We start from the raw sequence: 114,975 nt of genomic DNA on the forward strand, positions 1-114,975 counted from the left end.
CGCACCAATTCATCCTAATGTAAATTACTTATAAAATCTATAACATTCCTATTATTTCGATGTTTCTTTTCTCCTTCACTGCTTGAATCCCGGCTTTTTCAAATGCACAGCACATAACGACCGACTCAAACGTTCGTTCTCATTCGCTTCAGGGTATAGACTATTTCAAGACTATGACGAACGTTAGGAGCAAATCATGATTGTACTCGGTTACGCGTTTTATTTATTGTTGGGCACGTTAAAATTCGTGCTGTTTAGTTTTTATACCGATACGGCTTTTCCGCTCGATCTCTTTTTCATGAATCTCGGCGGTATGCTGGTGCTGTCGAGTTGGACCCTATTAATCGACTGGCAAAAACGCCGCTGGATTTGGCTCGGCCTTCTCATCGCCCACAGTTTTTTACTGATTTCCGATATGTGGTATTACCGTTACTTTGACGACTTCCTGTCCGTTTCGCTCATGTCACAGATGATGCAGATGGGAGATGTCAGCAGCGGTTTTGCTGCCTTGATTCTGCCATCGGACTTCCTGTTGTTTGCGGACAGTCTGATTTTCATCGGCTTTTTGTTCTTCATGCGAAAGCGGACATTTGCCGTTGCGAAAAAGACACGCCGAAAAACGGCCGGACTCGCTTTCCTTGCCGGTATGGTTCTGTTTGCGGCTCCGGTCACATACAGCGTCGTCAAAGAAGACCAACGGCTCAGCCGGTCCGTGTCCGACATGCGCGACTATTACCAGCTCGGATTTTGGGGATATCACGGCATTGATTTGTTGCGCGGTATCCAAGGCGCCATTGCGCCGGACAAAGCGTTGACCACGTCGGAACAACAACAGATCGACGAAAAGAAAACTTCCGACACGAGTGGTGCCACGAAAAAACCAAACATCATTTTAGTGCAGCTCGAATCGTTTCAGGCATCGGTCATCGACCAACAAGTGAACGGTCAGACCTTAACTCCGAATTTAAACAAACTGAAAGAGGAATCATTGTACTTCTCGTCGTTTTACCACCAGACGCACGAAGGGCGGACTTCGGACGCCGAATTCATTACGAACACTTCGCTTTATCCGTTAAAATCCGGTTCTGTCTATACCCGGTTCCCGGACAACGAGTTTGACGCGCTGCCAGATCTGTTGCGTACGAACGGGTACGACACAGCTGCCATGCATGCGTATGAAAAAGGCTTTTGGAACCGCGATCAGGTCTATCAAAATATCGGCTTCAAACATTTTTTCAGCCAAGATGATTATCCGAAACAAAAGAAAATCGGCATGGCCCTGAATGACAAACAGTTTTTCACAAAATCGATTAAACATATGGAAATGCTGAAAGAACCGTACTTCTCCTTCCTTGTCGCCTTGACAAGTCATACGCCATACGAGATACCAAAAGACGAACGGCAACTCGACTTGTCCGGTTATGACGATCCGATGTTAAGAGGCTATTACCAGACCATCCACTACGTCGACGGAGCCGTCGGACAGATGGTCAAGGAATTGAAGAAAAAAGACATGTGGGACGACACACTTGTCATCTTTTACGGCGATCATGACAGCGGTCTGACGAACACAGACAGTGAGATGCAACGGGAACTCGGAATCGACAATGCCGTCGATGCTTTTGAACTCGATCGCCAAGTCCCGCTGTTCATCAAGAAACCAAACCAGGACAAGGGGCAAGTCATCCAAGAGAACGGTGGACAAATCGATATCGCCCCGACGATCGTCGATTTACTGAATCTCGACGCTCCCTATATGATGGGCGACTCTCTGCTCGATGATGAACCGAATCTGACCGCTTTCCGCGACGGTTCGTTCCGTTATAAAGGTTACTATTACAAAGCGAAGCTGACGGAAAAAGCCGGTAACGGTACCTGTTATGACGTCTCGACGAAAAAACAGGTCGACCGTGACATGTGCCGACCGCAAACGAAACAAGTACGAAAAGATTTGCGTCTGTCGGATGCGATCATCGAAAAGAACGGATTGGAGCAATAAGGTTTCACCTTTTTTTTTAGGCAATCTGGGGGAATTGGTTGCATCAAGTAATCGCTAGTAGAGTACCAAAAAGGAGGAGACGGACTGGTATCCGGCTCCTCCTTTTCGTATGCAAGCGATGATTGATTTACCGCTTATTACACTAGTTATGTTGTTGATCCATCCTGCATTTTCCGAATCATCCGGGTAAGCCGTTTACGCGGCAACAAACGCGGAATGAACGAAATGATTCGATTTTGTGTGCCCGGAATGATCAGCGTCTGACCCTTCAAGAATCCACGGTATCCGATTTCTGCGACGCGTCCTGCCTCCATCACTTTACCTTGAAGCATGTTCGATTTCCCCATGCCGGCACGGTCGACGAAGCCGGTGGCGGTCAGTCCCGGACAAAGTGCTGTCACGGTTACATTTGTACCGCTCACTTCATTTTCGAGTGCTTCTGTGAACGATAAGACGTACGACTTCGTGGCGTGATAGACCGACATTAACGGTCCCGGGAAAAATCCAACCATTGAAGAGACATTCATGACACCGCCTCGGTTTCGTTGCACCATACCGGGTAAAAACAGTTTGGTCATGACGGTCACGGCCTTGATGTTGACTTCAATCATATTCATTTCCTGCTCAAGATCCGTTTCTAAAAATGCTCCGTACAGCCCAAATCCGGCATTGTTGATTAAATAGTCGACGTGATTTTTTTTCTGTTGCAGTTCATTAAATATTTCCTGTGGGACACCGGGTGTTGCGACGTCTTTAGCGATGACGGTCACGTCGACACCATGAGTCATCTGATAGTCCGTCGCAAGTTCCAAAATCTTTGCTTCATTACGGGCGACGAGTACCATATTGTACCCATCTTGAGCAAACCGGTCGGCTAATTCTTTACCGATCCCCCCTGATGCCCCTGTAATCAAAACCGTTTTCTGCATGACGGTGTCTCCTTTTCGATATCTCTTCAAAACGTAATCATGACCTTTCCTTTTGGACGTCCGGTCGCGACCAACTTCAATGCTTCATTGACCTGCTCAATCGTAAAGCGTTGCGGGTGAAGGGCCGGGACAATCTGATTGGCTTCGACGATTTGGGTGATGGCTCTTAATTGCGTCCCGTCTGCACGGACGAAGATGAACCGGTATTCGATACCCTGTTTTTTTGCCGCTCGATCATAACCGGCACCGGCGAGTGAAAACAATGTTTGTTTCCAAAATGGAAACTTCCGATCCTTCGCGAATCGTTTGTTTGGTCCGGTCCGCAACGACAGCAACCGTCCTCCCCGTTTGAGGATGCTAAGTTCCTTTTTGAATTCCTTTGGTCCGAGCGTATCGATGACGTAATCGACATTCGACAAGAGTTCCTCGTAATTTTGAGTCGCGTAATCCAGGTACTGATCGGCACCGAGCTGCATCGTCCGGTCACGGGACTCGGCATTTCCGCTGACAATCACTTTTAATCCGAGTCTCTTCGCAAGCGGAACCGCCATTTGACCAAAACTGCCGGATCCACCCGGAATGAAAATCGTTTTTCCCGCTTGAACGTTTAATTCTTCATGTAATCCCTGATAGGCCGTCAGTCCGGTCAGGGCGACTGCTGCCGCTTCTTCGTACGATAGATTCTTTGGCATCAAAGCAATCGCGGACGCTGCAACTGCTGCATATTCAGCGATGGCACCGATTTTTTCAATCGGCAGACGCGTATAGACATCATCCCCGACCGAAAATCCGGTTACCTTCTTCCCGACTTTCTCGACGACACCCGCCAGTTCATTCCCGATCGTCAACGGAAAGCTGTAATCTTGAATCAGCTTGACGCTTCCCGTCATGATCAGCATCTCGAGGGGATTGATTGCGGCTGCTTTCACCTTGATCAAGACTTCATGGTCTTGAATATCCGGAACGGGCACTTCATTGACCTGTGCTTCGATTACTTTGGAATACTTCGTGATTTGAGCGGCTTTCATGATAAATCCTCCTTCGTCTGTTTTGACCACTGCTTAAATCGCATCTGAATCCAGGAATAAGTTGACGTGTGCGGCAAACAGTTCAGGGAACTGGAACAAATGACCGTGTCCGGAATCCGGATAAATGATTAACTGGGCATTCGGCATTTTTTCCGCCAAAATATAACTGTTTTTCGTCGGAACCATCACGTCTTCAATTCCGTTCGTCACGAGGACAGGATGTTTGATCGTCCGTAACCATTCATAATCCTCTTCCGGTTTTTGCTGCGCCCATTTGGCGACCGATTGCATTTGTGCTGCTTTCACCTGATCCGAACTGTGGAACTGTTTCTGACTGAAAATTCTTTCGAGCGACGCCATTCCGGCTGTTCGGCTTGTCTCCGTCGGTCCGTAGAAGAAGAACATAAAATCGTTGATACCGTCTTCTTCCGTTCCTCCGTGACGGTTCATCCGCTCAAAAATTTCAGGGTGCGGATTGACGCCCGCTTCCGGTGACGTACCGGCCAAAACCATTTTCCGGACGAGGTTCGGTGCTTGAAGTGCGACTTCCTGTGCCACCATACCGCCGATTGAAAAACCAAGGACGTCGACTTGTTCATGGCCGAGTGCCCGGATGAAGGCGATCGCGTCTTGTGCCATCTCCGTCACACTGTCCGGTGTTTCACCGTCCGTCTCCCCGACTCCTTTATTGTCGAACAGGATGACCGGGCGGGTGGCTGCGAGCGGTGCCAACAATTTCGGATCCCAGTTTTCGATCGTTCCTCTGAAATGGACGAACAGGACGACTGGCATTCCTTCCGTCTGTCCCATTGTCCGGTACGCGTAACGTGTTCCTGCTGCTTCGATAAATTGTGATTGTGTTGGTAGTTGAGTCGTAGTCATGATTATTTTCCTCCTTAAAATAGTAAAGCTGTTTTTAGAATGAGCGTTCTAGAATGAGTAAAAAAAGAAAGTCAGTCCAGCACTTTAAGTGCCAGGGTGATGATACTTTCTAATTCTTTTTGACTGTAGTTCGTTTTGATCAACACGCGCAGACCAATCAGATTGTTGTGCAGAAAACGAGCCGTCTGTACCGGATCGATATCGTCCGACAGTTCGCCGTTTTGCTGACCGTGCCGAATCAACTCCTCGAACATGTCTTCCGTCCGGTTGAACATCGCTGTCACGAGCCGATCGATTTCCTGATCGAGTAAGGACAGTTCGACTGCTGCATTCACTGACAGACATCCTTTTGGATACTGGTCCGAAGAATGAAGGATGAACAGGAACACGTCACGGATTGCCGCGTGAACCGAATCCTGTTGTCGAATGATCGTCTCCATCTCGTGCGTAATGAATTTTTCATATGCATCCAGAGCCGCCAGGAACAATGAGCGTTTGTCACCAAACGTGTCGTAGATACTTCTCCGGTGGATCCCCATGCGGTCGACTAAATCCTGCATCGATGTTTTTTCGTAGCCTTGCTCCCAAAACAACTCCATCGCTTTTCTTAAGACAACCGTTTCGTCAAACTCTTTACTTCTAGCCATGTCATTTCTCCTTCAATCGTTGCAAAAACCATCATCGCTGTTTTTTAGAATGTTCGTTCTAAAAAGGGTGAGTTGTTTTCTGATTACAAACCGATCATACCCTTTCTAGAACGATTAGTAAAGAATGAAGTTTTGTTTTTTTATAAATAACAAAAGATGACTCCAACAGTTGCTGAAGTCACCTCTCACTCTGGATGATTCCTTTTTAACCACTGTTGCTCGTCGTCAAACAGGACCTCCCATTTTTTGGTGACGATCCAGTCAAATAACACCGGAATTGTTTTGTCCGATTGTCGATAGCGATTTAAAAAACGCAGTGCAACCAAACCTTCGTCACTTTGAATCTGCCGCTGTCGCTTCAACATGGTCTTCAGCCGTTTGATGACCGGCTGAATGGCGGAGGCATCCCCGTGTTTCGCAATCCCAAGCAATGCATATGCTTTGACGTCAATCGACCGATCTTCTAAGCCTTTTATAAACATTGGAAGGAAGGTATCGTCTCCGAGTTCACTTATGGCATTCAGCACCGAGTGCCGGACATCACCTTTCGGATGATCGAGGAGCGGTAACAGATACGGAATCACCCGCTCTGTCCCGATGGTTGCTAACACAAAATTCGCACTCATGATTTCAAATGAATCGGTGGAGGTTGTAATGAATCGAATTAACGCATCCTCTGCTTCATCTCCCCGGCAGACACGCAGTGCCTCAATCGCCGAATTTCGAATAGCCGAACGGGCATCCTCGATATACTTGATGATATCCGTCGCGTCATGTATCCGTTCCTGTTTCGCCAGTTCATCAAGGATTTTGACAATCAGTGTCGGCTTCGTCTCTTGCGCCAGTTGCTCTAACAATAAATCAGCAACACGTATGTCGCCTGTGTTCGTACCAATCATCCCAAGCATAAAGTAGAAACGCTGTTTCATGTCCAACCGTTTAGTCTGTTCAAGCAGGTCCATTAAAACAGGAAGCATTTGAACATCCTGAAAGCGACGTGCTATTTCATACGCCAAGTCAGATGGCGAACCTTCACTCGTGGAATAACCCCGTTCTTCATCGTACACATACTCATCAATCAACATCTGTTCCGCTAATGCGATTAATTCACTTTTGTTCATCGGCAGTTCCTTCAGTTTCTTGAAAAATTTTATACCAGTACAGTGTCAAATCAATCTTCGGATTAGCAGACTGTTTCAGCGTATCCACACCGCCGAGGACAAATCCTTCTTTGACGTAAAAACGGCAGGCAATCAGATTATCGTTTTGTGCTTCAAGCGATAAGCCGATTAACGACTGTTCCTTCGCCCAGGTTTCGGCTGCTTCAAGTAACAAGTGACCGACACCGCTTTTTCGAAAATCCTTTTTGACGGCGATGTTTTCAATATAGGCAAAACGGTTCCAGTCTTTGACGAGACGGATTTGACCAATGCACACGTCCTCGTAAAAGGTTAGTAAAATAATCTTTTCATTACTGTCGATATAAGTAGTCCAATCGAGATTGTCATCCGGAAAGCGTGTTTCCGATGGCGTATCATATAAATCTTCTTCGTAAGACCAAACGCCATTATAAAATTGGGGGATAATCTTGCCGATGATAGGAAATGGGTCGTTAGCTACGTTGACGATCGTTACGAACTGATCTTTTAACGGCTTGATTGTGATCTTTTCAAGTTGGTCCATTAATCTCATCCTTTTCTATATACTTTATACTTTCCAAACAAAACCCTTCACAAAGAAGTGTTGGAAAATTCTTTTTATTGCAAGATTAAATTGAGTTCCTCGAATCTAAACACTCCTTAACCGTAGTCACACATTCTTCAACTGAATAATCTCCTTCAATTCTCAATATCGGACAAGATAATCCAGCCATCCACTTTTCGTGCAAAACTTTACTTCTAACTTCCACACCAGCATTGTCATATAGAGTAGCCCATTCCAAAAAGGCTTGTGATTGTTCATATTTACTACCACCGGGTAATACTTCTTCCCCATACCGATTTATTTCCCGTTGCTGTAGTCTTTCAAGTCTGATTTCCGTTGGAACCCATAAGAAAATAACGAGATCGAAATAAGACTCTAAGCATTCTCCCCACTTTACAACTGCTCCAGATAAAACCCATTGTTTGGAACACGATAAGTCATTCTTCAGCATTTCTATTCGATCAGGTATGGAACGTTGTTTAGTAAACTTAGATATCCAAAAATAATCATCTGTATCTAAAGAATTATGTGGAAGAACTTCTGCTAAAGCTTTGCCCAGTGTGGATGTTCCGGACCCCGAAGCACCCATTATATGAATCCTATTCTTCATTCTTCATCCCCCTTGAAGCGTTGCCTTTTATTTGATTTTAATTATATAGTTTTCCTGATTTACAATTCCATTTTCCGAAAAATATTTACTATTCTTTTTAAATAATTTAAAAAATACTCATTCATACTCAATAGAAATTATCATGCATAAAATAAACTTCGAAAGAAGTTTTGTACTAATAGAGTAAAAAAAGAAGACCCTCTATAAGTTCAAAGAACTTACAAAGGGTCTCCCCAAAAGTTAATTATAAAATGGCGTTTCCTAATACAGTACAACTACAAACCTATACTAGTTAGCGCCGTTTTATGGTTAGATTACATCATTCCGCCCATGCCACCCATACCGCCCATATCAGGCATTGCAGGTGCACCAGCTGGTTCTGGTTTATCGGCGATGACGGCTTCTGTCGTTAGGAACATCGCTGAAACCGACGCTGCGTTTTGAAGTGCTGAACGCGTTACTTTCGCCGGATCGACGATTCCTGTTTCGATCATATCGACATACTCGTCTGTCGCTGCGTTGTAGCCCATACCTTGTGCTTCATGCTTGAGACGCTCGACGATGACTGAACCTTCTTGACCGGCGTTTTCCGCGATTTGACGGAGCGGTGCTTCGAGCGCACGAAGGACGATGTTGACACCTGTTGCTTCGTCGCCAGTTGTGACAGCAAGAATCGATTCGACGGCTTTCGTGACGTGGATGAAGGCCGTTCCCCCACCGGCAACGATTCCTTCTTCGACCGCTGCGCGTGTCGCGTTGAGCGCATCTTCAATTCGGAGCTTCCGTTCTTTCAATTCCGTTTCTGTTGCTGCTCCGACTTTGACGACGGCTACGCCGCCTGCGAGTTTCGCAAGACGCTCTTGGAGTTTTTCACGATCGAAGTCGCTTGTCGTTTCTTCGATTTGCGAACGGATCGCTCCGACACGCGCTGTGATGGAATCACTTTGTCCGTTACCTTCGACGATTGTCGTGTTGTCTTTTGAGACGACGACTTTCGATGCACGGCCGAGTTGCGTGATTTGTGTTTCTTTCAGATCAAGACCAAGCTCTTCTGTGATCAGTTCTGCGCCAGTAACGATCGAAATGTCTTCGAGCATCGCTTTACGACGGTCTCCGAAACCTGGTGCTTTAACGGCAACAGCGTTGAACGTTCCACGGAGTTTGTTGACGACGAGTGTCGCGAGTGCTTCGCCTTCTACATCTTCCGCGATGATCAAGAGTGGTTTGTTTTGTTGGACGACCTGCTCAAGCACCGGCAGGATTTCCTGGATGTTCGAAATCTTTTTGTCCGTGATCAGGATGTACGGGTTCTCAAGGACCGCTTCCATCTTATCGGAATCCGTGATCATGTACGGTGATGCATATCCACGATCGAACTGCATTCCTTCGACGACGTCGAGTTCCGTCGTGAAGCCGCGTGATTCTTCGATTGTGATGACACCGTCCTGACCGACACGTTCCATCGCTTCGGCGATCAATTGACCAACTTCTTCGTCAGCTGCTGAAATCGCCGCAACTTGCGCGATCGCTTCTTTGCCTTCGATTGGTTTTGCGATCGCGTGCAGTTCTTCGACGGCACGGCGGACTGCTTTTTCGATCCCTTTACGGATGACCATCGGGTTTGCACCCGCAGTGACGTTTTTGAGTCCTTCACGGATCATCGCTTGTGCGAGGACTGTCGCTGTTGTCGTACCATCCCCTGCGATTTCATTTGTTTTCGACGCGACTTCTGCGACAAGCTTCGCGCCCATGTTTTCGAAGTGATCTTCGAGTTCGATTTCTTTTGCGATTGTCACACCGTCATTCGTGATGAGTGGTGAACCGAATTTACGTTCGAGAACGACGTTCCGTCCTTTTGGTCCGATTGTCACTTTGACTGCGTCCGCTAATGCGTCTACTCCGCGAAGCATCGCCCGGCGTGCTTCTTCACTGAATAAGATATCTTTTGCCATGACTGAAATCCCCCTTTGATTAGTTTGCTACTGCTAAAATATCGCTTTCGCGTAAGATTAAGTATTCGTTGCCATCGACTTTCACTTCTGACCCTGCGTATTGCGCATAGATGACGTGGTCCCCGACATTCACTTCAAGTGGTATACGGACACCCTGCTCCGTCACACGGCCTGTACCGACAGCGACGACTTTACCCTCTTGCGGCTTTTCTTTCGCTGACCCAGGAAGAACGATTCCTCCGAGTGTTGTTTCTTCTTTTTTAACGACTTCGATCACGATGCGATCACCAAGTGGTTTTAACATGCGAAACATCCTCCTTGAACATGACTGTTTTTTAGCACTCACTTAATTGGAGTGCTAACATACTTTTATCTTAAACGGTATCCGGTTGGAATTCAAGCCCGAACCCTTATCCGTTTTCCCGAAATTGACATCTTTGAACCATCACCATTCGTGCGCCCGGTCGGTTTGTTTGTTACAATCGGGACAGTACCTTCATTACAAAGGAGTTGTGTTCCGCCCGATGAAAAATTCCGTCAATCTGCCGTTTAACATGGCTGAGAAGTGGCAAATCCGTCACGTCATTCCGATCGTGATTTATTTAATCGTGCAACTTGTCCCGGCAACCTTTCCGAGTTTCCTGTCAAAAAGCCAAATTCCAAGTGTTCTCGGTTGGTGGCTCGCGATTGGCTTTACCGTAGCCGTCATCGTTTCCTTCTATTGTCTACGTCCTGACTGGCAGAAGTGGAAAGCAGAGGGCAACCAAACCGATACGATGGATACGTTAAAGTGGATCGGAATCGGGATTGTCTTACTGTATGTCTCTTTAATCAGTGTCAACTTGATTGATGCCTGGTTGTCCGGTGGGATTGAAAACATCGCGAAATCACAAAATACGGATGACATCATGAAGGCGATTCAGGTCATTCCGATTCTTCAAGTCATGGTCGTCCTGCTAGGTCCGATCATGGAAGAGTTTCTGTTCCGGCACATCATGTTCGGAAACTTGTCGACGAAACTGAACTTCATCTTCAGCTTCGTTCTCAGCGGTGTCATCTTCGGTCTGATCCATGGCGACAACAAGTTCTTGATTTACGTCGCGATGAGTTTCGTCTTCTCGCTCGTCTTCGTCAAGACCCGCCGCATCATCGCTCCAATCGCGATCCATGTCTTTAACAACGGCATCGTCGTACTTGCCCTATACGCAACGACTTAATTAACGAAAGGTAGTGTTTTCATGCGACAAGGTTCAAACTTCATGGCATTTTTCTATGCCATCTTCGGTATTCTGTTCATGTACCTCGCGTACAGCAACTCAATCGAGGCGGGAACCGTCTTCAACTTCTGGACGATCCTCTTGACGCTGTTCGCAGCCGTCGACTTTTACCGTCTCTACCTCATCTTCCGCTTCCGGATGGCAGCCAAGAAGATGATCAAGAAAGAACAGGAAAAAAAGGACGACAAGAAATAATGCAAAATGAGATCGCCGATTTTACTCGGGGATCTCATTTTTGTTTTCATTCACTTTTTTTGATCTTTTCGATAAGAATCGATAATGACTTTCGCGATATCAAGATTTAACCGTTCATCCAGAACAAGGTTCTTGATCATGTTGATGAACTCGACGTCCTCTTGTTGTACGGACTCGATTCGTTCAATCAACTGGTTTAGCTTCGTCCGGACGGTCGGATAGGATACCTGATAAGAAGATGCCATATCTTTTAAAGAACCGGAGTTTAAGACAAACTTCCGGATGAATTCGAGGTGTTCTTGTTCTAAAGCCAGTACCCAAGCAGGTACATCCTGTCGTTCCATCGTTTTCCCTCACTTCTCTCTTACAAATCTTGAATATCGAGGCGATCCTTTTCGCGTTGTAGTTTTTTCTTCCGGGACTTATTCCCTTCCACTGACATACTGACTAGGATTGATGTCAGCATAAGCGTTCCAATCCGAATCAATGATTCACGGTCATCGGAATGCTCTCCTGTATAGAAGTATATGTATGCTCCTGCCACTAAGACAAGTACAGGCATAATCACTCCGAGCCAATTACTTTTTCTTGAAAGGTAAAACTGTCCACCAAATAACCCAATCGTGATCATTAACGGAATAAATAGATTCACTTGTTTTTCCTCCTTTTGTTGTCTATCCAACGTTCTATATTAATAATATTAATTTTTATATCAACATTATTCAACTTATTTTCAATAATCGTGATAAATTCATTATTTTATTCATAAACGTTGTGATTTGATATATTTTTACAATCTGATATTCAACCCATTCAACAAAGGTATCGTGTGTTCATCGCCCGACTTCTACGGGAAAAGGAAGCACTGCTTCCGTCAGGAACAGGCGAGACCCGTTCGTCAGAGACGAGCGCGGCTTGCATTCCGCCCGAGAAAATCGGTCGTGCCAAAAACGACACCATCGTTCTACGAATACAAAAAAAAGACCAGATGACGATTCATCTGGTCTGCTGTCGTACCTATTATGCACTTTTCACTTTATCCTGCTTACCTTCCGTCGACATGAACTCGTCGAGTTGGTCGGAATCAAGGACACCTTCCCACTTCGCGATGACGAGTGATGCGAGCGTGTTCCCTGTCACGTTGACGACAGAACGCATCATATCCATGATCCGGTCGATCCCGGCGATGAAGGCGAGACCTTCTGGTGGAATCCCGACCGTTCCGAGTGTTGCGAGCAACACAACAAACGAAACTCCCGGTACAGCAGCCATTCCTTTTGACGTCAGCATCAGAACGAAGACAAGCGTCAACTGCGTGCCGATCGATAAATCAATGTTGTACATCTGCGCGATGAACAACGCAGCCATGGCTTGGTAAAGTGCTGATCCATCGAGGTTAAATGAGTAACCCGTCGGAACAACGAAGCTGACGATCGATTTTGGCACACCCATCTTCTCCAGTTTCTCCATGACGCGTGGTAACACTGTTTCCGACGATGCCGTCGAATACGTCAGGAGCAATTCATCCTTAAAGACACGGACGAAATCCGATACCCGGATGCCGACCCACTTCATGATCGATCCGAAGACGATGACCATGAAAAGAAGCGCCGTGACATATAATGTTCCAATCAATTTAAACAATGAACCGAGTGATTCGATTCCGAACGTCGAGACGGTGACACCAATCAAGGCGAATACACCGATTGGCGCGAACTTCATGACGATGTTAACCAGGTTGAACATCGCCGCTGCGACACCTTCGAAGAAGCGGACGACCGGCAAGCCTTTTTCGCCCGCAAATCCGACACCGAGTCCAAACAGAACCGAGAAGAAGATGATGGCCAGCATATCACCGCGCACCATCGCATCCAGGATGTTCGTCGGCACGATATTGACGATTTTTTCGACAAGACCTTGATCTTTCGTCGTTTCTTCCGTTGCGACGTACGTTGAGATGTCCGTCTTTTCAAGCGTCGCCATATTGATACCGGCTCCCGGCTCAACAAGGTTTGCTGCGAATAATCCGGTAAAGATCGCAATCATCGTGACGATTGTAAAGTAACCGAGCGTCTTCGCGCCAAGGCGTCCCAGACTTTTTGGACTTCCGACCGATGAAACACCGAGCACGATTGTCGTAAAGACGATTGGGACGACGATCATTTTCATCATCCGGATAAAGATATCACCGATTGGCTTCAGCCACTCCGCGACATGTGGATTCCCGTAAAAGATACCACCGACGGTAATCCCGAGAATCAATCCGATTAAAATCTGCCAAGCAAGACCAAGTGGTTTGCGTTTCGTTGCTGCCATAATCTGCCTCCTTAATTTCACACATTTTAAAAACACATAAGTGAATTTTGTCCTAAATACAGCTAGATGTCAAATCTTTCTGTAGTAGTACAGAACAGACAAAAAACGTACTTCCGCAACCGAAAAGGCTGTAGAAATACGTTTTTGCTCTGTTTGTTAATGATTCTGGTTCACCATTTCCTGAATCAATTCCCGATTCCGTTTTTTAAAGACTTCATTATGCGACGACACCATCGCGACTTTCGGTGCCTCCGGTTCAATAAACTTCTTCGCACGGTTGACAGCATTCGCTGCATCCTGGAATGCACCGGAGATGAGATGAACTTTGCCATCATGCGACAGGATATCACCCGCTGCATAGAGACCAGGCACACTTGATTCACTCGATGCTGTCCCGGCGATGTAAAAATCATCGACCTGTTGCAACTCAAGATCGCAGTTCGAAAGCAACTCGGCATCCTGCTCATAGCCGTGATTGATGATGACTTCATCAATCTCCAGCGTCACCGTCTCGTTCGTCGTACAGTCAATCAGTTCGACCGAGGCAATCCGGTGATGGTCGTCACTCGCAACCAGCTTATGAATTGTCGTGTTGAGCAGACAAACAGCGGAACTGTTGACGAGCTGTTCAACTTGCGCTTCATGCCCCGTGAAGCAGTCTTTCCGGTATGTGACGTAAACTTTTTTTGCGACCGGTTCGAGCTCGTTCGCCCAATCGATTGCCGAGTTCCCTCCGCCGGAAATAATGACGGTCTTATCCTTAAACCGTTCAATCGATTTGACAGTGTAGTTCAAGTTCGACACTTCATACCGTTCTGCGCCTTCGATTTTCAGCTTCTGCGGATTGAGGATCCCGCCTCCAACGGCAACGATGACGGTTTTCGAATAATGGATCGTCCCCGACTCTGCTTCGAGTACGAAGTTGCCGAACACATCTTTCGTGATGGAGATGATTTTTTCGTTCAAATGGACTGTCGGATTAAACGTCAGTCCTTGTTCGACCAGCTGTTCCATCAGCTTTGCACCGGTAATAGGTGGCTGACCTCCGACGTCCCAAATCATCTTTTCCGGATAGACGTGAATCTTTCCACCCAGTTCTGCCTGATATTCGATTAATTTCGTCTTCATTCCGCGTAGTCCACTATAGAAAGTAGAGTATAACCCGGCCGGGCCTCCACCAATTACCGTTACATCGAACAATTCCTGCTGTTCCATCTCGCTCACTCCCTCACGATTCGATTCGATACGACTGATTATCATTCTCATTTCCAATGATAACGTGAACATGTCTTGAAGACAAGAAAAAATGTTGACAGCGTTTTTATGAAACTGGTATGGTTAGGTGGACGATAGTGATAATCATTATCAACGAATACGATTTTAACCGAAAAGGAGTCTGTGTGTATGGTACGTCTAGCAACGGAAGAAATCAGCATCGGTTACGGAGATCGTACCATCGTCAAAGACTTGACGGTCCAGATTCCCGATCGACAAATCACGACGATCATCGGGGCAAACGGATGCGGAAAATCGACGTTATTAAAAGCGATGACCCGGATCATACCCCATCAATCAGGGCGTGCGTTGCTCGATGGTCTCGATATCGCGAAGGAAAGTACAAAACTGCTTGCCCGGAAAATGGCTATTCTGCCGCAAACCCCGGAAAGCGCAAGTGGTCTGACGGTCGCAGAGCTTGTCTCATACGGTCGATTTCCTTATCAAAAAGGTTTTGGTCGTCTGACGAAACACGATTACGAGATCATCGATTGGGCACTCGAAGCGACAGACACGATGGCGTTTAAGCATCGTCCTGTCGACGCTTTGTCCGGTGGTCAGCGGCAACGGGTCTGGATTGCGATGGCACTCGCGCAGGAAACCGACATCATCTTCCTTGATGAGCCGACGACCTACCTCGATCTCGCTCACCAACTTGAAGTCCTGGAGTTACTGGAACAGCTCAACCGGACAGAAGGTCGGACCATCGTGATGGTGTTACACGATTTGAATCAAGCGGCACGTTTCGCCGATTACATCATCGCCATGAAACACGGTGAAGTCGTCAAAGCCGGAACGTGTGAGGAAGTCATCTCAAAGGACGTCCTCAAAGATGTATTCCATATCGATGCCGAAATCGGTCGTGATCCGCGCACGAATAAACCGATGTGCGTCACCTACAACTTAATTAAGGGAGATTGAATCATGAAAAAACTGTTATTACCGGTTCTTTTATTGTTAACACTTGTGATTGCCGCCTGTGGCAACACGGAGAAAAAAGAAGAGACATCATCCGCTGATACAAAAAAAGAAACGATTACCTATAAATCCGAAAAAGGTGACATCGAAGTCCCGGCTGATCCAAAACGTGTCGTCGTCCTGGCCGGTTTCGCCGGCAACGTCATGGCACTCGACGTCCCGCTCGTCGGTGTCGATTCATGGTCAAAATCGAATCCGAAGTTTGATTTGAAAGATGTCCAAGAAGTATCGGAAGAAAATGTTGAAAAAGTCATCGAACTCGAACCCGATCTCATCATTGGTTACGATACGACAAAAAACATCGATCAATTCAAAAAAATCGCACCGACTGTCACGTACACATACGGAAAAGTTGATTACTTGACGCAACACATCGAAATCGGTAAATTGCTCAACAAAGAACAGGAAGCACGTGACTGGGTCAAAGACTTCAAAACACGTGCAGCAGATGCCGGTAAAGAAATCAAAGCCAAAATCGGTGAAGATGCGACGGTTTCCGTCATCGAAAGCTTCGAAAAACAACTTTATGTCTTCGGCGACAACTGGGGCCGCGGGACAGAAATTCTCTATCAAGAGATGAAGCTGAAAATGCCAAAAAAAGTCACGGAGATGGCATTAAAAGACGGTTATTATGCGTTATCACCTGAAGTCTTACCAGAATATGCAGGCGACTACCTGATCTTCAGCAAAACTGCGGAAGCTGATAACTCGTTTACAGAAACGGACACGTACAAAAATATCCCTGCCGTCAAAAATAACCACGTCTTCGAAGTCGATTCAAAAGAATTCTACTTTAACGATCCACTCACATTGGAACGTCAACTCGAATTCTTCAAGAAAAATTTCCTGGGCGCGTAACGTATACTAAAGGAGGGAGCCTCATCGCTCCCTCCTTTTTTGGATTCATACAAACTGGAGGCGATACCTGTGTCATCCGCTCGACTACCTTTCGGCTTAAAAATCTCATTCGGACTGATTCTGTTTGTCATCATGTTTTGGCTGTCGATGACGTTCGGGGCTGCCGATACGTCCATTCGTGAAGTTTGGAACGCCTTGACGTTTGGTCCGCTTAACGATAAAGCAAAAATCATTCAGGAAATCCGTCTCCCGCGTGAACTGGCCGCCATTTTGGTCGGTGCTGCACTCGGTATCTCGGGTGCGATCATGCAGGCAATGACTCGGAATCCGCTGGCTGATCCCGGTCTGCTCGGTCTAACAGCCGGTGCCAATGCGGCGCTTGCCTTAGCAATCGTCTTTATTCCCGGTATCAACTATTACGGCATCATGCTCGCCTGTTTCCTCGGAGCAGCACTCGGTGCCGCACTCGTCTTCGGTATCGGGGCTTCCCGGAAAGGCGGCTTTTCGCCGCTCCGAATCGTTCTTGCCGGCTCTGCGATTTCAGCGTTCTTATATGCGATCGCTGAAGGGATCGGGATTTACTTTAAGATTGCTCAGGACGTCTCGCAATGGACGTCAGGCGGTCTCGTCGGCACGACCTGGGGACAACTGCAAGCCATCACGCCGGTCATCATCATCGGTACATTGATTGCGATGATTTTCTCACGTCAATTGACGATTCTCAGCCTGTCGGAAGAAGTCGCACTCGGTCTTGGTCAAAACATCACCCGGATCAAAGCCGTGTTGTACGTCGTCGTCATCCTGCTTGCCGGTGCCGCCGTCGCCTTAGTCGGCAACATAGCCTTCATCGGATTGATGATTCCGCATATCGTCCGGGCGATCGTCGGGACCGATTACCGTTACATTCTGCCGATGACAGCTGTATTCGGGGCGACGTTCATGCTGCTCGCCGATACAATCGGACGGACGCTGTTTGCGCCGTATGAGACCCCGGTCATCGCCATCGTCTCGATGCTCGGTTTACCGTTCTTCTTATTGATTGTTCGTAAAGGAGGTCACGCATTCTCATGATGGAAACCCGTTTACGCAACCGTCAACGCCTGATCTTTTTATTATTAAGTCTGTTATTGCTCGGAACGATTGTCGTCAGTATCGGCCTGGGTCCTGCGTCGCTCTCTTACGATCGCCTACTTCCGACACTGTTTGGTCAAGGGTCATTTAAAGAAGATTTTGTCCTGTTCTCGCTCCGTCTGCCACGAATTATCATTACATTACTTGCGGGAATGGCACTCGCCTTGTCCGGTTCGATTTTACAAGGCATCACTCGTAATGAATTGGCGGACCCTGGAATCATCGGGATCAATACAGGAGCCGGTGTCGCGGTGGCGATTTTCTTCCTCTACTTCCCGGTCGATGTCGGCTCATTCATTTACGGATTACCGGTTGCTGCATTCTTAGGTGCTTTAGTGACCGCTGTCGCGATTTACGCGCTCTCTTACGACCGGAATCGCGGCTTACAACCGATCCGGTTGATTTTGATCGGTGTCGGTTTCTCGATGGCATTGTCCGGAATCATGGTCATTCTGATTTCATCAACGAAACGTGAGAAAGTTGACTTCATCGCCAAGTGGCTTGCCGGTAACATTTGGGGGACGGACTGGACGTTTGTCTATGCTTTACTGCCGTGGCTGATCGTCCTGATTCCGTTTACGCTCTATAAAGCGAATAAGCTCAATCTGCTCGCTTTGAATGAACCGGTTGCGATTGGCGTCGGCGTGTCGATTGAGAAGGAACGGATTCAACTGTTGCTGACGGCTGTCGCACTCGCTGCATCCGCCGTCTCTGTCACCGGTGGGATTTCCTTTATCGGTTTGATGGCGCCGCACATTGCCCGTGCGCTCGTCGGTCCTCGCCATCAATGGTTTTTACCGATTGCCCTGTTAATCGGCGGATTTTTGCTCGTCCTGGCCGATACAATAGGACGCAACATTGCCGATCCGGACGGCGTGCCTGCCGGTATCGTCGTTGCCCTGATTGGTGCCCCGTACTTTATTTATCTGCTTCTGAAAAAGTGAATACAGCAAAAAAACGAGGTCCGGATATTTACTCCGCTACTCGTTTTTTTGTTGTTCAATATTTAACGCGCCGTGCTTCCCGTTCCGCGAGAATCAGCTCACGTTCCGATAAATGCGTCGGATCGAGTCGTTTGATCCGGGAATCGACGAGACGGTCGAGTGACAAGACGGACAGTAAAAAGACAAGAATCGGTCCGATCAGCGTTGGTCGCGACACATACGGAATCAAGAACTGGGACGCCACGACAAGTAGCAGCTCGGTAATCGTAACGACGATGTACGGTAACCCGAGGTGATCCCAGACTTCCATCCGGTCAAAACGTTTCGTGAAGTAACGGTATTTTAACAAGCGGACTGTCCATTGGTAGCCGAGGACGGGAATCAGTAAAAAGTAATGCATCGAGGCTTCGGAGAAGTTTAAATCATCTGCCAAAAACAAAAAGATCACCAAAACGAGTAGAAAAAATACCATCTGGACACGCCGGGCGCGTTTCGTGAAGCGCAGATAGTCTTGTTTTCGTTGCCGCGCAATCTCTTCCATGACATTCTCCCCTCCCATCGAATCATCTTCTTTTCCGGTAATGCTCGACTTCCCACATCGTCACGAACGCCGGATCAAGTTGTTTCGCTATCTTGTTTAATCGGGAAACATACAACGTAATCGCAAACACCCAGAACAGAATCAAGGTGAAGGAAACACTTGAATACTGGGGAAAGATCATTCCTGCATAGAATAAAAGGATAGGGACAAGATAGCCGAGCATCGAAGCCCGACCGACCTTCAAGACGGTCTCTTGATACAATTCAGCCGGCAGACGTCGTTTTAAAATCCGCAAACGCATGATTTCCCGGACGACACCTGCGAGGCAAAGTACCGTAATCGCAAACAACGTAAACAGTCCGGTCTCCCAAAAACCCGGAATGAACCAACCAATCAATGCGAGGACCAAAACAGGAACCGGCGTCAGATGTTGAAGTTTTTTGAGCGGCGGTCCAAGCAAGTTTAACCGTGTATTTTTTTCAAGCAGTGTGTTCATTTGATTTTCGCTCCTACTTTACACATTTTTGTACACTTCCTGATCACTGACAAAATCCGGATCATCGCGTCGCATACGGCTTTTAAACCACCATTCAGACACCAAGTAAATCGGGACCAAAATAATAAGAATCGTCCCCCACATCTGCCAAAACGACATCTTCACCGTCTGTACCAAAAGGATTGCAAAAGTAACACTTAAGACAACGTTTTGGACAAGCCAAAACCGCCAGTGTCTGGTTGCCAGTTCTTCACCAATGTACGATTCAAGAATTTGAAGTTTTTTGACTTGATAACGAAGATTGGATCCAAGGAAAGCAGCCGGAAATAACAGCGTCAACAGAACCGAATCAAACCATGTCATTAAAATCCCGATACCCATCAAAAGTAGAACTGTCCATAACCACTTCGTTCCTAAAAGGTCTTTCTCCATGTAAGCCAGTGTCAACTCATGTAACCGTTCATCCCGTGCCGTGCGCATGATGTTCTCTCCTTTAGATGTCATTCTTCCAGATACTTCACGTGCTTATGCACTTCCTGATCACTGACGAAGTCGGGATCACCTGACCGTGCCATTTTCTTAAACAGCCAATCGGTCGCAAAATAAATTGGAGCGAGAATCAAGATGATCCAAAAAGTCATCTTCCATAAGGACAGACCTTTCGTTTCGAGTACAACCATGAGCAATGAGCCATATAACATAATCTGAATTCCGAGCCACAGCATCGATTGTGTCATGATCTGATTTTTGGAGAGATACCGTTCTAAAATCCTGCGTTTTTCCAGCTGGAACGGGAAATCAAAAATCAGATAGACAAGCGGCAACAGACCAAAGTAAAGGGCTGAATCCATCGTTTCCGAAAAAATGCCGAGCGTCGCCGCTACTGCCGCCATCACCCAGACGTTCTTTTGCAGTTGACTCTTGTCGATATAAGCAAGCGTCAGTTCGTGTAACCGTTCGTCCCGTGCCGTTTGCATCCGGCTTTCCTCCTTTATCCTTGCTGAATCTCTGTTTCGCTGATATAGGTCGGATCAATCTGTTTGGAACGGTACGTCAAGAAGCGTCGGCAGAGCCAGTAAAACGGGATGACGCCAAGACACAGTCCGAGCAAAAAGACCGTGCTCGAACGATTAGCCGTGAGAACAATCAACGCAGCCAGCGCTCCGTATTGAAACAGGCCGACGCCGACATGCAGACGGAACAGACGGTCTGCTGATTTTTTTGACGTGTGACGGGCAACGATTTGAAAACGGCGGCGTTGCATCACTACATCATATATGAAATACAGAATCGGAATGATTAAGGCAAGCAACGGTCGTTCGATCATATTGCTGACGAATAAAAACAGGGCCAGGACACCCCATAATTTAGCGGTCGTTCGTTGATGCATGTTTTGATAGAGCACCTTTAATTCGGTTTGTTGAACCGTTACAGTTTCCATTCGGGCACGTTCCTTTCGTTTGTTCTCTACTGTCATATACTTACATTTTACCAGTTATGTTTCAAAAAAAAAGAAACTTCTGCAAAAGAAGTTTCTAGGCCGAGACCTGGATGATCAGATAGATGACACTGTACGCAACGATGGCGAGCGGAATCATTGCGACACCAATCAACCAACCGTTCTTATCCCGAATTCCGAGATAGAGGACCAGACAGCCGACGATGAAGGCAATGAGTGTAGTAAATGGATTCATACGAGTTCCCCCTCAAAAAATAACCTATCCTATAAAGAAATTTCCCATTCCCGGAACTTGATAAACACCGAAAGCCTTTCTGTAACACACTGGACCTCCAAACAAAAAACAGTGCCGATCCCGGTGAAGCTTTACCGGAACCAACACTGTCTTCAAATCCTTACTTCTTCGTGATGACGACTTTCTTCTCGACGACATGGCCGCCTAGATCTTTTAATTTCAAGTTGTAGACGTTTTGACCTTTTTTCAAGGTAACAGTCTTGTAGATTGTTTTCTTGAAGGCACGCATTTCATACGGTTCTTTGAACGAACGGCGGTATTCGGCATTACCGTTCAGATCAAAGCGTAACTCATCGTAGTTGTCGCGCAGGACGATCGTCATCTTAGCTGTTTTCGTTTTGCTTGAAACCGTTTTTGGTGCTGTCACACGGATTGTCGGACGCTCCGAGTCGATGATGACTTGACGGCTGAAGGCAACACGATTACCTTTTCCATCATAGGCTTCGACTTTAAACGACTTCACACCATCCGTCGTATACGTGATGTCATGGCTGAATGCATAGTGTTGTTGAACCGCATCCCAGCGTAATTTAACGGCTTTTCCGTTAATTTTGAATGATTTGACGCCAGACTCATCAGAAACGTTTCCTGAGACATTCACTTGTTGTGATGTCGTTAAGCCCAGTGCTTCCGGTGTATCGATCTGGACATTCGGAACGGCTTTATCGACACCTGATGTGTTGACGTTTTTCTTCACGCTGTTACCGGCATAATCTGATACGACGAACGTGACTTTCGTCCGGCTTGGCAGATCCGTCAGCGTGTAGTTTTTAACAGACGGAGCGAGCGGCTGTTTCAAGACACTTTTTCCGTCGACCAGGATATCGAATGAAGCGACACCCGTTCCTTGGTCACCGGCTGTCCAGGAAACTGCTTTTTTGTCAGCATCCCATTTAACAGTCGCAGCCGGAATTTTCGTATCGATGTAGATCGGGAATAGAGCCGTCTGCCATTTCGCATTCGGATAATCGACGACCGATTTCACTTGGTAGTAGTACAGACCATCTTTGACTTTTGAACCGTTGACCGTTCCATCCCACGCCGCATTCGTCACCGGTGTGAAACCATCTTCCGATCCGCCATCGTAATAGTTTTTGATGACGTCTGACTGCGTTTCGAGTTTGCGGAGTGTTGATTTATTGCGGTCAAGAATCGAGTACTCGACTTTTTTCGCATTCCGTAAGAATGACAGGACCGGGAAGGCCTCATCGGCACTGCCGTCACCGTTTGGTGAGAACGAGACTTTTTCTTTAACGACGTCGCCTGCAGCATTCGTTCCGAGGAGGTTGAAGTTATCCTTCACTTCTGTCGCAAGACCTGTGACGCCGTAGAACGTGTTGTCATCGTAGAGTGGTGCATCAACGATTGGTGCTTTGTCCCATGCTCCTTTGAAACCAACGTACGGAACTGTCAACTCAGGATTTTTGCTGTTCGTATCGATCAGACGGACGAATCCTTCGACGAAGTAGCCGTTTTCGAAGATTGACTCAAGCGGTGCACCGTTTGCCCAATCGACTGTATCTTTTAAATCAACCGTAACGTTGACTTTTGTCGTACTCTTCGCGTTAATCGCGACTGAACTTGCTTTCTTCGAGCCGACCGTGAAGGAGATCGGGAACGTGCCTTTGTTGGCGTCAACCGCATCAACTGTTCCTTTTTTGAAGATACCGTTGGCTTCCAGGAAATTTTGACCTTGGACGGCGAGATCCGATTGGACCGTTCCGGCAAGTTTATACGTCAACTTCTCATTGCTGTAGTTCTTCAGGTCTAACGTGAAGCTGAACTTGTCGCCGACTTGTTTCAAGGCGGCTTTTCCTTCACCCGACTTCGTTTCCGTAACGACGACCGGTGTTTTCATCGCCGCACGTAAGTCCATCAGTCCGGCACCTTCACGACGCGGAGAATAATAGTTACCAGTTTTTGCTTCCGCATTGTATTTTCCTTTATCGAGCTGCGGACGTGACGTGTTCATTAAAATCGTCTTAGCGAGTTTGACACGTGTCGCTCCACTGACCTTGAAGTCCTTGTCGATCCGCTGCATGACGAGTGCTGTTCCACCGGCGACGTGTGGTGCTGCCATCGATGTTCCGCTCATGACGCCATACTCGTTATCGTTGAGTGTTGAGTAGATTTTCCCGCCCGGTGCCGTGATTTCCGGCTTGAAGTCAAGGTTCGGCGTCACACCCCATGATGTGAAGTCAGACATTTCGCCTGCGACCGGGTTTGGTGTCGAGACCGCTTTTCCGTCAAACGTCACTGTCAATGCCTTGCCGTCTTTCGCTTTCGCTTCGAGTTCGTTTCCGTCGGCAATGCTTAACGAGACGAGCGGAATCGTAGGTTTATTAAGTGCCATGCTGACGTAATCGCCATGATCGACACGTCCGCGGACGATGACACCGGCCGCGCCTTGTTTCTCGGCTTCCGCTTGAATCATGCCGTAGTTGAAGCTGCCGTTCCGGACGACGAAGACGACTTTATCTTTAACGTCTTTACCGGTATAGTTCGCTTCACTGCCGTCACCAACATAGACGACATCCATCTTCTCTTTATCGAAGACCGCAATCGGATTCGGCGAGTCTTGTTTCTGATAAGCGAGGTAACCTGCGTCCTGCCCGTCGACCGTCAATGCCATTCCTTCCAGTGTCAGCTGTGTGTTTTCAACCGACGCAACTTGCAGCGATTCGCTGATTAAGCCCGGCGAGCCGACGACACCGACGTCTGGATTCGACGCGTACGGGTTTCCGGCGCCGCTTCCGGCAAATGCCGAGTTTCCGGCTGAAATTGCACACAAAATACCGTTGTTCATCGCATTGACGATTGCTTTTTGTTCCGGATCATCTTTTTGGACGAAGGATGCCGTTGAACCAAGACTCATGTTGATGACGTCTGCTCCTAGCGCAATCGCATCATCAATCGCTTTGATATAGATATCACTGAATGTCGACGGCATCCCGGGATCATTGCCGAAGACCTTCATCGCGAGGAGTTGTGTTTCCGGTGCAACCCCTTTGATTCCACCGTTCGTTTCATCGCCGTTGGCACCCACTGTACCGGCGACGTGCATCCCGTGCATCGAAGCGCCTGGCCCAAGATCACGGATTTCGCTGTCATGATCCGCATAGTTATAGCCGTACGGTACTTTTTCCGTGAAGTAGTTTCCTTTTAAACCTTTTGACGATTTAAAGCTTTCGACTTTCGACGACGTCAAATCGACTTTCGTCTCCGGACTGAGGACCATGTCCTTGTGCGTCGGATCGATTCCCGTATCGATGACGGCAACGATCGTTCCTTCCCCTTTATAGCCGTAGTCCTGCCATGTCTGCTTCGCATTGACCATGTCTTTACTATGTAACATGTTTGGTGTTGCGCCCTTTTCGACTTCCGGACGCGCATATTCGTGTGCGATATGTACGTTTTTGACCCCGCTTAATTTTTTCAGTTCCTTGATTTCACCATATTTGACTTCCCCGCTGAACCCGTTCAATACGGTCGTGAAGCTTTCTTTATACGAAACAGAAATGTCTTTTTGGGCAATTGCCGCTTTGACTTCCTTCTGTTTGTTGACGATTTGATTCTTAAGAATAATTTTTTCCGTGTTGCTTAACGTGCTGTAACGCTTATTTTGTGCCTGCGCGTGTTCAATCGCTGCTTTTTGATCGAGCTCGACGACAATCCGTACTTTTTCGTTTTGACTGTATGACTTTTCTTGACCCGCTTTTTTCAGTGAGAGTGCTTGTGGCTTTTGTACATCCACTTTTTGTGATGACACGTGTCCCTCAGCATGAACTAGGCTGGAAGATGTCATGAGGGCAGCCGCCATCAGAGCAATCTTCTTTTTCTTCATTCCTTTTCCTCTTTTCCAAAAATGTAATGTGGAGCAAAAACGTATTAAACGAAAATTCTGTATTTTTAGTTTAATTAACTTTCGCTTAATATACAATTTAAATTTGGTGCTTTTTAAAAATATTTGTTTGTTTATTACATCACAAAATGAATAAATCCTTATATTCCCTTATCTATTTCTTACAGGTGAATAAAAAAGGACAAAAAAAACCTTGGTTTCCCAAGGTTTCGGCAGGTAAAGCAATATGGAGACTATCGGGCTCGAACCGACGACCTTTTGGCTGCCAGCCAAACGCTCTCCCAGCTGAGCTAAGCCCCCGTGTGTTTCTATAATGAGTATACCCATTGCTGTTCATTTTTTCAATATAAAATTAGACCGCTTACAAAAAAATCTCCCTCACCTTACCGGCAAAGGAGAATCTTCCGTTATTTGTTCAGCTCACGCATCATATCCGCTTGTCGTTCCAGTTCAGCCTGTTGCTCCAGGATCAGCACTTTTTTATACGTCCGTGCCGAGATGATGATACTGATTTCATAGAGGATGAACAAAGGAACAGAAATCATCAAATGCGACGTAATGTCGGGCGGTGAGATCAACGCCGCGATCACGAACAACGCAAAATACGCATACTTCCGATTCTTCCGCATGAAGAACGGCGTTACGAGTCCGAGCCGTGTCAAAAACATCGTCACGACCGGTAACTGGAACAACAGACCAAACGGAATCGTCAACCGGATCAGGAAACTGAAATAGTTCTCGACCCCGATGACCTGTTCAATCCCAAGCTCTTGTCCGAGTTCCGTTGATACTTCCAGTAAAAACGGCAACAGCCAAAAATAAGAAAAGGAAACACCCGCAAGGAATAAGAAAAACGTCACGGGAATGTACGTCAACGTCGCTTTTTGTTCTTGGTCGTGCAGACCGGGACGGATGAACGCCCAAAGCTGGTACATCCAAAACGGGGACGCCAAGACGATTGCGATGATGAACGCAAGATTCAGATATAACATCAACGGATCAACGACGTTAAACGCATTTAAACCGATTCCGAGTTCCTTTAAGTCGGCCTGTAAGAAACGGACGAGCGGCCGGACGAGCGGAAAGGCTGCGATAAACATGACTACCACGATGATGAGCGACCAGATGATCCGCTTACGCAGTTCATCTAAGTGCGATGTCACACTCTGTTCTTGATCGATCGCCATGATTCACTCACTTCTCTTTCATTTCGTCCTTTTTATCCTTATCATCTTCCATGATGCCGTGTGTCGCACTCTTGAACTCTTTTAACGTTTGACCGGCCGCGCGGCCGAGTTCCGGTAATTTCTTCGGTCCGAAGATAATGAGGGCGACGACACCGATCAAGGCGATGCTTGCCGGTCCAATACCAAGTGTTAACGGGATTAAGTTTTCCATTATGATTTCACTCCTTCAGCTGATTGCGAATAATGCTTCATGAAATAGACGAGCGACTGCAGCTCGATTGACAGATCGATGTGATGCACCCGGACGTGGGCCGGGACATTCAACCGGGCCGGTGTAAAGTTCAGAATGCCGGTCACACCGTACTCAACTAACTCATCCGCTACTGACTGCGCGAACTGCGACGGTACCGTCAAGATGGCGACATCGACATGGTTCGCTTTGATTTGTTCTTTCATATCCGAGACGTGATAAATCGGAACGTCCTGCGTCGTTGTTCCGACCTTGTCTTCATCGGCGTCAAACGCGATGACGATACGAGTACTATTATTCTTTAAAAAGTTATAATTTGCAAACGCTGTTCCGAGATGTCCGACCCCGATTAAGGCGACATTCGTGACCTCGTCTTGGTTGAGTGTCTTTCGGAAAAATGTTAACAAATGTTGAACGTTATAACCGTACCCTTTTTTCCCTAACGCCCCAAAGTAGGAAAAGTCACGACGGATCGTCGCAGAGTCGACTTTGACCGCTTCGCTGAGCTCTGCTGACGAGACGCGCAGCTTGCCGGAGTTATAGAGACTTTGGATAAAACGATAATATAACGGCAGTCGTTTCGCCGTTGCTTGTGGTATTTTTGTGTCTGGCCCATTCATACTGCAGTTCCCCCTTCGGCCACGTTCTGACGTGGCACCCAAATCAATGCAAAGAATTCTACTCTCCTTGATTGTAAACCACTTCACATAGAGTAACAAATATTATATTCGGCAGGATTTTTCGTGATAGACTAAAGGGTGGAAGGATGGATGGATATGATTCTCTTACAAGTAAACCAACTCTCAAAATCATTCGGCGTAGAGCCGATTTTAGACAATATTAAACTCGAAGTACAGGAACGGGACCGGATTGCCCTCGTCGGACGAAACGGTGCCGGAAAATCGACACTTTTAAAAATCATCGCCGGGGAGCTGTCACATGACTCGGGGGAGATCATGAAAAGCAAGGAAGTCCGGATTGGTTATCTCGCGCAGGACAGCGGACTCGAGTCGAACGAATCGATTTGGAACGAGATGCTGACCGTCTTTGAGCATCTGCAGGATCAGGAACGGGCGCTTCGTCGGATGGAAATCGAAATGGGCATGGAGCACATTTTAAATGATCCGACTGCCTATGACCGTCTCCTGAAAACGTACGATCAAGCGCAACACGACTTCTCGGAAGCCGGCGGCTATCAGTTCGAAGCCAACATCCGCTCTGTCTTACACGGGATGCGTTTTTATCCGGACGATTATTCCCGCCGGATTCAGACGCTTTCCGGTGGACAGCGGACCCGGCTTGCCCTGGCGAAGATGTTACTCCAGGCACCGGAACTGTTGATTCTCGATGAGCCGACCAATCACCTCGACATCGATACGTTGTCCTGGCTCGAAAGCTACCTGTCCGGTTACCGTGGTGCTGTCCTGATCGTTTCCCATGACCGCTATTTCCTCGATCAAGTCGTCAACGTCGTCTATGAATTGTCCCGGAACGTGTCGCGGAAATTCACAGGCAACTATACGAAGTATCTCGAACAAAAAGCGGCACTGTACGAACAGGAAATGAAACAGTTCGAACAGCAGCAGGAAGACATCGCGAAGATGCAGGACTTCATCCAGCGTAACATCGCCCGTGCGACGACGACGAAACGGGCGCAAAGTGTCCGCAAGCGTCTCGAAAAAGTCGACCGGATCGACCGTCCGGACGGTGACGAACGCAGTACGGTTCTGTCATTCCCGATTGAAAAGCAGAGCGGCAATGATGTGCTGCAGGTCAATCAACTCGCTGTCGGCTACGAAGAAGCCGTCTCGAAAAACATTACGTTCCGGCTGCAACGTGCGGAATCACTGGCGCTTGTCGGACCAAACGGAATCGGCAAGTCGACGTTACTGAAAGTGCTTGTCGGCCGTCTGAAACCGCTGTTCGGTGACTATCGTTTCGGTACTGGCGTCTCGATTGGCTACTACGATCAGGAGCAGGCGGAACTGAACGACCGCAATCGGGTCATTGATGAAATTTGGAACGAATGGCCGTTGATGCGCGAACAGGAAGTCCGGTCCGTTCTCGGGCAGTTCCTGTTCAGCGGCGATGATGTTTTCAAGCTCGTCCATGAATTGTCGGGCGGTGAACGCGGACGTCTGGCGCTCGCGAAGCTGAAGTTACGGAAAACGAATCTGCTTGTGCTGGATGAGCCGACGAACCACCTGGATCTTGATTCGAAAATGGTCCTCGAAAATGCACTTGTCGATTACGAAGGCACGTTACTGTTCGTCTCCCACGACCGTTACTTCATCGACCGCGTCGCGACACGTGTCATCGAGATGAGTACAGACGGCGTGACCGATTACCTCGGTGACTACTCATATTATATGGAGAAAAAAGCCGAGAAGGAAGAAATTGCCCGCCTCGAAGCAGAAGAAGCGAAAGCGATCAAAGTCGCTTCGACGAAGACGATTGATAAAGAGGCGCAAAAAGAAGCGCGCAAAAAGAAACAACAGCTGGAGAAGCTCGAACAAGAAATTGAACGGTTGGAGAACCGGTCGGTCGAAATCGAACAGTTGTTGTGCGAACCGGAAGTCTTTAATGATATTCCGAAAGCGACCGCCCTTTCGGCAGAGCGCGATCAGATTGATGTCGACTTGCTCGATTTGATGGAACAGTGGGAGTCGTTCCACTGATGCGCTCGAAAAGTTATCTGATCAATCTGATCCAAGGATTATTGTCCGGTGTCCTCTACTTCGTCCCGATGTATGCGGACTATGTCTCGGCTTTCATTCGTCCGGATGCGTTTAATGCCGTTTATCCGTTGTTTATCTTGATTTCCTGTATGATCGGTCTTGTCATTCAGACATGGAGCGGACTGTTCATCAGTTTATTATCCGGTCTGATCTGCACGTTGCTGACGATTCAGTCGTTCGTCGAACTGAATGATTCGATGATCATCATGTATTACGGTGCCGTCTCCCCATTGGTGGCCTTTTTAATCAGCTGTGTCGGGATTTGGGCGCTCGCCGTCCTGTTTTATCTACTCGACGGTTTCCAGTACAGTAAACGCCATAACATGGAGTAAGCAACAAAAAATAGACGAGGGAAGCAGACATCGAATCTGCTTCCCTCGTCTATTTGGCATAACTTTATCTTATTTCGTTGGACGGGTAATTGTGAAGATATCACCGATTTTCGCATAATCATTGCCGGCAAGACGGGCAATTGCTTTTAAACCGTCGGCATCAATCCGGAACGACTCCTCGAGTTCATCCGCGACATGATACCGGATGACTTCGCCGATTAATAAGTCAGCTGTTTCCAGTTCAATTTGTTGTGACAGTTTCAGCTCAAACCGGATTTTCGCTTCCGCGACCGCCGGGACATCAATCAAATCGCTGTCGATCAGCGTAAGATTCGTCCGGTTCAATTCACTTTCCCCGTAAGCAAGAGGTGCTGCCGTTTCATTGACGGCTTCGACAATCTCTTCACTGACGATATGGATAACGAACTCTTTATTCAACAAAATATTTTTAGCGGTGTCTTTTTCGCCCTGATCCGTCTTTTGGACGGCAATCAACAGTTGCGGCGGATGGCTCGAAGCGACGGTGAAGAAGGAAAACGGGGCGGCATTGACCGTTCCGTCCGCTCCTTTCGTCGTGACAAAGGCAATCGGTCTCGGGATGATACTCCCGATCAACAATTTATAGTTTTCTTTTGGACTGAGTGACTGTGCATCAAACTTCATCTTTTTACCCGCTTTCTCTGATCACCCGAGCATGGCTGCGAGTGAATAGTCTCCGGCACCAATCAAGGCGACGCCAAGGGCGATGACGATCAGTGCCATGTTATATTCGTACCCGTTCTGTGTCACCCAGTAACCATTTTGCCCGTGCACCTTGATGATTGCAACGAGCATCGACCCGATAATCAGTGCTGCCGCGAACCATAAGAACAATCCACCGGCAAATAGTAAACCACCAATCAGTTCTGCCAGTCCTGCCGTAAGCGCAAGCATTTTACCCGGTTTCATCCCGATCGATTCGAACCAGCCGCCCGTCCCTGCAATCCCGTGCCCGCCGAACCAGCCAAACAATTTTTGTGTCCCGTGTGCTGCAAATGTTAATCCTATCACCATTCGAATAAGAAATAATCCTAAATCCATCATCTTGATCAAAACTCCTTTTACTTAATGTTTTTTAATTACTTTTCGTAACCTAAATACGACTATAAACTAACACTTACTAAAAGTAAACAGATTTGTTTTTGTTTATTTTATTACTTTAAGTAAAATAATTCGTAATTTTGAATCAGAGTGGGTATACTAAGACTATAGAAAGGATGAGTGCTGATGGAAGAAACATTGATTCCGACTGCCCTTTGTCCGAAAGTCGAACATGCCTTTGAAATTTTGGGCAAGAAGTGGACGGGCTTGATTTTACGTCATCTCATGACGAAGACCTGTCGTTTCAACGAAATTCAAGATGCGATTCCGGAGTTATCTGGTCGTATGCTGACGGAGCGCATGAAGGAACTTGAGGCGGAAGGTATTGTCATCCGGACCGTCATTCCGGAACGTCCGATTAAAATTCAATACAGTTTGACTGACAAAGGTCGTCAGCTTGAACCTGTCATTCGTTCAATCGAAGAATGGGCCGAGCTCCAAGACTGACATGAAAAGTCTCTCCATTTGGGAGAGGCTTTTATTTCCGTTTGTATTGAGAACGATTATCAATTAAACTAAAGATGTTCATGTTTTGGAGAAAGGATGATTCAGATGAACATCATGATTGGTTTTGTCAGCATGTCCGGCAATACAGAAGATATCGTGCACCTTTTGCGGGCGGAACTCGAACGCAAGGGCTGTACGGTTTATATACAAGAGCTTGATCAGTTATATCCATCTGACTTCTCTCAGTATGATGCCGTGCTACTCGGCTCGTATACATGGGGAGACGGTGATTTGCCATACGAAGCTGAAGATTTCGTCGACGAGTTGGGGGAAAGTACGTTAAACGGCTTAGCCGCTGCTGCCTTTGGCTCCGGCGACTTGGATTATCCTAAATACTGTGCAGCCGTCGATACATTGGAACAGACGCTTGCATCTGCCGGCGCGACGATCGTCGTCCCTGGGCTGAAGATTGAGTTTGATCCCGATACACCCGAGAAACAAGCCGCCTGTCGTACGTTCGCGAATGAATTTTTTGTCCGGGCACAACGGCTTCACGCTTAACCGGAAAGAACCTCGACTTCAGCCAAGGTTCTTTTTTGTTTTCCAGCGTTTTTGGAGATACCAAGGAACAATCGTCAACACAAGAAAGACGACAATCGCACCGATGATGAGTTGCGGATCCTTCGAGACGATGCTGCTGCCTAAAAAGTTATAGGCAAATGTCCCGGGGATGATTCCGAGCAACGTCGCGAGGAAAAAGGACAGCAACCGGACTTTCGATAGTCCGGCGGCATAGCTGATCAAATCGAAGTTGAAGATTGGCAACAGACGGAAGATCAACACATAGATGAATCCGTTTTTTTCGAGCTGTTGCTGAATCTGTTCGATTTTTCCCGCCTGTTCCTTTTTCTTAATCAGTCTGTTTCCAAGCTTTTGCGCGACTAAAAAAGCAACGATAGCACCGAGAGTCGCTCCGATGACCGTGTACAGCGTCCCGAGCCAGGCACCAAACGCAAGACCACCTGTGATTGACAGGACGGATGCCGGGAAGAAAATCAGCGGACGAACCGTATAAAGCAAGATATACAGAATCGGCGCCCACATCCCGAATGATAAAATCCAGTCCTTGATGTCGGTTGGACTGAGGTTGAGATAGGAACGGCTGAACCAGATCAGTCCGCCTATTAAAAAAACAAGCACTAGAATCCTGATGATTTGCTGCTTACGTGTCATGACATATCTCCTGTCTTTTGCGATGAACTATCCTTCTTTATCCAATTCCCGATTTCGACACGTCTTACGCGTTTCACCATTTTTGGAATGTGCGTTTCAGCTGAGACTGTTTTCGGGAACTAGATACAGATAACGTGTAACTCAGAAAGGTGATTAACATGACACAACCGATTAAAGCACTGGTCTTTGATGTCTACGGTACATTGTTTGATGTCCACTCCGTCAAAGTCAAAGCAGAGGAACTCTACCCGGAGCACGGCGAAGCCATCAGCCAGGCCTGGCGTCAAAAACAGCTGGAATATTCCTTCTTACGTCAGTTGAACGGCCAGTACGTCCCGTTCAGCCAAGTGACGCGTGATGCACTCCGTTATGCCTTACTGCAACTGAAGCTACACGTCACGGAAGAAAACATTGCCGCCTTGATGGAAGTCTATTTAAAGCTCGATCATTATCCGGAAGTCAATTCCGTCTTAGAGCAGATGAGTGATAAACAACTGGCTGTCTTCTCAAACGGTTCCCACGATATGCTTGATCCATTGATTGAACAGTCTGGTCTCTCCGGACGGTTTAATCACATCATCAGTGTGGATGACATTAAACAGTATAAGCCGACACCGGCTTCTTACATGCATGCGCTCAATACGTTAGGTCTCAAACGGGAAGAAATCCTGTTCATGTCGTCGAACGGCTGGGACATTACTGGCGCTAAAAGTTTTGGTTTTCGGACAGCCTGGATCAACCGGTCGGGTCTGCCCGTCGAAGAATTGAATCTTGATCCGGACAGTATTTATGATGATCTAACCGGCTTGCTGGAATGGAAATGAAAAAAGCGATGTTTACCTAGACCCAGGTGAACATCGCTTTTCATTTAATAATTAGACAGACGTGAGTAGCCTTTTTTGAAGAGATCAAGCTTCAGTCCACCGTCTTTTTCGATAAAGAACAGGTATTCTTTTTGGTCGGTATCTTTATAGAACACTTTATACAACGTCAACGTCCGTTTTTTATTGTTTTCATTGGCAACGACCTGGTGTTTTGAGATGACTTCCGCCTGAACCTGCTGTCCATCGAGACGATCAATCATCGGTTGGAATGATTTTTTCTCCTGTCCGGTTGCCGGTTTTCCCGGTGCAATCATAAAGAAGTCATCACTCGCTTTGTTCGTCAAACCATACTTCCGGTCGACAATCACAACATTCTTCAGCTCGCCATCGACGGTTTGATCAAAGGCGTACAGTTTTTCAATCCGTGTCTTTTCACCTTCCGCACGACCGATTTCATACAACGGCTTTTGCTTCGTATTCGTCTCGACCGCCTTTTTATCAGGGACAAGCTCTTCTTTATAGGCGATTTGATAAGCATTGACGATTTCACGAATCTGTAAGCCGATTGCGACAATGACAAGTACACCTAATAACACGATGATGACTTTTTTCATTCCATTTTTCCCCCATGTCTTTCGAATTCCTTACTTTAAATCTAGCCCAGGTTCGGCATTCATGGCAAGTGTCGATTGGCGGCCTGCCCGGTAAGGGTGAATCGCTGCCGCTCCAATCATCGCGGCATTGTCACCGCATAAATGCATCGGTGGAATGACCAGCTCGATGCCTTCACGTGAACAGGCTTCCGTCAATCCTGCCCGCAGTCCGTGGTTGGCCGCGACGCCACCCGCAACAAGCAACTGTTTGCCGCCCTTTTCCTTAACCGCACGGATCGCTTTCGTAACAAGCACTTCGACGACGCTCGCCTGAAAACTGGCAGCCAAGTCTTCCGGAATGATTACTTCGCCGCGTTGTTCCGCGTTATGAACGGCATTGATGACAGAAGATTTGAGTCCGCTGAAGCTGAAGTCATACGACTCTTTTTCGAGCCAAATCCGCGGGAAATGGAATGTGTCCTGACCGGTTTGCGCCAGTTGATCAATCCGGGGACCGCCGGGATAAGGAAGTTTTAACGTCCGTGCTACTTTATCATAGGCTTCTCCCGCCGCATCATCCCGGGTTTCACCGATGACTTCATACACGCCGTCTTCCGGCATGTAAATCAATTCTGTATGTCCACCGGATGCAATCAAGCAGACGAGAGGAAAGTGGAGCTCTTGTTCCAAACGGTTGGCATATATGTGACCGGCGATGTGATGGACACCGAGAAGCGGCTTACTGTGTGCGAATGCCAACGCTTTTGCCGCACTGACACCGACGAGTAATGCACCGACAAGACCGGGTCCTTCCGTAACGGCAATCGCATCGATGTCATCCATCGTGACACCGGCTTCCGTTAACGCATCGTCAATGACATACGTGATGCGTTCCACATGATGACGGGATGCGACTTCCGGGACAACTCCTCCAAAACGTTTATGGCTTTCAATTTGGGAAGATACGACATTCGATAAGACGTCTGTTCCTCCGCGGACGACAGCCGCAGCTGTCTCATCACAACTTGATTCAATGGCTAATATCAACGGCTGTGTCATCACTCGTCTCCTTCCAGTTCCAGCCAATAGATGGCTGCATCTTCATTATTATCTTGATAATACCGTTTTCTCGTTCCGGCATATAAAAAGCCCAGTTTCTCATACAGTGTCCGTGCCGGTGTATTCGATACACGTACTTCAAGCGTCATCGCCCGTAATCCTAATTGTCTGGCTTGTTCAATTAACGCAACCAGCAATGTCTCACCGATTCCACGACCACGTGCCTTTTGTTTAACGGCGACGTTCGTGATATGGCCTTCATCAGCAATGTGCCATAGCCCTGCGAATCCAATGATTTCATCCGTCTCTGCGACCAGGTAATACGCATTCGGATTTTGTGTCATCTCCGCAATGAATGATTCCAGTGTCCACGGTGTCGCAAAAGATTCGAGTTCCACAGCATGCACACCAGGTGCATCCATAACCGTCATTTTTCGAACGGAGACATTAGTCATGACGTTGTGCCTCAATCCATTTTGCTTCTGCTTCCGCGAGACGTAAGTAACGCGGCTCAAACGAATGGACTTCAACCGGTTCACGGGTAGCACCAAGCAACGCAAGGACACCCGCCCGCGGTGAACGGAAGGCCGGGCTCACGATCGTAAACGGTTCAAGTTCCGTTACGAACTTGTCTGTATCACCTGTCATCTTCGTATCTTCCGGCAGCGTTTTGACGAATTCAGCAACAACCGTATGCTGTTCTTCGCCTACCAATTGCCCCTCTTCATAGAAACCGACGAATCCGGTTCCACGGCGGGCATCCTGAATCGCTACGATCCGTCCGGTTAACCCTGCTGAAGCTGCCATTAACTCAAGTGTCGAGACCGGCACTAAATCGATTCCTAGCGTATAAGCCAGTGTCTTAGCGGTCGTTGCCCCGATCCGGAGACCGGTATAAGAGCCGGGACCGTCGGCGATGACGATACGAGTTAAATCCTGCGGCGACCAGTTGACTTCCTGCATCATCCGTTCGAGCAGCGGCATCAGTTTTGTCGCATGGTTCAAAGACGTCACATAAGAGGCTTCTGCCAAAATCTGTTGTCCGTCCGACAACGCAACAGACAGTTGTTTCGTCGATGTATCAATCGCTACGATTTTCATTGGTTTAACTCCTCACATAATTGGATGTACTGCTCACCGATCGGCTCCAAACGAAAACGGCGTGAATCATCACCTGTCCGTTCGATCGTAATCGCAAGACGTTCTGGCGGAAGGACGTCGGCAATCAATTCCGACCATTCGACGACCGCGACACCATCTCCATTTAAATACTCTTCAAGACCAATATCATCGCCGCCTTCGAGACGATAGACATCCATATGATAGAGCGGTAGTCGTCCGGCATAAACTTTCATGATTGTAAACGTGGGACTGTTGACGTTGCGTGTTACCCCAAGTCCTTTCGCGAACCCTTGTGTAAACGTCGTCTTTCCTGCTCCCAAGTCACCATCCAGTGTCACGACCATTCCTTTGAAGGCACGGTGGCCCAGTTCAACGGCAAGCGTCGTCGTTTGTTCAAGACTCGTCATTTCAAGTTCCATCATCGATGTCCCTCCTCCTTTTCTCTTACTCCATTGTACCGAACAAAAAAGGCAAAAAAAAATACGAAACGCTGAACGTTTCGTAGTAAAGTTGAAGTTAAGTTTAAAATTGGTTGCGGGGGCCGGATTTGAACCGACGACCTTTGGGTTATGAGCCCAACGAGCTACCAGACTGCTCCACCCCGCGACGATAAACGTTTCGGATTTGAATTATAAAAATTGGTTGCGGGGGCCGGATTTGAACCGACGACCTTTGGGTTATGAGCCCAACGAGCTACCAGACTGCTCCACCCCGCGATGATATAACGTTTCGACAGATATTAATATAACATGTACTTTTAAAAAAGACAAGCTTTATTTCATTTTCTTGTTGTTTTTCTTAAAAGAACTTATACTGACATCATTTTTCTAACTGTTTTTTTAAAGAAAAACCGACCTGCAAAATGCAGATCGGTCCTTCACTTGCCTGGCAACGTCCTATCCTCACAGGGGGAAGCCCCCAACTACTTTCGGCGTTCAAGTGCTTAACTTCCGTGTTCGGCATGGGAACGGGTGTGACCACTTGGCTATCGTCACCAGACGACGGGCTCGCGCCCTCAAAACTGAAGTCATCAACAATGCATCTGCTAGAACAAGGCCTCGACCGATTAGTATCACTCAGCTCCGCATGTCGCCATGCTTCCACCCGTGACCTATCTACCTCATCGTCTCTGAGGGGTCTTTCTTGATTACTCAAAGGGAAATCTCATCTTGGAGGGGGCTTCATGCTTAGATGCTTTCAGCATTTATCCCGTCCGCACGTAGCTACCCAGCGATGCTCCTGGCGGAACAACTGGTACACCAGCGGTGCGTCCATCCCGGTCCTCTCGTACTAAGGACAGCTCTCCTCAAATTTCCTGCGCCCACGACGGATAGGGACCGAACTGTCTCACGACGTTCTGAACCCAGCTCGCGTACCGCTTTAATGGGCGAACAGCCCAACCCTTGGGACCTACTCCAGCCCCAGGATGCGATGAGCCGACATCGAGGTGCCAAACCTCCCCGTCGATGTGGACTCTTGGGGGAGATCAGCCTGTTATCCCCAGGGTAGCTTTTATCCGTTGAGCGATGGCCCTTCCATGCGGAACCACCGGATCACTAAGCCCGACTTTCGTCCCTGCTCGACTTGTAGGTCTCGCAGTCAAGCTCCCTTCTGCCTTTGCGCTCTACGAATGATTTCCAACCATTCTGAGGGAACCTTTGGGCGCCTCCGTTACTGTTTAGGAGGCGACCGCCCCAGTCAAACTACCCGCCTGACACGGTCCTCCAGCCGGATGACGGCTGCGAGTTAGAGACTCTATGCATGAAGGGCGGTATCCCAAGGGTGACTCCTCCGAAGCTGGCGCTCCGGTCTCGACGTCTCCCGCCTATCCTGTACATCATGCACAAAGCCTCAATATCAGGCTGTAGTAAAGCTCCATGGGGTCTTTCCGTCCTGTCGCGGGTAACCTGCATCTTCACAGGTACTATGATTTCACCGGGTCTCTCGTTGAGACAGTGCCCAAATCGTTACGCCTTTCGTGCGGGTCGGAACTTACCCGACAAGGAATTTCGCTACCTTAGGACCGTTATAGTTACGGCCGCCGTTTACTGGGGCTTCGGTTCAAAGCTTCGCTTGCGCTAACCCATCCCCTTAACCTTCCAGCACCGGGCAGGCGTCAGCCCCTATACGTCATCTTGCGATTTAGCAGAGACCTGTGTTTTTGCTAAACAGTCGTTTGGGCCTATTCACTGCGGCTCTACTCAATGTAGAGCGTCCCTTCTCCCGAAGTTACGGGACCATTTTGCCGAGTTCCTTAACGAGAGTTATCCCGCGCGTCTTAGAATTCTCATCCCGCCTACCTGTGTCGGTTTACGGTACTGGCACCTTCCACCTCACTAGAGGCTTTTCTTGGCAGTGTGAAATCGTGACCTTCGTCCCTACGGGACTCCGCATCGTTCCTCGACTTTGGTGCCTGACGGATTTTCCAATCAGACGGTCTCGAAACTTACACATGCACTTCCATCCGCATGCGTCACTATCCTCCTGCGTCCCCCCATTGTTCAAACGGTGGATCGGTGGTACAGGAATATCAACCTGTTATCCATCGCCTACGCCTTTCGGCCTCGGCTTAGGTCCAGACTAACCCTGAGCGGACGAGCCTTCCTCAGGAAACCTTGGGCTTTCGACGGAGGGGATTCTCACCCCTCTTTTCGCTACTCACACCGGCATTCTCACTTCCAAACGCTCCACTGCTCCTTACGGTACAGCTTCACAGCGGTTTGGAACGCTCCCCTACCATTCCTTACGGAATCCGCAGCTTCGGTGGTATGTTTAGCCCCGTTACATTTTCGGCGCGGCGCCACTCGACTAGTGAGCTATTACGCACTCTTTGAATGGTGGCTGCTTCTAAGCCAACATCCTAGCTGTCTAGGCAGCGCCACATCCTTTTCCACTTAACATACACTTTGGGACCTTAGCTGGCGGTCTGGGCTGTTTCCCTCTTGACTACGGATCTTATCACTCGCAGTCTGACTCCCGAGTATAAGTTGCCGGCATTCGGAGTTTAACTGAATTCGGTAACCCTGTGGGGGCCCCTAGTCCAATCAGTGCTCTACCTCCGGAACTCTCAACCTCGAGGCTAGCCCTAAAGCTATTTCGGGGAGAACCAGCTATCTCCAGGTTCGATTGGCATTTCACCGCTACCCACACCTCATCCCCGCACTTTTCAACGTGCGTGGGTTCGGACCTCCAGTCAGTGTTACCTGACCTTCATCCTGGACATGGGTAGATCACCTGGTTTCGGGTCTACGACAACGCACTATGGCGCCCTATTCAGACTCGCTTTCGCTACGGCTCCGCCTCATCAGCTTAACCTCGCGCGCTATCGTAACTCGCCGGTTCATTCTACAAAAGGCACGCCATCACCCATTAACGGGCTCTGACTACTTGTAGGCATACGGTTTCAGGATCTATTTCACTCCCCTTCCGGGGTGCTTTTCACCTTTCCCTCACGGTACTGGTTCACTATCGGTCACTAGGGAGTATTTAGCCTTGGGAGATGGTCCTCCCGGATTCCGACGGGGTTTCACGTGTCCCGCCGTACTCAGGATCCACTCTGGAGGGAAAACAGTTTCAGCTACAGGGCTGTCACCTTCTTCGGCCGGCCTTTCCAGGTCGTTCGCCTACTGTCTTCCTTTTTGACTCCGTATAGAGTGTCCTACAACCCCGGAGAGCATGCTCTCCGGTTTGGGCTGTTCCCGTTTCGCTCGCCGCTACTCAGGGAATCGCATTTGCTTTCTCTTCCTCCGGGTACTTAGATGTTTCAGTTCCCCGGGTCTGCCTCACGCTACACTATGTATTCATGTAACATGTCCCATCCCATTACGGATGGTGGGTTCCCCCATTCGGAAATCCTCGGATCAAAGCATACTTACTGCTCCCCGAAGCATATCGCTGTTCGTCGCGTCCTTCATCGGCTCCTAGTGCCAAGGCATCCACCGTACGCCCTTCATACCTTGATCTAGCATTTTGGTATTCTAAGAACACACGTCTAATGACATGGTTATAAAAATTTGATGTCTTGTTGATGTCTTCAGTTTTCAAGGTGCGAGTGTCTCTTGCGAGACGGAGAGACGAGCTCTCAAAACTGAACGATGGGCATGTCCCGTAAGGGACGTTTTCCTTAGAAAGGAGGTGATCCAGCCGCACCTTCCGATACGGCTACCTTGTTACGACTTCACCCCAATCATCTACCCCACCTTCGACGGCTGGCTCCTTGCGGTTACCTCACCGGCTTCGGGTGTTGCAAACTCTCGTGGTGTGACGGGCGGTGTGTACAAGACCCGGGAACGTATTCACCGCAGTATGCTGACCTGCGATTACTAGCGATTCCGACTTCATGCAGGCGAGTTGCAGCCTGCAATCCGAACTGGGAACGGCTTTCTGGGATTGGCTCCACCTCGCGGTCTCGCTGCCCTTTGTACCGTCCATTGTAGCACGTGTGTAGCCCAACTCATAAGGGGCATGATGATTTGACGTCATCCCCACCTTCCTCCGGTTTGTCACCGGCAGTCTCCCTAGAGTGCCCAACTGAATGCTGGCAACTAAGGATAGGGGTTGCGCTCGTTGCGGGACTTAACCCAACATCTCACGACACGAGCTGACGACAACCATGCACCACCTGTCACCCTTGTCCCCGAAGGGAAAACTTGATCTCTCAAGCGGTCAAGGGGATGTCAAGAGTTGGTAAGGTTCTTCGCGTTGCTTCGAATTAAACCACATGCTCCACCGCTTGTGCGGGTCCCCGTCAATTCCTTTGAGTTTCAGCCTTGCGGCCGTACTCCCCAGGCGGAGTGCTTAATGCGTTAGCTTCAGCACTGAGGGGCGGAAACCCCCCAACACCTAGCACTCATCGTTTACGGCGTGGACTACCAGGGTATCTAATCCTGTTTGCTCCCCACGCTTTCGCGCCTCAGCGTCAGTTACAGACCAAAGAGTCGCCTTCGCCACTGGTGTTCCTCCACATCTCTACGCATTTCACCGCTACACATGGAATTCCACTCTTCTCTTCTGTACTCAAGCCTTCCAGTTTCCAATGACCCTCCCCGGTTGAGCCGGGGGCTTTCACATCAGACTTAAAAGGCCGCCTGCGCGCGCTTTACGCCCAATAATTCCGGACAACGCTTGCCACCTACGTATTACCGCGGCTGCTGGCACGTAGTTAGCCGTGGCTTTCTCGCAAGGTACCGTCAAGGTACGAGCATTACCTCTCGTACTTGTTCTTCCCTTACAACAGAGTTTTACGATCCGAAAACCTTCATCACTCACGCGGCGTTGCTCCATCAGACTTTCGTCCATTGTGGAAGATTCCCTACTGCTGCCTCCCGTAGGAGTCTGGGCCGTGTCTCAGTCCCAGTGTGGCCGATCACCCTCTCAGGTCGGCTATGCATCGTCGCCTTGGTGGGCCATTACCCCACCAACTAGCTAATGCACCGCAAGGCCATCCCAAGGTGACGCCGGAGCGCCTTTCATCATCAGACCATGCGGTCTGAAGAACTATTCGGTATTAGCTCCGATTTCTCGGAGTTATCCCAATCCTTGGGGCAGGTTCCTTACGTGTTACTCACCCGTCCGCCGCTCATTCCCTTCACTTCCCTCCGAAGAGTTCCGTGAGCTTCCTGCGCTCGACTTGCATGTATTAGGCACGCCGCCAGCGTTCGTCCTGAGCCAGGATCAAACTCTCCATAAAGTGTTTGACTTGCTCGTTGTGTGACCGAAGTCACGTTGACGAAGCTTGCGCTTCATTCATTGTTTGTATCCGAAGATACGTTTTTTTGCCTCATCGTTCAGTTTTCAAAGTTCGTCATCGTTTGTTTTGAAAATGGTGGGCCTAAGTGGACTCGAACCACCGACCTCACGCTTATCAGGCGTGCGCTCTAACCAGCTGAGCTATAGGCCCGTCAAAAGCAAACAAAATATGGTGCACCCTGAGAGATTCGAACTCCCGACCCCTTGATTCGTAGTCAAGTACTCTATCCAGCTGAGCTAAGGGTGCGATATGGTGCGGTCGAGAGGACTTGAACCTCCACAGTGTTGCCACCACTAGGCCCTCAACCTAGCGCGTCTACCATTCCGCCACGACCGCAAATATAAAATTAGAATTTAAAAAATAAAATGGTGTGTCATGCAGGATTCGAACCTGCGACCCTCTGATTAAAAGTCAGATGCTCTACCAACTGAGCTAATGACACGAAAAACTGGGCTGGAAGGGATCGAACCTTCGCATGCTGGAATCAAAATCCAGTGCCTTACCACTTGGCCACAGCCCAAAAATGGCGGTCCTGACGGGATTCGAACCCGCGATCTCCTGCGTGACAGGCAGGCATGTTAACCGCTACACCACAGGACCACATTTTTGTGAAACTTAAGTATGAAATTAAAAATGGTGGAGGATGACGGGATCGAACCGCCGACCCTCTGCTTGTAAGGCAGATGCTCTCCCAGCTGAGCTAATCCTCCAAAATGGTGACCCGTACGGGAATCGAACCCGTGATACCGCCGTGAAAGGGCGGTGTCTTAACCGCTTGACCAACGGGCCATTTAAAAACTGATAATTATTCTCAAGTAACAAATTCACATAAGAGGTCTGGCGGAGATGGAGGGATTCGAACCCTCGCACCAGTTTCCCGGCCTACACCCTTAGCAGGGGCGCCCCTTATAGCCACTTGGGTACATCTCCAAAGATAATGGCTCCGCAAGTAGGATTTGAACCTACGACCTACCGGTTAACAGCCGGTTGCTCTACCACTGAGCTATTGCGGAACGTGACGTTCGTTTCAGAACACTTTTCTATATTAGCAACTTTCTTTCTCTTCGTCAATGCTTTTTTAAAAAAGTTTTTAGTGACGAGAAGTTGTTTAGTTGCGGTCGTTTTGACGACTTCTATAATTTATCATGCTCCGAAATGAACGTCAACTACTTTTGTAAAAAATCTTTCCACGACATCGTCCGCAACGGTAACGTTCCGGATTCATCTTTCTTTTTCTTCTATATAATGTCCCGCATTTCTCACACTCATAAAGATGATTCTTTTTTTCCGTTTCTTCCAGACGCGGACTGTAGCGCAGTCCTCCGTATCGTTGTAACCACTCTTTAAAATCCTGATCCTGGTGCCGGTGTCCCATTCCACGCAGGTGTAAATGATAGTGGCACAGCTCATGAATGACGATTCCGCGAAAGATATTACGGTCGGCTAAATAGCTCCGATTGAAATCCAAATGATGATCTGTCAGAAAATAACGTCCCCCGGTTGTCCGTAAGCGATCGTTAAAAAGTGCAATATGTCTAAAAGGTAAAGCAAACACGTCGAGCGAGAGTTGCTCGACGTATTGCTGCAACTCTTCGTTCGTCATGACGGACTGACCATCGTCAGACCGATCCGTCCCCGTTCCGGTTCGACACTCGTTACCCAAACGGTTACGATATCACCGACTGCAATGACATCAAGCGGGTGTTTGACCCGTTTTTTACTGAGCTTCGAGATGTGGACAAGGCCGCTCTCCTTCACACCAATATCAACGAAAGCACCAAAGTCGAGTACATTCCGGACTGTCCCCTGGAACTCCATTCCGACTTGAATCATATCGAGCGATAAGACATCCTGACGCAGTAACGGTTTATCGAGCGCTTCCCGCGGATCCCGTTCCGGACGTTGCAAAGCTTCGATAATGTCACGTAATGTCGGTTCACCGACTTCAAGCAATTGAGCTGTTTCAGGTACAGATAATTCTCCGAGCCGAGTCCGTAAGGTTTCCGTTCCCACGGTCTGTAAGGATAAATCCAGTTGCTTAAACAACGATTCAACGGTTTTATACTGTTCCGGGTGAATCGGTGTCCGGTCAAGCGGATGACTGCCTTCCGGTATACGCAAGAAGCCGGCTGCCTGTTCATATGCTTTCGCTCCTAAACGCGGGACTTTCAGCAATTCTTTCCGGGATGCAAACGCACCCAGTTCAGAGCGGCGTTCGACAATCTTTTTAGCTGTTGCCTTCGTAATCCCGGCGACGTAACCGAGCAACGACTCCGAGGCCGTATTAACGTCAACACCCACCTGGTTAACGACTGTCTCGACGACGAAATCGAGTGTTTCTTTTAACTTTGTCTGCGTGACATCGTGTTGGTACTGTCCGACACCGACGGATTGCGGGTCCACTTTGACGAGTTCCGCCAACGGATCCTGCAGGCGTCGTGCGATCGAGATGGCTGACCGTTGCTCGACCTGTAGATCCGGGAACTCGGTGCGCGCGATTTCTGACGCCGAATAAATACTTGCCCCTGCTTCATCAACAATCGTAAAGGCAATTTGATCATGTCCTTTAATCCAGTCCGCGACGAAGGATTCGGTCTCGCGGGAAGCCGTACCGTTTCCGATCGCAATCAATTCGATTCCGTACCGGTTCACGAGTTTCGTCAAGACTTGACGTGCCTCCTGTGCTTTTTGTTCCGACATCGTGAGATAGACGACACCCACTTCCTTTACTTCCCCTGTCGGATCAATCACTGCCCACTTACATCCGGTCCGGTATGCAGGATCCAGTCCTAACATCACTTTCCCTTTCATCGGTGGTTGCATATAGAGTTGTCGTAAGTTTTTTCCGAACACTTCAATTGCCTGGTTTTCCGCTTTATCGGTCAACTCATTCCGAAGTTCCCGCTCGATTGCCGGGAAAACCGATTTTTTATATCCTGTCTGGACGGCTTCTTCGACCAACTGACGTTTTTGTTCTGCCAATCGGCTGAACGGTCGCAACAAGTACGGTAATACCTGTTGTTCATCGAGGACGATTTTGACGGAAACGATTTTTAACGCCTCGGCACGATTAATCGCCAAAATCCGGTGCGGCACGATTTGACGGATCCGTTCACTGTACTCATAGTATTGGGCAAAGACACGTTTTTCGTCGACTGCGTCCTTTTTTAGTTTCGTGACGATATCTGCAAACCGGTAAGCTGTCTTCCGGATATGTTCCCGGACACTCGCCTGCTCGCCCCATTCTTCTGCGATGATCGCTTGCGCCCCGGCAATTGCCTCGCCTTCCGGATGTGCTGCTACATACTGATTAAATTGCTGTTCATCGTATGATTTTGGCGAGCGTAAAAAGTCGGCAAATGGACTCAATCCTGCTTCACGGGCAATTTCAGCTTTTGTTCTCCGCTTCGGACGAAACGGTAAGTATAAGTCTTCAATTTGTTGTAACGTCGTCGCTCCCATCAAACTTTGTTTTAACTCGGACGTCAAGACACCCTGCTCTTCAATTTTCCGCAGGACATCTTCTCGTTTCGTTTCCAGTTGTGTGATGCTTTTATGGCGATCGAGGATTGCTTTGATTTCGACCTCATCGAGTTCACCGGTTTGTTCTTTACGGTACCTGGCGATAAACGGAATCGTTCCTCCGTCTTCCGTCAATTGTAAAACGGCTTTCACCTGGGCTGGTCTGATGTTCAATTCTGTTGCGATTCTCTTCTCCATTTTCCTCACCTCTCTGTCATTATACCGAAGAATCGATAGGACACAAAAAAAGACCGATGCTTCCGCATCAGTCTTTTGAAAATACTTCGTTTGGTTCTACTTTGATGGCTTCCCGTAATTTTTGCAATGCACGACGCTGAAGACGCGACACATGCATTTGCGAAATTCCAAGGAGCTCTCCGGTTTCTTTTTGACTCATGTTCCGGTAATAGGCACATTCTAAAATCGAGCGTTCCCGGTCCGTCAAAACAGCAAACGCTTTTTCAAGAATCAGCTTTTGATCCACCGAATCATATCCGTTTTCCTGGTTACCGACGAGGTCAAGTAATGTCACCGTACTGCCTTCTTGATCCGCTTCAATTGAGCTGTCGACGGACAAGGCTTGGTAACTTTTACCCATCTCAAGCGTTTCAAGAACTTCCTCTTCCGATACTTCCAACCGGGCTGCAATTTCATCGATTCGCGGTGAACGTTGCAATTCTGTCGTCAGTTCTTCGACGGCTTTCTTGATTTTCGGTCCCAGTTCCTTGATACGACGCGGCACGTGAACACTCCATGTCTTATCGCGGATAAACCGTTTGATCTCACCAATGATGGTCGGAACGGCAAACGATTCGAAACTACGACCGAACTCTTTATCAAAACGACGAAGTGCGGCAAGCAGACCAATCATCCCGACTTGGACGAGATCATCATGAATCGGACGGCCACGTGAGAACTTACGGGCAAGCGCCTCAACGAGATCGGAATACCGGGCAAGTAAAGCAGCATGAACTTCTTCATCTTGATCATCTTGTTGGTACAGGTCAATCAGACGAAGGACTTCATCGTCACTGTGATGGCGTTGTTGAGACTTTGCTGGCACTTTGACCCACCTCATCTCTATTCATATATTTTGTCATATGGACAGTGACGCCGTTTGCTTTCTCGATCGTGACTTGATCCATGAGTGCTTCGATCATTAATATCCCTAGTCCCCCCTCGTGCAGAGAGTCTAAATCATGCGATTCCGTGATTGGTTCACTTTGACGCTTCACGCTGTCTTTATCGAACGTCACACCATTGTCTTTGACAATGATTTCAAGACGATCGTCCGGGTAAACGTTACACGTTAAAGCCATCGATCCATCTTGTTCTCCTTCATACGCATGCTGGACGGCATTCGCACATGCTTCAGAAACAGCAATTTTAATGTCTTCGATATCGTCGTAAGTGTAACCCATCCGATTCGCGACACCTGAAACGGTTAATCGGGCAATTGCAACATACTCCGGTTTTGCCGGAAGTGTCATTTCAAGTTGTTCGTTCTTCATTGTGTTCCACCTCGTACACCACTATCGATTGTAATGATGCTTGAAAGACCTGTAATTTCGAACAAACGGCGAATCCGTTCCGAAACACCGACGAGTGTGAATGATGTTCCGTTTTTCTTTGATGCTTTAAGCGCTCCGACAAATACGCCAAGGCCTGTTGAATCCATATAATGAATTTCGTCCAAATGAACAACGACGTCATTTGTTTCGACTGCCGGTACAAGTTCCTGACGAAGTTTCGGTGCTGTATACGTATCAATCTCTCCTGCGATATAGAGATGCGTCTGACCATCCAATTGTTCTGTTTTGATTGTTAAATCCATCTTCAAGTTCCTCCTCAAGGAAAATCTGCTATGTGTTCTCTCTATCTATTTGGTTTAAATAGTATGGGCTGACCCTCCTTAAAGAAAAGGTCACTCTGATGTAATTCCCGCATTTGAACATCTTTAAACCAAAATTTAAAAAAATGTTCAAAAAAAGTCGTATACAGATGTATCGACTCTTCTCGCTGTTATATGTAAGTGCCTAGAAATCAATCAAGCCTAGGCTGATCGCGACGGCACTATTTACTTTCATCATCGTGTCAGGATCTAGGTGCGTGACTTTATCCGTTAGACGGCGTTTGTCGATTGTACGGACCTGCTCAAGTAGGATGACCGAATCACGTTCTAATCCGTGTCGCTCTCGATATACTTCCACATGGGTCGGTAGTTTGGCTTTGTCGATCTGTGCCGTGATCGCAGCCACGATTACAGTTGGGCTGAATCGGTTACCAATATCATTTTGTAGGACAAGGACAGGACGAACGCCTCCTTGTTCCGATCCGACCACAGGTGACAAATTTGCATAAAACACGTCGCCACGTTTGACTATCAAAGCTTACACCCCGCTTACTTGACGTAGGAGCGAGAACTCCGCCTCCGTTTCAATCTGGAACATTTCGCCAACGATTGATAAATTGATCGCTGCCATTTCTTCGTAACCACGTTTCAATTCCTCACGTAGCTGACGCTTGCGTTCTTCGGTCGTATGGTTCGACTTCATCCCAATCGTCTCCTTCGCTACATTTCGTTCAACAAATTGCTTTTCCCGTTGTTGGACCAAGATAATGGCACCTCCAGATTCACTGAAACCTTAACGAACGACTCACTTCCACTTCAATATATCAGTCAAATTCAGAAAATACAATCAAAATTCAAACAAATAACATTTTTTTACCATCATATTGATGTCTTTTCAAAAACTAGATACGCGGGACACGCTTCGAAAACTGACACAGTACTTCGTAGTTGATCGTCCCTAACCAGTGAGCGGCCTCATCAATCGGTACCCCTTGCCCGATCAATGTGACTTCTGTTCCGATTGGATAGTCGTGCGGTAAGCGGATCATTAACCGGTCCATACAGACCCGTCCGACGATTTCACACGGATAACCGTCGACAAGCAATGAGTATCCTTGGAATTTACGAGACCAGCCATCGGCGTATCCAATCGGGACCGTTCCGATCCACTCATCCGTCGGAGCCGTATACGTCGCACCGTAACTGATCGTTTGACCGGGTTCAACCTGTTTGATCTGCATCAGACGACTTTTTAGTGAAAAAGCCGGTCGTAAAAATTCGTAAAATGGAATCATTTCATCTGACGGCATTGCTCCGTATAACGCAATCCCAATCCGGACGACATTAAACGGGTCCTGTCCAATTAAACGGATGGCGCCGGCCGAGTTGGCCGCATGGATATACCGAATGCCGGGCACACGTTCGACGAAACGCAGAAAAACGGTCTGTTGTTCGTCAAACAACCGGCTGTTCAATTCATCAGCCGTCGCGAAATGCGTATAGATGCCTTCGAGCTCCATCACATCCGAGTCCAGCTCTTTTAAGACGGCATCCAACTCTTCCAGTGTCTGGAGTCCAAGACGTCCCATTCCGCTGTCGACTTTAATATGGAGTCGTAAATGATCGACGTCCGTTAAATGCTGTTTCGCTTCCCGCAACCAGTCTGCTGAAAAAACAGGCACGGCAACATCATAGTTCGAGGCGATCGGTGCGTGTTCCGGCAAAAGCGTTTCGAGCATTAAAATCGGCGCCTGAATCCCCGCTTCCCGTAACTCGATTGCTTCTTCAAGCAAGGCGACGGCCAGCAAATCTGCCCCGTTTGCCAAAGCGATTTCCGCGACCGTCACGGCACCATGTCCGTATCCATCCGCCTTTACGACGGCCATCATCGTTTGATGACCGATTCTGGCCTTGATTTCACGTACATTGTGGGCGATTGCGTCGCGATCAATTTCTATCCAAGTTGGTCGATACATCTGAACTCCTCTTTTCTAATAAGACTTGTGCAGCCGCATAATGGTCGGAATGGGTAATCGAGAGATGAATCGTCCCTTCAAACGGTCCTGTCATGACCGGGCGTCCCGAGGCTTCATTCAACACTTCGAGATCGAGCCAGGATACTTCGGCACCGATGCCAGTTCCAAACGCTTTGACAAACGCTTCTTTGGCAGCGAACCGTCCTGCGAGATACTCAAGCTTACGCCCGTCGGATAACGTATGAAACCGTTTTTGTTCTTCTGCCGTCAAAATCCGTTTAACGATACGCGGTTGACGCTCGAGCGTTCGGCGAATTTGTTCCAGTTCTACGAGATCGAGTCCTATTCCAAAAATCATTCCTGACGCCTCCACAGTTCTATTCTTCGCCATCTTCATATAGAATGAAGAGGAAGCGAGGTGTTGTCATGTTTAGTCGAACGGAAAACCTACAAACGTTCACACGTTCTTATCCGGTCGTTTCGTTGTTCATTTTAATCCAAGTTGTCCTGTTTGTCATCGAACAGTTAAACGTCTTTTTCAACTTTGGCTTTTCGCCGCTCAATTACGGGGCAGCCATCAACTTGTTCATCGGGAACGGGGAATGGTGGCGTGTCGTGACGGCGACGTTCCTGCATTATGATTTTTGGCATATCGCCTTCAACACGTTTGCCCTGATCATTTTTGCACCTGCGCTAGAGCGGATGATTGGTCACGCGAAGTTTGCTTCCTTCTATCTTTTAGTCGGTACGCTCGCGAACGTCTTGACGTATTTCACGAAAATCAATGAACCGCTTTATGGTCAAGCCGGGGCATCGGGTGCTATTTTAGGATTGCTCGGTTTTTACGTCTACCTCGGCCGTTTCAAACGGACCGTCATCTCAGCCGATGATGCACGTCTCGTTTATATCTTTAGTGCCATCACAGCAATCTTCACATTACTCGGTTCAAATGTCTCTGTCTTCGGTCATTTATATGGTTTCGTGCTCGGATTCCTTGCCGGCTTCATTTTCGGAAAAGGCACCGTACCGTTTACACGACCATTCAATAGCGGAAGGCGTCCTGCATCAGGCGGTCGTATCATTCATACGAGCGGTTCCGGACAACTCGGACGGATCATCTTTTATGTCATCGTCGCCTTTGCCGTGTTTGGTCTGCTGGCTCGATTCATTTAAAAAAGAACAAAAAAGCGAGCCTGTCTGAATTCCGATTTTCGAAATTCAGACAGGCTCGCTTTCCCTATTCGCTTATTTACGTAATGATTCCGCAAGATCTTTGATATCATCGATCAAGTTGTGAATCGTTTCTTGGTTATCTGTATATAAAGCGCGAAGTTCTTCAAAACGGCCTTTCGGATCCTGTTTGACAGCTGAAAGTTGTGTTCCCGCTCCGCCAAATGTGCGTTTGACCGTAGCCAGTTGCGATTGACGTGTATCTTTATGAAGCATGGATAATGTGGCACCTACGAGTGCTCCGCCAAGTGTTGCTACTAAAAAGTAATTCTTTTTCATCTGTTTTTCCCCCTAGACTAATTTAACTGTTTCTTAAAGTGGTGGTAAAAGCTGATACCGTTTCATGACCGGAGAAGGCGAAAAAGACTTCCCTGCCTCTTCAGCATACTGGTCGACGGTCAGTCGTTCAACTGATTTCGCATAACGCGAAGCATCCGTGTCATTGTTGAACTGAATCAACAGGACCAAATCTGTTCCGCGCTCGACGCGGGCGATCCGAACGGCTTTGAAACTGTCGTATTCCGCACCCAGTACTTTTGGATCCGACATGACATGATGGACAAATAAATCGCCGCTGTTTTGATCTGCCGGAATCGACCAATAAAATAAACTGCCTTGTTCATCAAAATTACCGCGTGTTTCGAGTAATGTATATGTGTTGCCGCTTTGAAACGGGGACTTCCCTTCTGTTTCAATAAACAAAAGAGCCTCACCGCTTCCACTTGCTGCTCGAATCTGAGGATCACGCGATCGAATTTGATCAACAAAACTGCCGCTACCGAATGTTATGGAAAGTTTAGATGGCATCACAGGCCTCCGCGAGTTCGAAGTCTTTGCTAGTCAGACCGCCTGAATCGTGGGTCGTCGCAGCAAGCGTAACGTTCTTATAGTCAATGATGATTCTCGGATGATGGTTGAGATGTTCCGCTATCGAACCAACCTCCTGTACAAAATCAAGTGCTGCCGGGAATGAATCCAATGTATAGACACGGACGATTTCGTCATCGACGACACGCCATTCCGCCAGTCCTTCCAAACGTTCTTCCACTTCATACTCATTCAACCTTTTCATGCCATTTTCCTCCTCCACCATTATTTTCGTCCTATACCTTATACCCTACTTTTCCGGTTTCTTATACCTCTCGCCGATGGATTTCTTCCTTTTGTCTTCTGGCACAGATAGAGTACAATGTGAAGGAGAACACTACCTCCCAAAAAAGAAAGGGGCAGACGCTCATGCGTGCGCTTATCGTGATTGATTATACGGTTGATTTTGTAGCCGATGAAGGAAAGTTGACGTGCGGAAAACCAGGACAGGCCATTGAAGGACGCATCGCTTCACTGATGGATGAGTTCTCATCAGAGGATTATGTCGTCATCGCAAACGATATCCACGAAGAAGGAGACACCTTCCATCCGGAAACCGTCCTCTTCCCACCCCACAACATCCGTGGTACTCACGGCAGAGACCTTTTCGGACAAGTAGCTGAGATGGCACGTGTCGCAGATCATGTCATCGATAAAACACGGTACAGTGCTTTTGCCGGAACGGATCTTGATTTACGGTTACGGGAACGTTCGATTCACGAAGTTCATCTCGTCGGTGTCTGTACGGATATCTGCGTCCTGCACACAGCAGTCGATGCCTACAATCTGGGATATAAAATCGTCGTCCATGCCGACGCCGTCGCAAGTTTTAACGCGGCCGGCCATGACTGGGCACTTACGCATTTCAAACAATCGATCGGCGCAGATGTCGTCGGCGAATAAGAAGGGATCTGTCTTCATGTTACAACGTAATCTTGCACTTCATACTGATCTTTATCTGCCACGGTGGATGTATATTTATTGGCAGGAAGGACGTCATAATGAACGCGCTGTCTTTGACGTCTACTATCGGTCAAACCCGTTCGAAGGGGGTTATGTCGTCTTCGCCGGGCTCGAAAATATCATCGAATATGTTCAGACCCTCCGTTTTACAGAAGAGGACATTACGTATCTCCAAAAAATGATCGGTTTCCCGGACGAGTTCAAAGAGGAATTGCGCAACTTTAAATTCTCCGGTTCCATCTCAAGCGTCAAAGAAGGCGAAATCGTTTTCCCGAACGAACCACTTGTCCGGATCGAAGCCCGGATTTTCGAAGCAAAATTATTGCAGACGGCGATTTTGAATATCGCTAACCACGAATCCCTGATCGCTACGAAATATGCGCGGATCCGTCAATCGGCACCCGGTGCAAAATTCCTCGAAGCCGGTGCGCGTCGTGCCCAAGGCATCGATGCTGCTTACTTCGGAACCCGCGCGTCGTACTTAGCCGGTTTTGATGTCACGAGCCTTGCTTCTGCCGGACGAGACTTCGGTATTCCGTGCGGCGGAACGATGGAGCATGCCGATATTCAATTCCATGATGATGAATTAACGGCGTTCCGGACGTTTGCTGCCTACTATCCGGATCAAGCGACATTACTCGTCGATACGTACGACACGCTGAAAAGCGGTTTGCCGAACGCGATCATCGTCGCGAAGGAACTCGAAGCAAAAGGACATAAATTGCGCGGTATCCGGATTGATTCCGGCGATTTATCCTACTTATCGAAACGGGCACGGACAATGCTCGATGAAGCCGGCTTCCCGGATGTCGACATCGTCTTATCCGGTGATCTCGATGAATACGTCATCCAGGATTTACGGATTCAAGGGGCACAGGCGAATACGTTCCTCGTCGGAACACGCGGTATCACAGCATACGAACAACCTGCACTCGGTATGGTCTATAAGCTGGTCGCACGTGAAGTCGACGGCGAACTCATTCCGGTCATCAAAGTCTCGTCCTCAAAAGCGAAGACGACGACACCACACATCAAAGAAGTGTACCGGATTGTCGACCGCGTCACGAATAAATTCAAAGGTGATTACGTGACGTTACTGGATGAAGATCCGACTGATCTGGAGGCAATCGACTTAATCGACGTCCGTGATCCGTCATTCCGCAACCGGATCGAGAACTTTAACGTCGAACGTTTGCTGACGCCGATTTTCGTTGACGGAGAACTGGTATACACGGTCCCGACCATCGAAGAAAGCCGCCATTTCCATGAACAGCAGATCGGTCGTCTATGGGAAGAATACAAACGCCTCCGTCTGCCGGAAGTCTATGCCATCACCTTCAGCGACCGTCTCTGGAAACTGAAACTGGATATGATTCGCGACACACGGACTGCGAGCGGTCTAAAATAAACAATTGAACATAAAAACAGCCTACTTCAGCTGAAGTGGGCTGTTTCATTTGGTGTAACTGTCATTTGGATTGCCGCTTGTTCCATTTGTTGACGAAAGTACCAAGCGAAACCAAGCGCACCTCCGATGAAGACGATATACGTAATCCGTTGACCGAACTCTGCCAAGGAATCCGCATAAAAAATACTGATTAAGTGGTCGCTTCCACTGATGAGAAGCAAACAGGCAATCAGGAGCGCTATACGATAAGCAAGTGTCGGACGGTCTGTTGGTTCAGCATGCCAATACGAGATGATGTAATGGGCAAGTAAGATGATGCCAATGATTCCTAATACTCCTATCAGTGCTTGCGGCATAATGAACGGTCCTCCTGTTTCTAATTTCTACTTCCATTTAAACATAGTTCACTAAAAAATCCTCTCTAAAACTTTCCCACCGTTTGCCCGGTCACGGTATACTGAAGAAAATCTGTTGTTCATTCAACAAGGAGGCGTTTTCTTGAAAACCTTTAAATTGTGCACCTTACGTATTTTAATGGATGAATCCGGCCGGGATACGACGATTCCCGTTACGATCAAAGATGGATTGACTGTCAGCACGGATCAGACGGCACAGTGGGTCGCTGAAATTGTCGTCCTGGAAAATGATCAACCGATCATCGACGAGTTATTCAATAAAAATTTACGGGCCTTGATTGAAATTACGATTTCCCGACCTGATAATGATCCGGCTGCGATGATTGTGACGCCGCTTGAATCGACTCCCTTAAGTGAAGGGGTATCGTACCTGTTCAAAGGAAAGATGGTCATGATGAAAAATGACTTGTCGGAATCGATCTTACGCGAAGTCGTCGAGGATCATTTCACCGGTGAAGCCTTGATTCAGGAATACAAAGACCGGCGTTCAAAACGCGGCGCACATATTACGAGTATCGCGAAAGAAACGTTTAAACAGTACCTCCACGAAAATCCAACCATCTCTTAAGGACGTATCGTTTGATCTACGATATGATCCGCGACATTGATCCGGTCAATCTCATACCGGTCGGAGAAACGAATATAGTTCGCACATGCATTCTTAAGCGGTGTCCGGTAACTGAAGCTATCATCAATCGAGGATAATGCCGCTTTGATCGTATGCGAGTGACAGACGATCAACAGGCGTTGTCCCCGATATTTTTCTGTCAATTCTTCAATTGCCGAAAACACCCGCTGCTGAATTTCCTGTTCGGTTTCAAGTCCCGGTACACGTTCCGTATCATTCGCTTGGACTGCTTCATAGATTCCGGCGACGGGCTGTCCTGATGCCAATCCAAACTCCCGTTCGACCAACCGTTCATCCGTCTCCGTTACATCCAGCCCGATTGAACGTCCGATGATTTCTGCCGTCTCGACTGCCCGCGATAAGGGGCTTGAAATCAAGACGTCCCATTTTTCTTCCGCCAGGTAAGCTGCGCTCATTCCAGCCTGCCATCGCCCTGTCTCATTGAGCGGAATATCTTCTCGTCCTTGAATCCGCTCGTTTAAATTCCAATCCGTTTGACCATGACGCACTAAACAAATTTCTGTCATTTTACTGTCTCCTTCAAAAGAAATATGACTGATTGTATCATGTTTTCTTTTTTAGTGAAGGGTCTCCCGGGGCGGCAACGCCAGGACCTGACAACTAAACGTCTCAATCCGTTCCAGTAACCGCTCGATTTTCAACGGATTTTCGGTCTGGGTAAAGCTCGCCAGGGAATGCGTGCCGTTCGGGAAGGAAAACAGCCGGACGTCGGCTCCGACATCGGCTCCCTTTTCAACGAAGTGGAGCGCTTGCGTAAATGGGACAATCGGATCTTTTTTTCCGTGCAACAACATGATCGGTGGTGAGTCTGCTGTCAAATGTGTTACCGGCGAAACACGTGTCATGAGTTCCCGCCACTCGTCCCGCCCTCCTCCGTAAAACTTAATATGGGCAATCCACGTTTGAATGAACTTGAACAGGAGGAAGTTCGTCGGAGGATACAGGGCAATGACACCACTGATCAACGGGAGGCATTCGGCTGTTTGTTCGCCGATGAATTCCATCGGGGCAAGTGCCGTCGTCAGCATTAACGCGGCACCGGCTGAGTCTCCCCACAACACCATGCGTCCCCGCATAATCCGTAAATCGTCGGCTTCCTGATTTAAGAAACAAAGTGCATCCCGAACGTCTTCCAGATTATCCGGAAAATAACTGCCGTCCTCAAACAAGCGATAATCGATACTGCAAACGGCGATGCCGAGTTCCAGGAAACGCTCGACGATTGGCGTAAAACAAAAGACGTCATCCCGGTTCCCTCTGACGAAGGCTCCCCCGTGCGCATAAATCGCGACCGGGAAAGGACCATCACCCGGCGGATAATATAAATCCAACTTTAGTTCTTTCTGATTAACGGTTTTAAACAAAATCGTCCGGGGTGCGAGTTGGACTTCCGACAGTGGAAGCGCCGGTTCCGTCCATCGTAATAAAGCACCATAGTTGTTCCAGATGCTCGCTCCGGCTGCGGCTGTCGTTAAAATTGCCGCCCCTCCCATCAGCCAAGCAGTTTCCCGTTTCACCTCATCACCTCCAAAGCTTACTCTCGATTTCTGATCTCTTATTAGTCATCTACCCGATTTATTTAGAAGCCGAACGTCTTCCCCGACTTATACTTGACGCTTCGTTTTGGATTCGTTATAGTGAAAAGGTTCAAATCGGAATAATTACGTTTTAATAATTTTTGGAGGGTTTATTCATATGAAAAAATTACTTTCAGCTTTCACGGTTGCCTTTGCCAGCGCTGCTTTTCTTGCTGCCTGCGGTTCTTCCGAATCCAATCAAGATGCGACCGATCAAAAGCTTCGGGTGTATACATCGACATTCGCTACTGCGGCAATCGCCAAGGAAATTGGCGGAACAGATATCGACGTCAAGATGATTGTCCCTCCCGGTGCCGATCCGCACTCGTACGAGCCGACGTCTAAACAACTGACAGAAATCGCACAAGGCGATCTGTTCCTCTTAACCGGTACGACGCTTGAACCGTACTCGAAAAAAATCAAAGCCAGTCTGAAAGGCAATGATGTCCGTTTCGTCGAGACAAGCACAGGAATCGACTTACTCGAAGCCAACGCCACGCTTCACGAACATGAAGGACACGATGATCATGCTGACGAACACACGGAAGAAGAACATGATCACGGCAAATACGATCCCCATGTCTGGCTCGATCCGAACAATGCCAAAATGATGGCCCAATCGATTTCGACGGCACTGGCAAAAGAAGTACCGGATAAAAAAGCGACGTTTGAAAAAAACCTGGCTGAATTTGATACGCAGGCAGATGAGCTCGATCAAGATCTGCAACAGGCTGTCGATAAGGGCTCGAAAAAAGAATTGCTCGTCACGCATGCCGCTTACGGATATTTAGCCGAACGATACGGTTTCTCGCAATTGCCGATTGCCGGCATCTCTCCGTCGGACGAGCCTTCCCAAAAGCAACTGGCTGCTCTCGTCAAAGAAGCCAAATTGCATGACTTGAAGTATATCGCTTTCGAGGAGACGGTTTCTCCTAAAGTCGCCCGCGTCATCCAACAGGAAATCGGAGCCGAAGCGATTACGATCCACAATCTGGAGTCCGTCACGAAAGAACAGCAGAATGCCTCGTATTTTGACTTGATGAATGAAAATGTGACGACGCTCAAACAAGCACTTCAGTGAAGTAGTGTTGACATGCAGTAAAAGATACGTTACGGTAGAAAACGTATTTCAGACAATTAAATGACTTCTTTTTATCGCGAGAGACGGAGGGACTGGCCCGATGATGTTTCGGCAGCGGACGATTAAATCGTACTGTGCCAAATCCAGCAAGCTGCGGCTTGAGAGATAAGAAGAGCGTCTTTTTCAGTAAAGACCTCCTTCTTTCTTGCGAAGGAGTCTTTTTTTGTACTTGTAGAAAAGGAGTGGTTTTATGAACGAGACGATTACACCGAACAAATGGGCACTTCTACCGTTACTTGTCTTTTTAGTTCTTTTTATCGGTGCCGGTATTTTTTACGATGATTTCTACAAATTCCCGATTCTGATTGCGGCTTTGATTGCCTTGATTTTTGCGGCGGTCACAACGAAAGGCAGCATCAATCAAACCGTGGAACGGATTGCAACGGGTGCCGGAAATCCGGACATCATGATCATGGTCTTTATTTTCTTACTTGCCGGTGCCTTTTCCGGAACGGCCGATGCGATTGGCGCCATCGAAGCGACCGTCAACGCGTCGCTGACATTTTTACCGCCTTCTCTTTTAATGAGTGGGTTGTTTATCATCGCTGCTTTCATCTCGATGGCGATGGGGACTTCGACCGGTACGATTGCCGCACTTGCCCCGATTGCTCTCGGAATTCATGAAGCAACAGGTGTCAATGTTGCGATTGCCGCGGCAGCTGTCGTCGGCGGTGCAATGTTCGGTGATAACCTGTCATTCATTTCCGATACAACGATCGCAGCAGTCCGGACGCAAAAAACCAATATGCGCGACAAATTCAGAACCAACTTCATGATCGTGTTGCCGGCAGCAATCCTGACGGTCATCATCTTGGCTTTCGTCTCAGGTACAGGAGACGTCGTCGAAGCAAAAGCGTTTGAGTTTTATAAATTGATTCCGTATCTGTCTGTCATCGTCCTCGCCTTGTTTGGTGTCAACGTCATCCTCGTCTTAGTCGGCGGAACCGTTTTGACGGGTATCATCGGTATGATGGACGGAAGCTTCGGCTTAAGCGGCTTCGTCCTGTCGATGTCTGAAGGATTGATGGGGATGGCAGAAATTTCGATCTTGACGTTATTAATGGGCGGACTCGTCAGCCTGATCACCTTTAACGGCGGGATTGCTTATCTGAAAGAAACCCTGACGCGGAAAATCTCACAACGCCGCGGCGCGGAATTCAGTATGGCGGCACTCGTCAGTGCAACGAATCTCGCGACAGCGAACAATACGATTTCGATTCTTGTCGCCGGACCACTCGCTGCGGAAATCGCCGATACGTATGATATTGATCGGAAGAAATCCGCCAGTATCCTCGATATCTTCTCGTGCGGTATCCAAGGAATCATCCCGTACGGAGCCCAGTTGCTGATTGCAGCGGAATTAACGAAAACGGCTTCCCCGGAACTGATTCCCTATCTGTTTTATCCGTTCCTGCTTTTCGTTTGCGGATCTCTTGCCATCGTCTTCGGCTTCCCACGTCGAAAAACAGCTGATGTGCGTAAAAAAAATGTTTCGTAAAAAATACAAGACCCGTCGCTTTTGCGATAGGTCTTGTTTTGACTTATTTTTTCTGGTCTTGGCGGTTGAGAATGAAATACGCAATCGCCGGAAGCGGGAACTGAATCAGTCCTGCGCCTCCCCAGACCCACGGATTTCGTCCTGTCTTCCGTGCACCAAGGAACAAACATGTCGCTTGTGTCCCTAACAGGGCTGCAAGGCCGGCCCAAACACCTTTTGGTACGTTTTTAACAGATCGTTTCATAAAATACACCTCGTTTCCTTTATAGATTTACCCTCCTCTTTTCGCTTTCTAACCGGCTTTTTCCTCCCTTGAGCGTTGAAACGGACGTTCTTGCTTGTTCATGCTAAACTAAACGAGCAATTCCATATTCTCGTTTCATTAAAGGAGGAGTATACACATGCAATACGCAAAACTTTCAAATGGTGTCACAATTCCACAAATCGGATTCGGTGTCTGGCAAGTCGACGAAGAGACGGAAGCACCGGCTGCCGTCGCAGAAGCCATTCGTGTCGGTTACCGTCATATTGATACGGCTGCCGTTTACAAAAACGAACGTGGTGTCGCCAAAGGAATTAAAGAAAGCGGCGTGAACCGTGAAGATCTCTTCTTAACGTCTAAAGTATGGAACGATGATATTCGTGCCGGACGCACTAAGGAAGCTTTCGCCGAGTCACTTGAACGTCTCGAGACCGATTACCTTGATCTCTATCTGATCCACTGGCCGGTTGAAGGATATATCGAAGCGTGGAAAGCGATGGTTGAGCTTTACGAAGCCGGGAAAATTAAAGCCATCGGCGTGTCGAACTTCAAAGAACATCACCTCGATACACTTGCTGAAGAAGGATTAATGACACCGATGATCAATCAGGTCGAACTTCATCCGCAACTTCCGCAACACGAACTGCATGAATATTTACAGGACCATAGCATTCAAGTTGAAGCGTGGAGCCCGCTCATGCAAGGGAAATTCCTCGAAATCAATGACTTCAAGGAAATTGCAGAAAAACACGGTAAATCTCCTTCACAAGTCGTCTTGCGCTGGCATTTGGATAACGGTATTGTCGCGCTTCCGAAATCGGTCACACCTGAACGCATTGCGGAAAACTTTGACGTCTTTGACTTCCAACTGGACGCAGATGATCTCGAGAAGATTGATCGTTTGGCAACGGATGTTCGTCTCGGACCGGATCCAGACGAAATCGACTTTTAAGCATTGACTTTACACATACAGGAAAGAGAGGCGGATGTCACATCCCCCTCTCTTTTTCTATGTCCTTATATAATGGAGTTGTACAAGGAAAGCCCTATACATAATAGACGAGAATCGTATCCTGCGCTTCTTCCGCCTGGTGAAAATAGGCGCGTAGATTCCCGAATTGTTCCCAAACCTCATCGAAATCACCTTGCTGGCCGGCCTCCTGATAAATCACTTCCAGTGCCCGTCGATCAAAATTACGCATGACCTCCGACGAAATGATGAGTAGCGGTAAGGGAAGGATGCCGACGATTGCCGCATGCTCCTCATTGACGATTAGTTCTTCCCCGACAATCGCCCGTCCCAAATTATAGTGGGTTTCCTGGTCAATGAAGATATCGATTTGGCTCATCAACTGATACAGTGGGGTCGTCTCTTCGAGTGCGAATAATTGCTCATGATCGGGTTGTGTTTCATGGATAAACAAAATCCAGTCCATGATGATGTGGGGATCATCTCCAAACGAATCCCAAACGGCATCCGCGACTCGAACATAATGTACGTTTTCCATCCTCCCCCTCCTTTCCGGTCGTTTTTTTTAGTATTCCCATTTTCACATCGCTTTAATGACGATTATCAAAATCTCTACCAATAAAAAAAGGACCAGATGACTCTGATCCTTCTCATATTAAATGGCTTTTTCTTTCCGGTCTTCATCCTGCCACGCCTCGAGCGTTTCTTTCCCCGGAAGATTCGGAATCGAATCTTTATGGAAACGGGGATCCTGACCATTTTTACGTTGTACTAAATAATCATCGAGTGCCAGCTTCGCAATTTTGGATAAGCGGAAAATTGCATACAAGTTAACGATTGCCATCAAGCCCATGAAGATGTCCGCGAGCGCCCAGACAAGTCCCGCCGTTTGAACGAGCGAACCAAACACAACCATGCCGAGGACGATGACACGATACACCATCATGATTTTTTTATTGTCATTGATGAAACTGATATTCGATTCACCGTAATAATAATTTCCGACAATCGAACTGAAGGCAAACAAGAAAATCGCAAGCGCCATAAATGCAGTAGCCAATGGACCGACCTGAGAAGCGAGTGCCCCTTGCGCCAAATCGATTCCGGCGACCGGTGCTCCACTCGCATCCTGCGTCGCAACACCACTGACTAGAACAATCATTGCTGTCGAAGAACAGACGAGCAGTGTATCCACAAAAACCGCAAACGATTGAATCAACCCTTGTTTGACAGGATGGGACACTTCTGCCGTCGCAGCAGCATTCGGCGCTGAACCCATACCGGCTTCATTTGAGAAAAGACCACGACGAATTCCGTTTAAGACCGCTGCTCCGATTGCTCCACCGGCAAGTGTTTTGAATTCGAGTAATCCTTCCTGGAAAATCAGACCGAATACGTTCGGTAACACCTCTAAGTTCGTCACCATGATGTAGAGAGCAATCAAGATGTATCCGCCTGCCATAATCGGGACGAGGAAGGCTGACACCGTCGCAATACTCCGGACACCGCCGAAGATTACGAGTGCCGTTAACAGGACAAGTCCAACTGTAATCCACGTTTTATCTACCCCATACTGACTTTGAAGCGATAATGAAATCGTATTGGACTGGACTGAGTTGAAGACGAATCCAAACGAGATGGTAATCAAGATACTGAAAACGACGCCAAGCCAGCGTTGTCCGAGCGCTTTTTCCATGTAATATGCAGGACCGCCACGCCAAGCTTTTTCGTCACGTACTTTATAAATCTGAGCGAGCGTACTCTCGACGAATGCTGAAGCGGAACCGATTAAGGCAATCAACCACATCCAAAAGACAGCACCCGGTCCACCGAGCGCAATGGCTGTCGCGACGCCGGCGATATTGCCGGTCCCGACCCGTGCCGCTGTACTGATGGCGAAGGCTTGGAACGGCGACACACCATCTTTCCCTTTATCCGTTCCTTGGAACAACAGCCGCAACATTTCCGGAATCATCCGAAACTGGACGAACCCCATTCGAATTGTAAAATAAATTCCCAGACCAACCAACAAGATGATCAAGACACTCGACCATAACAAGTCATTAATACTACCGATTAAATCCATCAGTTGTTTTTCCACAGGTATTCCTCCTTATATAAGCCTCAATCATGTAACCTTTTTTCACATGTGTTCTATGATACGAAAATAATTTTAGAAAATCAAATTCATTTTAATACCCGATAACCCATATGATTTGAGTTTCACAACTCAAACCTCACATCGAATGTTAGATTTCACACAAAAAAAGAGACTGACGTTTGGGTCAGTCCCTCGGTAATTGAATTGCCTCAGATAAACAGATTCAGGTTCGAACCATCTGTCGCTCCAAGATAACTTGCGACACCGCCGTAATCGATATCGTCGAGTAACTCTTCTTTTTTAATCCCCATGATATCCATCGACATCGTGCAGGCAATCATCCGGACACCGGCTGCTTGAGCCTTCGCCATCATCGTCTCTAGAGCATCGACCTGTTTATCCTTCATGACTTTTTTCATCATTTTTTGACCGGCTCCACCCATATTCATGTTCGAAAGTGGGAGATCACCGGCATGTTTCGGCATCATCATTCCCATCATCCGTTCCATCGGTGCCTTGTCGACGGCAGGTGCATCCGGTTTACGGATGACATTGAGTCCCCAGAACGTAAAGAACATCGTCACTTGTTTCCCCATCGCCTGTGCCCCTTGCGCAATGACGAATGATGCAAGTGCTTTATCAAGATCGCCGCTGAATACGACCATCGTCGCATCATCGGCAGTTGTGGCGACTGATGATACCGGTTGGTTCGTAGCATTCCCTTTTTCAAGGAGGACTTCAACGATGCCTTTATTCATTTCCGCCGTGTGGACGGTATGCCCCAATTTTTTTGCCCACGCTTGAACATCCGGCAGGAAACCGGGATCGGATGCTTTAATAAAGACTTGATCCCCGTCCTGTAATTGATCAATTTTCGTTTTCAGCTCCAGAATCGGTCCCGGGCACTGTAAACCGCATGTATCGAGTAACGTAATCTGTTCTTTCGCCACTTGTTTCGGCTCACTTTTTATCGTCGTCACAGCTGTTTCCTCCTGTACTTGACTTCTCGCTTCGCGGTCACGGTTGACCGTCGCCCACGTCTTATAACCGCCGCTCAAATTTTTGACGGTAAATCCGTTCTGTTTCAGCAATTGACTCGCGACATATCCACGGAGTCCGACCTGGCACGTCACGTAAATCGTCTGATTTTTCGGCAATTCGTCAAGCGATTGACGTAACGTCGGTAATGAGATGTTGACTGATCCCGGAATCGAACCGAGTTCATTTTCCGAAGGTTCGCGAACATCGAGCAATAATCCGCCGTCCGCGACAATTTGGTCAATCTCATGCCAATGAACGTTTTCGCTGTCTCCGAGTACGATATTCGAGGCAATGTAACCTGCCATATTGACCGGATCTTTTGCTGAACTATAAGGAGGCGCATACGACAATTCAAGATCCGGAAGATCAAGTACTGTCAGTCCACCTTTAATCGCCGTTGCCAAAACGTCGATTCGTTTTTCGACACCTGTCATCCCAATCGCCTGTGCTCCGAGAATCGTTCCGTCCACCGGATCAAATAACAGTTTCATCGAAATCGGACTCGCTCCCGGATAATAGCCGGCATGTGAACCGGGGTGCAGGTGAATCGCTTCATAACGGCGTCCTGACTGACGGAGACGTTTTTCATTGTTTCCGGTTGCAGCAACCGTCAAATCAAACACTTTTGCGACTGCTGTTCCGAGTGTCCCCGTGTAACGGACATCTCGTCCGGCAATGATGTCGGCGACGAGACGTCCTTGACGGTTTGCCGGCCAAGCCAGCGGGACATGAACCGGTTCCCCCGTAATATAGTCTTTGACTTCGATCGCATCACCAATCGCAAAGATGGAAGGATCAGATGTCCGCAACGTCTCATCGACTTGAATCGTTTGTTTGATGCCGAGCTTCAGTCCAGCTTCCGAAGCCAAGTTGCTTTCCGGCATGACCCCGATGGATAAGATGTTCATTTCTGTCTGAATCGTTTTTCCGCTCGTCAAGACCACACGGTTCCCCGCTTCTTCAAAGCGTGACACACCGTCCGCTAAAATCAACTCGACGCCTTTCGCCCGTAAGTGTTCATGAACGATGGCTGCCATTTCCGGATCGACCGGTGCCATGACTTGATCCGACATCTCGATCAACGTCAAGCGTGCTCCGCGTTCGACTAAGTTTTCCGCCATTTCAAGACCGATGAATCCGCCGCCGATGACCGTCGCATGTGCCGGACGCGCTTCGTCGACATACTGACGCATCTTATCGGTATCCGGAATGTTCCGTAACGTAAAGACATTTGTTGCTTCCGCTAACCCCGGAATGCCTGGACGGATCGGTTTTGCGCCGGGTGACAAAATCAACTGATCGTACGTTTCGTCATATTCTTCTCCCGTATCCACTTTACGAATCGTCACCGTTTTTTGCTCGCGGTTGATCCGAATCGCTTCCGATAAATTCCGGACGTCCAGATTGAAGCGTGCGTTCATCCCTTCCGGAGTTTGAACCAGCAATTTATTCCGGTCTTTAATGACGTCTCCGATATAGTACGGAAGTCCACAGTTTGCAAAAGAAATTTCTTTTCCACGTTCTAAAAGAATGATTTCTGCTGTTTCGTCCAATCGACGTAATCGCGCCGCCGCAGTTGCTCCACCAGCTACTCCACCTACAATGATCGTTTTCATTCCGGTTTCCTCCTCCAATGATCTCCAATGTTCTATGTGTACCAATATACCCATTCAGGTATATCTTTTCAAGTTATCTGTTCGTTGATTCACAAACTTGTCGGAACTTCAGATTAAAATTGTTCCTTCGATGATAACGGACATTAGTTGCAATTCCATCTAAAATGCTTGAAACTGAGATTACAGTATTTATAAGGGGGATTTTAAAATGGACCAGGATCGTAACTCGAAAGACACGAACGATAACAAAGTCACACCGATCAACCAAAACAGTCAGCCCGAAACAAATGAAAACGGGGTAACGGCTGTGCAACAACAATATCTGGAAGAGTTCCAAGCATTCTTAGTCGAAAAAGGCATCCCGATGGAAGCACGTGAAAACGAGACTCACGTTTTCTTTATGACGCAAGAAAAAACACCATCAGGCGCAGAACCGATGATGATGATCGTCTTCAGCAAAACGGCGACGGATGTCGAGTTATTCGCCCGTACAATCACACACGTGCCAGACGGTGTCGAAGATCTCCCAATCTTAAATGCGATCAATGACTTTAACCAAGAATTCAAATACTTCCGTGTTGTCCTCGACAGCGACCGTGATGTCACGATTGCTTCAACGATTGACCTCGATCACGGCTTTAATCCGGCAGCAATCTTCGGACACTCTGTCATGATGTTCCAAGCTTCCGACGAAGTATTTGCTTATCTTACGAAATTGTATGACCAAGTTCAGTAAAATATCGCTTAAAAATGGCTCTCGAGACAACTCGGGAGCCATTTTTTTCATTTTCAGGTTCAATTGACAATGAGAATTATTCTCGCTATAGTTAGATTTATGAAAACGACATCATTTTTAACACAATCATCTTATTCTGGGGGAATAGATTATGAAAAAAAGCTTAAAAGTAGCATCACTCTTTATGACTGCAGGACTGCTTGCGGCCTGTGGAAACAGCGAAGAGACGACGACGGCTCCTAAAAAAGAAAAAACGGAGCAAACATCTGAGACGAAAACAAACGCCGGTATCGCCGCTACGACCTTAAAAGATGAACTGACGATCTTCAGTTCCATCAAAGCGGAGCTCGACAAAGCAAAAGAAAATCAAGCGATTGACTGGAAAATGGTTCAGACGAGCTATGACTCAAAATTAAAAGGCGGCGTCACGACAGCTGCTCCTGAAATTGATGAAGTCATCAGTTCCGCATTAGCAGGTGTCGAATCCAAAGAACTTGATGAGAATATTGCCCGCCAACTCGTGGATAAAGGCATTCAGTCTTATTTCTATAAACTTCAAAAATCAACACAAGCAACGGCGGAAGAAGCCGTTAAGGCCGGAAAAACGGACGAAGCGACAGCTGCACTCAACGACATTCAAGACATGTCAGAGACAGTCTTCATTCCGACGGCTGAAAAACGGGATGCCAGTTACGGCTTTAAAAACGAAGACTCGATCGCTCAAGCCATCAACTCCGGATTGACAGCGCAGGAAGAAGCGATTACGGCAAAAAACATCGCCGATTTTAATGTTGCGAAACAATTGACGGATAAATCGATTTACCGGTCGTTCTATCTCGCCGCTCTCGGATACGCTCAAAAAATCGAAGACGGTGTCAAAGCCGGCACAGACGAAAAAGAATTGCAGATGGAACAAGCTGAAGGATACGGATTCCTGCTGGCCATCGAAGAATCACTTGCCGGCGGCGATGAAGAAGCCGTCGCTACATTAAAAGAACGCTATGATTTCTCAAAAACAAAACCGGCAGACGTTAAGTTCAAAGAAATCGAGAGCTTGTTCGCCAAAGCACTAACGGAAAAGATTGACGGCTACCACGAAGAAACACAAGAAGCACTCGAGAAAAAAGATATTGATACAGCACGCGTCGAAGCGATGGAAGCTAACATGTTCGTCATTGCCATGAAACCGACACTCGAAAATCGTTTAGGCAAAGAAACAGCACAAACAGTTTTGGCAGATGCGAGTGCCTGGTATGCTCTTGTCGAAAAAGGTGATCTGAAGGCAGAAGAAACAGGTGATCAAATCACTGACGCGTTAGAGCCGCTCAACTAATCGTTTAAAATCGGAGGAATGCGCTATGCAAATCGGAATTACAGGAGGAGCCGGCTTTATCGGGGCGGCGCTTGCACTACGTCTTCAAGCAAGCGGTCACACCGTCTATGTCATCGATGCTTTTACCGACTATTATGATGTCGAATTGAAGCTGACACGGGCAAAGCAGTTACAGGCTAACGGGATTGACGTCTTTGACGGCAACGTCCACGAAGATTTGGCAACGTGGTGTGCCTCCCACTCGTTTGCTGCCCTGTTTCATTTGGCAGCATTGCCGGGTGTCCCGGGCTCTTTAACTGAACCCCATCGCTACATCGAAGATGACATCGCGATGACGGTGACTGTCCTCGAAACAGCTCGGACCCACGGTATTCCGCATGTGTTTTTTGCTTCCTCCTCTTCCGTTTACGGTGAACAGACCGGCGCCTTGCTTGAACATCAAGCGACGGGAAATGTGATGAGTCCTTACGCAGCAGCTAAGTACAGTGCGGAAACGTTTTGCCGGACCTATCAAAATCTGTATGACCTGAACATGACGATCTTCCGATTTTTCACGGTATATGGTCCGTCCGGTCGACCGGATATGGCATTGTTCCGCTTCATTGAACAAGCGTTGGACGGTCAAGCGATTACCGTTTTCGGCGATCCGGTCCGTGACTTCACCTATATCGATGACATTACCCGGGGCATGGAACAGGCGCTTGAAGCAAACGCGACAGGCCTCTTCAATCTCGGTGCCAATCGTCCGGAATCGGTTCATGATATCGCCATGTTACTTGGCCAACGGTTTAACGTACCTGTCATTTCGGCACCGGCCCGACCAGGCGATGTCTCAATGACTTGGAGTAATACCGAGGCGGCCCGGCAGACGTTTGGTTACGTTCCTTCCTTTACGCTCGCTGATGGAATCGAACGGATGATCACATGGCATCTCGAACGTCGGTGATCCGTGGAGTTGCGAGCGTCTTCTTGACGTTGGCAGCTCTTTTTTTACTTCTGCGATTCGGCTTGGAACTGCCGACTGCCTGGCGCTATATCAAAACATTGACGACTTCTTACTGGACGCTGGCCGCAACGTTCAGCTACGCACTTGCTTTTTATGTCCGGGCGATTGCCTGGCGGACAGCCGATGAAAAAACGGCTCCGACAGCTGTCTATCTGACGAGTCTCTATATCGGACTGGCTGTTAATCATCTGTCCCCCGTCAAGCTTGGGGAAGCGGTCCGCTTGTTGACAGCCCGTGCCATTGGCAGTCCTCTCAAACGGACGACCGCCATTTTGGTCGCACAACGCGGGATCGACCTATCCGTACTCGGTCTTTTCGTGGCGGCCGGGGTATTATTAGGACAAACCGTTTGGGTCGCTGCCTTGGCACTCACAGGAGGTCTCGTCCTCTTACTGCTCGTTCGCAGATTCATCCAAGCGATGCCGGCATTAATCGGATACGGTCTGCTCGCTTGGGTTTTTGAAGCCGTTGCCGTCGCTTGTCTTTTCGAAGGCGCCGAAGTGACCGTTCCTTTTCCCGTCATTCTCGTCGCGATGAGCGCCGGGGTCCTGTCCGGCATCGCCCAATTCACACCGGGCGGGCTCGGGACGTATGAACTTGCCATGGGAACCGTCCTGCACCTGTCCGGTGTTCCGAACCCGTATGAGCTTGCCTTGATGACCCATCTCTTTAAATACGCGTTTGCGTTTTTAGCGCCGGTTTATGTACTCATCCGTCATTTTAAGACGGTTCAATTACTGTTTTCCCAGTTCAAGAAGCACAACACGAAAGGATGACCTGCATGAAAAGTGCTTCCCGCTTTGAAAAAGTTGCCGCACGGATGTGGAACTTACTGAATGAAGGTAAACCCTTCACACCGATTTTTACACTGGGTGTTTTCCTGAGCTATACGCTTTTAGTTCAAGGTTCACTCAGCGGTGCCGGCTTCGGTTTCCTCGTGACACTGCCGCTGCTCGTTTTATATTGGAAGTTTGATTTCCCGTTATTTTTACGGAACTATCTTTGGCTGCCTTTGATTGTCTGGCTATTTATAGAAGGAACGGATTCCCGTCTGCTCCCGCTATTCGCGTACGGCGCCGGTCTCTACTTCTTCTTTACCGTCTTTTTCTGGGGAACGATTTATTATCATCTCCGGATCGGGACCGACTGGTTGAATTTCACCCGGTTTTGGAAGCTCGTTCTAAAGAACAGTGACTCAACAAGCGGAAACGCCCAGGAACAACTGCCGAAAGTCGGATTGTTGCTTGCCTATTGGCAAACGGCTTCAATCGAACAGACGCTTGACTGGTCTTATCTCTGGTTTCCGCTCGGACTGTTCCTGTTCGTTTGGATCCTGCATCATTATCTGTTTGATTGGAAACCGAAATTACCGACGGAGTCGACCGTCGATGCACCGGTTCCCGGTTCGTCGAAAGTTTATGTCCTGATTGTCGACGGCATGCGGAAAGATCGTTATATGGCAGCAGACACTCCTTTCCTTGAGCGATTGCGCCAGGAAGGAACGGAGTATACGAACATGGAGACGGTCTATCCGGCCCGGACCGTCGTCTGCTTCAGCTCGATGTTCACAGGCGCACGACCGGAAGAACACGGGATCCATTCGAACATGGTCTGGAACACGACCGGTGTCAAAACAGACACGGTCTTCGATCGACTGCGTGACGTCGGCAAGACCGGTAAGATTCTCGGTATCGCCCATCTCGTCGATGCGTTCGGTTCTAAAGACGTGCATACCGTGACAGCCGTCATGCATAACGATATCGCCGACCGGAACATCATCGACCGCGCCAAACAGATCGTCCGGGACGAAGATCCGGATTTACTGGCGATTCAATTGATCGGAACCGATCAGACCGGTCACAGCCGCGGCACCCTTTATTCCGAATATGTCCAAAAAATCGAAGAGGCGGATGCCTTGTTGGCTGAGTTTTGTGACGATTTGGACCGGCTTGGTAAGCTCGACGATGCAACACTGATTGTCATGGCGGATCACGGACAAGCCGACGGAATCGGCGGTCACGGTCATCTCGATGAAGGAGAACGGTTTGTTCCGTTCTGGATGTACGGCAAACACGTCCATGCCGGTCTGAAAGTTGATACACACCGGCATATCCTGTCACTTGGACCAACGATTACGAAGTTGCTTGGTGCTGCTATCCCGCACGACAGCCGCGGTGTCTTACTGACGGAAGCCTTTAAGGAGGAATCCTCATGAAAAAAATCGTCGTCTTTCTTCCGGCCCATAACGAAGAAGTCTCCTTGCCGCTTGTCTTAAAACGCATTCCGGCTGAAATTGACGGGCTTCCCGTCGAGACCATCGTCATTGATGACGGTTCGACGGATGCGACCTCGGACATTGCACGGCGCCACGGCGCACACGTCTATCGCTTTTTCGACAACCAGGGACTCGGTGCGGCTGTCCGCGAAGGACTGCTCCGGTCTTACGAGCATGGGGCAAGCGTCGCGGTCATGATCGATGCGGACAATGAATATCCGGCTGACCAGATTCCGGATGTCGTCCGACCGATCCTCGCGGGTAAAGCGGACTATGTGTTCGGTTCCCGTTTCTTAGGGACCGTTGACGGGATGCGCCTGTACCGCTATATTGGAAATCATGTTTTCACCTGGTTACAGTGTCTGTTGCTGAAACAGCGGATTTATGACGGACAAAGCGGGATGCGGGCCTTTTCCCGTGCAGCGTGTAACCATGCAGAAATCATCCACGACTACAACTACGCTCAAGTCCTGACACTGAACCTTGTCCGGAAAGGCTTCCGGTTGCACGAAGTTCCGATTCGTTACCGTGTGCGCGAAGCCGGTAAGTCCTTTATCCGTTTGAATTATGTCCAGCGTGTCTTACCTGCGATTTATCGGGAATGGCGTCGCCCCGTCGTCCGCTTATCCGCTGAAGAACGTTTTGAACGAAAGGAGCATCTTGGATGAAAAAACCGCTTGTATTGACCATGATTGCCTTCTTAATCCTGTTGACCGCGCCGCTGTCGGCATCTGCCTACAGCTACGGGGATCCGGGAAAAGAGGCGTTCGCGGAAGCCTATAAACAGTTTGAAGAACAACTCGACCAAAAAGATTACACATTAGCGCGGGAGACGATTGACGCTTACGATAAAGAATTCACGCTCTACTTCCCGGAAGCGAAGGAAAAAATTGATTCCGCTTTGGCAGACCAAGATGCAGCAGCAGCCAAACAGGCGTATCGCGTCGCTTTACGTCAAAATATCGAACGCCGTCTGCATTTCGCACAGGAACAATTCGATGACTTTGGCCAAGCGAAATTGTTGCTCGCGAAGGCACGCGGCACATATGACGTCCTCGCCCCTTATGTTAAGGAAAGCGAGGGTGCAAAGACAAGTGATTCCTTGTATACTGCATTTGATGATTCGCTTGCTGCTCTTGGAAACCCCGGATTGTTCGGAGTCGGTAAAAAAGCAAGTGACCGCAAAGCGTTTGACCAAAACATCAAACAGATTGAAGAGACGGTCACACCGTTATTCATTTTGCCGGGTGAGGAAAAAACCGGTGTCTTCGATGAAGAAGACTCGATTTTCGGTCAGTCTTTCGGAACGGACGATATTTGGAAAACGGTCGCCATCAGTCTCGTCATCATCTTAATCGTCATCGTCATCATCGGTCAGCGTAAGAAACGACGCGCTCAATAAGGAGGAAGACACATGGATTTTCAGGCGTTTTTAATCACCCTTCGCGAATGTCTCGAAGCCGTCCTGATCGTCGGCTTGATTCTCGGTTATCTCGATCGGCTCAATGCACCACAATATAAAAAATGGGTCTACGCCGGTGTTGGACTTGCCTTACTCGCGAGTCTGGGTGTCGCCTTCCTGTTCCAGGTCGTCTTTACGAGTTTCGCAAGCTTCGGCAGCGATACGTATTTACGTCTTGGAATCATGATCATCTCGGTTTTCCTCTTGACGCACATGGTCGTTTGGATGGGCAAGGAGGCGAAAGAGAACCAGCAGGCTTCACAGGCGAAAGTCGCGGCTGCCGTCTCGACCGGCAGTGCGATTACGATGATCGTCCATTCGTTCCTCGTCATCGTCCGGGAAGGGATCGAAACGGTCTTCTTCTTCGCCGCGATTTCCGGCGGTGAAATCGAAAAAGTCCTGACGAGCTACGGTGCCGTCTCCGGTCTCCTGCTCGCCTTGATTTTCGGTTACCTGTTCGTTTCCGGGACGATGAAGATTCCCGTCAAGCGCTTTTTCCAAGTGACCGGCGTCTTGATTTTATTCATTGCAGCGGGCATGCTTGTGCAAACGATTGGCCGGTTCCAGGATCTCGGCTTGCTCGGCAGTCTGTTGACGAATGCGGACGGAACACCGGCTGCGCTTTACAATATCGTCGCTTTCATGCCGGAACACTACATCGATCAAGTCCAGTATTTGCGGGACACGGGCAATACGACTTTGATCAGCGGACAAATCGGCACGTTCATGGGTGCGATGTTCGGCTACAGCCACAACCCATCCATCGAGCAGGTCATCGCGTGGTGGGGATACTTCGCCTTTGCCGGTTTTATGTTAACACGTCAAAATCGGACGTCAAAAACCGCTAAGAAACTGCAGGAGGTCTCATGACGGTTCGGAGCGGTCATCCACATCGACGTGGACGATCGCTTTTTTTCATCGCTTGTCTGTTATTGTTCGGGTTCACCGGCATCCGTCTGGCATTCGTCAGTCCGTTTGTGGCAAGCTACGACATTGCGAATTTCACACTGGCTGTCGGTCAATACGATCTGGCCAATCTGCAACCGCACTTCCCCGGATACCCGTTTTTCATCCTGCTCGCGACCGGTCTCGCGCGGCTTGGTGTCGATCCGGTCCGTGCACTTGGTATGATTTCGACATTCGGTCTCGCAAGTGGTGTCATCCCGTTGTATCTTTTATTCAAACGCTGTTCCCTCGACACCGTTCGGTTGCTCAGCGCGTTTAAAGTCGTCTCGATTGCTTCGCTTGTCACGTTGTCTGCAACCGGTATGTCGGACGGTCTCGCACTCGGTGTACTCTGTTGGTTCATGTGGAGTGTTGAACAGGCCCGGCAGAACCGTTTCCGCCTTTTGCCGTACCTCCTGTTCGGACTGTTAATGGCGACCCGGCTGTCATATGCGCCGTTCGGCATCATCCTCTTGTTTTTACTGTGGCAGTCACGTCGTGATGCATGGCAATTTGTATCGGAAACCGCCGTTCTCCTGCTTGCTCAACTCGCCTGGTTGTTGCCGGTTGCCTTCTCTGTCGGCGGACCAGCCTCCTTTGCCCAATTGTCGCTCAGTTTCGTGACAGGACACTTTTCGGACTGGGGAGGGACGGCACAAACGGATCAAGCCTCGCTGCTCGAACGACTTGGATTAACACTAAAACAAATGATCTGGCATGGATTCGGATTGGCGACCTGGCTCGGTCTTGCGTCTGTTTTATTCTTATGCGCTCAACGGATCCGTCCGCTTTCACTTTGGTGGTCTGTAACCGGGATCGGTTATTTTCTTTGGGTCTGGTTCGCGCAAAATATCGACAAGCCGCGGCATGTCTTACCGCTTGTCCTGCTTCTCGTCATCCTGTTCGTACGGCACTTATCGATCCAGTGGCTCGTTCCGTTTTTATGCATCCAGTTGGTAATCGGCAGCATTGCCTTGTATGAACAGGCGACTGCTCAGCCGGCAACGCTTCAGCTCGCGGAAGCGATCACCGAGTTACCGGCGTCAGCAACCGTCTTCACCGACGAAGAGGACCGGCAGTTTTTGATGAAACGACCGCCTGCCACCATCGTTCCGATTGGATCTGTAAGTAAATGGCGGGCAGAGCCGAAATCACAGGAAGTCTACCTGACCGGTCGATTGCTGGAACGGTTAAGGGCAGCGGATGTGCCGCTTGAAGCAACGGAAGTTTTCCATTTCACGAGTGATCGGCGGTTTGAGCCGGAAGATGCGGATGCACGGTTGTATCGGTTAATTTTACGTTAAGGAGCGAATTTGGATGAGTATTATTGGAAGCGGAAATACGGCGATGATCCAGAAAGAAAGCGAGACGATTGTTCGAAAACAGTTTCACGATTCTATTCCATTCGCTGCCATTCAACAGGAATTTCAAAATCATCAACGGATTCGTCATAATTTTCCGATGACCCCTCAAGTCTATGACTGTGTCAATCGATCCATTCGCATGGAGTATCTGTCAGGGGAACCGCTCGGTGACCTGATGCAATGTCATCCGTTTAGGATTTGGCGTTACATGACAAAAATGGTCATATCACAAAAACTTCTTCATGCATTATCCATTGCCGGCTTACCGCTTTTACAGGAACGGTATCCTGATCATGATGGGCTAGTAGGAGGCACTGCTTTGTGTCATGGCGATTTTCATCCATATAATCTATTACTCGTAAAAGAAGAACTGTACGTTATCGATTGGATGGATGCCTCTATCGGCAATCCACTGATGGACGTCGCCCGTACTTTTTTATTGATTCGCTACGGAGGACGAATGTCTTTACGAAACCCGGCAGAACGTATTTCCCGCTTCATCCTCAGTCATTTGTACCGTATCTGTTACTTTAAGCGCATCAGAAAAGTCACCGGATTTAAGGGTTGTTTACGGTTGTGTGCAGCTTCTCGTTTGGAAGAGCAGATTACGCCTGTCGAATCCGTTCTGTTACAACGTTTTTTAAAGTGATGGATCCAGTCGACTCCAACGAATCACAAATCATCGCCACCTAATTAAGCTTAACGTAAAAAAATCACTCGCTTCACGCGTTTTCCTGTAGGAGTCGCGTGAAGCGAGTGATTTTTTGAATCCAGATTCTTATTGTATCGATCTTAACAGCTTAACAAAACGTCATGGAGAAGCAGACAACACGAAGTCTCCTGCGGGAAAAGCGGAAAGCGAAGTCTTGTCTGCGTATCAACGAATCTTAAAACGAATTCGAAGCACTTCCCTCGTCATTCAAGTTGAATACGGTCGTTCCATATAGTCAAATTGTCCACCACTGATTTCAATCGTCTTGACCGGTACGAATCCAAGACGTCGATACAATCGTTGCGCCCCCGCATTTGTCTGATCCGCATTTAACGTAAAGGCCCGTAATCCACGCCGTTGGCCTTCGTCCGCCGCTGCCTGCAATAGTTCAGACCCGATTCCCTTTCCACCGTATGCTGCATCAACGGATAACGTATCGAGATAAAAGACATCACCTTCCGTCTCCTGATCAATTTGCACGTCCTGTCCTGTCCACTCGCGGAGCTGACGCTTAATCGGTTCATCCAACCGCGCTGCATCAAATCCGGCATACGTGATGACGATGCCGACGACACGTCCGTCGAGTTCTTTGACAAGGATATTCTCGTGACTCAACCGGTTTCCGGTTTGCGTAACAAACAGCGCGAGCCGCTCCAAAATTAATTCCTTCTCCTGCGTTCCGGTCAGCGTCTCGGCAATTTCATGAATCGCCTGTTCAATCAACGGCGCGATTTGATCCGCGTCATTCGCAGTCGCTTGTCTGATCATTTGATTTTGCTCCTTTCTTCTTCTCTTATTATCCTAAAACAAAAACCCTCCTGATGTCAGGAAGGTTTGATTCGGTTCATTTCAACTCTGTTACCGGAATTGCTACCTCAACCGGTTCACGCGTCATCACTGAAACAACACGCCCCGCAATCGCGACGGCAAGCAACGTATATAACGTTAAGCTCAACGGCAGATAGACGAGTGAGATGACAAGGACGACGGCATCAAGACTAAATAAAATCGTCCCGATCGATAAGCCGGTCAGCTTACTGAGACCCATCGACAATAAATCGTCGCCTCCTGTTGCCGCGCCGCTTTTCAAGACGAGTCCGAGACCATATCCGGTCACGATACCGCTTGCGACGGCCGCAATCAGCGTTGCCGGCCAGGCCTGTTCCGGAAAATGAAACAGATCCAGTCGGTACCACATTTCGTAAAACAGAGACAAGGCGCTTGCTGAAATCAGCGCTTCCCCGACAAACCGTTTGCCTTTAAAATAGAGTGCTCCGATAAAAAATGGAATATCGAGTACAATCATCGAAATCGATGGATTGATGTCAAAAAAGTAGCGTCCGAGCAATGATAACCCGATAAATCCGCCTTCTGCCAAACCAAATTGTTCATTCAAGGTGTAGTAGCCAAACGCCATAAGCAGCGTTCCGGCTAAGATGGTAATAATTCGTTTCATGTGTTGTCCTCTCCCGTATCTTCCATGGGAGAGGATGTAATTGTCCCGTTTGGGTATTCATCTATTTTCGCTCTCCCTGATTTTTTTCAAGCCATTACCTTCCTGTTCAATGAAGATTGGCGCTGCTAAAAATCAGGTAAGCTGAATAGATGATCGGTCCTCTCGGTGTCCATCGGTTTCCACCCTTTCGTTTTGTTGTCCCTTTCATTATAACCTGAACTTCAGAAACTGAAACAGTTTTACACGTTTTTAACAAAACTGATATAGACGACACTCACTTGCTCACTCATTCACATTTTAGACAAATCTTTGCTCAATATTGAACAAAGAACTTGAAAACCACTTTGTGAAGTAATACACTAAGGATATCAAATGAATGTGATTTTTATCACAAACAAAACAAAAAGGGGACTTTACTCATGAAAGTAGCAGTCATCGGTTGTACACACGCAGGAACAGCAGCAGTTAAAGAATTGACTTCACAGCACGAGCAATTGGATATCACCGTTTATGAACGAAACGATAACGTCTCTTTCCTCTCTTGCGGTATCGCGCTTCACGTCGGTGGCGTCGTCGAGCATGCGGAGTCGCTGTTTTATTCTTCACCGGATGAACTGGCTGAGCTTGGTGCAGACATGCGCTTAAAACATGATGTTCTCGAAATCGACAGCACGAATCAAACGATTGTTGCCAAAAACCTCGTAACGGGTGAAACCGTTTATGATACGTACGATAAATTGATCATGACGACGGGTTCATGGCCGATCATTCCGATGTTACCGGGTATTGAACTCAATCAAATCGAGCTTTGTAAAAACTATCACCATGCCCAAACAATCATCAAAAAAGCGACGGATGCCCAGCGAATCACAGTCGTCGGTGCCGGTTATATCGGTGCCGAACTGGTTGAAGCGTTTGAAGCATACGGTAAAGACGTCACGTTCATCGACAGTGCCGACCGGATTTTAAATAAATACCTGGATCGTTCATTCACCGACATCATCGAAAACGAATTGACGGATCGCGGCATTCGTTTGGAACTGAACCAGACTGTTCAAAGCTTTACCGGTGTTGATGGAAACGTCACACAAGTCGTCACGGATAAAGGAACGTTTGAAACGGATCTCGTCATTCTCTGTGTTGGTTTCCGACCAAGCACGGAATTGTTAAAAGGACAAATCGACATGTTACCGAACGGTGCCATCATCGTCGACGACTATATGCGGACAAGTAATCCGAACATCTTTGCTGCCGGTGACAGCTGTGCCGTCTATTACAATCCGGCCCGGACACATGCATATATTCCACTCGCAACGAATGCCGTCCGTATGGGGACACTTGTCGGGAAAAACCTGCTTGCTCCGACAATCCGTTACCAGGGGACGCAAGGTACATCCGGTCTCCGCTTGTATGACTTGAACATTGCTTCGACCGGTCTGACGGAAGATGCCGCTCCATTCTTCGGTTTGGAAGTAGCGAGTACGACGGTTCAGGATGCCTACCGTCCTGAGTTCATGCCGACAGCTGAAAATGTCCAATTGAAACTCGTCTATGAAACAACGACTCACCGCCTTGTCGGGGCGCAGATCATCTCAAAAGTTGATTTGACACAAGCCATGAACACGTTATCGGTAGCCATTCAAAACGACATGACGCTCGAAGAATTGGCTTTCGTCGACTTCTTCTTCCAGCCCCATTACAACAAACCGTGGAACTTACTGAACCAAGCAGCTTTACAAGGCATGAATGAGCTGACATCGGAACGCGTTTAATGCATTGCCTTCCCCCTCTCTTTTCAAATCGGAGTCCACACCTGTGGATTCCGATTTTTTTATTGTTCATCCGGTCGATTCCGATAATCTGTTGCGGCTGCTTTGCCCAGTCTCCTTCCACAACTGAGAAAAACTTCACTCGGTTAACCAATTGACGTTTAGACGTGAAGTGACAGGGAACATACTTCTTATGCAAACGAAACCACTATCACAGGAGGAATCAATTCATGTCACAGTCTAACAATCCACTTACACAATATTTCAATGATGACTTCCCGAAACAATATCAGGAGGCGCCGGCTGTCCAGGCAAAAATGGAACCCGTTCCCGATTGTGGTGAAGAAAGCTACAAAGGATCCGGTAAATTAAAAGGGAAAAAAGCCTTAATCACAGGAGGCGATTCCGGAATCGGCCGTGCCGCTGCCATTGCTTATGCCCGTGAAGGTGCCGATGTGTTCCTCAATTATCTTCCGGAAGAACAGCAAGACGCGGAAGAAGTCAAAGCACTCGTCGAAGCAGCCGGTCAAAAGGCATACTTACTTGCCGGTGACCTCAGTGACGAAACATTCTGTCAACAACTCGTCAAAGAAGCACACGAATCTCTTGGCGGAATTGATATTTTGGCACTCGTCGCCGGTAAACAACAAGCTGTCGAGGACATCATGGACCTGTCGACGGAACAGCTCCGCAAAACATATGAAATCAACGTCTTTTCACTGTTTTGGGTCGTTAAAGCTGCCCTTCCGTTATTAAAAGAAGGGGCTTCCATCATTACGACGACTTCGGTTCAAGGCTACAACCCAAGTGCGAACTTACTCGATTACGCGTCAACAAAATTTGCCATCAACGGCTTCACGCGCGGACTTGCGAAACAAGTCGCGCCAAAAGGCATCCGCGTCAACTCGGTCGCACCGGGTCCAATCTGGACACCATTGCAAATCTCAGGTGGTCAACCAAGCGAAAACATTCCGGAATTCGGACAGGAAACACCGCTTAAACGGAGCGGCCAACCGGTCGAACTGTCGAGCGTCTATGTCTTCCTCGCTTCGGATGATGCCAGTTATGTGACGGCGCAAATTTATGGTGTCACAGGCGGAATCGAACTCGCTTAATTCAATTTTTTCAACCCGGCAGCTTTGATGGCGACATCAAGGCTGTTTTTTTTGTTATGAGTTGCTTCTCCCTGCCTGGTTTAGTCTAATGAAGATATACATAGGATAGGAGATGATTGATGTGACGGAAAAAGAAAAAATGATTCAAGGTCAATTGTATTTAGCCGGTGACGCGGAACTGGTCGCTGACCGGAAACGGGCCCAGATGCTTTGCCATCAATTTAGCCAACTCAGCATCAACGAGTTACCTGCCCGAAAGTCGCTCCTGCAGGAACTGTTCCAAATCGAGCAGACCGATTTTTACATCGAACCATCTTTTAAATGTGATTACGGCTACAACATTACATTCGGCGCGCGGTTTTATGCCAATTACGATTGTGTTCTGCTCGACATTTGTCCGATTACAATCGGCGACAACTGTATGCTCGCTCCGGGCGTCCACATTTATACAGCGACGCATCCTTTAGATCCCGTCAAACGCAACAGCGGTTATGAATTCGGGAAACCGGTTGTCATCGGCGACAACGTCTGGATCGGCGGACGTGCCGTCATCACGCCGGGCGTAACGATCGGGGACAATGCCGTCATCGCGGCCGGAAGTGTCGTCGTCAAAGATGTCGCCCCAAACACTGTCGTCGGCGGGAATCCTGCCCGTTTCATCAAATCGATTTGATTTCTCATCAAATTTTAATCTAATCCTCAGTCTCCTCTCACTTGCGGGCGCTATTCTAAGAATAAGAAAAGCAGCTACCACTACTGAGGAGGAAATCATCATGACAAACGAAAAACGTACGGATAAGCCAAAAAAGAATTTTGTAAAACGCGGTCTTGCTTCAATCGCCATCACAGGAACCGTTTTGACGGGGGCCGGCGCCTTCTTACTTTTCACCGGTCCGGGACATTCTCTCGTCAATTCAACGGTCACAACTTCAGAACAAGTGGAACAAAAAGTCGAAGCGGCTTCAACAAAAGTATCAAGTAACGTCAAACAGTCGCTTCCAAGCTCATTCCGGGATGATGATCAAGAAATAGAAGGAACGTTAAAAGAAGTATCCGACACATCGGTGACACTGACACAAAATGGTTCGGATCAATCGTATTCGTTTGCCTCATCTGCTGAAATCGAACAAGCTACGCCCGGTGATTGGATTAAACTTGAACTCAATCAGGACAGTCTTGTCCGGGAACTTGAACGGGAAGATGATCGAAATGACGACCGGGATGATCGCAATGACGATTCATCCGACGATGACCGCAATGAAGTCACCGGTGTCGTCAAAGAGTTGTCCAATGAACAAATCGTCTTGACTCAAAATGGTTCGGATCAAGCGTACCGCTTCAGCGAGCGCGCAGAGATCGACAAAGCGCAAGCCGGTGATACCGTCAAACTTGAACTGACAGCAGCCGGTCTCGTCCGGGAGCTCGACCGTGAAGATGCGGAAGATCAAGACATCCGTGGTGCATTAATCCGTGTGACGGACACACAAGTCGTCATTGAACAAAACGGTAAAAACGTGACGTTTGAACGTGCGCAAAACATGGAACAGGATAATGATGTACAGGTTGGTTCACAAGTCGAACTGGAGTTGAACGGATCTAAGCAAGTGACAGAAATCGACGAACAGTCGTAAGGAGGAAGTCTATGGCACCGACCATCTTAATCGTCGAGGACGATTCAAAAATCGCCCGCCTACTTGAACTGGAATTAAACCACGCCGGATACGCGACGCAGGTCGCCTTCAACGGTAAAGATGGCTTAGCAGCTGCTGAGAACGACATCGATCTCGTCTTACTTGACGTGATGATGCCGGAGCTCAGCGGCTTCGAGGTGCTTCGGCGGCTTCGCGGAAAAAATAATCCGGTTCCCGTCATCCTGTTGACGGCACGAGGCGAAGTGTATGATAAGGTTGCCGGTCTTGATCTCGGTGCCAATGATTATGTGACGAAACCGTTTGAAATCGAGGAACTGTTGGCACGGATCCGCGGGTTACTCCGTTTGACGATACGTACAGCGGTCGAAACCAATCAGCTGCATTACGCCGATGTCTTACTCGATTTGGACCGGCATGAAGCGTTTCGAAGCGATGTTCCGCTTGATTTGACACCACGTGAATTTGATTTGTTGTCTTATCTGATGGAAAACAAGGAACACGTCTTGACCCGTGAGCAAATCCTTAACCGGGTCTGGGGTTATGATTATTTCGGGGAAACGAATATCGTCGATGTCTACATCAGGTATTTACGCAAAAAAATGGACCGCAGCCAGTCTCCCCTCATTCAGACCGTTCGTGGCATTGGCTATGTTTTAAGGGAGGAGAAAGGATGAAGTTACGAACCAAACTTGCGTTATCGGTGACGTTGTTCACGACCCTTTTATTGCTGTTGTCTTTTTTAGTCGTCACGTATGTCGTCCGTGACCATTTAATCGAATCCCGTTTCACACAACTCGAGCAGGCCGAGGAGCTGATGGAAGATGATTCGACGACCCGGGCATTATTGACACTTCATGAAGATTCCGTCGTCCTGTCCCGTAACGACGGACGTTGGGTGATTGCAAACGATGAAGAGGATGACGATTCCGCGACGGTCAACGGCGATGTCCGGGCACGCGATCTTCCCGGCATTCCGACAAACCGCGACGAACCGTTCAAATCCGGTAACTGGTTTGGCGTCGTCCATCAAGATCAGGCGTATCTGTTTGAAGACGACACGGTGGACGATACGGTCTCGACGCTGTTTTTCGCCTTCTCGATCGTCCTGATCGTCGCCGTCATCATCGCTTTTCTCAGCAGTTTTTTCATCGCCTATCAAACGTTGCGTCCACTTCGTCAACTCGGTCAGACGATGGAACGGATTTCCGACTCCGGTACACTTGAGACTGTTCCGGAACAGCAAAATGATGAAATCGGACAGCTCGGAAAAGTCTTTAACCGGATGATCGGACGTGTCGATCAAACAATGGAACAGCAACGGCAGTTCGTCGCGGATGTCTCGCATGAGATGAAGACGCCGCTGACCGTCATCGAAGGGTATGCGAAACTTCTGAAGCGCTGGGGCAAGACAAATCCTGATGTCCTCGAAGAATCCATCAGTAACATTCTGAACGAAACGCACACGATGCGGAGTGGACTGATTGAACCGATGCTCGAATTATCCCGCCTCGGCTATGGTGAAACGACGACGGAGACGGTTGACTTGAAGCAGCTCGGGACAGAAGTCGCGGACCGGATGCACCATGCCTATGACACTGCTATTCCAGTCGATGCCATCGGAACCGTCACAGCGAATCATGAAGCACTTGTCCGAATTTTGACGATTTTCATCGATAATGCGATCAAATATGCCAAAGATCCGGAAATCCGTCTTCGACCGGACCGGCTCGAAGTGCTTGACCGTGGAACCTCATTATCTGCGGAGCAGCGCAAGCGTCTGTTCGATCGGTTTTACCGGCTCGATGAAGCCCGTGACCGGTCCGGCAGCGGTCTTGGTCTGTCGATTGCTGCTGCACTGGCGGAACATCATCATCTGTCCGTTGGCAGTGAAGCTCGTCCCGGTGGCGGAAGTTGTTTTTACATCACCTTCCATTGAACACCTGAAATGAAACCTTCCCCCGTCTTTTGGCGTACACTAGAGACAGGAGTCAGATGATGAAAGAAGGTTATGAACGATGGATAAAAAACGTTGGGGAGGCTTAGCCGTCGCCGGAGCATTTTTGCTCTCAAAAGGTAAAGTGCTGCTCGCTCTCTTAAAGTTCTCTAAATTCGGCGGGACGCTAATCTCGTTCGGTATCTCGTTATTGTTTTATGCACAAATTTTTGGCGTCTGGTTTGGTGTCGGATTGCTTTATCTCCTGTTCATTCATGAGATGGGGCATCTCGCAGCAGCCAAACGGCTTGGTTTCAAGACCGGACCGGCGATTTTCGTTCCGTTCATGGGAGCTGTCATCGGAATCAAGGATACATTCCGGACCCCGAAACAAGAAGCAATTTTGGCATATGGCGGTCCGCTTGCCGGATTACTCTCCCTCATCCCGCTTTTGATCGGATACGCCGTGACGGGAAACGATTTTTGGCTTGTCATCTTCCATTTAGGGGCCTTGCTGAACCTGTTCAACCTGTTGCCCGTCAGTCCGCTTGACGGCGGACGGATTTTAGCCGGTCTGCCGATTGTCGTTTGGGTCGCCGGTCTCGCCGCCCTGATTGCATACGGTGTGACACACTTCAGCATCATCTTGTTATTGATCGCGTTTCTCGGCGGAAGTGCCGTCTGGAAGCGATACCGTTTTGCGAAACAATACGAAGACAATAAATCGATTTTAATGTTATACCGTGCTGCACGCAGCCGTGTCCTGCAAGCGAAAGTCGAACAGGAACAATTGGCAGCAACGGAAACTGTGACGGACTCGACCGTCGACGAACCAGACGATGCACCCGTTTCGACCTATGATCCGATCGCCTGGTCACTCCGACACGACCTCCAGGATTTACGGAGTGCGAGTCCGGAAGAAGCGAAAAGTGCTGCCGATGACTTGCTTCGTTACCAATATGATTCGGCTAATGATTACGATGCCTTGTTGCGTCGACTGGACCAGCGGATTGAACCGTTACTCGAAGCTGAAAAATCGGTTGAGTATCATCAAATGCCGAAAAAACAACAGACGATTACGTTGTTCGCTTACCTGGCTCTTGGTGCAATTCTCTTCATCGCTTTTGAATACTCAAAAGGGTATCTTCCGACCCCATCTTAACCAGTCGTGTTATCTCAAGCAGGCACTTCGTCTTCAATCGGCGGAGTGTCTTTTGATCGTTTTGCACATTGCCTGATTCGATTACTTGCATCCGGTTGTTGAAGCGACTAATCTGAATGAAAATCCATGTCCCTGTTTTGAAAAAAAGGAGGCTCTCCTGATGATGAATAAAAATACGGCTCGTTTGGGAGAAGCACCCATCAACAAACTCCTGATCGGCCTGTCGCTCCCGGCGATGATCGGGATGCTTGTGACTGCTCTCTATAATATTGTCGATACGATTTTTGTGGCACAAGGAATCGGGACGGTTGCCGTCGCGGCTGTCGGCATTGCGTTCCCCGTTCAGCTCGTCTTGATGGCCATCTCGAACTCGATTGGAATCGGCGGTGCGGCCATTGCTTCTCAGCGGCTTGGTCAAAAAAATCTGGCAGGTGCCAGTCGTGCCTATGCAAATGTCCTGATGACCGTTTTCGTCGTCAGTATGCTTGCGATTATCACGGCATTCATCTTCGTCGAACCGTTGTTACAGGTGTTCGGTGCCACACCGGAAATCATGCCATACAGTATTGATTTCCTCCGTGTCCTGTTACTCGGTTCCCCGTTCTTCATGTTGACGATGGCTTCGAGCGCCATGCTTCGGGCAGAAGGACGTGCCAGTTATCAGATGCGTGTCATGCTGACGACAGTCGCCATCAACATCGTCTTGACGCCCCTGTTTATTTTCGGACTCGACTGGGGCATTCAAGGGGCTGCACTTGGGACGGTCGTCGCGCAAATCGTCGGTTCCGTTCTGATTTTCAGGTTTTTCTTTACGAAAGCGAAAAAAACAAGTCTTGTCCTTGACCGTGAAGCCTTTCGGTTTGATCCCAAACTGGTCGGTCGGATGGGACAGATCGGCTCATCGTCTTTCATCATGCAAGTGTCACAGTCCATCTTATTCATCACCGTCAACCATATGCTCGTCCGCTACGGCGGTACGACGGAACTTGCGACCTTTGCCGTCATCAATAAGTTCATGGCACTTGTCGGAATGCCAATCATGGGAATCGTCCAAGGGATGCAGCCGATTGTCGGCTACAATTTCGGGTCGAAACAGTTTGATCGGATGTCACAAGCAATCAAACTGGCCATTCGCTACGGTTTGAGCCTGTCGATCACGCTTTGGCTGTTAATCCAGCTGTTCCCCCGTTTTTGGGTCGGAATGTTTACGGAAGATGTGACATTACTCAATGAAGGTTCGACCGCGATGCGGATTTTATTCGCAATTTCATTCGTTTACGGGATTCAGATGATCATCAACGGAATGTATCAATCACTTGCCAAGGCGCGGATCGCCTTGTTCCTGTCGCTCTCGCGGCAGACCTTATATACGATTCCACTCGTCCTGATTTTACCTATCTTTTTTGGAGTACAAGGGGTTTGGTTCGCCTTCCCGATTGCTGATTTAATGGCCGTTTTGACGGCTGTCGTTTTTGCCTACCGTGACCGGATCATGCTCTTTAAGCCCGATGCGTATACGGAACCTGAAGCACAAGAAAAAGCGGTACAGGCTAAATAATCAAAAAGTCCGTCCTGTCTCAAAGACAGACGGACTTTTTGATTAAACGAAAAGACGAACATGCATTCTAAATCGAAATACGGTATGCTGATTAAAAAGGAGAGATGATATGGAACGTTATACACTGGCGATTGATTTTGAAACAGCGAACCGGAACAGCCGCAGCATCTGTGCCTTTGGCTGGTCTGTTTTATCCGCTGGGAAAGTCCTCACAAGCAAGCAGGTCTTAATCAATCCGGAAGAAGACTTTGATGCCGGTAATATCCGTGTCCACGGCATTCGCCCGAGTGACGTCTGGGATGCACCGGCCTTACCGGAAGCAATGGCGGCACACGGCTTGTTTGAATTAATTGAACAGGCCGAGCTCGTCGTTGCCCATAATGCAGCTTTCGATATGGGTGCGCTCCAAAAAGCGGTTCAAAAATATGACTTATATCAAATGCCGACATTTCAGTATGGTTGTACGGTCAAATTGTCACGGAAGCTTTATCCGTGGTTGCCGAACCATAAGCTAAATACGATGGCGGAGTTTTTAGGTGTATCTTTTAAGCATCACGATGCGAAGGAAGATGCCTACATCTGTGCGTTATTACTGCAGGATATGTTCGACCGGACGAACATGGATCATCCCGTTGAACTGCACCGTTTTTGTGGTGTCCGGATGGGTGAAGTCGCTTACTGACACTAAAAAAGGAGCAACTCAGAATTCTGAGTTGCTCCTTTTCGTATTTCTTATTTTGTTGTTTGTTTGATTGGGAACCAGCCTGGACGGCTCGTGATTCCCTGCCATAGTGCATCCGGCACGACGAGTTCAGACTGTGCCGACGGATCGAGTTCTGTCCGAATCGATTCCGTTTCGCCAGCTTCTACTTTTTCAACCCATTTTGGTTCCATGATTAACTCACGGCCAAGAGCGACGAGTGGCACGACTTCAAGTGAACGCTCGACTTCTTCCGGTGTATGGAGTGAACCGACACCGATGACCGGAACGTGTTGACCGACACGTTCTTGTACGAGACTGATTGGCGAACGTGTTTCGTTTTGATCACGAATCGATCCTGCAAAGAAGTCCATGACGGAAACGTGCAGGTAGTCGAGATCTTTTTTCGCAAGTGCATCAACGAGTTGCATCGTATCATCGAGTGTAATTCCCGGATTTTCAACTTCTTCCGGTGAGAAACGATAACCGACGATAAACGATGGATCTTTTTTTGCAACGGCTTCGACGGCATCGACGACAGCTAATGGGAAAGCAAGACGTTTTTCAAGACTTCCGCCCCATTTGTCCTCACGACGGTTCGAGTGCGGAGAAACGAATTGTTGAATTAAGTACGTGTTCGCACCATGAATTTCCACTCCGTCAAATCCGGCTTCCATCGCACGGCGTGTTGCTTGACCGAATGCTTCGATGATCGCTTCGACTTCTGCTGCTTCCAGTGCACGTGGTGTCATTGCGCCTTCACGTTCTGGTGCTACTGCACTTGCGCTGACTGTTTGTCCGCCGACGAGTTCCGGTGGTGCCATACGACCCGCGTGGAAAATTTGCAGAATCGCTTTTGCGCCTTGATCTTGGATTGTTGTAGCGAGACGTTTCAGGCTCGGAATCAATTCATCGCGCTCTGCGCCAAACTCGTTCGGGAATCCTTGACCGTCTGCTGTGACGTTGGCACATGCTGTAATGACTGCACCGACTCCACCTGAACGTGCTGCGTAGTATGCAAGCTCCGCTTCTGAAACTTCACCGTTTTCTTCCGCCGCGTAGTTCGTCATCGGCGCCATCATAATCCGGTTTTTAAGGGTCACTCCGTTTGGAAGTGTAAACGTATCAAACATCTTTTCATTAGCCATTGAAGCATATCCTCCTCTGAAATCTTAACTTGAATATCGTCAGTATACGCTCGCCCTGCTTTAAATGACTAATGATGTGCTTCACTGATGTTCTGAACGATGATCAGATCCGGTATTTTCGTTTTCGCCGTCCGCCCGGCCACCACCAGTTCCAGTGTCCGAACAGCTTCATCAGTGCCGGAACAAGGAACATCCGGACGATCGTCGCGTCAATGAAAATCGCCAAAGCAATTCCGACACCAAGCTGTTTAATCGGACTGACGCCGGTAAACGCAAATGCACCGGTGACGACAATCATGATCAAGGCGGCGGAGGTGATGATTTTACTCGTCTTCGCCAGTCCCATTTCCGTTGCGAGGTCATTATCCCCGGTCTCATCGTAGTATTCTTCCATTCGTGAGACGAGGAATACTTCGTAGTCCATCGATAATCCGAAAACAAGCGAGAAGATGAACACAGGGGTTAAGATACCGATTGTTTCGGCCGGGAAAACCCAGCCCGATTCAAATAAAATGACGAGCAGACCAAATGTTGCTCCGAGGCTGAGTAGATTCATCAAGATGGCTTTGATCGGAATCAAAATCGACTGGAACGCAAACAACAGGATGATGAATGTCGCAAGTAAGACAAGACCTAGCGCGAGCGGCATTTTTGAGTAGATTTCATCATAGATTTCCTGATTAAAGGCTGCCGGTCCCCCGACCTGGTATCCTTGGTCTCGCACGTCGCGGACCCATTTTTGTGAACTCTTGTCTCCCGGATCTCCCGTCAGCTTGACATTGATCCGGGCAACTCCTTGATCAAACGTAATCAAAGGCGCCAACTGTTCTTTTCCCTGTTCGTTCGCAGCAAGCTGGGTCACGGTCTGTCCATTCGCTTCCGCCAGCGCCGTCGCTGAAATGACACTGCTTACTCCGTCATCTGCTTCGAGTCGTGTCGTCAACGCTTCCAGTTTTTCGACACCTTGTTCCGTTTGAAAATCAGCTTTTAGCAAGACGACGGCATCGGTCCCATCGTCGCCAAAGGTTTTTTCCCACGCTTCAAAAGCGAGGCGTGATTCATAATCTTCCGGTAACGCGCTTGCTTGCGGAATGTTCAGTTCCAAATCGCGCAACGGAATTAAACACGGCAAAAGAAGAAGGAGTGAAAAAAGGGTGATGGCAACCGGACGTTTCATGACGAACCGGGCGAGCTTACGCCATCGGACTTCCCCCTGCTCCGAATCCGCTTTAAAAATCCGCCCTTTTTCCAGACTGCCCCCGAGTAGTGCGAGCAGGGCCGGAAGTAAGGTCACAGCGCTGATGACGGCGCCCAGTACCGAAACCAGCGTGCCGATCGCAACTGCTTGAAACACATCGACATCAATGACAAGTAAGCCCGCCAGTCCGACGAACACACAAATCCCGGAAAATAAAATCGATCGTCCGGCCGTCGCAACCGAAACTTCCGCTGCTGCCGTAATCGACCGTCCGGCTGCCCGTTCTTCCCGGAACCGGTTGACGTAAAGCAGGGAAAAATCGATTCCGAGGGCCAGTGAAATCATCGCTACGGCATTTAAGACAAAGATGGACAATTCCTGTTGTCCGGCGATGAAATACAACGTTCCGGCTCCGAAGATGAACGTGACGAGTCCCATGATGAGCGGCAAGATGGCAGCAAGCGGCGTCCCGAAAACAAGAAATAAGACAAGTAACGCTGCCGGTACGCCAATCAATTCCGCCCGGACCAAATCATTTTTCGATGCGGTATTCAAATCGTCGACGATCAACGGCTCTCCTGTCAGGCGAATCGTATTGCCGTCTTGCGGATCCAGTTTTTCCTGCACCGCCTTCACCCAGGAAGGGTCAATGTCCGGTATCCCGATCGAGACATATCCTTTTCCGTCTTTTAAAGCTTCCGGATTTTCCTGGACACCGATAACCTGTCCCACTCCTTGGATGGTCCGAAACGCCGTGACGTGACGCTGCATCTCCTGCCGGATGGTTTCTGTTTTCCCTTCAAACAAAACGATGATTTGGTGTGGGTCCTGCTTAAATTCTTTTTCTAACGTGCGTTCGACTTGTTGAAACTCTCCGTCCCGTGTAAAGCCGTTTCCCTTCAGCTGATCCGGGAGTTGCACCGCAAAATAACCAAGAATCAGCAACAGCACCACCCAGGTAACGCTGATGCCTTTTCGAAAGCGCACTACGTATTGACCAAAACGTTCCATCTGTCATCTTCCTCTCTCTATACAAGAAACACATCCTTCGCCCGCTACGACAAAGGATGTGTTTACGTCTTTTGAAAAATCTGGAGCCACGTATTTCCGAAATTCGCCGACGTCGAGACGATGGCCAGACGTTGCGCCGATTCATCCAGTAAAACCGTCTTTAACAGGATCGATGACTGGCACCCATCAAATTTAAATTTCAGTTGCTCTTTTTCGTACAGATAAAATCGATTGGCATCCGTGACAGAAAACAGATTTTTCCGGCTGTCGACCAACAAATAGTCGTCATACTCGGAAAACGGAATCAACTGTTCCTGTTCCGTAAACGCATCCCAAATGACATAACGTGATTGATTCACATCATAGGAAATCATCGTTCCAGGTGCGAGCAGACGTTCGAACGCATACTGCGGATGATACCCCCGTTCAATCAAACGTCCTAATAGAGGAGCTTCGTCATAATCCGAAAAAGTTCCTTCCTGTTTTTCAAAACAATAACGCACGACATCGGTCTCAGCCGAGTACATAAAAATCTGATTGTCTCGCCATTCATACAGATTACTGAACCAGGCATCAGCAAAGAGGATGGGGCGATTCATATATTGGAGACGTCCGTCTCTTAAATCGAGTAAACCAAACAATGAAGTTTCTTCAAAAACGATGAACACACGGTATCCGTCCGGCTCAAAGAACCACGTGAACGGAACATACGCACATGCTGTCTCCCACCGTATTCTCAAATCCAAATCACATTTTGTAAATCCGCCTTGATCCCGGTATAAAATCAGATCATCGCCAAATCGGTCAAAAAGTGAAACAGATTCATGGAACAACAGCTCAGCGGCTGGTTTATACATACGCATCACTTCCTACTCCCTACGGTATCAACCTTCTTCATTTCTAGCTACTGTCGATGCGCTCGAAGAGCATGTCCTGTATACTTAAAGGAAACAAAAAGGAGGTACACACACTATGAAACCCCTACAACTGTCTGCTGATACAGCTGTTGAACTTTCGAAACGTCTCAATGTGCCGCTCGAACAGTTAATGCACATGCCACGGCATATTTTGATACAAAAACTGGTCGAATTAGAAACAGAACAATCCGACTCTTCTTCTGCGGATGATACATCTTCAGAAGACAAATGATGCAATATGCCCTTCTTTCGTGCGCTGGTCGCATAAAAGAAGGGCATATTTTGCTTATGATTACGATTGGGGGTTATATTCTGATTTTCCATAACGGAATACATTAACGATCGCTTTTCCGTCACTCGGATAACCGTTCGGATGATCAATCGGAAACAGCGAGAAGAAAATGAAGTAGAACGAGAAATAGGCGAATTGATACGTAAAAATCGAAGCCTCGAAGACACCCGCATAAATCAAACCGTTTACAATCAGGATGCTCGCCAGATTAAAAATAGCTCCACCGGCATAGACGGTAATGTTCGTAAATTTATTTTCATGACGAAGTGCCTCATACTGACACCATCCGTCCCAGAAATAGATACGGTTCAAGCGGATGGGGCCAACACGTAACAACGATTTCCCCGATCCGATATTGATTTCCATATTCCCGCCAAACAGACGTGCGAAAAAGTAATGACCCATCTCATGAATTAACGTGACGATTGGTAATAACAAAAAAAACGAGAAGAAAAATTTCCAGATATCATTGAAGCCAAACATAAAATACATCCTTTCAAAAAAACCAGCACTCTAAATACTACTTATAGTATGTTCCCGGAAGCTCTGAATTAAAACAGCAAACATGAAAAATCATTAAGTCATTATGATGACACCGCAACATGACTGTTACGTTGCGGGATGCGGCTCTAAAAAAAAAGAATCGGAGCCCACATCAGTGAACTCCGATTCTTCTAATTGCCTCGTTGCTTAAGACTCATCATTTATTATTTTTACGCCGTTTGTTCGCTGCATACAACAAACCAAGAATCGTCAGTGCGGCGCCGCCTGCCACTGCATATTTTTTATAGTCTGCTTTCCGTTCGGCAATGACTGTCGTCGACAAAGCCTTCACGACAAGCTGTTTTTCTTCATGCAGACGAGGGGCATGGATTTTTACAACCCCTTCTTCGACGAGAATTTCGAACTCGCCGCCCGGTAACTCGATTGTCACATCGTGTTCCGTCGCATTGTGATACACCCGCTGACGTTCAACATACCCTTCATATGTCCGCTTCAATTCGTAAGCAATGATGCCTTCTCCTTCTTCGAGGAAGCGGAGATGTTTGCGGATCATGGCGGTGTTTTCGAGACGGAACATCGGATACTGACGCCGCAGCGCAATCAATCCTTTGACATACTCGACGCCGAACCGGAACTCTTCTGCCCGTTCATAATCGAGTTGATTGACGACTTCTCCGGAGTTGAAGCTGTCCCGAATGCCGTTTTTTGTCCGGAAAAACTCCTGTCCCGCATGTAAAAATGGAATCCCTTGTCCGGTTAAGATAATGGCATTCGCAAGCATTTGTCGTTTTCGGCGGACTTCATCCGTATCTTCCGGCCGTGACACGGACAATTTGTCCCAAATCGTTAAATCATCATGGGCTTCCGCGTAAGAAACGACTTGATTCGGTTCATCCGCAAATCCTTGCGAAGAGACGTTTCCGGCAATGCCCCGTTTGACTTCATTTGTCCGCTCGAAAGCTCCGCTGATGAATCCGCGGTCAAGCGGTGTCTGAACGTCACCTTTGACACCGTCACGTAATCCGTTATTGAAATGAGCGATTCCCGGCATCTGCGGCGCATTAAAGTAGTTGGCTTTTTGATCGGCTGCAAGTGGTGTGTCAAGATCCCATCCTTCCCCGATAATCAAGATCGATGGATCAATCCGGTCGAGTGCATGGCGGACTTGATTCATCGTTTCGATATCATGTAAGCCCATCAAGTCGAACCGGAATCCGTCCAGATGATACTCTTTCGCCCAGTACGTCACGCAATCAAGAATGAACTTACGCATCATGAAACGTTCTGATGCTGTGTCATTTCCACAAAAACTCCCGTTCGAAAGTGTTCCGTCTGCTGCCTGACGGAAAAAATAACCCGGAACGAATTGGCCAAGTGGTGCCGTTTCCGCATCATAGACGTGATTAAAGACTACATCCATCACGACACGAATGCCCCGGTCATGCAAGGCTTGAATCAAGGCTTTTAATTCACGGATTCGCGCTGCCGGATCATCCGGATTCGACGAATAGGATCCTTCCGGCGCAAAATAATTGACGGGATCGTATCCCCAGTTGTAGTTATCCGGATCGTTCGGTGCGGCTTCATTCACTGAACCGAAATCATAAATCGGAAGCAATTGGACATGTGTCACACCTAAATCCGTCAGGTAATCAAGACCTGTCAATCCGCCTGATGGTGTTCGTGTCCCGGCTTCCGTCAATCCGCGGAACGTTCCCCGCTCGATGACCCCACTCGCCGAATGGCTCGTCGCGTCCCGAACGTGTAATTCATAGATGACGGCATCTTGTGACGAATGGAAGAGAGGGCGTTCTTCAATCCAACGCTCGGGTTGAGTGGTGGACGGATCGATTAATGCTCCCCGTTTACCGTTTGTCCCGACTGCTTTTGCATACGGATCGACCGCTTCGACTTTCTGTCCGTTGATGCTGGCTTGAAACGTATAAAAGTAACCTTCATACACAGCACGATCCAGTTCGACGACGAATGTCCCCTGCTGATCCGCCGCCAATTCAAGTTCTTCAACTTTCCTTGCCCGCAATGTCCGGTACAAACGAATCACGACACGTTCAGCCGTCGGTGCCCATAAACGGACCCGTATCGTTTTTTCATCAAATGTTGCTCCTAAATCTGATCCTTTATAGGCATACCGCTCATCCAGCTCTTCTGGTGTGAGCGTCAACATATCTGCTGTTTGTTTCAAAGCCATGCACCCCTTTCATTTCATGGTTTTCATTATAACAAAATTTCATACAGATGAACGATTCGACTGTTTCTCTTCCATTTTCTTTTGCCGAAACTTCGACACGAAGTCAAAGCATCTGCGGACAAATATGTTAAAATGGTTGTGGAACGAAAGGGGAGATTCTTATGGCAGCAAAAGACAATTCATTTGATATCGTGTCACAAATCAACATCGAGGAAGTCAAAAACGCGATGCAGGTCGCTTTAAAGGAAATCACGAACCGCTTTGATTTCAAAGGATCAAAAAGCGACATGAAACTCGAGAAAGAAGATTTGATTCTGATTTCAGATGATAATTTTAAACTCGATCAAGTCAAAGATGTCCTGACAGCGAAACTCATCAAGCGCGAAGTCCCGACGAAAAACCTGCAATACGAAAAAGTCGAGCAGGCAGCCGGAAACACGGTCCGTCAACGCGTCATTCTCAAAAGCGGCATCGATCGTGATGATGCTAAAAAAATCAACAATGCCGTCAAGGAATCCAAACTCAAAGTCAAAACTCAGATTCAAGACGATCAAATCCGTGTCACAGGCAAATCGCGCGATGACTTGCAACAAGTCATGCAAATCGTCCGCGAATTACCATTATCGGTCGACGTCCAGTTCCTCAATTTCCGTTAAGTACAAAAAAACCCCTTATTCCGATTGGAGAAAGGGGTTTTTTTCATGCTTATTGCGCTGTATATCCACCATCAAGGATAACGCTTGCCCTTCATATTAATACCGGCTTAACCACTGGATTGACAGGAAATGAGATTGTTGAAGCCATCATGCATCTTGTCCCTTATACCGGTTTCCCGCGTGTCCTCAATGCACTCGAAGTTGCAAAAGTGGTCTTTGCCGAGCGCGGTGTCACGGTCGACCCGGCTTAATCAAAAATAGGATGAGCCGCATGAAACCCGGGGTATACTCTTAGTACAAGGGAGCGATGCCAGATGCAGTATGCACTCATCACGGATTTGCACAGTTCACTATCCGATACACGTGCTGTGTTGACAGATATTCAACAGACGGCTCCGCAAGCCGTTGTCTTTTCGCTTGGGGATGTCCATGAGTGTCACATCGGAAAAAAGCGGGCCAAACGGTATACGTTTGAAGAAATCGAACAAATCGTGACGCTTGATCCGGATTTTTTGAAATTGCTTTTTTTTGAGACATTGCTTGGAAACCAGGAAGAACGCTTGTTTTCATTGATTCCAGCAGGGATATCCAGTTATCTCGATCAGCTGCGCATGTCGGAACGGACAAAACAAATCACGTCCGCTTTGTTCATTCATGGTGACCAATTGAAATGGAGCTATGATCTGACGCCCGATACATCCGCTTATCCCGACCGACTCTTATTTTTTGGACACAGTCATGTGCACGGACTATTCAAAGAGGGCAAACGTCTAGCGATTCATCATGATATCCCGATTTCCATCAAACGTGGCCGTTACGCCATCAACGTCGGACCGGTTCTGGTCGAACGCGAATGGTTACTATACGATACGACTGCCGAAACCATCACCTTTCATCAAGTCAAATGAATACCTGACATGAAAAATCCCCCGCTTCATTTACAGTTCGTGAATGAAGCGGGGGATTTTGTCGTCATCTCTTTTACAGAAAACGCACGAGTGAAGCGCGAACTAAATCGACTTGTGTAAATTCTGTTTTATCGGCGAACTGATTCACGACACGGCGGACTTCCCCTTGACGACGGACGAAGCTAGTCGGTACCGGTGTTTTCCGAACGAGTTGCTCATACAATGTCGTCAACTGATGATCATCGATGACCGTAGTCATTTGATCGAGGAATAACAGCACATGAAGGCGGTTCAAATAATCCCATGGCTTGTCTTCCGAACGAAATTCATTGCGTGCCAACCATTTTTTTAGACCGATGGCATCAATTTGATTCAATGTCTCTTTCGTACGAGGTGCTTTCCATAACGCCAATAACTCACCGAGTTTTTTGCGTGTCTGTTTTTTTTCCATGAAGAACTCGAAGTTACTTTTCGTATCGAGTGCGTCACCGCTGATCGGAGCAATTTGATCGGCTCCTGGTGCTGTCACGAAATCTAAGATGAAATCGACTGATTCACCCGGAAGCCACGTGGCAACCTTTCCGTGAAAGTCAGCAATAAAAGCGATGGATGCAGCCAAGTCTTCCTGATTCATTTGTGTAGATGCGTGCTGTAACCGTTCCATTGTCTCTTTGTTCATATGATAACCCCATCTTTAATTGATTTATCTTACATTTCTTCAGGAGCGCCGACACCAAGCAGGCGTAATCCTTCCGTCAATACAATCGTAACCGATTTTACGAGCGCGAGGCGAGATTGTTTTTCCGCATCGTCTTCGAGGACACGAACCTGTCCGTAATATTTGTTGAAACTTTGAGCTAAATCGAGGACATAACGGCTGATGATCGATGGTTCGCGACGTGTAAACGCCCGGTCAATCACTGCCGAGAACTGGTTCAGCATCGACACGACACCCCATGAATAGTCATCTGCGCTACCCGCAAAAGCTGATCCATCGTATTCGCCTTTACGTAACAATGAATTTGCCCGTGCATTTGTATATTGGACGTATGGACCGGTTTCCCCTTCAAATTTCAACATTTGTTCGAGATCAAATTCAATGTTGTTCATGCGCTCATTTTTTAAATCGTGGAAAATGACAGCACCGACACCGACTTCGCGTGCCGTCTGTTCGGCATTGGCAAGGTTCGGATTTTTCTCGGCGATATTTTGTTTCGCGACATTGATTGCATCTTGAAGCACTTCTTCAAGAAGGACAATCCGTCCTTTACGCGTCGACATCTTTTTCCCGTCTTTCATAATCAGACCAAACGGGACATGGTGCATACCGTCGACATTTTCAAAGCCAAGTTTCTTCAGAACAGCAAACAGCTGTTTAAAGTGGAGGGCCTGTTCACCACCGACAACGTAAAAGGCCTGCTCGAAACCGTATGTCTCAAGACGATAGACGGCAGCAGCCAAATCACGTGTTGCATACAATGTCGCCCCGTCTTTTTTCTTAATCAAGGCAGGAGGCATTCCTTCTGCTTCGAGGTCGACGACCATTGCGCCTTCCGACTCGACGAGCAACTCTTTTTCTTCCAATAAGTCGATGACATGCTGCATCTTATCATTATAGAAGGCTTCGCCGTTCAAACTGTCGAAGCTGACACCAAGCATTTCATAGACACGGTTGAACTCGACGAGCGAAACTTCACGGAACCACGTCCAAAGTGCTGTTGCTTGTTCGTCACCCTGTTCAAGTTTCTTGAACCAAGCACGACCTTCATCTTCAAGAGCCGGATTTTCTTCCGCTTCTTCGTGGAAACGCACGTACAGTTTGAGCAATTCTTTGATCGGTTCAGCCCGGACGTCTTCTTCCTTGCCCCACATATTGTAGGCGACCATCAATTTCCCGAACTGTGTTCCCCAGTCTCCGAGGTGATTGATGCCGACGACATCATATCCTTTTTTTCGTGAAATCTGGTTCAGCGCATTTCCGATGACTGTCGAACGTAAATGTCCCATCGAGAACGGCTTTGCGATGTTCGGTGATGAAAAGTCAGTCACAATTGTTTTGCCGTTCGCTTCGCTTGATCCGTAAGCTTGTTGTTCTTCTAAAACACGTTTAATGATTTCACGCGAAACAACTTCCCGGTTTAAGAAGACGTTCACGTACGGTCCAGCTGCCTGCACGTTCGAGAACAGTGAATTATCGATTTTCTCAGCCAGTTCCGTTGCAATCATCATCGGTGCTTTACGGAATGCTTTTGCGAGTTGGAAACATGGGAATGCCAGATCGCCGTGATCCTCATGTTTTGGTTGTTCAATCAACTGTTCGATCTCTTCTTGTGACAATGCATCACCAATCACATCATGTAATACTTGGGCATATTGTTGCTTGTAACTCATTTTGTTTCCTCCAAACAGTTTATTTTTTCCAATAAAAAACGCCCTTTGCGCAACACGCAAAGAGACGGAATGACCGCGGTACCACTCTTCTTGGTGTCGACGGTACGACACCCACTTTAACGGGGATAACGGGGTTCCCCCGGCTAGGCCTGATCACATGGATTCGGATAGCATCTCGGAAGTGCGTTTCACGATGGTCTAATCTGTTCAGGCTTTCACCGATCCCTGATTCGCTGGTCGATTAAATCATATCGCTACTTTCTTCGTCATCGATTGTTTGATATCTTTCACATTATACGCAATTCACTGCATTCTCTCAACCTTATTTTTTTGTAAATCCCTTATCATAATTTCCACAAAACGGGTATAAGTAGGGAAGGACTGTTAAAGGAGGGAGACGCATCATGGTCTACTATCAAAAAGTCGCACGAAACAGTTGGCTTGTCTTGTGTCTCGTTGCTAGTCTGCTTACCTTCATTTTACTTACACATCCTACACTCATCGACTTTCCGCTCTCATTTGGCAATGCCACTTATCTTCTAGCACTCATCATCTTGTTCCAGTTCGATAATGTTCGTCGTGGAGGCATTTACTATACGTTTCAGGAAGGGATCATTTTATTCATCTTTCTTAATTACGGATTATGGCCATCCATTCTTCTCAGCCAAATCGGCATCTTCGTCTTTCAGTTTTTTTCTCATAAAAAAGAAATTCGCCGTCAACGTTTTTTATATTTATATCCGATCAATGCTCTGTTTGATTTAGTTTATCTTGCCTCTCCGTCACTCGTCTATTTAGTACTCGGCGGACCGATTGGAACTGACTTTACTTACTCGAGAGCACTCCTTCCGCTTCTCGGATATTTAACGACCGTCATGATCGTTTCCTACCTCCAATGCCGGTTCGTCAACCGCATCTTATATTTGAAATATGATTGGGTGCGCCTTGTCCGTCTGCAGACACTTGTCTACGGTATCAGTATCTTAAGTGCTCTGCTCGGAATCTGGTTTTATGATGAGAACCCGCTCATCGCCGCTTCCGTCTCGACGCTGATCTTATTTTTATTCAAACGATTGCTCCAACAGCATGGGGAAACAATCGAAGCGAATGAAAAAGCCAAACGGTTTGATGACGCCAAAGAACATCTGCTGATTTCCCAGTTCGAACAAGAAACGATTGACTCCTTATTACGCGACTTGCCGTATCTGATTGATTTTTCGGAAGGTTGGATATCAATTCAGCAACAGCGTAAGCAAACCATTTACAATATCCGGACGAAAACAATCATCGATGTCCTGCCTTTATTCCATTCCCTGAAGGCCGAGCAGCTGCAAACACCAATCATCCATGGTCTTCGGTGCGATTGGGGGACGGACATTAAAATTGACTTACCCGTTGACCGTCATTCGATGATTGCGATTCCATCCATCACAAACGAAGATGTCGATGTATCGATCATCCTATTTCATCAAACCGCGGATGCCTATGATGCGACAAGTGCGGACGAGATTTCGCGTTTGTTACGTATTTTTTGTCGGGTGTTGCACCGTTCACGGGAAACATACCAACTGTACGCCGAGAGCCGGACTGATGCTTTGACGGAGCTCGCCAACAGTCGTGCCTTTTACGAGGAAGGGGCACAGCAATTTGCCTCTGACCGTTATCCCTTGTCGATCATCTTATTTGATATCGATCACTTCAAACATGTTAACGATACGTATGGACATAAGGTCGGTGACCTTGTTCTGCGTGAACTCGGTCGCAGGATCCGGGCCGTGCAACAGAAAAAGCAGAACGTCTTCGCGGCTCGATACGGCGGAGAAGAATTTGTCCTGTTACTCAGTCAATCTCCACAGAAACAAGCAATCGATTTCGCCGAAGAAATCCGGCATGCCGTCCTCGACCGGCCGTTCGTCGTCGATAGACATCGCTTATCCATCACCATCAGTCTTGGCGTCGATACCGTCGAATTTCCATCGGAACGATCGTTCGAAGAATCGCTCCGGCAAGCGGATCATGCTCTCTATGTCGGTGGCAAACATAACGGTCGGAATTGTACTGCCCATTACGCTAACCTTTGAAAGGTCGTGACTATCTTGTCAATTACTGAAATTGAACGAACGATTTCGACTCTAGCCTCGCCTCGAACAATCCGGATTTATCGTCCGACCGAACTACCTGTCGACGAAGCGCTCCCAGTCATTTATATGCATGACGGTCAAAATGTCTTCAGTGGTGAGACCGCTTCGTTCGGAAAAGGCTGGGAAGTCCATCATGCACTCCATACTGTTCAGTTGCATGCGATGATCGTCGCCATCGACAGTCCGGATGATGGAATGGACCGCTACGATGAGTATGCCCCTTGGACGGACGAAGCCCTTTTAATGCGCACGGCCTATCCGTCTCATCGCAAGACGATTGGCGGCAACGGAAAGCAATACATGCACTGGATCGTTCATGAACTAAAACCGTATATTGACTCGCAGTATGCGACGATTCCAACGGATACGACGATGATCGGCAGTTCGATGGGGGGTGTCATTTCATTGTATGGCTTGTTCGCTTATCCGGAAATCTTCACACGTGTCGCTGCTTTATCAACGGCCGGTTGGGCGAATTTTTCTTCTTTACTGGAATTCATTGAGCGCAGTCCACGTTTATCCGAGCACCAGCGTTGTTATATGGATGTTGGTACGAAAGAAACGAGCGGACCGATGACGGAAAATGACTATCTTCATACAAACGAGGTTCTTGCGAAAGCCGTTCAAAAAAAAGTCCAACAAGCGACTTACGAAATCATTCCCGGTGCGATCCATCACGAGACCGAATGGGCAAAACGGATGCCAGAAATCCTTCGTTTCTTATTTCCATCCTAAAAAAGCAGGCCGACGAAATCCCGGATTCGGATTTTGTCAGCCTGCTTTTATTCATCCATGATTACTTTACCAGTTCTTCCATTTGTTCTTTTACATAACGGTTGCGTGGGTGTTCCCGGCATTCGTCTGAACAAGAACGCATCACTTTCGGTTCACATTCTTCACAGCAGAAGTGTTGACGATTACATTCCGGATTTGCACAGTTCACGTATCGTGTTTCGTCTTTTCCACAGTAATAACAAGTCGAGACAACCGTTGGATTGACTTCGTTAACAGGTACTTGAATGCGTTCATCGAACACATACAATTCCCCTTCCCAGTCTTCTCCACGTGTCGCTTCATCTTTCCCATACATGACGACGCCGCCTTTTAAGTGGAAGATGTCGTCGCTGTTTTGACGTTTACGGAAATATGCCGTGAATTTTTCACAACGGACACCGCCCGTACAATACGTCAGAACTTTTTTCCCTTCAAACAAGTGTTCATTTTCATCGAGCCATTGCGGAAATTCACGTGAGGCATCGACATCGACCTTGACGGCATTTTTAAAATGACCGAGATCGTATTCGTAGTTGTTCCGGACATCCAGAATGACGACATCTTCATTTTGCATCATATTTTTCCACTCCGCCGGTTCAAGATACGCCGCATGTTCTTCCGGCACGTTGAATTCATCTTCAAAGCGCCATGTGACCAGTTCGCTTTTATAACGAACGAAAATTTTCTTGAAGGCATGTTCGTCGACCTCATCGATTTTGAACTCGATGTCACTAAACCGTGGATCGGCAAGCAGGTCCTGCATGTATTGATCGGTTTGTTCGACTGTTCCAGACAGTGTGCCATTGATTCCTTCTGGTGCAATCAGGATTCTTCCTTTGATGCCAAGCTCTTTGCAATAGGCAAGATGCTCTTTTGTTAATTGTTCCGCATTGTCGATCGGAACATACTTATAAAATAATAGTACGCGATAAGGTTTCATAATCCTCATTGGCCCCCATGTCAGTTTTTTGCAGTAAAACGAACGTTGGCGAACGAAGCGTCATAGCTATTAGCTAGCTGGGAACGCCTGCAAAACGCACCCATTTAAGTATAATACCAACTTCATTTGAATTGTACAATTGGCAGTTCAGCGGACAGCACGATAAAGTTTTTCCTTTCTGACGGGGAAAGAGTTAAAATAGAAGTTAGCAGTTTATTTTGTAAGGAGGATTCCGAATGCTCCAAACCGTCCGTCAGTGGATTGAACAAATGATTACGTTTCTCCAGGATCTTCCGGGTGGTGCATCGACCGGATTGATTGCTCCTTTTCTGGAATCACTTTTTCCGTTCCTCCCGCTTGTTCTTATCATTTCCGCCAATGCAGCGACTTATGGCTTTTGGATGGGTGTACTCGTCTCTTGGGTCGGTAGTATGCTCGGTTCTCTTGTCGTCTTTGCCTGTATCCGTTATTTATTTCGCCGCCCTGTCACGAGGTGGCTTGAACAACATAAAGCCGCCCAGCAGTGGATTGAACGGGTTCGCCATATGAGTCCGATTTCGCTTGGTTTTTTCTTTTCACTTCCGTTCATGCCGGCCTTTATCATTACAGCGATTTCTGCAATGATTCAACTGTCACTTCGGACGTATTTGATTGCCGCTGGAGCGGGTCGACTGATCGTCGTCATCATCTTCTCGTTAATCGGTAAAGAATGGTCAACATTTTTGGAACGACCGATCCGTCTTGTTTTTCTGTTTCTGATTTTACTCGCCATCTGGGGAGTCAGTCGTGGCGTCGAAGAAATCATCAAACGGCGCGCCCTCGCACGACGTTCGAAGTCACTACGTGATCTTGAACAGGAAATCGGGGACAATAACAAATGATATAACCAACTGTCGGCACATCCTCCATCAGGGTGTGTCTTTTAATTATGCGGATTTCAACGTTTTTTATTCATTTCCCTTTATTTTTCCAGGCAGGACTTTTGAATCATTTTTTCATATTAATATGTTTTTAAAATAACGTTCACATTTTGTCCAACATTGAAAACGCTTACAATAAAATGGTAAGACCAATATTAATATAATATCTCGAATTCCCCCTTCTAAATTAGGATAGATTTTCCAAAGGAACTGTCTCTATAATGAATTTAAATTCATTTTCAAAGGAGGCGTCTCATGCACCAGGTATCTGAAACAGCGAAGACGGAAACGACACGCTCTGCCCAGACAATCGTCGAAAGTGCATCGTTTAAACAATTGATGCGCGAAAAAAATGCATTCATCTTACCGGCCATTGTATTTTGTCTCATTTTTTATTTTACGCTTCCCATCATGACCAGCTATTTTACCTTCTTGAATCGGCCATTACTTGGTGATATCACAGGGGCTTGGTTATTTGCTTTCCTGCAGTTCATCATGACGTGGACGTTTTGTACGCTTTATAACAAAAAAGCACGTTCGTTTGATCGATTGGTCGAACAGATCAAGGAGGAATCACGATGAACTATACCGCTGTCGCCCTATTCGCTGCGATTGTCGGGTTAACACTCGTCATTACATATTTCGCTGCCCGTAAAACAAAGACGGCGAATGATTTTTATACTGCGGACGGTGGCTTGACCGGTGCTCAAAACGGTATCGCCATTGCCGGTGACTATATGTCTGCGGCTTCCTTCCTCGGAATTGCCGGAATGATCGCCCTGGCCGGATTCGACGGATTTTTTTATTCGATCGGTTTTCTCGTTGCCTATCTTGTTGTTCTCTATCTCGTTGCCGAACCGTTGCGCAACTTAGGAAAATACACGATGGCTGATATGATTGCTGCCCGTTTTAATGCCTCGAAAGTTCGGGGTGTCGCAGCGATGAACTCGATTGTTATTTCCATTTTCTACATGATTGCGCAATTGGTCGGAGCCGGTGCTTTGATTGAGTTGTTACTCGGAATTCCATATACGACAAGTGTCATCATCGTCGGTATTCTGATGACTGTGTACGTTGTGTTTGGCGGGATGACGGCCACCTCATGGGTGCAAATCATCAAAGCGATTTTGTTGATGGCCGGTACAGCCGTCATTTCCTTCATGGTATTTGCTAAATTCGACTTCTCGATCATGAAGATGTTCTCGGAAGTGAAACAAGCCACACCGCTCGGTGACTCCTTCTTGAATCCCGGTAATAAGTTTAAGTTACCGCTCGATACGATTTCCTTAAACTTGGCACTTGTTCTCGGAACAGCCGGCTTGCCGCATATCTTAATCCGCTTCTTTACAGTTAAAGATGCACCGACTGCCCGGAAATCCGTTGTTTATGCGACCTGGATCATCGGTGCGTTTTATATCTTAACGATTTTCCTCGGCTTTGGAGCCGCTGCCTTCGTTGGAGCAGATGACATCATCGCTGCGAATGCAGCCGGAAACATGGCCGCCCCTCTCCTTGCGCAGGCGCTTGGTGGAGACTTACTGTTCGCCTTCGTTGCGGCTGTTGCTTTTGCGACCATCCTTGCCGTAGTTGCCGGACTGGTTTTATCGGCTGCTTCCGCCTTTGCCCATGATTTTTACAGTCATATTCTGCGTAAAGGACAAGCAACGGAAAAAGAACAAATGACGGCTGCGCGCCTCGCTTCCATTGCCGTCGCACTCGTTTCGATGGTACTGGCGTTATTTGCACAATCAATGAACGTCGCTTTCCTTGTTTCACTGGCCTTTGCAGTGGCAGCCAGTGCCAATTTGCCCGTCATTTTGCTGACGATTTTCTGGCGCCGTTTCAATACTGGCGGAGCTGTCACAGGTATGGTCGTCGGTCTTTTCTCTTCACTGCTTCTCGTCGCGCTCAGTCCTAATATCTGGGCAGTTGACGGTTCAGCCTTATTCGTCGGGGAAGCATTATTCCCACTGTCGAATCCGGGAATTGTTTCGATTCCACTTGGTTTTCTAGGTGCGATTATCGGAACACTTGTTACGAAATCGGACGAAGTGGCCGGTAACTTCGAACGTATTCTTGTCAAAGCCAATACCGGTATTGATGCAGCAACTGAAGTTGCTGCATCAAAAGAATAATCCCCTTAACGGCTCCTTCAACCCCCTTGAAGGAGCCGTTCCCTTTTACATTTTACGAACGGATTGCCATACTAACCGTATGATGTAATGTGAAAGGAATGTCTTACATGGAATTTTATTATTTTTTACCACTCGGCTTTTTCATTGGTATCATCTCTGGTTTCTTTGGAATCGGCGGCGGCATCATCTTAACACCGCTTTTACTGATTCTCGGCTTCTCCCCAAGCGTCGCTATCGCGACGAGTTTAATGTTGACGCTCGGTTCAACCGTATCCGGTACCCTATCACACCTCCGCCTGAAAAATGTGGTCTGGCGTGACAGCCTGGTCGTCGGTTTAGTCGGTATCATCGGTTCTACCATCGCGACTCCGATCGTTCTCCGATTAGAGGCAGTGAACGGTGCCCATCTCGTCATCTCGGTTGTGTATATCGGTTTATTATTATACTTTGCCAATAAGTTTTTACGTCCAAAGTCCTCGTCAGGTGCACAAACCGGTTGGAAAAACCGGTATCTGGCACTTGGTTTCATTGGGCTGTTCGCAGGATTCATCTCGTCCTTGCTTGGTGTCAGCGGTGGTTTCATCATTACACCACTACTCGTCGGTATCGCCGGATATGAATTGAAACGGGCAGTCGGAACGAGTATTGCTTCGGCCCTACTGATCGTCTTGTCCGGCCTCGTCAACTATACGGTCGCAAGTACAGATGTCGATCTCCTCGTCGGGGTCATGCTAATCATCGGAGCATTACTTGGTGCTCCAATCGGCGCGAAACAGTTGGCTCATTTCGACAGTCCTTTCGTCAAAAAATATCTCGGTATTTTTTATCTGACAGTTGCAACAAGCGTCCTTCTTGAAGTCCTTCATTTCAATACGGCTTCACTGATTGTCTTGATTGCCCTCAGTCTTGTTTTCTTACTGACACTCGTCGTCTACAGTCGTAAACGCTCTGTCCGACGCTGATTCTCCCTATAATTTCGCCTCCCGACCGTTCCCCGGCAGATCCGGATAACGGTCGGGAGGTCTTTTTTGTGCCTGGTTTTCATATTCATCCGTTCTTTATATTTTGTTAAAACTTACAACTTATCGGAAAACTCTTTGTTCTTATGCACAACCAAAGATATACTTACTTCAACAGTATTTTATATAGAGAAAGAAGGTCTGATTTTTATGTTGGAAGCGACGTATCATTCCCTTGAGGACTTAGCGGAAGCGATTGGTGTCGCACTGAGTGCTCCAATTACCATCGAGGATCGTAATCACCGATTGCTTGCTTATAGTACACACACTGCCGATACGGACCCGGCCCGGATTGCAACGATTATCGGGCGACGCGTCCCTGAATCGGTCATTGATCAACTGTGGAAAGACGAAGTCATTCAGAATCTTGCGGCACAAAATGAACCGTTGATCATTTCAGCCCGTACAGGTGTCGGTTTGAATGACCGTGTCGCGATTGCGATCAAGCAAGATACAGAAATTTTAGGGTACATTTGGTCAATCGCCCGCAGCATCCCCTTTTCAGAAACCGAGTTATCCGACTTAAAAAAAGGAGCTTTGCTGGCTCAACGGCAGTTACTCGCCATCGATATGCAAAAGAAACGCCAAGAAGAAAAATCCGAACAATTCTTTTTTGAATTACTTCACGAAGACATGTCCGAGTCGGAAATTTTAAAGACCTTCTCTAAACTACACATTGCTCCACCCGGAATCAGTCGCCTGATGGTGATCCGGTTTTCAGAAGCCATCACACCGCGACTTGCTGATCGGTTACGTTATTTGCTGACTATCCAACAAACCGTCCGACCGCTTTTGTACGCGTACGATGAAACCGATTTTATTTTGTGGATCAGCACAAATGATAAAGATGCCCACCACGAACGATTACAATTTGATGCCTTCATTCAATCTTTCCGACAAATGCTTGCCGAACGATTTAATTACACGAAATTCATCTCTGCCAGCAGTGAAGTATTTACCGGCGTTCAGTCGATTCCGGAACGTTACGAAGAAACGGGGATCGTTCTCCGGTTAAAAGATGCATTTCCGTTTGAGTTAAATACCGTCACACGATATGAGCGTCTTGGTTTATTCCAGCTGTTACCGATTTTTTCCGAACGTCTGCGCAGAAGGACCGTTCGTTTAGAAGAGATTGAGCGATTACGCGCCTATGACGGGAAACATGCCGCTTCGTTATGTGAGACGTTGGAGTGGTTCCTTCATTATGACGGAAACGTCAAACAGGTCGCTTCCCACCTGCATGTCCACCCGAATACGATTTTGTATCGGATGCGAAGAATCGAGGAAGAAGCCGGTATCCGGATGGAGTCGCTTCCGGAACGTGCCCTTCTTTACCTGTATTTAAAAGCAGACCGTTATCCTTTGTGATTTTTCACAAAGGATTGCTTGTATTTTTGAAATCGCCGATAAAGTAGAACGCTTTCATTTCTCGTATACTGAAGGAGAAGTGACACACTGTTTGTTTATTCGCGAAAGGGGATCGCATTTATGATCATCGGAGTATTAAAGGAAATTAAAAACAATGAAAATCGTGTCGCGTTAACGCCTGCTGGGGTAGCGGCTTTAACGGGTCAAGGACATACGGTCATCGTCGAAACAACTGCTGGTATGGGGAGCGGCTTTACAAACGAAGAATACACGCAAGCAGGGGCACAAATCATCGAGACAGCGGCTGAAGTTTGGGCTACTGCCGAGCTGGCATTGAAAGTTAAGGAACCGGTTGCTTCGGAATATCAATACTTCCGTCCGGAACTCACATTGTTCACATACCTTCATCTGGCTGCAGAACCTGAGTTGACACGTGCACTCGTCGATTCAAAAATTACAGCAATCGCATACGAAACGGTCGAAAAAAACCGGACGTTACCACTCTTAACACCGATGAGCGAAGTGGCCGGTCGGATGGCGTCACAAATCGGTGCTCAGTTTCTTGAAAAACCGCACGGTGGTATGGGCATCCTGCTTGCAGGTGTTCCTGGTGTCCGTCGCGGTAAAGTAACGGTCATCGGCGGTGGAGTCGTTGGAACAAACGCAGCAAAACTTGCCGTTGGTCTCGGTGCAGATGTCACCATCATCGATGTCAGTCCGGAACGTCTCCGTCAACTCGATGACATTTTCGGTAATTCAATCAACACGCTGATTTCAAATCCGTATACGATTGCAGAAGCTGTCGCTGAAAGCGATCTTGTTGTCGGTGCCGTCTTGATTCCTGGAGCAAAGGCGCCGAAACTCGTCACAGCTGAAATGGTCGAACGCATGAAACCGGGTTCTGTCATCGTTGACGTTGCGATTGACCAAGGCGGAATCTTCGAAACAGTTGACCGGATTTCGACACACGATGATCCGACGTATGAAAAGTTCGGTGTTGTTCACTACGCTGTCGCTAACATGCCGGGTGCGGTTCCACGCACATCAACACTCGCTTTGACGAATGCAACGCTTCCTTATGTATTGGAACTCGCAAACAAAGGAACACACCGTGCACTCGCCGAAAACGTCTCGCTTGAAAAAGGTCTGAATGTCGCGCAAGGATTTGTCACGTACGAAGCTGTCGCCCGCGATCTCGGATATACGTACAAATCGGTTGAAGACGTTCTTCACTTACACGCTTAAGTCCATTCTATATGACCGGAAACAGTCCGTTGCTCCGTGCAACGGACTGTTTCTTGTCTTCCATTTCCCTTATGATGAACACATAACACGATATAAGGTGGTTTTAACATGGTACATACGCTACACGCACAATCAAACGAGATCACGATTCCATTTGCGGAAGTCGATTTGTTACATCATTTAACAGTTGAATTCGAACCAACGCTGTTTCAGCAAAAAATTGAGCGACTTCGGCAGCTAGCACCGAACCATCCCCTCCCAGGAATTGCAGAAGCCTATGCGTTGTTTCATGAGCAAAATTTTTCAGCTGCCCGTCGGCAACTGGAGCAGACACGTGCTAAAACCGGCGATCATGTCCGGGCTCACTTGCTGCTCGGCTTGATGAGTGAAGTCGAACAATTTCAACACGAAGCGGAACAGCATTTTTTGGCCGCTTTGTCGCTTTTTCCGGATGAACCGAGTGTCCACCGGCATTTGGCCGTCCATTATTATGACCGGGAATTTTATGGTGAGGCCGCTTCCCATGCTCTTCAGTACTTAAAAAAGATTGGTCCTGGCGGAGAAGGTACCTTGATGACCATCGATATGATGCAAGCCATGCCGGGTCATGACGACTATGTGCTCGAATCCTTGTATGCGATGCTGCTCGAGATTCCGGATCACCGTCACGATATGATGTTCCATGCAATCGCTGCCAACAATGCGGAAATGCGTTATGACCTGTTCTGTAAGACACTGGACGGCGAACCGGATGAAGACACCGTCTTCCAGCTCGATTCCATGCTTTCCTTGATGATTGAACACAGCATGTGGGCAGCCGTTTATGATCAATCAGAGGAACGGATGTATCAGACTGTTTTCAAGACCATCTGCCGCGATTTGACGTATCGCCATGCTGGAATCCGGTCCATTCCGCTCTACCTGTCGATCCGGAGCCGTTATTTCGTCCGTCGTCTGTTGCACCGTCCGTAATTTACAAGGCAAAGGCGACAAGAGCTCCAATCGTCAGCGGAATCAACAGGTTATCGGTATCCCGGTAAGACACTGCCTCAATCAAAGCTGCGATATTCGCCAGTAAAAAGCCGTAACTGACAGCGAGCCAGGTCGGTACTTCATAACATAAGAACGTCACCGTCAAGACGAGGAACGAAGCTAAAAACATCGCAATGCTTCCTTCAAACGAGCGACGGATTTTTCCACGGGTGTAAAATGTTTTCCCGAACCGTTTTCCGACGAGTGCAGCTGCTCCGTCTCCCCAGGCAAGGACCATGCTTCCTGCAATAAGTGCCATCGGCTCCTGTTCAAAGAAAAACAGAACTAATAAGGCTAAGGAGATTGGATAATACACCGTTCCATATGAAATCCGTTCTACCTGATTCATCTGTCCGGTCCCTCGTTTTAAGGTGACCAGATTAACCAGTGTAAAGAACAGCAATGGTGTAATTGCTACATACCAATGCTCCATCCAGGCAAGCGCGAGAAACACCCAGTGCCCGACCGCGATATGAATCCACTTTCGAATCGTCTCGGGTTGCGCCTGTCGTTTCTTTCCCAACCATTCGAGAAGGGCTAAGACGATTCCAACGACGACGATTGTTCCGATTGCCGCAATCCACTCCATACGAATCCCCCTTTTTCTGATAGTTTCATTGTACTTTGTTCGATTGGCGTTTGCTCTTTCGAACCTCCATTTGTTAACATAAGGTCAAATGACGTTCTAGAGAGGAAGTATTCTGCATGTATGATGCTCAAGCTGTACAAACGTTATCCAGTTGCCTGCTTCGTTTGAAAGAAGGCAAAGGAATCGGAACACTCGCATCTGAAGAGGAAGCCGATCTGCCAAAAGTAATGACCCGCCTCAAACAGTTCGACCCTTCCAAAAATGGCTTATCCATTAATGAAATCGTCCACCTTGCCAATGCATTGATCGGGGAGCATATGTCGGCAACGACGATTCAAAATTGGACGAAACGTGAAGTCCGTGACATCATCGGTGTTCCGCACCGTGGTAAAAAGTATTCCATTAACCAGGCTGCCATCATTTACTTACTTGATGATTTAAAGCATCTGTTTTCGCTGGAAGAAACACGTGAATTATTGACGATTGTCTTCAAAAATCCAAACATCGATGAAGATGACTTGATCAGTCCGCTCGATTTCTATCTTGTGTATACCCAGCATGCGGAAACAAGCGGTCCAATCGAATTGACGGAAAAACGCTTGAGACGGTCCTTAGAGCGCATCAATGCTTATCGCCCTGAAACGGTCCATGTCCTCCAGCTCTGCCTCTACGCACGCCGTATATCGCACCTGACGCATGAAGCAAAGCAACGTCTTCAACATGTCTTACAAACTTAACAAAAAAAGATGTCCCACCATCAAAGCGATGGCCGGACATCTTTTTTGTTTAAACTGCTGTAAGTGATTTATAGTTGACGTTATTCGTCAGGCTTTTTAGAACCGAGAGTAACTCGTACATCGAAAGTTTATCCGCATCTTTGACAAGACGGTATTCATCGCCGTCTTGCAGCAATTCTGCGACGACTTCTCCCGCTGAACTCCGTACTGAGAATTTTCCTTTTGTCAGGTCGAAGGAAATTGTGTACGTACCACGTTCGTAAACATTGTACTCACATTTCTTCGAGAAGAGTGAAAATTTCTCACGCATTTGACCTACTTCTTGACCATCATGGTTCATCACGACCCATTTCTTGCATGTCGGGATGAACTTACCAAACGCTACCCCTCTACCTTCACCATTCATTACTTGGACACGACCGGTTTCGTCGTGTTGAACTGCACCAATCATTTGGTGCGATTCATCATAAATCGCGGCATGACCTTGCGAAAAAACGCAACCCTGCACATAGACAACTTTGCGCAACAGAAATTCTCCTCTCACTGCTAAAAAGTGCTGGTATTTCGTCCCCAGTATATTTAGACATTCCGTATAATTTTGATTTTCTTTATCTGACTGATATTTCGTTAACGAAAATGATTATTGCACCGTTTGAACAAATTGACAACCCCCTTTTGTCGACAATCATTCGACAACATTAGCGAAAGCCAATTTCATGAGCAAATTCCAGTAATTCGTTCCGATCAATCAACCGAACCCGATTCGGTTCTGCCAGACGATAAGCGGCTTCCGTGTAGGTCGAGTTCGTCACGACCCATCCTTCATCCATGCCGTAAAACGGGACGGCAGCTGCCACTTGTTGAACGGCTTCGAGTCCTACGACTGAACCATACCGTTTCGCTTGAATCGCAATCCTATACCCTTGTGCGTCTTCAATCAATAAATCTGCTCCGAAATCACGTGAGGCCGGTGTCAACTCGACACGATACCCGGCTCTTTCAAAAAGCTCGACCAACCATTCCTCAAACTCTCGTCCTTCCATCCGGTCCAGTCGATTTGCTAATGATGGAGTCAGGAAGGAAAGGATCAAAAAGAGTGTACACCCTACTATACTGACAATCAAGATTAAAGGTTCCCAAGAACTCGAAAAAAAATAAGCAGCGGCTCCTCCGCTCACTGCGAATAAGAAGGCAATCATTCTTCGTTTTGTTTGTTTTTGCATCGTGCTGTTTCCACCCTTCTGATTCTATGTGATACCCTCTTTAATCATGATTGTTCTCTGAATTCATCATACTAAATTCAAGCTTCTCTTGCGCAGGTGATAGGAACGACGTCATCAGACGGAGAATATATAGAGAATACGTCACCCTGCTGACTTTTTTACACACATCCGTTTATCGTTCATTCCTTTTAAGGAGGTAGCTCATGGCAGAACATTCATCTCCTTCTTTCAGCAGAGTCATTCATGCAACGTTGCGCGCTCTCGAAGAGCCTGTTGTACTAGTGGATCGATTCGGTATCATCGACTTTGCGAATCCTGCATTTCATCAACAGTTCCGGCTGTCATCAGCTGATACATCGCTTTCTTCATTCTTTTTATTAGAAGACACACTTTTTCCGATTTCAACTCGGGTTCAGATCGTTTCTCTTCCTTACACGTTGACGATTTCCCCAGTCGAACAAACGGATTTCTTTTTAGTGACAATCCAGTCTCTTGATCTCCATCAATTATTGGATTCCACCATCGATGCCGCTGTTCTCGTGACGGATCCAAATTTCCGTATCACAGCCATTAACGAAACAGCCGGGACGATGTTCGGTGTCGATCCGGCCGCACTGCCTCAGGAGATGACACCAATCTCGATCCACGATCCGGAAGAATTCCAGCTCCGGAAACAACATCTGGAACAGTTGAATCTAAAAAACCTGTCCGATGAAGATATCCTTCTATTGCACGGACGGGGTACAGAAAACGACTGGACGTATCATCGAACAGACGGTTCCCGGTTTTATGGCCGCTTATACATGACAAGTCTCAAAAATGGCGGTTTCTTCTTATTCATTACAGACATCAGTTCTCAAAAACAAGTCGAGCTGCATCTCGCAAAAAGTGAACGGCGATTCCGTCTGATTGCCGAATCGGTTCTTGAAGCCGTCATCTTTCATAATGATGGCGTCATTCTCGATGCTAACCGGGCAGCGGAAATCATTTTCCGGACCCGACTCGAACTGATAAAAGGACAACAGATTCTTGATTTTGTCCAACCTGAGTTTCAGGAATCCGTCATTCGCCGAATCACGAATCATTATGAAGAACCTTATGAAGTCATCGGACGGCGGGCAGACGGCACTTCTGTCGAAATTGAAGTGTTTCCCCGCGAAATCACATATGAAAAAAAACGGATGCGCGTCGCTGTCGTGCGCGACATCACCGAACAAAAGAAAATCGAAAAGATGTTGGAGCGTGAAAAAAATGCCATCATGCGTCAACGTGATATTACGCAATCGATTCTTCAAGCTTCCAATGAAGGCTTTTTACTGACCGGGGAAGATGGCAGTTTCACCTACATGAACGTTAAAGCACGTAAACTGCTGGATGTTCCTGGTATCGCACCAAGTAAAATCCAGGAGCGGATCAGTATGATTCCGAATCTCGATTTAGCAACACGTTACGCCATGTTGCAGCAAGTCGAGGAATTACTGGCAGGGAAACATTCCGAAATCTCCTTCCGCTTCACGCTGCAGCAACCCGATGAATCCAGTCATCACTACTTTGAATTTTATGCGACCTCGATCAAAAAAGAACGCAGTCGTTTTTCTCGTCACGGCTTTTTATTCGTATTCCGTGACCGGACGGAAGAACAAAAAATGAATCACGTCAAAGATGAATTGATTAGCACCGTCTCCCATGAATTGCGGACGCCGCTCTCATCCATCCTTGGTTTCATGGAACTGTTGCGTTACCGGCAACCTACACCTGAAAAAACGACCCGGTATGTTGAAATCGTTCATGAGGAAGCAAAACGGCTAACCAATCTTCTTAATGATTTTTTAGATATCCAGCGAATGGAAGGTGGCAAACAAGACTATGTCTTCAAACCATTTTCGTTACGCCAATTGTTAGCAGAAACGATTGAAACCTGTGGTGAAACAGCAGAGACACATACGATTCATGCCACGATGGATGATGATCCGATTGTCATTTTTGCTGATGAAGACAAAGTTAAACAGGTCATCATCAATCTGTTATCCAATGCAATCAAATATTCACCTGCCGCTGATCATATTGATGTTCGCTTGGAAAAAGCAGCAGATCAAGCCATCTTGAGCGTGACCGATTACGGGCTTGGTATTCCATCCACCGCTTTTGATAAACTGTTTACAAAATTTTATCGTGTTGACAATTCCGCTGTCCGAAAAATCGGTGGAACCGGTTTAGGGCTCGCCATCTGTAAGGAAATCATAGAATCCCATGGAGGCGCTATCTCCGTCGAATCAGAATTAAATCAAGGATCAACGTTCACGATTGTATTAGAAATTGATCCACGAAAGGATTTTGAAAAAAAATGAACCGAACCTATCTGATGACAGGATTTCCGGGCTTTTTGGCAACGAAGCTGATCGAACGTTTGGCTCTTGTTCCTGAGCAAATTGACTGCTTTTATCTGTTGCATCTTAAACATGAACACGCGAGTGCCGTTTCGCAAAAAGAACAGCTTTTGCGGACGACTCCGCTCAAGGAAGAACAGTTAATTTTGATTGAAGGCGACATTACAAAAGAAGGGCTGGGTTTGCCTGGGTCAATCCGGCAGGAGGTGGCCGGTCGCGTCACCCATCTCTTCCACCTCGCTGCTCTGTATGACTTAGCGACTTCTTACGATGCTGCTTTTCGGATTAACGTCACGGGCACTTCTCATGTGACACGTCTTGCCCATACCTTCGTTCACTTGGAGCGTTATGTTTACTTCAGTACCGCATACGTTTCCGGTCTTCGAACCGGAACGATTTCTGAAAATGAGTTATTGCATCAGGCAGACTTTAAAAATGCCTATGAAGAAACGAAATACATGGCAGAAGTACGGTTCCGCGAAGAAGTTGGAGCGTTACCCTATACGATCATCCGGCCCGGAATCGTGGTCGGACATTCCAAGACTGGTGAAACACCTAAGTGGGATGGTGTCTATTTCGTTCTAAATGCGCTACGGTTTTTGAGCCCTTTTGCCCCGTTGCCTTATGCCGGACGAGCGAACGCACTCATCAACCTCGTTCCGTATGATTATGTCGTCAATGCGACGACATATCTCAGTCATGCACCGGCCGGCATCCGGACGACCTATCACTTGACCGATCCGTTCCCGCATGGTGCCCGCGCCATTTACGAGATGTTACATGTCGTCTATTACGGGTCCTATCCACGCGGGGTCGTCCCGTTTCGTCTCGTCACATCACTGCTGACACCACGCGTCGCTAAACGCTTACAGATGCAGCGACAGACGCTTGATTACTTCGTGCATCCGGCCC

The 114,975-nt window shown here is 47.8% G+C and carries 116 protein-coding genes, 13 tRNA genes, 3 rRNA genes, 1 pseudogene, 1 riboswitch and 1 other annotated feature (1 of these 135 running past the window's edge); of the genes and pseudogenes, 54 read left to right on the forward strand and 79 right to left on the reverse strand.

Translation table 11 applies throughout. The features are described 5' to 3' along the window. Positions 1–196 precede the first annotated feature (196 nt). Entirely contained in the window at positions 197–1,999 is a 1,803-nt protein-coding gene (locus ACP26N_RS14535) for an LTA synthase family protein (RefSeq protein WP_426354249.1), read from the forward strand. A 146-nt stretch (positions 2,000–2,145) separates the two neighbouring features. Here ACP26N_RS14535 and ACP26N_RS14540 read toward each other — a convergent pair whose 3' ends face one another. From ACP26N_RS14540 to groES, 9 genes are all read right to left on the reverse strand, one after another. Next, positions 2,146–2,928: an SDR family NAD(P)-dependent oxidoreductase gene (locus ACP26N_RS14540; RefSeq protein ID WP_426354250.1), complete on the reverse strand. Its 783-nt coding sequence runs from the start codon at positions 2,926–2,928 to the stop codon at positions 2,146–2,148. A 26-nt stretch (positions 2,929–2,954) separates the two neighbouring features. Then, entirely contained in the window at positions 2,955–3,956 is a 1,002-nt protein-coding gene (locus ACP26N_RS14545; RefSeq protein ID WP_426354252.1) for an NADP-dependent oxidoreductase, read from the reverse strand. A gap of 33 nt (positions 3,957–3,989) precedes the next feature. Then, positions 3,990–4,838 (reverse strand): alpha/beta fold hydrolase, encoded by an 849-nt coding sequence (locus ACP26N_RS14550; protein ID WP_426354253.1) that lies wholly within the window; start codon positions 4,836–4,838, stop codon positions 3,990–3,992. Positions 4,839–4,909: 71 nt separating this feature from the next. After that, complete coding sequence (locus ACP26N_RS14555) at positions 4,910–5,485, reverse strand: TetR/AcrR family transcriptional regulator (protein WP_426354255.1); 576 nt, start codon at positions 5,483–5,485, stop codon at positions 4,910–4,912. Positions 5,486–5,670: 185 nt separating this feature from the next. After that, positions 5,671–6,606, reverse strand: a complete 936-nt coding sequence (locus ACP26N_RS14560; protein ID WP_426354256.1) for a HEAT repeat domain-containing protein — start codon at positions 6,604–6,606, stop codon at positions 5,671–5,673. Further along, positions 6,593–7,168 (reverse strand): GNAT family N-acetyltransferase, encoded by a 576-nt coding sequence (locus ACP26N_RS14565; RefSeq protein ID WP_426354257.1) that lies wholly within the window; start codon positions 7,166–7,168, stop codon positions 6,593–6,595. The genes ACP26N_RS14560 and ACP26N_RS14565 overlap by 14 nt, the downstream gene beginning before the upstream one ends. An 85-nt stretch (positions 7,169–7,253) precedes the next feature. Next, on the reverse strand, positions 7,254–7,799 hold the full coding sequence (locus ACP26N_RS14570; RefSeq protein WP_426354258.1) for an AAA family ATPase: 546 nt from the start codon (positions 7,797–7,799) through the stop codon (positions 7,254–7,256). 314 nt (positions 7,800–8,113) lie between these two features. Further along, complete coding sequence (groL, locus tag ACP26N_RS14575; RefSeq protein WP_426354259.1) at positions 8,114–9,751, reverse strand: chaperonin GroEL; 1,638 nt, start codon at positions 9,749–9,751, stop codon at positions 8,114–8,116. A gap of 19 nt (positions 9,752–9,770) precedes the next feature. Continuing rightward, complete coding sequence (groES, locus tag ACP26N_RS14580) at positions 9,771–10,055, reverse strand: co-chaperone GroES (RefSeq protein WP_426354260.1); 285 nt, start codon at positions 10,053–10,055, stop codon at positions 9,771–9,773. Positions 10,056–10,275: 220 nt separating this feature from the next. Between groES and ACP26N_RS14585 the strand changes: the two genes are divergently transcribed. Both ACP26N_RS14585 and ACP26N_RS14590 read left to right on the forward strand, forming a co-directional pair. Next, positions 10,276–10,968, forward strand: coding sequence for a CPBP family intramembrane glutamic endopeptidase (locus ACP26N_RS14585; protein ID WP_114597267.1), 693 nt, complete (start codon positions 10,276–10,278; stop codon positions 10,966–10,968). Between the two features lie 21 nt (positions 10,969–10,989). Next, entirely contained in the window at positions 10,990–11,223 is a 234-nt protein-coding gene (locus ACP26N_RS14590) for a DUF4305 domain-containing protein (RefSeq protein WP_026831839.1), read from the forward strand. 50 nt (positions 11,224–11,273) lie between these two features. On the opposite strand, the gene ACP26N_RS14595 is transcribed toward ACP26N_RS14590, so the two are convergent. The 4 genes from ACP26N_RS14595 to ACP26N_RS14610 form a co-directional block, all read right to left on the reverse strand. Beyond that, positions 11,274–11,567, reverse strand: coding sequence for a DUF2089 family protein (locus ACP26N_RS14595; RefSeq protein ID WP_114597266.1), 294 nt, complete (start codon positions 11,565–11,567; stop codon positions 11,274–11,276). 20 nt (positions 11,568–11,587) lie between these two features. Then, entirely contained in the window at positions 11,588–11,875 is a 288-nt protein-coding gene (locus ACP26N_RS14600; protein ID WP_114597265.1) for a hypothetical protein, read from the reverse strand. Positions 11,876–12,243: 368 nt separating this feature from the next. Further along, positions 12,244–13,539, reverse strand: a complete 1,296-nt coding sequence (locus tag ACP26N_RS14605) for a cation:dicarboxylate symporter family transporter (RefSeq protein WP_214855822.1) — start codon at positions 13,537–13,539, stop codon at positions 12,244–12,246. 156 nt (positions 13,540–13,695) lie between these two features. Next, positions 13,696–14,754 (reverse strand): NAD(P)/FAD-dependent oxidoreductase, encoded by a 1,059-nt coding sequence (locus ACP26N_RS14610; RefSeq protein ID WP_131972020.1) that lies wholly within the window; start codon positions 14,752–14,754, stop codon positions 13,696–13,698. A gap of 189 nt (positions 14,755–14,943) precedes the next feature. On the opposite strand from ACP26N_RS14610, the gene ACP26N_RS14615 reads away from it, so the two are divergent. The 4 genes from ACP26N_RS14615 (at position 14,944) to ACP26N_RS14630 (ending at position 18,725) form a co-directional block, all read left to right on the forward strand. Further along, on the forward strand, positions 14,944–15,735 hold the full coding sequence (locus ACP26N_RS14615) for an ABC transporter ATP-binding protein (protein WP_131502463.1): 792 nt from the start codon (positions 14,944–14,946) through the stop codon (positions 15,733–15,735). A 3-nt stretch (positions 15,736–15,738) separates the two neighbouring features. Beyond that, the gene (locus ACP26N_RS14620) at positions 15,739–16,650 is read left to right on the forward strand and encodes an iron-hydroxamate ABC transporter substrate-binding protein (protein WP_131972014.1); all 912 of its coding nucleotides are present in this window, start codon (positions 15,739–15,741) and stop codon (positions 16,648–16,650) included. A 63-nt stretch (positions 16,651–16,713) separates the two neighbouring features. Beyond that, positions 16,714–17,721 (forward strand): FecCD family ABC transporter permease, encoded by a 1,008-nt coding sequence (locus tag ACP26N_RS14625; RefSeq protein WP_188005469.1) that lies wholly within the window; start codon positions 16,714–16,716, stop codon positions 17,719–17,721. Then, on the forward strand, positions 17,718–18,725 hold the full coding sequence (locus tag ACP26N_RS14630) for a FecCD family ABC transporter permease (RefSeq protein WP_188004842.1): 1,008 nt from the start codon (positions 17,718–17,720) through the stop codon (positions 18,723–18,725). The genes ACP26N_RS14625 and ACP26N_RS14630 overlap by 4 nt, the downstream gene beginning before the upstream one ends. A 55-nt stretch (positions 18,726–18,780) precedes the next feature. Here the strand turns inward: ACP26N_RS14630 and ACP26N_RS14635 are convergent, their stop codons facing one another. From ACP26N_RS14635 to ACP26N_RS14685, 11 genes are all read right to left on the reverse strand, one after another. Further along, on the reverse strand, positions 18,781–19,266 hold the full coding sequence (locus tag ACP26N_RS14635) for a hypothetical protein (RefSeq protein ID WP_188004843.1): 486 nt from the start codon (positions 19,264–19,266) through the stop codon (positions 18,781–18,783). Between the two features lie 22 nt (positions 19,267–19,288). Continuing rightward, on the reverse strand, positions 19,289–19,762 hold the full coding sequence (locus tag ACP26N_RS14640) for a hypothetical protein (RefSeq protein WP_188004844.1): 474 nt from the start codon (positions 19,760–19,762) through the stop codon (positions 19,289–19,291). An 18-nt stretch (positions 19,763–19,780) separates the two neighbouring features. Further along, positions 19,781–20,242 (reverse strand): hypothetical protein, encoded by a 462-nt coding sequence (locus tag ACP26N_RS14645; protein ID WP_188004845.1) that lies wholly within the window; start codon positions 20,240–20,242, stop codon positions 19,781–19,783. A gap of 20 nt (positions 20,243–20,262) precedes the next feature. Beyond that, positions 20,263–20,739: a hypothetical protein gene (locus ACP26N_RS14650; RefSeq protein WP_188004847.1), complete on the reverse strand. Its 477-nt coding sequence runs from the start codon at positions 20,737–20,739 to the stop codon at positions 20,263–20,265. 14 nt (positions 20,740–20,753) lie between these two features. Beyond that, positions 20,754–21,203 carry a hypothetical protein gene (locus tag ACP26N_RS14655; protein ID WP_131972001.1) on the reverse strand — a complete coding sequence of 150 codons (450 nt, stop codon included), beginning with the start codon at positions 21,201–21,203 and terminating at the stop codon, positions 20,754–20,756. 94 nt (positions 21,204–21,297) lie between these two features. Then, complete coding sequence (locus ACP26N_RS14660) at positions 21,298–21,456, reverse strand: hypothetical protein (protein WP_014971497.1); 159 nt, start codon at positions 21,454–21,456, stop codon at positions 21,298–21,300. Between the two features lie 160 nt (positions 21,457–21,616). Beyond that, positions 21,617–25,360 (reverse strand): S8 family serine peptidase, encoded by a 3,744-nt coding sequence (locus ACP26N_RS14665; RefSeq protein WP_426354262.1) that lies wholly within the window; start codon positions 25,358–25,360, stop codon positions 21,617–21,619. Positions 25,361–25,605: 245 nt separating this feature from the next. Beyond that, a tRNA-Ala gene (locus ACP26N_RS14670) sits at positions 25,606–25,678 on the reverse strand. A 107-nt stretch (positions 25,679–25,785) separates the two neighbouring features. Continuing rightward, complete coding sequence (gene tatC, locus ACP26N_RS14675) at positions 25,786–26,565, reverse strand: twin-arginine translocase subunit TatC (RefSeq protein WP_131502471.1); 780 nt, start codon at positions 26,563–26,565, stop codon at positions 25,786–25,788. 7 nt (positions 26,566–26,572) lie between these two features. Then, complete coding sequence (locus ACP26N_RS14680) at positions 26,573–26,776, reverse strand: twin-arginine translocase TatA/TatE family subunit (protein ID WP_026827260.1); 204 nt, start codon at positions 26,774–26,776, stop codon at positions 26,573–26,575. Next, positions 26,776–27,435, reverse strand: coding sequence for a redox-sensing transcriptional repressor Rex (locus tag ACP26N_RS14685; protein WP_012371649.1), 660 nt, complete (start codon positions 27,433–27,435; stop codon positions 26,776–26,778). The genes ACP26N_RS14680 and ACP26N_RS14685 overlap by 1 nt, the downstream gene beginning before the upstream one ends. Before the next feature lie 156 nt (positions 27,436–27,591). Here ACP26N_RS14685 and ACP26N_RS14690 point away from each other — a divergent pair, with 156 nt between their 5' ends. Beyond that, entirely contained in the window at positions 27,592–29,493 is a 1,902-nt protein-coding gene (locus ACP26N_RS14690) for an ABC-F family ATP-binding cassette domain-containing protein (RefSeq protein WP_188004850.1), read from the forward strand. Then, positions 29,493–29,885: a hypothetical protein gene (locus ACP26N_RS14695; protein ID WP_426354264.1), complete on the forward strand. Its 393-nt coding sequence runs from the start codon at positions 29,493–29,495 to the stop codon at positions 29,883–29,885. Before ACP26N_RS14690 ends, ACP26N_RS14695 begins: the two co-directional genes overlap by 1 nt. A 69-nt stretch (positions 29,886–29,954) precedes the next feature. On the opposite strand, the gene ACP26N_RS14700 is transcribed toward ACP26N_RS14695, so the two are convergent. Together ACP26N_RS14700 and ACP26N_RS14705 are read right to left on the reverse strand one after the other, a co-directional pair. Beyond that, positions 29,955–30,548: a flavin reductase family protein gene (locus tag ACP26N_RS14700; RefSeq protein WP_426354265.1), complete on the reverse strand. Its 594-nt coding sequence runs from the start codon at positions 30,546–30,548 to the stop codon at positions 29,955–29,957. Between the two features lie 21 nt (positions 30,549–30,569). Continuing rightward, positions 30,570–30,968 (reverse strand): DoxX family membrane protein, encoded by a 399-nt coding sequence (locus tag ACP26N_RS14705; protein ID WP_131502474.1) that lies wholly within the window; start codon positions 30,966–30,968, stop codon positions 30,570–30,572. Between the two features lie 183 nt (positions 30,969–31,151). On the opposite strand from ACP26N_RS14705, the gene ACP26N_RS14710 reads away from it, so the two are divergent. Next, a complete protein-coding gene (locus ACP26N_RS14710) occupies positions 31,152–31,472 on the forward strand; it encodes a winged helix-turn-helix transcriptional regulator (RefSeq protein ID WP_012371654.1) in 321 nt (106 codons plus the stop codon). A gap of 105 nt (positions 31,473–31,577) precedes the next feature. Beyond that, on the forward strand, positions 31,578–32,033 hold the full coding sequence (locus tag ACP26N_RS14715; RefSeq protein ID WP_426354267.1) for a flavodoxin: 456 nt from the start codon (positions 31,578–31,580) through the stop codon (positions 32,031–32,033). Between the two features lie 18 nt (positions 32,034–32,051). Here ACP26N_RS14715 and ACP26N_RS14720 read toward each other — a convergent pair whose 3' ends face one another. Further along, positions 32,052–32,705, reverse strand: coding sequence for a TVP38/TMEM64 family protein (locus ACP26N_RS14720; protein ID WP_426354268.1), 654 nt, complete (start codon positions 32,703–32,705; stop codon positions 32,052–32,054). Positions 32,706–32,863: 158 nt separating this feature from the next. On the opposite strand from ACP26N_RS14720, the gene ACP26N_RS14725 reads away from it, so the two are divergent. Continuing rightward, positions 32,864–33,529, forward strand: a complete 666-nt coding sequence (locus tag ACP26N_RS14725; protein WP_426354270.1) for a haloacid dehalogenase type II — start codon at positions 32,864–32,866, stop codon at positions 33,527–33,529. 44 nt (positions 33,530–33,573) lie between these two features. On the opposite strand, the gene ACP26N_RS14730 is transcribed toward ACP26N_RS14725, so the two are convergent. The 29 genes from ACP26N_RS14730 to acpS all read right to left on the reverse strand — a co-directional run bounded on the left by ACP26N_RS14730 (position 33,574) and on the right by acpS (position 49,760). Next, on the reverse strand, positions 33,574–34,143 hold the full coding sequence (locus ACP26N_RS14730; RefSeq protein WP_131971974.1) for a hypothetical protein: 570 nt from the start codon (positions 34,141–34,143) through the stop codon (positions 33,574–33,576). A 30-nt stretch (positions 34,144–34,173) separates the two neighbouring features. Further along, a complete protein-coding gene (gene tsaD, locus ACP26N_RS14735) occupies positions 34,174–35,181 on the reverse strand; it encodes a tRNA (adenosine(37)-N6)-threonylcarbamoyltransferase complex transferase subunit TsaD (protein ID WP_426354272.1) in 1,008 nt (335 codons plus the stop codon). Continuing rightward, on the reverse strand, positions 35,181–35,636 hold the full coding sequence (rimI, locus tag ACP26N_RS14740; RefSeq protein WP_131502480.1) for a ribosomal protein S18-alanine N-acetyltransferase: 456 nt from the start codon (positions 35,634–35,636) through the stop codon (positions 35,181–35,183). Before rimI ends, tsaD begins: the two co-directional genes overlap by 1 nt. After that, positions 35,629–36,282 (reverse strand): tRNA (adenosine(37)-N6)-threonylcarbamoyltransferase complex dimerization subunit type 1 TsaB, encoded by a 654-nt coding sequence (tsaB, locus tag ACP26N_RS14745; protein WP_426354273.1) that lies wholly within the window; start codon positions 36,280–36,282, stop codon positions 35,629–35,631. Before tsaB ends, rimI begins: the two co-directional genes overlap by 8 nt. Then, entirely contained in the window at positions 36,279–36,725 is a 447-nt protein-coding gene (gene tsaE, locus ACP26N_RS14750; protein WP_131502482.1) for a tRNA (adenosine(37)-N6)-threonylcarbamoyltransferase complex ATPase subunit type 1 TsaE, read from the reverse strand. Before tsaE ends, tsaB begins: the two co-directional genes overlap by 4 nt. Positions 36,726–36,832: 107 nt before the next feature. After that, positions 36,833–36,909 (reverse strand) — tRNA-Met (locus tag ACP26N_RS14755). A gap of 33 nt (positions 36,910–36,942) precedes the next feature. Further along, a tRNA-Met gene (locus tag ACP26N_RS14760) sits at positions 36,943–37,019 on the reverse strand. A gap of 167 nt (positions 37,020–37,186) precedes the next feature. Next, positions 37,187–37,302, reverse strand: a 5S ribosomal RNA gene (gene rrf, locus ACP26N_RS14765). 47 nt (positions 37,303–37,349) lie between these two features. Then, a 23S ribosomal RNA gene (locus ACP26N_RS14770) occupies positions 37,350–40,265 on the reverse strand. A 165-nt stretch (positions 40,266–40,430) separates the two neighbouring features. Continuing rightward, positions 40,431–41,992, reverse strand: a 16S ribosomal RNA gene (locus ACP26N_RS14775). Together the 16S, 23S and 5S rRNA genes with 12 tRNA genes alongside form the textbook arrangement of a ribosomal RNA operon. Before the next feature lie 133 nt (positions 41,993–42,125). Further along, positions 42,126–42,202: transfer RNA gene (locus tag ACP26N_RS14780), tRNA-Ile, on the reverse strand. A 19-nt stretch (positions 42,203–42,221) separates the two neighbouring features. Next, a tRNA-Arg gene (locus ACP26N_RS14785) sits at positions 42,222–42,298 on the reverse strand. Between the two features lie 4 nt (positions 42,299–42,302). Beyond that, positions 42,303–42,388 (reverse strand) — tRNA-Leu (locus ACP26N_RS14790). 30 nt (positions 42,389–42,418) lie between these two features. Further along, positions 42,419–42,494, reverse strand: a tRNA-Lys gene (locus ACP26N_RS14795). 6 nt (positions 42,495–42,500) lie between these two features. Further along, positions 42,501–42,572: transfer RNA gene (locus ACP26N_RS14800), tRNA-Gln, on the reverse strand. Positions 42,573–42,576: 4 nt separating this feature from the next. Next, positions 42,577–42,652: transfer RNA gene (locus ACP26N_RS14805), tRNA-Asp, on the reverse strand. Positions 42,653–42,686: 34 nt separating this feature from the next. Further along, a tRNA-Val gene (locus ACP26N_RS14810) sits at positions 42,687–42,762 on the reverse strand. Positions 42,763–42,766: 4 nt separating this feature from the next. Then, positions 42,767–42,841, reverse strand: a tRNA-Glu gene (locus ACP26N_RS14815). A 49-nt stretch (positions 42,842–42,890) separates the two neighbouring features. After that, positions 42,891–42,982, reverse strand: a tRNA-Ser gene (locus ACP26N_RS14820). Positions 42,983–42,990: 8 nt separating this feature from the next. Next, positions 42,991–43,065 (reverse strand) — tRNA-Asn (locus ACP26N_RS14825). A gap of 149 nt (positions 43,066–43,214) precedes the next feature. Then, complete coding sequence (locus ACP26N_RS14830) at positions 43,215–43,655, reverse strand: SprT family protein (protein ID WP_131973459.1); 441 nt, start codon at positions 43,653–43,655, stop codon at positions 43,215–43,217. Next, a complete protein-coding gene (locus ACP26N_RS14835) occupies positions 43,652–45,772 on the reverse strand; it encodes a Tex family protein (protein WP_426354274.1) in 2,121 nt (706 codons plus the stop codon). Before ACP26N_RS14835 ends, ACP26N_RS14830 begins: the two co-directional genes overlap by 4 nt. Positions 45,773–45,839: 67 nt before the next feature. Next, the gene (gene sigB / locus ACP26N_RS14840) at positions 45,840–46,637 is read right to left on the reverse strand and encodes an RNA polymerase sigma factor SigB (RefSeq protein WP_012371666.1); all 798 of its coding nucleotides are present in this window, start codon (positions 46,635–46,637) and stop codon (positions 45,840–45,842) included. Continuing rightward, complete coding sequence (rsbW, locus tag ACP26N_RS14845) at positions 46,603–47,085, reverse strand: anti-sigma B factor RsbW (protein WP_012371667.1); 483 nt, start codon at positions 47,083–47,085, stop codon at positions 46,603–46,605. Before rsbW ends, sigB begins: the two co-directional genes overlap by 35 nt. Beyond that, positions 47,082–47,408 (reverse strand): STAS domain-containing protein, encoded by a 327-nt coding sequence (locus tag ACP26N_RS14850; protein ID WP_012371668.1) that lies wholly within the window; start codon positions 47,406–47,408, stop codon positions 47,082–47,084. The genes rsbW and ACP26N_RS14850 overlap by 4 nt, the downstream gene beginning before the upstream one ends. Before the next feature lie 202 nt (positions 47,409–47,610). Next, positions 47,611–47,961, reverse strand: coding sequence for a type II toxin-antitoxin system PemK/MazF family toxin (locus ACP26N_RS14855; protein ID WP_014971520.1), 351 nt, complete (start codon positions 47,959–47,961; stop codon positions 47,611–47,613). Between the two features lie 3 nt (positions 47,962–47,964). After that, complete coding sequence (locus ACP26N_RS14860; RefSeq protein WP_012371670.1) at positions 47,965–48,189, reverse strand: hypothetical protein; 225 nt, start codon at positions 48,187–48,189, stop codon at positions 47,965–47,967. Between the two features lie 139 nt (positions 48,190–48,328). After that, the gene (alr, locus tag ACP26N_RS14865) at positions 48,329–49,402 is read right to left on the reverse strand and encodes an alanine racemase (protein ID WP_131973461.1); all 1,074 of its coding nucleotides are present in this window, start codon (positions 49,400–49,402) and stop codon (positions 48,329–48,331) included. Then, positions 49,374–49,760, reverse strand: a complete 387-nt coding sequence (acpS, locus tag ACP26N_RS14870; RefSeq protein WP_131503443.1) for a holo-ACP synthase — start codon at positions 49,758–49,760, stop codon at positions 49,374–49,376. The genes alr and acpS overlap by 29 nt, the downstream gene beginning before the upstream one ends. Before the next feature lie 68 nt (positions 49,761–49,828). Between acpS and ACP26N_RS14875 the strand changes: the two genes are divergently transcribed. After that, a complete protein-coding gene (locus tag ACP26N_RS14875; protein ID WP_131503444.1) occupies positions 49,829–50,575 on the forward strand; it encodes a rhomboid family intramembrane serine protease in 747 nt (248 codons plus the stop codon). 72 nt (positions 50,576–50,647) lie between these two features. Here the strand turns inward: ACP26N_RS14875 and ACP26N_RS14880 are convergent, their stop codons facing one another. Genes ACP26N_RS14880 through ACP26N_RS14890 form a run of 3 tightly spaced genes read right to left on the reverse strand, consistent with a single transcriptional unit; the run spans position 50,648 to position 51,704 of the window. Then, positions 50,648–50,911 (reverse strand): hypothetical protein, encoded by a 264-nt coding sequence (locus ACP26N_RS14880; protein WP_426354275.1) that lies wholly within the window; start codon positions 50,909–50,911, stop codon positions 50,648–50,650. 33 nt (positions 50,912–50,944) lie between these two features. Beyond that, the gene (locus ACP26N_RS14885; RefSeq protein ID WP_131503445.1) at positions 50,945–51,439 is read right to left on the reverse strand and encodes a hypothetical protein; all 495 of its coding nucleotides are present in this window, start codon (positions 51,437–51,439) and stop codon (positions 50,945–50,947) included. After that, positions 51,429–51,704, reverse strand: coding sequence for a 4a-hydroxytetrahydrobiopterin dehydratase (locus ACP26N_RS14890; protein ID WP_026827240.1), 276 nt, complete (start codon positions 51,702–51,704; stop codon positions 51,429–51,431). The genes ACP26N_RS14885 and ACP26N_RS14890 overlap by 11 nt, the downstream gene beginning before the upstream one ends. A gap of 164 nt (positions 51,705–51,868) precedes the next feature. On the opposite strand from ACP26N_RS14890, the gene ACP26N_RS14895 reads away from it, so the two are divergent. Both ACP26N_RS14895 and ACP26N_RS14900 read left to right on the forward strand, forming a co-directional pair. Further along, positions 51,869–52,402 (forward strand): cysteine hydrolase family protein, encoded by a 534-nt coding sequence (locus tag ACP26N_RS14895; RefSeq protein ID WP_131503446.1) that lies wholly within the window; start codon positions 51,869–51,871, stop codon positions 52,400–52,402. A 16-nt stretch (positions 52,403–52,418) separates the two neighbouring features. After that, positions 52,419–53,870 (forward strand): nicotinate phosphoribosyltransferase, encoded by a 1,452-nt coding sequence (locus ACP26N_RS14900; RefSeq protein WP_131503447.1) that lies wholly within the window; start codon positions 52,419–52,421, stop codon positions 53,868–53,870. A gap of 26 nt (positions 53,871–53,896) precedes the next feature. On the opposite strand, the gene ACP26N_RS14905 is transcribed toward ACP26N_RS14900, so the two are convergent. Continuing rightward, entirely contained in the window at positions 53,897–54,226 is a 330-nt protein-coding gene (locus tag ACP26N_RS14905) for a hypothetical protein (protein ID WP_114596592.1), read from the reverse strand. 142 nt (positions 54,227–54,368) lie between these two features. Here ACP26N_RS14905 and ACP26N_RS14910 point away from each other — a divergent pair, with 142 nt between their 5' ends. Beyond that, positions 54,369–54,854, forward strand: coding sequence for a YwpF family protein (locus ACP26N_RS14910; RefSeq protein WP_131503448.1), 486 nt, complete (start codon positions 54,369–54,371; stop codon positions 54,852–54,854). On the opposite strand, the gene ACP26N_RS14915 is transcribed toward ACP26N_RS14910, so the two are convergent. After that, entirely contained in the window at positions 54,851–55,441 is a 591-nt protein-coding gene (locus ACP26N_RS14915; RefSeq protein WP_131503449.1) for a histidine phosphatase family protein, read from the reverse strand. The two genes, ACP26N_RS14910 and ACP26N_RS14915, sit on opposite strands and share 4 nt — an antisense overlap. Positions 55,442–55,492: 51 nt before the next feature. Further along, positions 55,493–56,452: an alpha/beta hydrolase fold domain-containing protein gene (locus ACP26N_RS14920; protein ID WP_131503450.1), complete on the reverse strand. Its 960-nt coding sequence runs from the start codon at positions 56,450–56,452 to the stop codon at positions 55,493–55,495. A gap of 178 nt (positions 56,453–56,630) precedes the next feature. Here ACP26N_RS14920 and ACP26N_RS14925 point away from each other — a divergent pair, with 178 nt between their 5' ends. Then, positions 56,631–57,593, forward strand: coding sequence for a metal ABC transporter solute-binding protein, Zn/Mn family (locus ACP26N_RS14925; protein ID WP_426354276.1), 963 nt, complete (start codon positions 56,631–56,633; stop codon positions 57,591–57,593). A gap of 68 nt (positions 57,594–57,661) precedes the next feature. Beyond that, a riboswitch (SAM riboswitch) is annotated at positions 57,662–57,765 on the forward strand. Between the two features lie 78 nt (positions 57,766–57,843). Further along, complete coding sequence (locus ACP26N_RS14930) at positions 57,844–59,151, forward strand: Na+/H+ antiporter NhaC family protein (protein WP_426354277.1); 1,308 nt, start codon at positions 57,844–57,846, stop codon at positions 59,149–59,151. A gap of 43 nt (positions 59,152–59,194) precedes the next feature. On the opposite strand, the gene ACP26N_RS14935 is transcribed toward ACP26N_RS14930, so the two are convergent. Then, positions 59,195–59,395 (reverse strand): hypothetical protein, encoded by a 201-nt coding sequence (locus tag ACP26N_RS14935; RefSeq protein WP_131503453.1) that lies wholly within the window; start codon positions 59,393–59,395, stop codon positions 59,195–59,197. Positions 59,396–59,552: 157 nt separating this feature from the next. Between ACP26N_RS14935 and ACP26N_RS14940 the strand changes: the two genes are divergently transcribed. Further along, positions 59,553–60,365, forward strand: a complete 813-nt coding sequence (locus ACP26N_RS14940; RefSeq protein WP_026831792.1) for an aldo/keto reductase — start codon at positions 59,553–59,555, stop codon at positions 60,363–60,365. A gap of 94 nt (positions 60,366–60,459) precedes the next feature. Here ACP26N_RS14940 and ACP26N_RS14945 read toward each other — a convergent pair whose 3' ends face one another. From ACP26N_RS14945 to ACP26N_RS14955, 3 genes are all read right to left on the reverse strand, one after another. Beyond that, a complete protein-coding gene (locus tag ACP26N_RS14945) occupies positions 60,460–60,921 on the reverse strand; it encodes a hypothetical protein (RefSeq protein ID WP_214855367.1) in 462 nt (153 codons plus the stop codon). A gap of 117 nt (positions 60,922–61,038) precedes the next feature. Then, positions 61,039–62,484 carry an alanine/glycine:cation symporter family protein gene (locus ACP26N_RS14950; protein WP_131503455.1) on the reverse strand — a complete coding sequence of 482 codons (1,446 nt, stop codon included), beginning with the start codon at positions 62,482–62,484 and terminating at the stop codon, positions 61,039–61,041. A 209-nt stretch (positions 62,485–62,693) separates the two neighbouring features. Beyond that, positions 62,694–65,141: a CoA-disulfide reductase gene (locus ACP26N_RS14955; RefSeq protein ID WP_426354278.1), complete on the reverse strand. Its 2,448-nt coding sequence runs from the start codon at positions 65,139–65,141 to the stop codon at positions 62,694–62,696. 208 nt (positions 65,142–65,349) lie between these two features. On the opposite strand from ACP26N_RS14955, the gene ACP26N_RS14960 reads away from it, so the two are divergent. The 10 genes from ACP26N_RS14960 (at position 65,350) to ACP26N_RS15005 (ending at position 74,911) form a co-directional block, all read left to right on the forward strand. Next, positions 65,350–65,877 (forward strand): YbjN domain-containing protein, encoded by a 528-nt coding sequence (locus ACP26N_RS14960; RefSeq protein WP_012371690.1) that lies wholly within the window; start codon positions 65,350–65,352, stop codon positions 65,875–65,877. Positions 65,878–66,028: 151 nt separating this feature from the next. Continuing rightward, positions 66,029–67,210, forward strand: coding sequence for a hypothetical protein (locus tag ACP26N_RS14965; protein ID WP_131503457.1), 1,182 nt, complete (start codon positions 66,029–66,031; stop codon positions 67,208–67,210). 25 nt (positions 67,211–67,235) lie between these two features. Next, positions 67,236–68,156 (forward strand): NAD-dependent epimerase/dehydratase family protein, encoded by a 921-nt coding sequence (locus ACP26N_RS14970; protein WP_188004861.1) that lies wholly within the window; start codon positions 67,236–67,238, stop codon positions 68,154–68,156. After that, entirely contained in the window at positions 68,135–68,992 is an 858-nt protein-coding gene (locus ACP26N_RS14975; protein WP_214855360.1) for a lysylphosphatidylglycerol synthase transmembrane domain-containing protein, read from the forward strand. The genes ACP26N_RS14970 and ACP26N_RS14975 overlap by 22 nt, the downstream gene beginning before the upstream one ends. A 5-nt stretch (positions 68,993–68,997) precedes the next feature. Next, entirely contained in the window at positions 68,998–70,431 is a 1,434-nt protein-coding gene (locus tag ACP26N_RS14980; RefSeq protein ID WP_426354279.1) for an alkaline phosphatase family protein, read from the forward strand. Then, positions 70,428–71,159: a glycosyltransferase family 2 protein gene (locus ACP26N_RS14985; protein WP_131503461.1), complete on the forward strand. Its 732-nt coding sequence runs from the start codon at positions 70,428–70,430 to the stop codon at positions 71,157–71,159. The genes ACP26N_RS14980 and ACP26N_RS14985 overlap by 4 nt, the downstream gene beginning before the upstream one ends. After that, entirely contained in the window at positions 71,156–71,893 is a 738-nt protein-coding gene (locus tag ACP26N_RS14990) for a hypothetical protein (RefSeq protein ID WP_131973476.1), read from the forward strand. Before ACP26N_RS14985 ends, ACP26N_RS14990 begins: the two co-directional genes overlap by 4 nt. 12 nt (positions 71,894–71,905) lie before the next feature. Next, positions 71,906–72,823 carry an FTR1 family iron permease gene (locus tag ACP26N_RS14995; RefSeq protein WP_426354280.1) on the forward strand — a complete coding sequence of 306 codons (918 nt, stop codon included), beginning with the start codon at positions 71,906–71,908 and terminating at the stop codon, positions 72,821–72,823. After that, positions 72,820–74,202: a hypothetical protein gene (locus ACP26N_RS15000; RefSeq protein ID WP_426354281.1), complete on the forward strand. Its 1,383-nt coding sequence runs from the start codon at positions 72,820–72,822 to the stop codon at positions 74,200–74,202. The genes ACP26N_RS14995 and ACP26N_RS15000 overlap by 4 nt, the downstream gene beginning before the upstream one ends. 13 nt (positions 74,203–74,215) lie before the next feature. Next, complete coding sequence (locus ACP26N_RS15005) at positions 74,216–74,911, forward strand: phosphotransferase family protein (RefSeq protein ID WP_214855352.1); 696 nt, start codon at positions 74,216–74,218, stop codon at positions 74,909–74,911. A gap of 270 nt (positions 74,912–75,181) precedes the next feature. On the opposite strand, the gene ACP26N_RS15010 is transcribed toward ACP26N_RS15005, so the two are convergent. After that, positions 75,182–75,742, reverse strand: a complete 561-nt coding sequence (locus ACP26N_RS15010) for a GNAT family N-acetyltransferase (RefSeq protein WP_131503465.1) — start codon at positions 75,740–75,742, stop codon at positions 75,182–75,184. Positions 75,743–75,818: 76 nt separating this feature from the next. Next, the gene (locus ACP26N_RS15015) at positions 75,819–76,430 is read right to left on the reverse strand and encodes a YitT family protein (RefSeq protein ID WP_131973479.1); all 612 of its coding nucleotides are present in this window, start codon (positions 76,428–76,430) and stop codon (positions 75,819–75,821) included. 419 nt (positions 76,431–76,849) lie between these two features. Between ACP26N_RS15015 and ACP26N_RS15020 the strand changes: the two genes are divergently transcribed. The 9 genes from ACP26N_RS15020 (at position 76,850) to ACP26N_RS15060 (ending at position 86,301) form a co-directional block, all read left to right on the forward strand. After that, positions 76,850–78,202 (forward strand): FAD-dependent oxidoreductase, encoded by a 1,353-nt coding sequence (locus ACP26N_RS15020; protein WP_131973480.1) that lies wholly within the window; start codon positions 76,850–76,852, stop codon positions 78,200–78,202. A 227-nt stretch (positions 78,203–78,429) separates the two neighbouring features. Further along, positions 78,430–79,314: an SDR family oxidoreductase gene (locus ACP26N_RS15025; protein ID WP_114596612.1), complete on the forward strand. Its 885-nt coding sequence runs from the start codon at positions 78,430–78,432 to the stop codon at positions 79,312–79,314. Between the two features lie 121 nt (positions 79,315–79,435). Next, positions 79,436–79,987 (forward strand): maltose acetyltransferase domain-containing protein, encoded by a 552-nt coding sequence (locus ACP26N_RS15030; protein WP_426354283.1) that lies wholly within the window; start codon positions 79,436–79,438, stop codon positions 79,985–79,987. A gap of 100 nt (positions 79,988–80,087) precedes the next feature. Further along, on the forward strand, positions 80,088–80,945 hold the full coding sequence (locus tag ACP26N_RS15035; protein WP_214855348.1) for a hypothetical protein: 858 nt from the start codon (positions 80,088–80,090) through the stop codon (positions 80,943–80,945). 11 nt (positions 80,946–80,956) lie between these two features. Then, the gene (locus ACP26N_RS15040; protein ID WP_131503470.1) at positions 80,957–81,640 is read left to right on the forward strand and encodes a response regulator transcription factor; all 684 of its coding nucleotides are present in this window, start codon (positions 80,957–80,959) and stop codon (positions 81,638–81,640) included. Beyond that, on the forward strand, positions 81,637–82,902 hold the full coding sequence (locus ACP26N_RS15045; RefSeq protein WP_426354284.1) for a sensor histidine kinase: 1,266 nt from the start codon (positions 81,637–81,639) through the stop codon (positions 82,900–82,902). Before ACP26N_RS15040 ends, ACP26N_RS15045 begins: the two co-directional genes overlap by 4 nt. Positions 82,903–82,981: 79 nt before the next feature. Further along, positions 82,982–84,061 (forward strand): site-2 protease family protein, encoded by a 1,080-nt coding sequence (locus ACP26N_RS15050; RefSeq protein ID WP_131503472.1) that lies wholly within the window; start codon positions 82,982–82,984, stop codon positions 84,059–84,061. Between the two features lie 160 nt (positions 84,062–84,221). Continuing rightward, on the forward strand, positions 84,222–85,619 hold the full coding sequence (locus ACP26N_RS15055; protein WP_131503473.1) for an MATE family efflux transporter: 1,398 nt from the start codon (positions 84,222–84,224) through the stop codon (positions 85,617–85,619). Between the two features lie 109 nt (positions 85,620–85,728). Beyond that, entirely contained in the window at positions 85,729–86,301 is a 573-nt protein-coding gene (locus ACP26N_RS15060; protein WP_131503474.1) for a 3'-5' exonuclease, read from the forward strand. 50 nt (positions 86,302–86,351) lie between these two features. Here the strand turns inward: ACP26N_RS15060 and ACP26N_RS15065 are convergent, their stop codons facing one another. From ACP26N_RS15065 to ACP26N_RS15075, 3 genes are all read right to left on the reverse strand, one after another. Next, the gene (locus ACP26N_RS15065) at positions 86,352–87,467 is read right to left on the reverse strand and encodes an NADH-dependent flavin oxidoreductase (protein WP_131503475.1); all 1,116 of its coding nucleotides are present in this window, start codon (positions 87,465–87,467) and stop codon (positions 86,352–86,354) included. A 103-nt stretch (positions 87,468–87,570) separates the two neighbouring features. Continuing rightward, positions 87,571–89,676, reverse strand: a complete 2,106-nt coding sequence (locus ACP26N_RS15070) for an MMPL family transporter (RefSeq protein WP_131503476.1) — start codon at positions 89,674–89,676, stop codon at positions 87,571–87,573. A gap of 62 nt (positions 89,677–89,738) precedes the next feature. Then, on the reverse strand, positions 89,739–90,533 hold the full coding sequence (locus tag ACP26N_RS15075; RefSeq protein ID WP_255508391.1) for a hypothetical protein: 795 nt from the start codon (positions 90,531–90,533) through the stop codon (positions 89,739–89,741). 115 nt (positions 90,534–90,648) lie between these two features. Between ACP26N_RS15075 and ACP26N_RS15080 the strand changes: the two genes are divergently transcribed. Further along, a complete protein-coding gene (locus tag ACP26N_RS15080; protein ID WP_114596622.1) occupies positions 90,649–90,825 on the forward strand; it encodes a YycC family protein in 177 nt (58 codons plus the stop codon). A gap of 60 nt (positions 90,826–90,885) precedes the next feature. Here the strand turns inward: ACP26N_RS15080 and ACP26N_RS15085 are convergent, their stop codons facing one another. Further along, complete coding sequence (locus ACP26N_RS15085) at positions 90,886–91,368, reverse strand: site-2 protease family protein (protein WP_131503478.1); 483 nt, start codon at positions 91,366–91,368, stop codon at positions 90,886–90,888. Between the two features lie 217 nt (positions 91,369–91,585). After that, on the reverse strand, positions 91,586–93,598 hold the full coding sequence (gene pulA / locus ACP26N_RS15090; RefSeq protein ID WP_131503479.1) for a type I pullulanase: 2,013 nt from the start codon (positions 93,596–93,598) through the stop codon (positions 91,586–91,588). A gap of 161 nt (positions 93,599–93,759) precedes the next feature. On the opposite strand from pulA, the gene ACP26N_RS15095 reads away from it, so the two are divergent. The 3 genes and pseudogenes from ACP26N_RS15095 (at position 93,760) to ACP26N_RS15105 (ending at position 95,162) form a co-directional block, all read left to right on the forward strand. Continuing rightward, complete coding sequence (locus ACP26N_RS15095; protein WP_026827201.1) at positions 93,760–94,254, forward strand: YajQ family cyclic di-GMP-binding protein; 495 nt, start codon at positions 93,760–93,762, stop codon at positions 94,252–94,254. 83 nt (positions 94,255–94,337) lie between these two features. Beyond that, positions 94,338–94,505, forward strand: a pseudogene (locus ACP26N_RS15100) (carboxymuconolactone decarboxylase family protein); the annotation flags it as partial. Positions 94,506–94,568: 63 nt separating this feature from the next. Beyond that, a complete protein-coding gene (locus ACP26N_RS15105) occupies positions 94,569–95,162 on the forward strand; it encodes a metallophosphoesterase family protein (protein WP_131503480.1) in 594 nt (197 codons plus the stop codon). A gap of 73 nt (positions 95,163–95,235) precedes the next feature. Here the strand turns inward: ACP26N_RS15105 and ACP26N_RS15110 are convergent, their stop codons facing one another. Together ACP26N_RS15110 and argS are read right to left on the reverse strand one after the other, a co-directional pair. After that, positions 95,236–95,841, reverse strand: coding sequence for a hypothetical protein (locus ACP26N_RS15110; RefSeq protein WP_131973487.1), 606 nt, complete (start codon positions 95,839–95,841; stop codon positions 95,236–95,238). Positions 95,842–95,870: 29 nt separating this feature from the next. Then, a complete protein-coding gene (gene argS, locus ACP26N_RS15115) occupies positions 95,871–97,553 on the reverse strand; it encodes an arginine--tRNA ligase (RefSeq protein WP_131973488.1) in 1,683 nt (560 codons plus the stop codon). Between the two features lie 57 nt (positions 97,554–97,610). Then, positions 97,611–97,832, reverse strand: a binding site (T-box leader). A 125-nt stretch (positions 97,833–97,957) separates the two neighbouring features. Between argS and ACP26N_RS15120 the strand changes: the two genes are divergently transcribed. Both ACP26N_RS15120 and ACP26N_RS15125 read left to right on the forward strand, forming a co-directional pair. Then, positions 97,958–99,634, forward strand: coding sequence for a GGDEF domain-containing protein (locus ACP26N_RS15120; RefSeq protein ID WP_131973489.1), 1,677 nt, complete (start codon positions 97,958–97,960; stop codon positions 99,632–99,634). Positions 99,635–99,640: 6 nt separating this feature from the next. Next, positions 99,641–100,429 carry an alpha/beta hydrolase gene (locus ACP26N_RS15125; RefSeq protein WP_426354287.1) on the forward strand — a complete coding sequence of 263 codons (789 nt, stop codon included), beginning with the start codon at positions 99,641–99,643 and terminating at the stop codon, positions 100,427–100,429. Positions 100,430–100,490: 61 nt separating this feature from the next. Here the strand turns inward: ACP26N_RS15125 and ACP26N_RS15130 are convergent, their stop codons facing one another. After that, complete coding sequence (locus tag ACP26N_RS15130; protein WP_114596633.1) at positions 100,491–101,408, reverse strand: rhodanese-related sulfurtransferase; 918 nt, start codon at positions 101,406–101,408, stop codon at positions 100,491–100,493. A 236-nt stretch (positions 101,409–101,644) separates the two neighbouring features. Here ACP26N_RS15130 and ACP26N_RS15135 point away from each other — a divergent pair, with 236 nt between their 5' ends. The 7 genes from ACP26N_RS15135 to ACP26N_RS15165 all read left to right on the forward strand — a co-directional run bounded on the left by ACP26N_RS15135 (position 101,645) and on the right by ACP26N_RS15165 (position 109,067). Beyond that, positions 101,645–102,289: a TVP38/TMEM64 family protein gene (locus ACP26N_RS15135; protein ID WP_114596634.1), complete on the forward strand. Its 645-nt coding sequence runs from the start codon at positions 101,645–101,647 to the stop codon at positions 102,287–102,289. Positions 102,290–102,583: 294 nt separating this feature from the next. After that, on the forward strand, positions 102,584–102,910 hold the full coding sequence (locus ACP26N_RS15140; protein WP_114596635.1) for a DUF485 domain-containing protein: 327 nt from the start codon (positions 102,584–102,586) through the stop codon (positions 102,908–102,910). After that, positions 102,907–104,463, forward strand: a complete 1,557-nt coding sequence (locus ACP26N_RS15145; RefSeq protein ID WP_188004880.1) for a solute symporter family protein — start codon at positions 102,907–102,909, stop codon at positions 104,461–104,463. The genes ACP26N_RS15140 and ACP26N_RS15145 overlap by 4 nt, the downstream gene beginning before the upstream one ends. 107 nt (positions 104,464–104,570) lie before the next feature. Then, positions 104,571–105,425, forward strand: a complete 855-nt coding sequence (locus ACP26N_RS15150; protein WP_188004881.1) for a sulfite exporter TauE/SafE family protein — start codon at positions 104,571–104,573, stop codon at positions 105,423–105,425. Between the two features lie 207 nt (positions 105,426–105,632). After that, complete coding sequence (locus ACP26N_RS15155; protein WP_131973493.1) at positions 105,633–106,850, forward strand: PucR family transcriptional regulator; 1,218 nt, start codon at positions 105,633–105,635, stop codon at positions 106,848–106,850. Between the two features lie 120 nt (positions 106,851–106,970). Next, entirely contained in the window at positions 106,971–108,095 is a 1,125-nt protein-coding gene (gene ald, locus ACP26N_RS15160; protein WP_131973494.1) for an alanine dehydrogenase, read from the forward strand. Positions 108,096–108,203: 108 nt separating this feature from the next. Then, positions 108,204–109,067 carry a tetratricopeptide repeat protein gene (locus ACP26N_RS15165; RefSeq protein ID WP_188004882.1) on the forward strand — a complete coding sequence of 288 codons (864 nt, stop codon included), beginning with the start codon at positions 108,204–108,206 and terminating at the stop codon, positions 109,065–109,067. A 1-nt stretch (position 109,068) separates the two neighbouring features. Here the strand turns inward: ACP26N_RS15165 and ACP26N_RS15170 are convergent, their stop codons facing one another. Next, entirely contained in the window at positions 109,069–109,716 is a 648-nt protein-coding gene (locus tag ACP26N_RS15170) for a diacylglycerol/polyprenol kinase family protein (RefSeq protein WP_426354290.1), read from the reverse strand. A 116-nt stretch (positions 109,717–109,832) separates the two neighbouring features. Between ACP26N_RS15170 and ACP26N_RS15175 the strand changes: the two genes are divergently transcribed. Then, on the forward strand, positions 109,833–110,453 hold the full coding sequence (locus ACP26N_RS15175; RefSeq protein ID WP_131973497.1) for a DUF1836 domain-containing protein: 621 nt from the start codon (positions 109,833–109,835) through the stop codon (positions 110,451–110,453). 49 nt (positions 110,454–110,502) lie between these two features. Here ACP26N_RS15175 and ACP26N_RS15180 read toward each other — a convergent pair whose 3' ends face one another. Beyond that, positions 110,503–110,979 (reverse strand): hypothetical protein, encoded by a 477-nt coding sequence (locus tag ACP26N_RS15180; protein WP_026827182.1) that lies wholly within the window; start codon positions 110,977–110,979, stop codon positions 110,503–110,505. A gap of 172 nt (positions 110,980–111,151) precedes the next feature. Then, positions 111,152–111,676, reverse strand: coding sequence for a restriction endonuclease (locus ACP26N_RS15185; RefSeq protein WP_131503490.1), 525 nt, complete (start codon positions 111,674–111,676; stop codon positions 111,152–111,154). Between the two features lie 203 nt (positions 111,677–111,879). Between ACP26N_RS15185 and ACP26N_RS15190 the strand changes: the two genes are divergently transcribed. Both ACP26N_RS15190 and ACP26N_RS15195 read left to right on the forward strand, forming a co-directional pair. Continuing rightward, on the forward strand, positions 111,880–114,024 hold the full coding sequence (locus ACP26N_RS15190) for an ATP-binding protein (RefSeq protein WP_426354292.1): 2,145 nt from the start codon (positions 111,880–111,882) through the stop codon (positions 114,022–114,024). Beyond that, positions 114,021–114,975, forward strand: partial view of an SDR family oxidoreductase gene (locus tag ACP26N_RS15195; protein WP_131973498.1) — the 5' portion only. 131 nt of this gene lie beyond the right edge of the window; 955 of the gene's 1,086 nt are visible here — the first part of the coding sequence; it begins with the start codon at positions 114,021–114,023; the stop codon falls past the right edge of the window. The genes ACP26N_RS15190 and ACP26N_RS15195 overlap by 4 nt, the downstream gene beginning before the upstream one ends.

Origin of the sequence: Exiguobacterium sp. R-39 (genome assembly GCF_049942815.1) — a bacterium.
Classification (GTDB): domain Bacteria; phylum Bacillota; class Bacilli; order Exiguobacteriales; family Exiguobacteriaceae; genus Exiguobacterium_A.

Bases quoted from the DNA above. Each gene is read 5' to 3' on its own strand.
- ACP26N_RS14535 (WP_426354249.1), top strand. From the start codon at position 197: ATGATTGTACTCGGTTACGCGTTTTATTTATTGTTGGGCACGTTAAAA.
- ACP26N_RS14540 (WP_426354250.1), bottom strand. From the start codon at position 2,928: ATGCAGAAAACGGTTTTGATTACAGGGGCATCAGGGGGGATCGGTAAA.
- ACP26N_RS14545 (WP_426354252.1), bottom strand. From the start codon at position 3,956: ATGAAAGCCGCTCAAATCACGAAGTATTCCAAAGTAATCGAAGCACAG.
- ACP26N_RS14550 (WP_426354253.1), bottom strand. From the start codon at position 4,838: ATGACTACGACTCAACTACCAACACAATCACAATTTATCGAAGCAGCA.
- ACP26N_RS14555 (WP_426354255.1), bottom strand. From the start codon at position 5,485: ATGGCTAGAAGTAAAGAGTTTGACGAAACGGTTGTCTTAAGAAAAGCG.
- ACP26N_RS14560 (WP_426354256.1), bottom strand. From the start codon at position 6,606: ATGAACAAAAGTGAATTAATCGCATTAGCGGAACAGATGTTGATTGAT.
- ACP26N_RS14565 (WP_426354257.1), bottom strand. From the start codon at position 7,168: ATGGACCAACTTGAAAAGATCACAATCAAGCCGTTAAAAGATCAGTTC.
- ACP26N_RS14570 (WP_426354258.1), bottom strand. From the start codon at position 7,799: ATGAAGAATAGGATTCATATAATGGGTGCTTCGGGGTCCGGAACATCC.
- groL (WP_426354259.1), bottom strand. From the start codon at position 9,751: ATGGCAAAAGATATCTTATTCAGTGAAGAAGCACGCCGGGCGATGCTT.
- groES (WP_426354260.1), bottom strand. From the start codon at position 10,055: ATGTTAAAACCACTTGGTGATCGCATCGTGATCGAAGTCGTTAAAAAA.
- ACP26N_RS14585 (WP_114597267.1), top strand. From the start codon at position 10,276: ATGAAAAATTCCGTCAATCTGCCGTTTAACATGGCTGAGAAGTGGCAA.
- ACP26N_RS14590 (WP_026831839.1), top strand. From the start codon at position 10,990: ATGCGACAAGGTTCAAACTTCATGGCATTTTTCTATGCCATCTTCGGT.
- ACP26N_RS14595 (WP_114597266.1), bottom strand. From the start codon at position 11,567: ATGGAACGACAGGATGTACCTGCTTGGGTACTGGCTTTAGAACAAGAA.
- ACP26N_RS14605 (WP_214855822.1), bottom strand. From the start codon at position 13,539: ATGGCAGCAACGAAACGCAAACCACTTGGTCTTGCTTGGCAGATTTTA.
- ACP26N_RS14610 (WP_131972020.1), bottom strand. From the start codon at position 14,754: ATGGAACAGCAGGAATTGTTCGATGTAACGGTAATTGGTGGAGGCCCG.
- ACP26N_RS14615 (WP_131502463.1), top strand. From the start codon at position 14,944: ATGGTACGTCTAGCAACGGAAGAAATCAGCATCGGTTACGGAGATCGT.
- ACP26N_RS14620 (WP_131972014.1), top strand. From the start codon at position 15,739: ATGAAAAAACTGTTATTACCGGTTCTTTTATTGTTAACACTTGTGATT.
- ACP26N_RS14630 (WP_188004842.1), top strand. From the start codon at position 17,718: ATGATGGAAACCCGTTTACGCAACCGTCAACGCCTGATCTTTTTATTA.
- ACP26N_RS14635 (WP_188004843.1), bottom strand. From the start codon at position 19,266: ATGGAAGAGATTGCGCGGCAACGAAAACAAGACTATCTGCGCTTCACG.
- ACP26N_RS14640 (WP_188004844.1), bottom strand. From the start codon at position 19,762: ATGAACACACTGCTTGAAAAAAATACACGGTTAAACTTGCTTGGACCG.
- ACP26N_RS14645 (WP_188004845.1), bottom strand. From the start codon at position 20,242: ATGCGCACGGCACGGGATGAACGGTTACATGAGTTGACACTGGCTTAC.
- ACP26N_RS14650 (WP_188004847.1), bottom strand. From the start codon at position 20,739: ATGCAAACGGCACGGGACGAACGGTTACACGAACTGACGCTTGCTTAT.
- ACP26N_RS14655 (WP_131972001.1), bottom strand. From the start codon at position 21,203: ATGGAAACTGTAACGGTTCAACAAACCGAATTAAAGGTGCTCTATCAA.
- ACP26N_RS14660 (WP_014971497.1), bottom strand. From the start codon at position 21,456: ATGAATCCATTTACTACACTCATTGCCTTCATCGTCGGCTGTCTGGTC.
- ACP26N_RS14665 (WP_426354262.1), bottom strand. From the start codon at position 25,360: ATGAAGAAAAAGAAGATTGCTCTGATGGCGGCTGCCCTCATGACATCT.
- tatC (WP_131502471.1), bottom strand. From the start codon at position 26,565: ATGGCGATCGATCAAGAACAGAGTGTGACATCGCACTTAGATGAACTG.
- ACP26N_RS14680 (WP_026827260.1), bottom strand. From the start codon at position 26,776: ATGGAAAACTTAATCCCGTTAACACTTGGTATTGGACCGGCAAGCATC.
- ACP26N_RS14685 (WP_012371649.1), bottom strand. From the start codon at position 27,435: ATGAATGGGCCAGACACAAAAATACCACAAGCAACGGCGAAACGACTG.
- ACP26N_RS14690 (WP_188004850.1), top strand. From the start codon at position 27,592: ATGATTCTCTTACAAGTAAACCAACTCTCAAAATCATTCGGCGTAGAG.
- ACP26N_RS14695 (WP_426354264.1), top strand. From the start codon at position 29,493: ATGCGCTCGAAAAGTTATCTGATCAATCTGATCCAAGGATTATTGTCC.
- ACP26N_RS14700 (WP_426354265.1), bottom strand. From the start codon at position 30,548: ATGAAGTTTGATGCACAGTCACTCAGTCCAAAAGAAAACTATAAATTG.
- ACP26N_RS14705 (WP_131502474.1), bottom strand. From the start codon at position 30,968: ATGATGGATTTAGGATTATTTCTTATTCGAATGGTGATAGGATTAACA.
- ACP26N_RS14710 (WP_012371654.1), top strand. From the start codon at position 31,152: ATGGAAGAAACATTGATTCCGACTGCCCTTTGTCCGAAAGTCGAACAT.
- ACP26N_RS14715 (WP_426354267.1), top strand. From the start codon at position 31,578: ATGAACATCATGATTGGTTTTGTCAGCATGTCCGGCAATACAGAAGAT.
- ACP26N_RS14720 (WP_426354268.1), bottom strand. From the start codon at position 32,705: ATGACACGTAAGCAGCAAATCATCAGGATTCTAGTGCTTGTTTTTTTA.
- ACP26N_RS14725 (WP_426354270.1), top strand. From the start codon at position 32,864: ATGACACAACCGATTAAAGCACTGGTCTTTGATGTCTACGGTACATTG.
- ACP26N_RS14730 (WP_131971974.1), bottom strand. From the start codon at position 34,143: ATGAAAAAAGTCATCATCGTGTTATTAGGTGTACTTGTCATTGTCGCA.
- tsaD (WP_426354272.1), bottom strand. From the start codon at position 35,181: ATGACACAGCCGTTGATATTAGCCATTGAATCAAGTTGTGATGAGACA.
- rimI (WP_131502480.1), bottom strand. From the start codon at position 35,636: ATGACTAATGTCTCCGTTCGAAAAATGACGGTTATGGATGCACCTGGT.
- tsaB (WP_426354273.1), bottom strand. From the start codon at position 36,282: ATGAAAATCGTAGCGATTGATACATCGACGAAACAACTGTCTGTTGCG.
- tsaE (WP_131502482.1), bottom strand. From the start codon at position 36,725: ATGATGGAACTTGAAATGACGAGTCTTGAACAAACGACGACGCTTGCC.
- ACP26N_RS14830 (WP_131973459.1), bottom strand. From the start codon at position 43,655: ATGACGAACGAAGAGTTGCAGCAATACGTCGAGCAACTCTCGCTCGAC.
- ACP26N_RS14835 (WP_426354274.1), bottom strand. From the start codon at position 45,772: ATGGAGAAGAGAATCGCAACAGAATTGAACATCAGACCAGCCCAGGTG.
- rsbW (WP_012371667.1), bottom strand. From the start codon at position 47,085: ATGAAGAACGAACAACTTGAAATGACACTTCCGGCAAAACCGGAGTAT.
- ACP26N_RS14850 (WP_012371668.1), bottom strand. From the start codon at position 47,408: ATGGATTTAACAATCAAAACAGAACAATTGGATGGTCAGACGCATCTC.
- alr (WP_131973461.1), bottom strand. From the start codon at position 49,402: ATGTATCGACCAACTTGGATAGAAATTGATCGCGACGCAATCGCCCAC.
- acpS (WP_131503443.1), bottom strand. From the start codon at position 49,760: ATGATTTTTGGAATAGGACTCGATCTCGTAGAACTGGAACAAATTCGC.
- ACP26N_RS14875 (WP_131503444.1), top strand. From the start codon at position 49,829: ATGTTTAGTCGAACGGAAAACCTACAAACGTTCACACGTTCTTATCCG.
- ACP26N_RS14880 (WP_426354275.1), bottom strand. From the start codon at position 50,911: ATGAAAAAGAATTACTTTTTAGTAGCAACACTTGGCGGAGCACTCGTA.
- ACP26N_RS14885 (WP_131503445.1), bottom strand. From the start codon at position 51,439: ATGCCATCTAAACTTTCCATAACATTCGGTAGCGGCAGTTTTGTTGAT.
- ACP26N_RS14890 (WP_026827240.1), bottom strand. From the start codon at position 51,704: ATGAAAAGGTTGAATGAGTATGAAGTGGAAGAACGTTTGGAAGGACTG.
- ACP26N_RS14895 (WP_131503446.1), top strand. From the start codon at position 51,869: ATGCGTGCGCTTATCGTGATTGATTATACGGTTGATTTTGTAGCCGAT.
- ACP26N_RS14900 (WP_131503447.1), top strand. From the start codon at position 52,419: ATGTTACAACGTAATCTTGCACTTCATACTGATCTTTATCTGCCACGG.
- ACP26N_RS14905 (WP_114596592.1), bottom strand. From the start codon at position 54,226: ATGCCGCAAGCACTGATAGGAGTATTAGGAATCATTGGCATCATCTTA.
- ACP26N_RS14915 (WP_131503449.1), bottom strand. From the start codon at position 55,441: ATGACAGAAATTTGTTTAGTGCGTCATGGTCAAACGGATTGGAATTTA.
- ACP26N_RS14925 (WP_426354276.1), top strand. From the start codon at position 56,631: ATGAAAAAATTACTTTCAGCTTTCACGGTTGCCTTTGCCAGCGCTGCT.
- ACP26N_RS14930 (WP_426354277.1), top strand. From the start codon at position 57,844: ATGAACGAGACGATTACACCGAACAAATGGGCACTTCTACCGTTACTT.
- ACP26N_RS14935 (WP_131503453.1), bottom strand. From the start codon at position 59,395: ATGAAACGATCTGTTAAAAACGTACCAAAAGGTGTTTGGGCCGGCCTT.
- ACP26N_RS14940 (WP_026831792.1), top strand. From the start codon at position 59,553: ATGCAATACGCAAAACTTTCAAATGGTGTCACAATTCCACAAATCGGA.
- ACP26N_RS14945 (WP_214855367.1), bottom strand. From the start codon at position 60,921: ATGGAAAACGTACATTATGTTCGAGTCGCGGATGCCGTTTGGGATTCG.
- ACP26N_RS14955 (WP_426354278.1), bottom strand. From the start codon at position 65,141: ATGAAAACGATCATTGTAGGTGGAGTAGCTGGTGGAGCAACTGCGGCG.
- ACP26N_RS14960 (WP_012371690.1), top strand. From the start codon at position 65,350: ATGGACCAGGATCGTAACTCGAAAGACACGAACGATAACAAAGTCACA.
- ACP26N_RS14965 (WP_131503457.1), top strand. From the start codon at position 66,029: ATGAAAAAAAGCTTAAAAGTAGCATCACTCTTTATGACTGCAGGACTG.
- ACP26N_RS14970 (WP_188004861.1), top strand. From the start codon at position 67,236: ATGCAAATCGGAATTACAGGAGGAGCCGGCTTTATCGGGGCGGCGCTT.
- ACP26N_RS14975 (WP_214855360.1), top strand. From the start codon at position 68,135: ATGGCATCTCGAACGTCGGTGATCCGTGGAGTTGCGAGCGTCTTCTTG.
- ACP26N_RS14980 (WP_426354279.1), top strand. From the start codon at position 68,998: ATGAAAAGTGCTTCCCGCTTTGAAAAAGTTGCCGCACGGATGTGGAAC.
- ACP26N_RS14985 (WP_131503461.1), top strand. From the start codon at position 70,428: ATGAAAAAAATCGTCGTCTTTCTTCCGGCCCATAACGAAGAAGTCTCC.
- ACP26N_RS14990 (WP_131973476.1), top strand. From the start codon at position 71,156: ATGAAAAAACCGCTTGTATTGACCATGATTGCCTTCTTAATCCTGTTG.
- ACP26N_RS14995 (WP_426354280.1), top strand. From the start codon at position 71,906: ATGGATTTTCAGGCGTTTTTAATCACCCTTCGCGAATGTCTCGAAGCC.
- ACP26N_RS15000 (WP_426354281.1), top strand. From the start codon at position 72,820: ATGACGGTTCGGAGCGGTCATCCACATCGACGTGGACGATCGCTTTTT.
- ACP26N_RS15005 (WP_214855352.1), top strand. From the start codon at position 74,216: ATGAGTATTATTGGAAGCGGAAATACGGCGATGATCCAGAAAGAAAGC.
- ACP26N_RS15010 (WP_131503465.1), bottom strand. From the start codon at position 75,742: ATGATCAGACAAGCGACTGCGAATGACGCGGATCAAATCGCGCCGTTG.
- ACP26N_RS15015 (WP_131973479.1), bottom strand. From the start codon at position 76,430: ATGAAACGAATTATTACCATCTTAGCCGGAACGCTGCTTATGGCGTTT.
- ACP26N_RS15020 (WP_131973480.1), top strand. From the start codon at position 76,850: ATGAAAGTAGCAGTCATCGGTTGTACACACGCAGGAACAGCAGCAGTT.
- ACP26N_RS15025 (WP_114596612.1), top strand. From the start codon at position 78,430: ATGTCACAGTCTAACAATCCACTTACACAATATTTCAATGATGACTTC.
- ACP26N_RS15035 (WP_214855348.1), top strand. From the start codon at position 80,088: ATGACAAACGAAAAACGTACGGATAAGCCAAAAAAGAATTTTGTAAAA.
- ACP26N_RS15040 (WP_131503470.1), top strand. From the start codon at position 80,957: ATGGCACCGACCATCTTAATCGTCGAGGACGATTCAAAAATCGCCCGC.
- ACP26N_RS15045 (WP_426354284.1), top strand. From the start codon at position 81,637: ATGAAGTTACGAACCAAACTTGCGTTATCGGTGACGTTGTTCACGACC.
- ACP26N_RS15050 (WP_131503472.1), top strand. From the start codon at position 82,982: ATGGATAAAAAACGTTGGGGAGGCTTAGCCGTCGCCGGAGCATTTTTG.
- ACP26N_RS15055 (WP_131503473.1), top strand. From the start codon at position 84,222: ATGATGAATAAAAATACGGCTCGTTTGGGAGAAGCACCCATCAACAAA.
- ACP26N_RS15060 (WP_131503474.1), top strand. From the start codon at position 85,729: ATGGAACGTTATACACTGGCGATTGATTTTGAAACAGCGAACCGGAAC.
- ACP26N_RS15065 (WP_131503475.1), bottom strand. From the start codon at position 87,467: ATGGCTAATGAAAAGATGTTTGATACGTTTACACTTCCAAACGGAGTG.
- ACP26N_RS15070 (WP_131503476.1), bottom strand. From the start codon at position 89,676: ATGGAACGTTTTGGTCAATACGTAGTGCGCTTTCGAAAAGGCATCAGC.
- ACP26N_RS15075 (WP_255508391.1), bottom strand. From the start codon at position 90,533: ATGTATAAACCAGCCGCTGAGCTGTTGTTCCATGAATCTGTTTCACTT.
- ACP26N_RS15080 (WP_114596622.1), top strand. From the start codon at position 90,649: ATGAAACCCCTACAACTGTCTGCTGATACAGCTGTTGAACTTTCGAAA.
- ACP26N_RS15085 (WP_131503478.1), bottom strand. From the start codon at position 91,368: ATGTTTGGCTTCAATGATATCTGGAAATTTTTCTTCTCGTTTTTTTTG.
- pulA (WP_131503479.1), bottom strand. From the start codon at position 93,598: ATGGCTTTGAAACAAACAGCAGATATGTTGACGCTCACACCAGAAGAG.
- ACP26N_RS15095 (WP_026827201.1), top strand. From the start codon at position 93,760: ATGGCAGCAAAAGACAATTCATTTGATATCGTGTCACAAATCAACATC.
- ACP26N_RS15105 (WP_131503480.1), top strand. From the start codon at position 94,569: ATGCAGTATGCACTCATCACGGATTTGCACAGTTCACTATCCGATACA.
- ACP26N_RS15110 (WP_131973487.1), bottom strand. From the start codon at position 95,841: ATGAACAAAGAGACAATGGAACGGTTACAGCACGCATCTACACAAATG.
- argS (WP_131973488.1), bottom strand. From the start codon at position 97,553: ATGAGTTACAAGCAACAATATGCCCAAGTATTACATGATGTGATTGGT.
- ACP26N_RS15120 (WP_131973489.1), top strand. From the start codon at position 97,958: ATGGTCTACTATCAAAAAGTCGCACGAAACAGTTGGCTTGTCTTGTGT.
- ACP26N_RS15130 (WP_114596633.1), bottom strand. From the start codon at position 101,408: ATGAAACCTTATCGCGTACTATTATTTTATAAGTATGTTCCGATCGAC.
- ACP26N_RS15135 (WP_114596634.1), top strand. From the start codon at position 101,645: ATGCTCCAAACCGTCCGTCAGTGGATTGAACAAATGATTACGTTTCTC.
- ACP26N_RS15140 (WP_114596635.1), top strand. From the start codon at position 102,584: ATGCACCAGGTATCTGAAACAGCGAAGACGGAAACGACACGCTCTGCC.
- ACP26N_RS15145 (WP_188004880.1), top strand. From the start codon at position 102,907: ATGAACTATACCGCTGTCGCCCTATTCGCTGCGATTGTCGGGTTAACA.
- ACP26N_RS15150 (WP_188004881.1), top strand. From the start codon at position 104,571: ATGGAATTTTATTATTTTTTACCACTCGGCTTTTTCATTGGTATCATC.
- ACP26N_RS15155 (WP_131973493.1), top strand. From the start codon at position 105,633: ATGTTGGAAGCGACGTATCATTCCCTTGAGGACTTAGCGGAAGCGATT.
- ald (WP_131973494.1), top strand. From the start codon at position 106,971: ATGATCATCGGAGTATTAAAGGAAATTAAAAACAATGAAAATCGTGTC.
- ACP26N_RS15165 (WP_188004882.1), top strand. From the start codon at position 108,204: ATGGTACATACGCTACACGCACAATCAAACGAGATCACGATTCCATTT.
- ACP26N_RS15170 (WP_426354290.1), bottom strand. From the start codon at position 109,716: ATGGAGTGGATTGCGGCAATCGGAACAATCGTCGTCGTTGGAATCGTC.
- ACP26N_RS15175 (WP_131973497.1), top strand. From the start codon at position 109,833: ATGTATGATGCTCAAGCTGTACAAACGTTATCCAGTTGCCTGCTTCGT.
- ACP26N_RS15185 (WP_131503490.1), bottom strand. From the start codon at position 111,676: ATGCAAAAACAAACAAAACGAAGAATGATTGCCTTCTTATTCGCAGTG.
- ACP26N_RS15190 (WP_426354292.1), top strand. From the start codon at position 111,880: ATGGCAGAACATTCATCTCCTTCTTTCAGCAGAGTCATTCATGCAACG.